Origin of the sequence: Rhodococcus tibetensis (genome assembly GCF_024438035.1) — a bacterium.
GTDB lineage: Bacteria > Actinomycetota > Actinomycetes > Mycobacteriales > Mycobacteriaceae > Rhodococcus_F > Rhodococcus_F tibetensis.
In genome coordinates, this window is record NZ_JANFQF010000010.1 from 112,705 (window position 1) to 216,449 (window position 103,745).

The 103,745-nt window shown below is 66.4% G+C and carries 97 protein-coding genes, 5 pseudogenes and 2 riboswitches (1 of these 104 running past the window's edge); of the genes and pseudogenes, 59 read left to right on the top strand and 43 right to left on the bottom strand.

Annotated features, from left to right (window positions below; translation table 11 throughout):
• The 5 genes in view from alr to tsaD are tightly spaced (at most 50 nt apart) and all read left to right on the top strand, a layout consistent with a single transcriptional unit that may run on beyond the window.
• Positions 1-620, top strand: partial view of an alanine racemase gene (alr, locus tag NOF53_RS13830; RefSeq protein ID WP_255969156.1) — the 3' portion only. The gene continues 580 nt to the left of window position 1, outside the view; 620 of the gene's 1,200 nt are visible here — the last part of the coding sequence; its start codon lies off the left edge, out of view; the stop codon is at positions 618-620.
• A gap of 5 nt (positions 621-625) precedes the next feature.
• Entirely contained in the window at positions 626-1,114 is a 489-nt protein-coding gene (tsaE, locus tag NOF53_RS13835; protein ID WP_255969159.1) for a tRNA (adenosine(37)-N6)-threonylcarbamoyltransferase complex ATPase subunit type 1 TsaE, read from the top strand.
• A 50-nt stretch (positions 1,115-1,164) separates the two neighbouring features.
• Complete coding sequence (gene tsaB, locus NOF53_RS13840) at positions 1,165-1,824, top strand: tRNA (adenosine(37)-N6)-threonylcarbamoyltransferase complex dimerization subunit type 1 TsaB (protein WP_255969162.1); 660 nt, start codon at positions 1,165-1,167, stop codon at positions 1,822-1,824.
• Positions 1,821-2,300 (top strand): ribosomal protein S18-alanine N-acetyltransferase, encoded by a 480-nt coding sequence (gene rimI / locus NOF53_RS13845; protein WP_255969165.1) that lies wholly within the window; start codon positions 1,821-1,823, stop codon positions 2,298-2,300. The genes tsaB and rimI overlap by 4 nt, the downstream gene beginning before the upstream one ends.
• Positions 2,297-3,334, top strand: coding sequence for a tRNA (adenosine(37)-N6)-threonylcarbamoyltransferase complex transferase subunit TsaD (tsaD, locus tag NOF53_RS13850; RefSeq protein WP_255969168.1), 1,038 nt, complete (start codon positions 2,297-2,299; stop codon positions 3,332-3,334). Before rimI ends, tsaD begins: the two co-directional genes overlap by 4 nt.
• Here the strand turns inward: tsaD and NOF53_RS13855 are convergent.
• The gene (locus tag NOF53_RS13855) at positions 3,327-4,901 is read right to left on the bottom strand and encodes a DUF7159 family protein (RefSeq protein ID WP_255969170.1); all 1,575 of its coding nucleotides are present in this window, start codon (positions 4,899-4,901) and stop codon (positions 3,327-3,329) included. The genes tsaD and NOF53_RS13855 overlap by 8 nt on opposite strands.
• 204 nt (positions 4,902-5,105) lie before the next feature.
• Between NOF53_RS13855 and NOF53_RS13860 the strand changes: the two genes are divergently transcribed.
• Complete coding sequence (locus NOF53_RS13860; RefSeq protein WP_255969173.1) at positions 5,106-5,639, top strand: potassium channel family protein; 534 nt, start codon at positions 5,106-5,108, stop codon at positions 5,637-5,639.
• Here the strand turns inward: NOF53_RS13860 and NOF53_RS13865 are convergent, their stop codons facing one another.
• Complete coding sequence (locus tag NOF53_RS13865; protein WP_255969176.1) at positions 5,640-7,358, bottom strand: TIGR03767 family metallophosphoesterase; 1,719 nt, start codon at positions 7,356-7,358, stop codon at positions 5,640-5,642.
• 226 nt (positions 7,359-7,584) lie between these two features.
• On the opposite strand from NOF53_RS13865, the gene groES reads away from it, so the two are divergent.
• Both groES and groL read left to right on the top strand, forming a co-directional pair.
• Positions 7,585-7,884 (top strand): co-chaperone GroES, encoded by a 300-nt coding sequence (gene groES, locus NOF53_RS13870; RefSeq protein ID WP_003940763.1) that lies wholly within the window; start codon positions 7,585-7,587, stop codon positions 7,882-7,884.
• Between the two features lie 93 nt (positions 7,885-7,977).
• Positions 7,978-9,588 (top strand): chaperonin GroEL, encoded by a 1,611-nt coding sequence (gene groL / locus NOF53_RS13875; protein ID WP_255969180.1) that lies wholly within the window; start codon positions 7,978-7,980, stop codon positions 9,586-9,588.
• Positions 9,589-9,701: 113 nt separating this feature from the next.
• Here the strand turns inward: groL and NOF53_RS13880 are convergent, their stop codons facing one another.
• From NOF53_RS13880 to NOF53_RS13890, 3 genes are all read right to left on the bottom strand, one after another.
• Positions 9,702-10,442 carry an anti-sigma factor gene (locus NOF53_RS13880; protein ID WP_255969230.1) on the bottom strand — a complete coding sequence of 247 codons (741 nt, stop codon included), beginning with the start codon at positions 10,440-10,442 and terminating at the stop codon, positions 9,702-9,704.
• Position 10,443: 1 nt separating this feature from the next.
• Entirely contained in the window at positions 10,444-11,112 is a 669-nt protein-coding gene (locus NOF53_RS13885; RefSeq protein WP_255969233.1) for a sigma-70 family RNA polymerase sigma factor, read from the bottom strand.
• Positions 11,113-11,241: 129 nt separating this feature from the next.
• Positions 11,242-11,535, bottom strand: a complete 294-nt coding sequence (locus tag NOF53_RS13890) for a WhiB family transcriptional regulator (RefSeq protein ID WP_005239766.1) — start codon at positions 11,533-11,535, stop codon at positions 11,242-11,244.
• A 305-nt stretch (positions 11,536-11,840) separates the two neighbouring features.
• Here NOF53_RS13890 and NOF53_RS13895 point away from each other — a divergent pair.
• The 5 genes and pseudogenes from NOF53_RS13895 to NOF53_RS13915 all read left to right on the top strand — a co-directional run.
• Positions 11,841-12,026, top strand: a pseudogene (locus tag NOF53_RS13895) (MerR family transcriptional regulator); the annotation flags it as partial.
• A gap of 120 nt (positions 12,027-12,146) precedes the next feature.
• A complete protein-coding gene (locus NOF53_RS13900) occupies positions 12,147-12,794 on the top strand; it encodes a transcriptional regulator (protein WP_255969478.1) in 648 nt (215 codons plus the stop codon).
• A 49-nt stretch (positions 12,795-12,843) separates the two neighbouring features.
• On the top strand, positions 12,844-13,704 hold the full coding sequence (locus NOF53_RS13905; protein WP_255969239.1) for a hypothetical protein: 861 nt from the start codon (positions 12,844-12,846) through the stop codon (positions 13,702-13,704).
• Between the two features lie 148 nt (positions 13,705-13,852).
• Entirely contained in the window at positions 13,853-14,431 is a 579-nt protein-coding gene (locus tag NOF53_RS13910; RefSeq protein ID WP_109331498.1) for a sigma-70 family RNA polymerase sigma factor, read from the top strand.
• On the top strand, positions 14,415-15,425 hold the full coding sequence (locus NOF53_RS13915; RefSeq protein ID WP_255969243.1) for an anti-sigma-D factor RsdA: 1,011 nt from the start codon (positions 14,415-14,417) through the stop codon (positions 15,423-15,425). Before NOF53_RS13910 ends, NOF53_RS13915 begins: the two co-directional genes overlap by 17 nt.
• An 83-nt stretch (positions 15,426-15,508) precedes the next feature.
• Here NOF53_RS13915 and NOF53_RS13920 read toward each other — a convergent pair whose 3' ends face one another.
• The gene (locus tag NOF53_RS13920) at positions 15,509-15,913 is read right to left on the bottom strand and encodes a DUF5319 domain-containing protein (RefSeq protein ID WP_005239778.1); all 405 of its coding nucleotides are present in this window, start codon (positions 15,911-15,913) and stop codon (positions 15,509-15,511) included.
• Between the two features lie 269 nt (positions 15,914-16,182).
• On the opposite strand from NOF53_RS13920, the gene guaB reads away from it, so the two are divergent.
• The 4 genes from guaB (at position 16,183) to guaA (ending at position 22,455) form a co-directional block, all read left to right on the top strand.
• Positions 16,183-17,706, top strand: coding sequence for an IMP dehydrogenase (gene guaB / locus NOF53_RS13925; protein ID WP_255969248.1), 1,524 nt, complete (start codon positions 16,183-16,185; stop codon positions 17,704-17,706).
• A 26-nt stretch (positions 17,707-17,732) separates the two neighbouring features.
• The gene (locus tag NOF53_RS13930; protein WP_255969251.1) at positions 17,733-18,872 is read left to right on the top strand and encodes a GuaB3 family IMP dehydrogenase-related protein; all 1,140 of its coding nucleotides are present in this window, start codon (positions 17,733-17,735) and stop codon (positions 18,870-18,872) included.
• A 204-nt stretch (positions 18,873-19,076) separates the two neighbouring features.
• Positions 19,077-20,819 (top strand): GMC family oxidoreductase N-terminal domain-containing protein, encoded by a 1,743-nt coding sequence (locus tag NOF53_RS13935; protein WP_255969254.1) that lies wholly within the window; start codon positions 19,077-19,079, stop codon positions 20,817-20,819.
• Positions 20,820-20,883: 64 nt separating this feature from the next.
• Positions 20,884-22,455: a glutamine-hydrolyzing GMP synthase gene (gene guaA, locus NOF53_RS13940; protein WP_255969257.1), complete on the top strand. Its 1,572-nt coding sequence runs from the start codon at positions 20,884-20,886 to the stop codon at positions 22,453-22,455.
• A 62-nt stretch (positions 22,456-22,517) separates the two neighbouring features.
• Here guaA and NOF53_RS13945 read toward each other — a convergent pair whose 3' ends face one another.
• Together NOF53_RS13945 and NOF53_RS13950 are read right to left on the bottom strand one after the other, a co-directional pair.
• A complete protein-coding gene (locus NOF53_RS13945; protein WP_255969260.1) occupies positions 22,518-22,745 on the bottom strand; it encodes a hypothetical protein in 228 nt (75 codons plus the stop codon).
• Positions 22,738-24,189, bottom strand: coding sequence for a PspC domain-containing protein (locus NOF53_RS13950; protein WP_255969262.1), 1,452 nt, complete (start codon positions 24,187-24,189; stop codon positions 22,738-22,740). The genes NOF53_RS13945 and NOF53_RS13950 overlap by 8 nt, the downstream gene beginning before the upstream one ends.
• A gap of 194 nt (positions 24,190-24,383) precedes the next feature.
• Between NOF53_RS13950 and NOF53_RS13955 the strand changes: the two genes are divergently transcribed.
• Both NOF53_RS13955 and NOF53_RS13960 read left to right on the top strand, forming a co-directional pair.
• Positions 24,384-25,691, top strand: a complete 1,308-nt coding sequence (locus NOF53_RS13955; protein ID WP_374212612.1) for a sensor histidine kinase — start codon at positions 24,384-24,386, stop codon at positions 25,689-25,691.
• Complete coding sequence (locus NOF53_RS13960) at positions 25,688-26,347, top strand: response regulator (RefSeq protein WP_255969265.1); 660 nt, start codon at positions 25,688-25,690, stop codon at positions 26,345-26,347. The genes NOF53_RS13955 and NOF53_RS13960 overlap by 4 nt, the downstream gene beginning before the upstream one ends.
• 13 nt (positions 26,348-26,360) lie before the next feature.
• On the opposite strand, the gene NOF53_RS13965 is transcribed toward NOF53_RS13960, so the two are convergent.
• Complete coding sequence (locus tag NOF53_RS13965; protein WP_255969268.1) at positions 26,361-27,572, bottom strand: serine/threonine-protein kinase; 1,212 nt, start codon at positions 27,570-27,572, stop codon at positions 26,361-26,363.
• Between the two features lie 208 nt (positions 27,573-27,780).
• Here NOF53_RS13965 and imuA' point away from each other — a divergent pair, with 208 nt between their 5' ends.
• From imuA' to NOF53_RS14005, 8 genes and pseudogenes are all read left to right on the top strand, one after another.
• A complete protein-coding gene (gene imuA' / locus NOF53_RS13970) occupies positions 27,781-28,581 on the top strand; it encodes a DnaE2-dependent mutagenesis accessory factor ImuA' (protein WP_255969484.1) in 801 nt (266 codons plus the stop codon).
• Positions 28,578-30,131 carry a DNA polymerase Y family protein gene (locus NOF53_RS13975; RefSeq protein ID WP_255969271.1) on the top strand — a complete coding sequence of 518 codons (1,554 nt, stop codon included), beginning with the start codon at positions 28,578-28,580 and terminating at the stop codon, positions 30,129-30,131. The genes imuA' and NOF53_RS13975 overlap by 4 nt, the downstream gene beginning before the upstream one ends.
• The gene (locus tag NOF53_RS13980; protein WP_255969274.1) at positions 30,124-30,720 is read left to right on the top strand and encodes a dihydrofolate reductase family protein; all 597 of its coding nucleotides are present in this window, start codon (positions 30,124-30,126) and stop codon (positions 30,718-30,720) included. The genes NOF53_RS13975 and NOF53_RS13980 overlap by 8 nt, the downstream gene beginning before the upstream one ends.
• A 79-nt stretch (positions 30,721-30,799) precedes the next feature.
• The gene (locus tag NOF53_RS13985; RefSeq protein ID WP_255969276.1) at positions 30,800-31,576 is read left to right on the top strand and encodes an alpha/beta fold hydrolase; all 777 of its coding nucleotides are present in this window, start codon (positions 30,800-30,802) and stop codon (positions 31,574-31,576) included.
• 180 nt (positions 31,577-31,756) lie between these two features.
• On the top strand, positions 31,757-32,731 hold the full coding sequence (locus NOF53_RS13990) for a R2-like ligand-binding oxidase (RefSeq protein WP_255969278.1): 975 nt from the start codon (positions 31,757-31,759) through the stop codon (positions 32,729-32,731).
• A 55-nt stretch (positions 32,732-32,786) separates the two neighbouring features.
• Entirely contained in the window at positions 32,787-33,299 is a 513-nt protein-coding gene (locus tag NOF53_RS13995; protein WP_255969487.1) for a hypothetical protein, read from the top strand.
• Positions 33,300-33,309: 10 nt separating this feature from the next.
• Positions 33,310-33,887 (top strand): annotated as a pseudogene (locus tag NOF53_RS14000) (YdeI/OmpD-associated family protein).
• A 29-nt stretch (positions 33,888-33,916) separates the two neighbouring features.
• Positions 33,917-34,793: pseudogene (locus tag NOF53_RS14005) on the top strand (ferredoxin family protein).
• Between the two features lie 23 nt (positions 34,794-34,816).
• Here NOF53_RS14005 and NOF53_RS14010 read toward each other — a convergent pair.
• Together NOF53_RS14010 and NOF53_RS14015 are read right to left on the bottom strand one after the other, a co-directional pair.
• Positions 34,817-36,811, bottom strand: coding sequence for an SDR family oxidoreductase (locus tag NOF53_RS14010; protein ID WP_255969280.1), 1,995 nt, complete (start codon positions 36,809-36,811; stop codon positions 34,817-34,819).
• A 32-nt stretch (positions 36,812-36,843) separates the two neighbouring features.
• Complete coding sequence (locus NOF53_RS14015; RefSeq protein WP_255969282.1) at positions 36,844-38,964, bottom strand: MMPL family transporter; 2,121 nt, start codon at positions 38,962-38,964, stop codon at positions 36,844-36,846.
• An 86-nt stretch (positions 38,965-39,050) separates the two neighbouring features.
• A riboswitch (cobalamin riboswitch) is annotated at positions 39,051-39,198 on the top strand.
• 93 nt (positions 39,199-39,291) lie between these two features.
• On the opposite strand from NOF53_RS14015, the gene NOF53_RS14020 reads away from it, so the two are divergent.
• The 7 genes from NOF53_RS14020 to NOF53_RS14050 all read left to right on the top strand — a co-directional run bounded on the left by NOF53_RS14020 (position 39,292) and on the right by NOF53_RS14050 (position 47,535).
• The gene (locus tag NOF53_RS14020; RefSeq protein ID WP_255969284.1) at positions 39,292-40,287 is read left to right on the top strand and encodes an ABC transporter substrate-binding protein; all 996 of its coding nucleotides are present in this window, start codon (positions 39,292-39,294) and stop codon (positions 40,285-40,287) included.
• Positions 40,284-41,372, top strand: a complete 1,089-nt coding sequence (locus NOF53_RS14025; protein WP_255969286.1) for a FecCD family ABC transporter permease — start codon at positions 40,284-40,286, stop codon at positions 41,370-41,372. Before NOF53_RS14020 ends, NOF53_RS14025 begins: the two co-directional genes overlap by 4 nt.
• Positions 41,369-42,145 (top strand): ABC transporter ATP-binding protein, encoded by a 777-nt coding sequence (locus tag NOF53_RS14030; protein WP_255969288.1) that lies wholly within the window; start codon positions 41,369-41,371, stop codon positions 42,143-42,145. The genes NOF53_RS14025 and NOF53_RS14030 overlap by 4 nt, the downstream gene beginning before the upstream one ends.
• The gene (locus NOF53_RS14035; RefSeq protein WP_255969290.1) at positions 42,138-42,881 is read left to right on the top strand and encodes a (2Fe-2S)-binding protein; all 744 of its coding nucleotides are present in this window, start codon (positions 42,138-42,140) and stop codon (positions 42,879-42,881) included. Before NOF53_RS14030 ends, NOF53_RS14035 begins: the two co-directional genes overlap by 8 nt.
• 143 nt (positions 42,882-43,024) lie before the next feature.
• Positions 43,025-46,285, top strand: coding sequence for an error-prone DNA polymerase (locus tag NOF53_RS14040; RefSeq protein WP_255969292.1), 3,261 nt, complete (start codon positions 43,025-43,027; stop codon positions 46,283-46,285).
• 54 nt (positions 46,286-46,339) lie between these two features.
• Positions 46,340-47,233 (top strand): DUF4349 domain-containing protein, encoded by an 894-nt coding sequence (locus NOF53_RS14045; protein WP_255969294.1) that lies wholly within the window; start codon positions 46,340-46,342, stop codon positions 47,231-47,233.
• Positions 47,230-47,535 carry a rhodanese-like domain-containing protein gene (locus NOF53_RS14050; protein WP_255969296.1) on the top strand — a complete coding sequence of 102 codons (306 nt, stop codon included), beginning with the start codon at positions 47,230-47,232 and terminating at the stop codon, positions 47,533-47,535. The genes NOF53_RS14045 and NOF53_RS14050 overlap by 4 nt, the downstream gene beginning before the upstream one ends.
• 45 nt (positions 47,536-47,580) lie before the next feature.
• Here NOF53_RS14050 and NOF53_RS14055 read toward each other — a convergent pair.
• A pseudogene (locus NOF53_RS14055) lies at positions 47,581-48,540 on the bottom strand (TDT family transporter); the annotation flags it as partial.
• Between the two features lie 89 nt (positions 48,541-48,629).
• Between NOF53_RS14055 and NOF53_RS14060 the strand changes: the two are divergent.
• Positions 48,630-49,553, top strand: coding sequence for a LysR family transcriptional regulator (locus tag NOF53_RS14060; protein ID WP_255969298.1), 924 nt, complete (start codon positions 48,630-48,632; stop codon positions 49,551-49,553).
• Here NOF53_RS14060 and NOF53_RS14065 read toward each other — a convergent pair.
• Complete coding sequence (locus tag NOF53_RS14065; protein ID WP_255969490.1) at positions 49,534-50,001, bottom strand: tRNA (cytidine(34)-2'-O)-methyltransferase; 468 nt, start codon at positions 49,999-50,001, stop codon at positions 49,534-49,536. The genes NOF53_RS14060 and NOF53_RS14065 overlap by 20 nt on opposite strands.
• Positions 50,002-50,044: 43 nt before the next feature.
• Here NOF53_RS14065 and NOF53_RS14070 point away from each other — a divergent pair, with 43 nt between their 5' ends.
• The 3 genes from NOF53_RS14070 to NOF53_RS14080 are packed head-to-tail and all read left to right on the top strand — an operon-like array spanning position 50,045 to position 51,830.
• Positions 50,045-50,650, top strand: a complete 606-nt coding sequence (locus tag NOF53_RS14070) for a pentapeptide repeat-containing protein (RefSeq protein WP_255969300.1) — start codon at positions 50,045-50,047, stop codon at positions 50,648-50,650.
• Between the two features lie 33 nt (positions 50,651-50,683).
• Entirely contained in the window at positions 50,684-51,544 is an 861-nt protein-coding gene (locus NOF53_RS14075; protein ID WP_255969302.1) for a bifunctional methylenetetrahydrofolate dehydrogenase/methenyltetrahydrofolate cyclohydrolase, read from the top strand.
• Between the two features lies 1 nt (position 51,545).
• On the top strand, positions 51,546-51,830 hold the full coding sequence (locus NOF53_RS14080; RefSeq protein WP_255969305.1) for a DUF3017 domain-containing protein: 285 nt from the start codon (positions 51,546-51,548) through the stop codon (positions 51,828-51,830).
• A gap of 21 nt (positions 51,831-51,851) precedes the next feature.
• Here the strand turns inward: NOF53_RS14080 and metX are convergent, their stop codons facing one another.
• Together metX and NOF53_RS14090 are read right to left on the bottom strand one after the other, a co-directional pair.
• Complete coding sequence (gene metX / locus NOF53_RS14085) at positions 51,852-52,970, bottom strand: homoserine O-acetyltransferase MetX (RefSeq protein ID WP_255969308.1); 1,119 nt, start codon at positions 52,968-52,970, stop codon at positions 51,852-51,854.
• 8 nt (positions 52,971-52,978) lie between these two features.
• Positions 52,979-54,262 (bottom strand): bifunctional o-acetylhomoserine/o-acetylserine sulfhydrylase, encoded by a 1,284-nt coding sequence (locus tag NOF53_RS14090; protein WP_255969311.1) that lies wholly within the window; start codon positions 54,260-54,262, stop codon positions 52,979-52,981.
• A 119-nt stretch (positions 54,263-54,381) separates the two neighbouring features.
• Positions 54,382-54,501, bottom strand: a riboswitch (SAM riboswitch).
• 272 nt (positions 54,502-54,773) lie between these two features.
• Between NOF53_RS14090 and NOF53_RS14095 the strand changes: the two genes are divergently transcribed.
• The 5 genes from NOF53_RS14095 to yhjD all read left to right on the top strand — a co-directional run bounded on the left by NOF53_RS14095 (position 54,774) and on the right by yhjD (position 60,395).
• Positions 54,774-55,997 carry an NADP-dependent isocitrate dehydrogenase gene (locus NOF53_RS14095; protein ID WP_255969314.1) on the top strand — a complete coding sequence of 408 codons (1,224 nt, stop codon included), beginning with the start codon at positions 54,774-54,776 and terminating at the stop codon, positions 55,995-55,997.
• A 212-nt stretch (positions 55,998-56,209) separates the two neighbouring features.
• Positions 56,210-57,433, top strand: coding sequence for an MFS transporter (locus NOF53_RS14100; protein WP_255969317.1), 1,224 nt, complete (start codon positions 56,210-56,212; stop codon positions 57,431-57,433).
• A 35-nt stretch (positions 57,434-57,468) separates the two neighbouring features.
• On the top strand, positions 57,469-58,275 hold the full coding sequence (locus NOF53_RS14105; RefSeq protein ID WP_255969320.1) for an exodeoxyribonuclease III: 807 nt from the start codon (positions 57,469-57,471) through the stop codon (positions 58,273-58,275).
• 52 nt (positions 58,276-58,327) lie between these two features.
• Positions 58,328-59,362, top strand: a complete 1,035-nt coding sequence (gene trpS / locus NOF53_RS14110; protein WP_255969323.1) for a tryptophan--tRNA ligase — start codon at positions 58,328-58,330, stop codon at positions 59,360-59,362.
• 10 nt (positions 59,363-59,372) lie between these two features.
• The gene (gene yhjD, locus NOF53_RS14115; protein WP_308213821.1) at positions 59,373-60,395 is read left to right on the top strand and encodes an inner membrane protein YhjD; all 1,023 of its coding nucleotides are present in this window, start codon (positions 59,373-59,375) and stop codon (positions 60,393-60,395) included.
• A 9-nt stretch (positions 60,396-60,404) separates the two neighbouring features.
• Here the strand turns inward: yhjD and NOF53_RS14120 are convergent, their stop codons facing one another.
• From NOF53_RS14120 to sdhC, 7 genes are all read right to left on the bottom strand, one after another.
• Positions 60,405-61,721, bottom strand: coding sequence for a D-alanyl-D-alanine carboxypeptidase family protein (locus NOF53_RS14120; RefSeq protein WP_305086880.1), 1,317 nt, complete (start codon positions 61,719-61,721; stop codon positions 60,405-60,407).
• An 81-nt stretch (positions 61,722-61,802) separates the two neighbouring features.
• The gene (locus tag NOF53_RS14125; protein WP_255969327.1) at positions 61,803-62,795 is read right to left on the bottom strand and encodes a malate dehydrogenase; all 993 of its coding nucleotides are present in this window, start codon (positions 62,793-62,795) and stop codon (positions 61,803-61,805) included.
• Positions 62,796-62,899: 104 nt separating this feature from the next.
• Complete coding sequence (locus tag NOF53_RS14130) at positions 62,900-63,283, bottom strand: VOC family protein (RefSeq protein ID WP_255969329.1); 384 nt, start codon at positions 63,281-63,283, stop codon at positions 62,900-62,902.
• A 97-nt stretch (positions 63,284-63,380) separates the two neighbouring features.
• Positions 63,381-64,160: a succinate dehydrogenase iron-sulfur subunit gene (locus NOF53_RS14135; RefSeq protein ID WP_255969332.1), complete on the bottom strand. Its 780-nt coding sequence runs from the start codon at positions 64,158-64,160 to the stop codon at positions 63,381-63,383.
• The gene (sdhA, locus tag NOF53_RS14140) at positions 64,160-65,911 is read right to left on the bottom strand and encodes a succinate dehydrogenase flavoprotein subunit (RefSeq protein ID WP_255969335.1); all 1,752 of its coding nucleotides are present in this window, start codon (positions 65,909-65,911) and stop codon (positions 64,160-64,162) included. Before sdhA ends, NOF53_RS14135 begins: the two co-directional genes overlap by 1 nt.
• A 15-nt stretch (positions 65,912-65,926) precedes the next feature.
• Complete coding sequence (locus NOF53_RS14145; RefSeq protein ID WP_005239887.1) at positions 65,927-66,370, bottom strand: succinate dehydrogenase hydrophobic membrane anchor subunit; 444 nt, start codon at positions 66,368-66,370, stop codon at positions 65,927-65,929.
• A gap of 1 nt (position 66,371) precedes the next feature.
• Entirely contained in the window at positions 66,372-66,776 is a 405-nt protein-coding gene (gene sdhC, locus NOF53_RS14150) for a succinate dehydrogenase, cytochrome b556 subunit (protein WP_255969337.1), read from the bottom strand.
• Between the two features lie 253 nt (positions 66,777-67,029).
• Here sdhC and NOF53_RS14155 point away from each other — a divergent pair, with 253 nt between their 5' ends.
• The 3 genes from NOF53_RS14155 to NOF53_RS14165 are packed head-to-tail and all read left to right on the top strand — an operon-like array spanning position 67,030 to position 69,817.
• The gene (locus tag NOF53_RS14155; RefSeq protein ID WP_255969339.1) at positions 67,030-67,434 is read left to right on the top strand and encodes a cytidine deaminase; all 405 of its coding nucleotides are present in this window, start codon (positions 67,030-67,032) and stop codon (positions 67,432-67,434) included.
• Positions 67,427-68,722 (top strand): thymidine phosphorylase, encoded by a 1,296-nt coding sequence (locus tag NOF53_RS14160; RefSeq protein WP_255969341.1) that lies wholly within the window; start codon positions 67,427-67,429, stop codon positions 68,720-68,722. Before NOF53_RS14155 ends, NOF53_RS14160 begins: the two co-directional genes overlap by 8 nt.
• 9 nt (positions 68,723-68,731) lie before the next feature.
• Positions 68,732-69,817, top strand: a complete 1,086-nt coding sequence (locus NOF53_RS14165; protein WP_255969343.1) for an adenosine deaminase — start codon at positions 68,732-68,734, stop codon at positions 69,815-69,817.
• Positions 69,818-69,828: 11 nt separating this feature from the next.
• Here the strand turns inward: NOF53_RS14165 and NOF53_RS14170 are convergent, their stop codons facing one another.
• From NOF53_RS14170 to NOF53_RS14190, 5 genes are read right to left on the bottom strand one after another with little or no spacing between them, the layout of a single operon-like run.
• Positions 69,829-71,070, bottom strand: a complete 1,242-nt coding sequence (locus NOF53_RS14170) for a SatS C-terminal domain-containing protein (protein ID WP_255969345.1) — start codon at positions 71,068-71,070, stop codon at positions 69,829-69,831.
• Between the two features lie 48 nt (positions 71,071-71,118).
• Positions 71,119-71,424, bottom strand: coding sequence for a YbaB/EbfC family nucleoid-associated protein (locus tag NOF53_RS14175; RefSeq protein WP_255969347.1), 306 nt, complete (start codon positions 71,422-71,424; stop codon positions 71,119-71,121).
• Positions 71,421-71,765: a hypothetical protein gene (locus NOF53_RS14180; RefSeq protein ID WP_255969496.1), complete on the bottom strand. Its 345-nt coding sequence runs from the start codon at positions 71,763-71,765 to the stop codon at positions 71,421-71,423. The genes NOF53_RS14175 and NOF53_RS14180 overlap by 4 nt, the downstream gene beginning before the upstream one ends.
• A gap of 8 nt (positions 71,766-71,773) precedes the next feature.
• Positions 71,774-72,961 carry a C40 family peptidase gene (locus NOF53_RS14185; RefSeq protein ID WP_255969350.1) on the bottom strand — a complete coding sequence of 396 codons (1,188 nt, stop codon included), beginning with the start codon at positions 72,959-72,961 and terminating at the stop codon, positions 71,774-71,776.
• A 2-nt stretch (positions 72,962-72,963) separates the two neighbouring features.
• The gene (locus NOF53_RS14190; RefSeq protein ID WP_255969353.1) at positions 72,964-73,287 is read right to left on the bottom strand and encodes a type VII secretion target; all 324 of its coding nucleotides are present in this window, start codon (positions 73,285-73,287) and stop codon (positions 72,964-72,966) included.
• 177 nt (positions 73,288-73,464) lie between these two features.
• Here NOF53_RS14190 and upp point away from each other — a divergent pair, with 177 nt between their 5' ends.
• Entirely contained in the window at positions 73,465-74,088 is a 624-nt protein-coding gene (gene upp, locus NOF53_RS14195; protein WP_255969357.1) for a uracil phosphoribosyltransferase, read from the top strand.
• 10 nt (positions 74,089-74,098) lie between these two features.
• Here upp and NOF53_RS14200 read toward each other — a convergent pair whose 3' ends face one another.
• A complete protein-coding gene (locus NOF53_RS14200; RefSeq protein ID WP_255969360.1) occupies positions 74,099-75,688 on the bottom strand; it encodes a phospho-sugar mutase in 1,590 nt (529 codons plus the stop codon).
• On the bottom strand, positions 75,685-76,467 hold the full coding sequence (locus tag NOF53_RS14205) for a purine-nucleoside phosphorylase (protein ID WP_255969363.1): 783 nt from the start codon (positions 76,465-76,467) through the stop codon (positions 75,685-75,687). Before NOF53_RS14205 ends, NOF53_RS14200 begins: the two co-directional genes overlap by 4 nt.
• A 20-nt stretch (positions 76,468-76,487) precedes the next feature.
• On the opposite strand from NOF53_RS14205, the gene NOF53_RS14210 reads away from it, so the two are divergent.
• Genes NOF53_RS14210 through NOF53_RS14220 form a run of 3 tightly spaced genes read left to right on the top strand, consistent with a single transcriptional unit; the run spans position 76,488 to position 79,507 of the window.
• Complete coding sequence (locus NOF53_RS14210) at positions 76,488-77,186, top strand: enoyl-CoA hydratase/isomerase family protein (RefSeq protein WP_255969366.1); 699 nt, start codon at positions 76,488-76,490, stop codon at positions 77,184-77,186.
• 12 nt (positions 77,187-77,198) lie between these two features.
• Positions 77,199-78,359: a M20 family metallopeptidase gene (locus NOF53_RS14215; protein WP_255969369.1), complete on the top strand. Its 1,161-nt coding sequence runs from the start codon at positions 77,199-77,201 to the stop codon at positions 78,357-78,359.
• Positions 78,356-79,507 (top strand): M20 family metallopeptidase, encoded by a 1,152-nt coding sequence (locus NOF53_RS14220; RefSeq protein ID WP_255969371.1) that lies wholly within the window; start codon positions 78,356-78,358, stop codon positions 79,505-79,507. Before NOF53_RS14215 ends, NOF53_RS14220 begins: the two co-directional genes overlap by 4 nt.
• A gap of 14 nt (positions 79,508-79,521) precedes the next feature.
• Here the strand turns inward: NOF53_RS14220 and NOF53_RS14225 are convergent, their stop codons facing one another.
• The gene (locus NOF53_RS14225) at positions 79,522-79,983 is read right to left on the bottom strand and encodes a gamma-glutamylcyclotransferase family protein (RefSeq protein WP_109335211.1); all 462 of its coding nucleotides are present in this window, start codon (positions 79,981-79,983) and stop codon (positions 79,522-79,524) included.
• Positions 79,984-80,164: 181 nt separating this feature from the next.
• On the opposite strand from NOF53_RS14225, the gene NOF53_RS14230 reads away from it, so the two are divergent.
• The 3 genes from NOF53_RS14230 to NOF53_RS14240 all read left to right on the top strand — a co-directional run bounded on the left by NOF53_RS14230 (position 80,165) and on the right by NOF53_RS14240 (position 83,973).
• Positions 80,165-81,061, top strand: coding sequence for an SDR family oxidoreductase (locus tag NOF53_RS14230; RefSeq protein ID WP_255969377.1), 897 nt, complete (start codon positions 80,165-80,167; stop codon positions 81,059-81,061).
• A gap of 158 nt (positions 81,062-81,219) precedes the next feature.
• Positions 81,220-82,623 (top strand): NAD(P)H-quinone dehydrogenase, encoded by a 1,404-nt coding sequence (locus tag NOF53_RS14235; RefSeq protein ID WP_255969379.1) that lies wholly within the window; start codon positions 81,220-81,222, stop codon positions 82,621-82,623.
• A 165-nt stretch (positions 82,624-82,788) separates the two neighbouring features.
• Complete coding sequence (locus NOF53_RS14240) at positions 82,789-83,973, top strand: aminotransferase-like domain-containing protein (RefSeq protein WP_255969381.1); 1,185 nt, start codon at positions 82,789-82,791, stop codon at positions 83,971-83,973.
• Here the strand turns inward: NOF53_RS14240 and glpK are convergent.
• Positions 83,958-85,444, bottom strand: a pseudogene (gene glpK / locus NOF53_RS14245) (glycerol kinase GlpK). The gene NOF53_RS14240 and the pseudogene glpK overlap by 16 nt on opposite strands.
• 56 nt (positions 85,445-85,500) lie before the next feature.
• Here glpK and glpD point away from each other — a divergent pair.
• Positions 85,501-87,243, top strand: coding sequence for a glycerol-3-phosphate dehydrogenase (glpD, locus tag NOF53_RS14250; RefSeq protein WP_255969383.1), 1,743 nt, complete (start codon positions 85,501-85,503; stop codon positions 87,241-87,243).
• Here glpD and NOF53_RS14255 read toward each other — a convergent pair.
• Both NOF53_RS14255 and NOF53_RS14260 read right to left on the bottom strand, forming a co-directional pair.
• The gene (locus NOF53_RS14255) at positions 87,221-87,757 is read right to left on the bottom strand and encodes a hypothetical protein (protein WP_255969385.1); all 537 of its coding nucleotides are present in this window, start codon (positions 87,755-87,757) and stop codon (positions 87,221-87,223) included. The two genes, glpD and NOF53_RS14255, sit on opposite strands and share 23 nt — an antisense overlap.
• A gap of 183 nt (positions 87,758-87,940) precedes the next feature.
• Positions 87,941-88,900 carry an oxygenase MpaB family protein gene (locus NOF53_RS14260; protein ID WP_255969387.1) on the bottom strand — a complete coding sequence of 320 codons (960 nt, stop codon included), beginning with the start codon at positions 88,898-88,900 and terminating at the stop codon, positions 87,941-87,943.
• 53 nt (positions 88,901-88,953) lie between these two features.
• Here NOF53_RS14260 and NOF53_RS14265 point away from each other — a divergent pair, with 53 nt between their 5' ends.
• Both NOF53_RS14265 and NOF53_RS14270 read left to right on the top strand, forming a co-directional pair.
• Complete coding sequence (locus tag NOF53_RS14265; RefSeq protein WP_255969389.1) at positions 88,954-89,532, top strand: TetR/AcrR family transcriptional regulator; 579 nt, start codon at positions 88,954-88,956, stop codon at positions 89,530-89,532.
• A gap of 7 nt (positions 89,533-89,539) precedes the next feature.
• On the top strand, positions 89,540-90,271 hold the full coding sequence (locus tag NOF53_RS14270) for a DUF1353 domain-containing protein (protein ID WP_255969391.1): 732 nt from the start codon (positions 89,540-89,542) through the stop codon (positions 90,269-90,271).
• On the opposite strand, the gene NOF53_RS14275 is transcribed toward NOF53_RS14270, so the two are convergent.
• The 6 genes from NOF53_RS14275 to NOF53_RS14300 form a co-directional block, all read right to left on the bottom strand.
• Positions 90,268-91,017 (bottom strand): DNA-formamidopyrimidine glycosylase family protein, encoded by a 750-nt coding sequence (locus NOF53_RS14275; RefSeq protein ID WP_255969393.1) that lies wholly within the window; start codon positions 91,015-91,017, stop codon positions 90,268-90,270. The two genes, NOF53_RS14270 and NOF53_RS14275, sit on opposite strands and share 4 nt — an antisense overlap.
• 1 nt (position 91,018) lies before the next feature.
• Entirely contained in the window at positions 91,019-95,527 is a 4,509-nt protein-coding gene (locus NOF53_RS14280; protein WP_255969396.1) for an ATP-dependent helicase, read from the bottom strand.
• 301 nt (positions 95,528-95,828) lie between these two features.
• Entirely contained in the window at positions 95,829-95,975 is a 147-nt protein-coding gene (locus tag NOF53_RS14285) for a hypothetical protein (protein ID WP_255969399.1), read from the bottom strand.
• 84 nt (positions 95,976-96,059) lie between these two features.
• Positions 96,060-97,064 carry an acyl-CoA dehydrogenase family protein gene (locus tag NOF53_RS14290; protein ID WP_255969402.1) on the bottom strand — a complete coding sequence of 335 codons (1,005 nt, stop codon included), beginning with the start codon at positions 97,062-97,064 and terminating at the stop codon, positions 96,060-96,062.
• A 30-nt stretch (positions 97,065-97,094) separates the two neighbouring features.
• Entirely contained in the window at positions 97,095-98,612 is a 1,518-nt protein-coding gene (gene amaB / locus NOF53_RS14295) for an L-piperidine-6-carboxylate dehydrogenase (protein ID WP_255969404.1), read from the bottom strand.
• Complete coding sequence (locus NOF53_RS14300; RefSeq protein WP_255969407.1) at positions 98,609-99,844, bottom strand: VOC family protein; 1,236 nt, start codon at positions 99,842-99,844, stop codon at positions 98,609-98,611. Before NOF53_RS14300 ends, amaB begins: the two co-directional genes overlap by 4 nt.
• 30 nt (positions 99,845-99,874) lie before the next feature.
• Here NOF53_RS14300 and NOF53_RS14305 point away from each other — a divergent pair, with 30 nt between their 5' ends.
• The 3 genes from NOF53_RS14305 to NOF53_RS14315 all read left to right on the top strand — a co-directional run bounded on the left by NOF53_RS14305 (position 99,875) and on the right by NOF53_RS14315 (position 102,533).
• Positions 99,875-100,339, top strand: coding sequence for an Lrp/AsnC family transcriptional regulator (locus tag NOF53_RS14305; protein WP_255969410.1), 465 nt, complete (start codon positions 99,875-99,877; stop codon positions 100,337-100,339).
• Between the two features lie 65 nt (positions 100,340-100,404).
• On the top strand, positions 100,405-101,748 hold the full coding sequence (gene lat / locus NOF53_RS14310; protein ID WP_255969413.1) for an L-lysine 6-transaminase: 1,344 nt from the start codon (positions 100,405-100,407) through the stop codon (positions 101,746-101,748).
• Positions 101,745-102,533, top strand: coding sequence for a tyrosine-protein phosphatase (locus tag NOF53_RS14315; RefSeq protein ID WP_255969415.1), 789 nt, complete (start codon positions 101,745-101,747; stop codon positions 102,531-102,533). The genes lat and NOF53_RS14315 overlap by 4 nt, the downstream gene beginning before the upstream one ends.
• Here the strand turns inward: NOF53_RS14315 and NOF53_RS14320 are convergent.
• The 4 genes from NOF53_RS14320 to NOF53_RS14335 form a co-directional block, all read right to left on the bottom strand.
• The gene (locus tag NOF53_RS14320) at positions 102,497-102,829 is read right to left on the bottom strand and encodes a VanZ family protein (protein ID WP_255969499.1); all 333 of its coding nucleotides are present in this window, start codon (positions 102,827-102,829) and stop codon (positions 102,497-102,499) included. The two genes, NOF53_RS14315 and NOF53_RS14320, sit on opposite strands and share 37 nt — an antisense overlap.
• 2 nt (positions 102,830-102,831) lie before the next feature.
• Positions 102,832-103,170, bottom strand: a complete 339-nt coding sequence (locus tag NOF53_RS14325; RefSeq protein WP_255969417.1) for a hypothetical protein — start codon at positions 103,168-103,170, stop codon at positions 102,832-102,834.
• Between the two features lies 1 nt (position 103,171).
• A complete protein-coding gene (locus NOF53_RS14330; protein WP_255969460.1) occupies positions 103,172-103,567 on the bottom strand; it encodes a DUF1707 SHOCT-like domain-containing protein in 396 nt (131 codons plus the stop codon).
• Between the two features lie 61 nt (positions 103,568-103,628).
• A partial coding sequence (locus NOF53_RS14335) for an acyl-CoA carboxylase biotin carboxyl carrier protein subunit (protein ID WP_255968149.1) occupies positions 103,629-103,745 on the bottom strand: 117 nt, incomplete at its 5' end.

Sequence of the window (103,745 nt, forward strand, 5' to 3'; positions counted from 1 at the left end):
ACGAGCCGCATCACGCGGTGATCGACTCTCAGCGCGACCGATTGTCGAGCGCTGTGGCAGACGCCGAGCGGCACGGTCTGGTTCCCGAGGTGGTGCATCTGTCGAATTCCGCGGCCACCCTCACGCGCCCGGATCTCCGTTTCGACATGGTGCGCCCCGGCATTGCGATCTACGGGTTGTCGCCGGCCCCCGAACTCGGCGAGTTCGGGCTGCGGCCCGCGATGACGCTGCGGTCGCGGGTCGCGTTGGTGAAGAAAGTCGCCGCAGGTGAGGGCGTGTCCTACGGCCACCAGTGGGTGGCGCCGCGGGACACGATGGTGGCTCTGCTGCCGTTCGGGTATGCCGATGGGCTACCGCGTTCGCTCAGTGGCCGGTTCGAGGTACTACTCGGTTCGGAGCGTCGGCCGGGTATCGGGCGGGTGTGCATGGACCAGGTCGTGGTGGATCTCGGATCAGATGGCGGCGGTGTCCGCGAAGGCGACACCGCTGTCTTCTTCGGCAACGGAGATCACGGTGAGCCGCACGCCCAGGAGTGGGCCGACAAGCTCGACACCATCCATTACGAGGTGGTGACCGGAGTGCGGGGCCGCACCGTGCGCAGCTACGTCGGTGGGCGGTAGGTCTCGTGTCAGCCGACGACAGAGTGCTCGCCGGGGGCGGGACGGTGGTGTTACCGACAACGGCCGACACCGAGAGATTCGGGCGTGATCTGGCCCGGGGGTTGGTTGCCGGGGATCTGATCGTTCTCGACGGACCTCTCGGCGCGGGAAAGACCGCACTGACGAAGGGGATTGCGGCGGGCCTCGGTGTGCAGGGGCGAGTGACTTCACCCACATTCGTGATCGCCCGGGAGCATCGCCCGGGTGCTCGTCCCGATGGCGGGCAACCGGTGGGCATGGTCCACGTGGACGCCTACCGTCTGGGTGGCAGCGGGCCGCACGCGTTGGACGAGCTCGACGCCCTCGACCTCGATACCGACCTGGCCGAAGCGGTCGTCGTGGTCGAGTGGGGTGAGGGCATCGTCGAGCAGTTGGCCGACCGGCATCTTCGGGTGCGCTTGAGCCGCGAGCCCGAGTCGGACGTGCGCACCGCCGAGTGGGAGTGGATTTCCTGACAGGTCCGGGGGGCGAGAGACGTTCTGACGTGCGAGTACCCTCAGATACCGTGCTTGTTCTCGCCATCGATACGTCCACACCCGCCGTGACTGCCGGACTCGTCCGCTTCTCGGCAGGGTCCGCGCCCGCCGACGCGGTGGACACACTCGCGGTGCGCGTGACAGTCAACCCGCGCGCACACGCGGAGGTCCTCACCCCACACATCCTGGAGTGCATCACCGAGTCGGGTCACGGGCCGGCGGATCTCGACGCGATCGTGGTCGGGGCAGGCCCGGGGCCGTTCACCGGCCTGCGGGTCGGAATGGCCACCGCCGCCGCGTTCGGTGACGCCCTGGGCATACCGGTATATGGAGTGTGCAGCCTCGATGCGATTGCCGCGCAGGTGCGTGGTGACCGGAATTTGCTCGTCGTCACCGACGCGCGTCGCCGCGAGGTCTACTGGGCCCGATACTCGGCGGGCCGGCGCGTGGAAGGCCCTGGCGTGATCAAGCCTCGCGAACTCGAGCCGATGCCGTCCGAGGTCGTCGCGGGATCGCCATCGCACGTCGACTTCTTCGACCTTCCGGTCGAACCCGTCGAAACACCCTCGCCCGCAGGCCTGGTCGAAGTCGCTGCATCGATGTTGGTCGGCGGGCAAGCGCCGGAGCCGCTCGTTCCGCTCTATCTGCGACGACCGGATGCGGTCGAATTGGCGGACCGTCCGAAGTGACGTTTTACATCGAACCTATGGTCGACGCGGATGCCGAGCGGTGTGCGGAGCTCGAGCGTCTGTTGTTCGCCGGCGACGGCCCCTGGAGTGCAGCCGCTTTCCGGGCCGAGTTGGCTGCGCCGCATGTTCGCTACGTGGTGGCGCGCACCGACACCCGCCGCGTGGTCGGATATGCCGGACTGGCCCTGCTCGGCAACGCCTCTCATCCCGAAGCGGAAGTGCACACGATCGGGACGGACCCGCAGTACATGCGCCGGGGGATCGGCGGAGCGCTTCTGGGCGAAATTCTCCGGGTGGCCGATGCGCGGGGAGGACCGGTGTTTCTCGAAGTGCGGACCGATAACGACGCGGCGATCGCGCTGTACCGGCGTGAAGGATTCGACATAGTGGGAACTCGAAAGCAGTACTACCAACCGAGCGGCGCGGACGCGTACACCATGCGCCGCGCCGGAGCGGGTGAGGAGCCGGTGCAATGATCGTCATGGGTGTCGAAAGTTCGTGTGACGAAACCGGAGTCGGTATCGTCCGGTGGAACGGCGACGGCACGTGTGAGCTCCTCGCCGACGAGGTGGCCTCCAGCGTCGACCAGCACGCCCGTTACGGCGGGGTGGTGCCCGAAGTCGCGTCCCGCGCGCATCTGGAAGCAATCGTCCCGACGATGCGGCGTGCGCTCACCGCAGCGGGAATCGGCAAGCCGGACGCACTCGCCGTCACCATCGGTCCCGGACTCGCCGGGGCTCTGCTGGTCGGCGTCGCCGCGGCGAAAGCCTACGCAGCGGCCTGGGATATCCCGTTCTATGCGGTGAACCACCTGGGGGGGCATGTAGCGGTGGACACCCTCGAACACGGACCGATGCCGCCGTGCGTCGCGTTGCTGGTGTCGGGCGGACATACCCACCTATTGCACGTCGAGGATCTCGCGAAGCCGATCACCGAACTCGGCACCACCGTGGACGACGCGGCGGGAGAGGCCTTCGACAAGGTTGCCCGCCTCCTCGGACTCGGATTTCCCGGTGGACCCGCCCTCGACGCGGCAGCACAGCACGGCGATCGCAATGCGATTCCCTTTCCGCGCGGGATGACCGGACCCAAAGACGCCCGGCACGACTTCTCCTTTTCCGGCCTCAAAACCGCGGTCGCACGGTATGTGGAGTCGAAGGAGCGTGCCGGCGAGAATTATTCGGTACCCGACATCGCCGCCAGCTTTCAGGAAGCCGTGGCTGACGTCCTCACCATGAAGGCGGTACGCGCAGCTCGCGACGTCGGCGTGGCCACGTTGGTACTCGGCGGTGGTGCCACCGCCAACTCGCGCATCCGATCGCTCGCCGAGGAACGGTGCGCCGAAGCAGGTCTCACGCTTCGCGTGCCGAAGCCGCGACTGTGTACCGACAACGGGGTCATGATCGCTTCGCTGGGAGCGCACGTCATCGCGGGGGGTGCAGCCCCGTCACTTCTCACCGTGGCGAGCGATCCGGGCCTCTCGGTCGCGACAAGCCAGGTATTCACCTGACGGAAAAGGCACCCGGGGGCGCGAAGTCAGGGGCCGGCGCCACCGGGATCGGCGCCGGGACGACCGGTATCGCTTCCGTGCCGTCACTGGCCGGTGGAATCGCGGCGCCGTCACCGACCGGTGGCAGCGGCAAGCTCTCGCCGGGCGGCGGTGGAAGCGGCGCGCCCTCACCTGGCGAGGGCACAGCCGGGCTCGGCTGATTCGGAGTCGACTCGCCGGGAACCTGCGGCCACAGTGGGGGAATGGCAGGCCATTCGATGTGCGGCCAATTCGGCTGGGTCGGATCGGTGGGAGGCCGGGGCGTGGGCGCGGCACTGGTGGTCGGCGTGTGTGGTGTCGTCGTGGGAGGTGTAGCGCCCGTCGTCGAATCGGGCATGCGGGCAGAGCTCCGATCCCATCCCGGCGACGACGTGGTGGGCACAACCTGGTTGGGCGTGAAGTCCGATGTCGGTGTGGGATCGTGCGACGGGATTCGCGTGGCAGCCGGCGTGTCTGTCTCTGTACTGGGCGTGTGCTGCTGAGAGGTGTGAAAGGTGTCGCTTCCTGCGGGCGCGACGTTGGGGTCCGGCGCAGGAGCGAGTTCACGCACTCCGTATCCCAGTACTAATCCGCCCACCACCAGCGCACCGACGAGTGCGCCGGACACCTTTGCGGTCGAACTCGGCCGAGTCGACTCCGTGGGCGGATACTGCTCGATCGCCTTCGACACGGCGAGCAGTGCGGCGCCTTTGGCCGTCGCGGATTCCGGTTCGGGGACGGCAATGACACGGGCGGTGAAGGCCCTGCGCACGGCCGCCCGCAACGCAGGAATGTTGGCGCCGCCACCTACGAGCGCAATGGCTTCCGGCGCTCGTGGCGAGTCGGCGATGGTGGATCGGATGAATTCGACCGCGACACGAATCGTCGGCGCGGCGAAGCCTTCGAACGCGCTGCGACTGATCCGGGTCGGTGCCATCCCTCGGAACTCGACGTCGACCGTGGCATTCAGGTCTGTCGACAGCTGCTCCTTCGCGACGCGGCAACGCGCCGAGAGCAGTTCGCGATCCAGGTATCGCAGGTGATGCGGAGTGGCGAGACTGGCGACGGCGTACTCGAACACGAGGTCGTCGATCGTGCCGCCGCTCACATGAGCGGTGCGGTCGGCGTGCAGCACCGTGCCGTCCACCTGATCGACCACCGAGACCGACAAGCCGGACTCACCGAAGTCGACGATGGCGACCGTCGCGTGCTGGGCGATCTCACCTGTGTGGCGTAGATACGTGAGAGTCGCAGCGACTTCCGGGACCAGATGGACGCGATGCCGTTGCCTGCTGACTGCACTCCGGATCGAATGCGCCTGTTCCGGAGTGCGGTACGTGACGGCGAACGCGTCCGGGGTGGTGGGGTGGGCAGGCACCTGGGTGGTCATGAGGGAAATCGAGGAGCGGACGAGGTCACCGAGATCGGTGTGAGCCTCGTCGGCCGACAGATACCGGAATTCGACGCTGTGCGAGCCGTTGGAGTCGGTGGTGACGAGGGCGGAACCGACACCCGCCGCCCCGGTGGACATGCCCAAGGACATATTCATTCCCACACCCCCTCCCACTTGTCGCGCCGTGATCTGCTGTTCGTCGGGACGCCTTCCACGAAGAGCATCCCTGCCCCATGAATCGGCGACCGTTATCCGAACGTTACAGAAAACTCACGGCTTTCGCTCTCGAGTTTCGGGCTGCCGAGACGAGGATGGCGCTCGATATCTGCTCTCACCTGCACGGTTGCCCGAAGGAATTTCATGGGAAATGCCAGCGAGTTTCGCAATCTCGACCCGCGCGACCGTCGCCGCCTGCTGCGCCGCGGACTCGTGCGTCCGGCCTTGACGGTCGTGCTCTGCGCGGTGGCCTACTTCGTGCTGCCGTGGACCTCGATCGACGGCATATCCGCGGTCGTCCTGCTCGCGGGCGGACTGCTCGTCGTGCTGCTGGTCGCCGCCTGGCAACTTCGGCAAATTCTGCGGTCCGACGTGCCTGTACTGCAGGCGATCGAGGCGCTGGCCCTGATTCTTCCGGTCTACCTGCTCGGATTCGCCGCCGGATACAGCCTGATGTCCCAGAACGAGGCCGCCTACTTCTCCGAACCGCTCAGCCGGGTCGACGCTCTGTACTTCTCGTTGACAGTGTTCTCGACCGTGGGCTTCGGGGACATCACGGCGACGAGCGATCCGTCGCGCGTCGTCGTCAGTGTTCAGATCGTCGGAAATCTGTTTCTCATCGGCGTAGGTATCCGCGTGGTGACGGCCGCCGTCGGCTGGTCCCGTGGGCGCAGATGACTAACGACCTGAGATCAGTAACAGTTCCACGTTGTGGTCGAGGGATGCACCGAGCCGGACGGGATCGGTGTGAATGTCGTTGAAGGACAGTTCCCGATAGAGGGAGGCGAGTCCGAGCGGAGACAGATCCGTGTACTCGACGGAATACGGGCTGTCGGCTTCGAACAACGTCGTGAGGATCGACACCGTACCGTCGGCATTGTCTACGACTTCGAGAATCCGCCCGTGCTGCGGGAAATCGATGTGCGAGGCGGTATTGACCTCCCAGAACGACTGTTCCGGTGTGGGTCCGGCCCAGGGGGTGATCCGGTTCTCGTGGGTGTGGCCGTTGACCCAGGCGAGCACGTTCGGGAAGCGATGGAGCAGGCTCACCAATTGTGAAGCCGGAATGCGTGGTTCGGCCGGAACGGCCGGGTCCGGGACGAGATTGTCCATGGTGGTGCTCGTGTGGTGGCTGAAAAGGACGAACCAGGTGTCCGAACGCGACTGCGACACCCGGGCGCCCGCGGTGTCGTAGTACACGCCGCTCCCGGCAAGCAGCGTTTCCTCGATCCAGCGGAACTGCGCGGCCCCGAGAGAGCCGTCCACGAAACCGGCGCGGTTGGTGGAATCCATGCTGATACCGATCACACCGGGAGCGATGTCGAACGCGTAGTAGCCGATTCCCGTGTCGCCTGCGTCGGGGGCGAATCCGTGGCCCACTGGTCCGGGGCCGGTGTTGGCCGGGTCCAGATGTGCGGCAATGAACTGGCGTGGCGTGAACGGGGCACGCGCCGGATCGGGAGTGACCACCCGCGGTGCCGTCGTGAAGGCGGAGAGCGCGCCGGCGATGGCGCCCGGGTCGAACTTCGTCGCGATGTCGACCGCCTTCGCCTGGTCGGGCGATCCCGGAACCTCGAACTTCAGCGAACCCGTGTACATGGCCTCGAGCGGTGGGATACCACTGGGCACAGTCCCTTCGACGGCGTCTTCGTGATTGCCGAAGACGCAATACCACGGCGTGCGAAGTCCGGGGCTGGTGACGGGGTCGATTGCCGCGCCGAGCAGGCCCGGAATTTCGGGGAAGCCTGCTTTCTTGTATATGTCCTGGAGGGGGGATTCCGGATTCCAGTACAGATCCGCACCCGAGTTCTGCACACCTTCGTAGCGGTCGGGGGCGCCGGTGTTGGGGACGATGGTGCCGCCGTTGAGCGCTGTGAGAAACCAGTTCAACTCGGCGAGCTCTTTGTTGTCGGTGTTGTCGCCGGTGCTCACGACCGCGTCGAACGGCCGCTGGGTGTGGGGGCCGGCGGCGAGAGCATTGACGCGCTGAACGAGGGCGACGAGCCCTTGCGCCGAGAGGGTTTCCTGCGGACGGAACGCGGAACCCGTGAAGGGGTGGACATATTCGAACCGGACCGGGGATTGGGCATCGACGAGATGGACATCCGTGAGCTGCACCAGGGACGCGATCGCCGTGCGGCGGTCTTCCCGGCCGTTCCGGGCCTCGGCGAGTTCGGTGCGGACGATCGTCGGCCAGCCGGGACCCGCACCGAGCCTGCGGTATCCCGACGTTCCCAAGGGCACGGCCGTCGCTTCGAGCGTGGTGCCTGCTCCGGACGTGGGTAGGGGCGCGGCTCCTGCGTACTGCAGGCCCCACGGACGCCCGCCGATGCCCACTGCTCCGATGGCGCCGAGTCCGGCAAGGGTGAGGAAGGTACGCCGGTTGATGTCAGACACCAGACGACCTTAGGTGACAACCCGTCCAGAGCGCGCGATTCGACTCGGCATGATCTGTCGGCCCCCTCCTTGAGCGTTGGCACTCTCACGTATAGAGTGCCAAGTGGCGCCGATCGAGCTCCGGCACCCGCGACGACGGGGCTGTGTGAAGTGCCGTAAACGGAACACTCAAACAGGTGTCCGAGGATGTCCTCGGACCCAGATACCCCAAAGTGGAGGGCTCATCGTGGCGAGCGTCAACATCAAGCCGCTCGAGGACAAGATCCTCGTCCAGGCCAACGAGGCTGAGACGACGACTGCCTCCGGCCTGGTCATCCCCGACACGGCCAAGGAGAAGCCCCAGGAGGGCACCGTCGTCGCAGTCGGCGAAGGCCGCGTCAACGAGCAGGGCAACCGCATCCCGGTCGACGTCAAGGAGGGTGACACCGTCATCTACTCCAAGTACGGCGGAACCGAGATCAAGTACGCCGGTCAGGAATACCTGATCCTGTCGGCACGCGACGTGCTGGCTGTCGTCTCCAAGTAAGGCCATACGTGATCCGCCCCGGAGTCCCCACAGGATCCCGGGGCGGAGTGCGTTCACGCGCAGAACCCTGAAATCCAGGAGAAGACGGAACACATGTCCAAGCAGATTGAGTTCAACGAGACCGCGCGCCGGTCTCTCGAGCGCGGGGTCGACAAACTGGCCGACGCTGTCAAGGTGACCTTGGGTCCGCGTGGCCGCCACGTAGTACTGGCGAAGGCCTTCGGTGGCCCCACCGTCACCAACGACGGCGTCAGCATCGCGCGGGAAATCGACCTCGAGGATCCCTTCGAGAACCTCGGCGCGCAGCTGGTCAAGAGTGTCGCCACCAAGACCAACGACGTCGCGGGCGACGGCACCACCACCGCTACGGTGCTGGCTCAGGCCATCGTTCGCGGCGGTCTGAAGAACATCGCCGCCGGTGCCAACCCGATGGCACTCGGAATCGGCATCAACGCCGCCGCCGACAAGGTCGTCGAGGCGCTGCTCGCGGCGGCCACCCCGGTCGAGGGCAAGAAGTCCATCGCCCAGGTCGCTACCGTCTCCTCGCGCGACGAAGAGATCGGCGAACTGGTCGGCGAGGCGCTGACCCGCGTGGGCACGGACGGTGTCGTGACGGTGGAGGAATCCTCCAGCCTCGCAACCGAGCTCGTGATCACCGAAGGCGTCCAGTTCGACAAGGGCTACCTGTCGCCGTACTTCGTCACGGACCTCGATGCACAGAAGGCCGTGTACGAGGACGCGCTCGTGCTGCTGTACCGCGAGAAGATCACGTCGCTGCCCGACTTCCTGCCGCTGCTGGAGAAGGTTGCCGAGAGCGGCAAGCCGCTTCTCATCATCGCCGAGGATGTCGAGGGCGAGGTCCTCTCGACCCTCGTGGTCAACTCCATCCGGAAGACGATCAAGGCCGTCGCGGTGAAGGCGCCGTTCTTCGGTGACCGTCGTAAGGCTTTCCTCGACGATCTCGCCATCGTCACCGGCGGTACCGTCATCAACTCCGAGGTCGGCCTGAGCCTCAAGGAGGCCGGACTGGACCTCCTCGGCAGTGCCCGCCGCGTCGTGGTCAGTAAGGACGAGACCACGATCGTCGACGGCGCCGGTACCGACGCCGACATCAAGGGCCGCGTCGCGCAGCTGCGCCGCGAGATCGAGAACACCGATTCCGACTGGGATCGCGAGAAACTCGAAGAGCGTCTGGCGAAGCTGGCCGGCGGTGTCGCGGTCATCAAGGTGGGTGCCGCAACCGAGACGGACCTCAAGGAACGTAAGTTCCGCGTCGAGGACGCTGTCAACGCGGCCAAGGCTGCTGTCGCCGAGGGCATCGTCCCCGGCGGCGGATCCGCCCTGGTGCAGGCGAGCACCGAGCTGGCCGACAACCTCGGTCTGACCGGGGACGAGGCTACGGGCGTCAAGGTTGTGCGCGACGCCCTGCAGGCGCCGCTGTACTGGATCGCCAGCAACGCTGGTCTCGACGGTTCCGTCGTCACCAGCAAGGTGGCCGAGCAGCCCAAGGGGCACGGTTTCAACGCCGCGACCCTCACCTACGGTGACCTGCTCGCCGACGGCGTCGTCGACCCCGTCAAGGTCACCCGCTCCGCTGTCGTCAACGCGGCGTCGGTTGCGCGGATGATCCTCACGACCGAGAGCGCTGTGGTCGAGAAGCCCGAAGAGCAGCACGAGCAGACCGGTCACGGACACAGCCACTAGGGCAGTAGCCGCGACCGATCGATGTCGTCACCCTTCGTCTGACGAAACCCCCGTGCGGATCTTCCGCACGGGGGTTTTCATATAGGACCGGTGTTCGCGCCCAGCCGCTCTGCTCAGCTCAGCGCGAGCACGGCGAACGGGTTCGACGTCGGCTGTGGTGAGCCCCCGGGCGGCTCCACGGTGAAGGCCAGCTTCGCCATCGACCCGACGTCGTCGAGGACGACGGTGGTGGTCGGCAGCACGTCGTCGGGCGTCATGGTCCCGGCTGGGACCGGTGCGTCCCCGGACTCGGGCAGCAACCACATCTGATAGACGCTGTCGGCGGCGGGCGGCACAACGTCGTTCATGACGAGCACCACGGCGTTCTCGGACTTGGAGTAGTTGGCCGTTGCCGAGCCGCCCCCGGGGATGGGCGTGCTCGACGACCGCAAGTCCTGCGCCTGGAGTACCTCCTCGGCCACCGTGGGGTCGGGGCCCTGCGTGAGTTGGCGGGCGATGACGGTTCCGCCCGCGAGTATCCCGACCGCAGCGGCGGCGGCGACAGCGACCTGCCAGCGGCGCCGGCGGCTGCGGTGGTGGTCGAGGCTCACCGGCTCGTGCGCGTCCTGCGGTGAGCCCTGTCCGAGCTGTCCGAGCTGTCCGAGCAACCGGGCCCGTAGCCGAGTTGGCGGGGCGACGGCGCCGACCTCGCTGACCACGGCGAATGTTTCGCGGATGGCCCGCGTCTCGGCGGCGAACGCCGCTCGGGTGTCCTTGTCGGCGGCGGCGAGCTGGGCGTCGAGTTCGCGGCGTTCGTGGTCGTCGAGCGCGTCGAGTGCATACGGATACACCATGGCCAGAAGTTCGTCGTTCATCTCATTGACCTCCCAGGCATCCCCGAAGACGCGTCAACCCGTCACGTATACGGGTCTTGACCGTGGAGAGAGCGACGCCCAGTTGGGCAGCCACCTCCCGGTAGGTGCGTCCGTCGTAGTACGCCATCGCGACCGACTCGCGTTGCGTGGCCGTGAGAGTGTCGAGGCAGGCGAGTACAGATTGCTGCTCGAGCCGGCGGGTGACTTCTTCGGTGACCTGGTCGAACGGCCCCGGTACGGAGGCGCTCTCGTAGAGCGCTCGGCGGGCGGTGCCCGCTTGCTCGGACCGCACGCGGTCGACCGCTCGGCGGTGGGCAAGCGTCATCAGCCAGGACACCACGGAACCGCGATCCGGGTCGAAGTTCGACGCAGTGTTCCACGCCTGGAGGAACACTTCCTGTGTTGTCTCCTCCGCGTATCCGGGATCACGCAGCACACGCAGAACCATTCCGTGGACGCGGGCGCTCGTGCGGTCGTAGACCTCCGCGAAGGCCTCGGCGTCGGCTCGAGCGACGCGCACCATCGCGTCGCGGAGTTCCGCGTGTTCCGTGGCACGTGCTGTAGCGGCATCGGCCGAGCCCACAGGGCACAGATCCTCGGCCGGTGAGGTGCCCTCGTTGTGGGTCACGAACGCTCGTCTCGCTTCATCGAGCACCACGGTAGCGTGCATGTCCGGTCATCTCCTCCAGCCGGTAGGCATTCGGAGACCGCGTCGCTGTGGATGGGTGATGGGTGGGTGCGATGCACGGAAACCCTCGTCCGTGGACGAGGGTTTCCGAGTACAGGTCCGCCCGGCGCGTCAGACCGCGATACGCCCGCGGCGGTGTCGCGCATGCATTTCACGCTCGGTCTCGGACATTCCTCCCCAGATTCCGTACGGCTCGGACACGCTCAGCGCATGGTTGCGGCATTGTGCGAGAACAGGGCAGCGTCGGCACATCTCCTTGGCGCGCGTCTCGCGCTGTGCTCGCGCTCGTCCACGCTCGCCATCGGGATGGAAGAACATCGAGGAGTCGACTCCGCGGCACAGTCCGTGCATCTGCCAATCCCAGATATCAGCGTTGGGACCGGGAAGGTGATTGGGTGCAGGCATATGGACTCCTTAGCTGCAAGCTCGCCTCGGGCGGCGAGCGGACCGTGGGCTCGATGTTCAAGCCACTAATCTTTCACGTCGCTAACCGTAGAGTCGTTTCCGAAATCGCGTCAATAGTTGTTCACAGTGGGAATTTACATATCCCACAAACTGAAAGTTAACCTGGAAAATCTTTACATTCCGGCCGGTCCGTGATTCGGTTTCGGGTTGAAAGACCATAGGTCACAGGTAACGATGGCGGGGTGCCTCAGCCCGCGGAGTCCGATGCTCAGCTCCCTCACGGTCCCTTCGGCGGGGAGCCGACGATGTCGGTGTCGGCCCTGGCCAGAAGGCTGGGAGTGGCACCGTCGACACTGCGTACCTGGGACCGGCGTTATGGCATCGGGCCGTCCGCGCATGCGCATGGCAGGCACCGCCGGTACACCTCGCGTGATGTGGCCCGACTCGAGTGTATGCAGCAGGCACTAGAGGAGGGGGCCAGCTCGGCCGAGGCGGCGAGATATGCGATTAACGCAATGGATACACATTTATCAGAATGGGAGCGAGGGCCGTCTCCGCAAATTCTGGGTGACAACTCTGTAAACGAAGGAGAAACAAACTCGCCGCACTTTTTGCCCACTCTTTCCGGCCTCGAAGACACCGATCCCGCGGTGCGGAACTTGTCGAGTGCCTTGATCGCCCGCGACGTCGTCACGGTCCGGCGCATCATCGCCCGCGCCGCAGCCGAGCGAGGATTGACGACCGTGTGGGAGGGGCTCGTCGTCCCGGTCCTCGAGTGGGCGGACGAGGGGCGGAACTCGGCAGCCGCCGCGGTGAACTGCCGTGTATTCGCCGAATGCGTAGCGGGCATCCTGTCGACGATGACGCTCGACGCGCCGATCGCCGTCGGCGGGCGGGTGCTTCTCGTGGACGTCCCTCCAGACTGCGATGATCCCGGGCCACTGATTGCGCACGACCTCGCACTCCGGGCGCTCGGTGCAGCGCTGGCCACGGCGTCGGTGGATGTCCGGATCGCAAGGCCGGCGGTCCGCACGGCACTACTCGCATCAGTGACCAACGCGGGACCCGACGTGATCGTGCTCTGGCTGCCGCAGGGCCACTGCGACGTGCCGGCCCTCGCGCGCGCCATCCGCCGCCGTCGAAGTGGTCTTGCATTGCTGGCGGCCGGGCCCGGGGCGGCGGCAGCGCACCTGCCCCGCTCGGTGAAGGCCGTCGGTCGACTTGGCGACGCCGTCGACGCCGTCGTCGCACTCATCTGACTGCCTGCGCGCAAGCGGTGAGGTGTTGCAGTGATGACATGATGCGGTCGTGTCCACCCGTAACCGCCCCGCCGGCAGCACGCCGACCTTGACCTCCGCAGCGTTCGGCGCCGATCCGGGACGGCATCCGCTGCCGCCGGCCACTCGTCCGGTCGAGCGGTGGATGCGGGCGGTGGCGCTGGGCGGTCAGGGGCGCTACAGCCGGGCGCGAGCAGAACTTGCGGACATCACGCGCGACCGGCAGGCCGGTCCCGAGGTCGTTTCGCTGGCCTGGAGCACGCAGGCCTCGCTGCTGCGGCAGCTGGGAAATCACCGAGCCGCGTCCGGGCTCGACGGCCGGGCGCTCGCCCTCGTCGGTGCCGGCCCTGCCGATCGAGCAGCGGAGAGCGTGCTCGTGCGGGCTGCGCGATGCGATGCACTCACCGGCCTCGCCGCCGATGCGCTGGGATGCGGGCGCCTGGCTCTGGGATGGCGTCTGCTCGATCGTTGTGGAGAGCAACTCGCAGGGGAGCTCAGCGGCCGAGGCGTCACCGGCGCCGAGGGCCTGTGGCGGCAGCAGGTTCGGCGGCACTGGGTCAGCGCCGAGCTCTTCCTGGCTGGCGCTGATTTTCCGTCGGCACGCCGCCACGCCGTGGCCGCGGCAGAAATTTCGGCGGTCGCAGGCTCGGTCCGCCACCACCTGAAATCCGAACTGCTCCGCAGCGCCTCGATGACGGGGGAGCCCGATACGGAACCGGCCGCGCAGCTCGCCGCCGAGGTACTCGACGGGTGCGAAAGGCATGGTCTGATACCCCTGAAGTGGGCCGCGGCCATGTTGCTGGCCGGCCTGACCGGCGATCGGCGCGCACAGCAGGTGCGCGAGGAGTGTGAGGCGATGGTCGCGGCGCGCGGCGGACACTTCCGAACGTGACGGTCCTGGTCGGACGTCCAGCGGCGCTTTCAGGCGAATCCGGCCGAATACCGCTCGGTCCGCACCGTTACCCTTTAAGTGTTCCGCTGAGAGCGGGAGCACACCCATCGGGGGAGGTGCCACTGTAACGCCAGGATATTCACCGACGATGACTAATACGAGCGAGGAGTTGGACTCCGCTGTCGCCGCTGCAACGCAGGGCGACCGGGCCGCTTTAGCTCTGGTCCTGGAAAATATTCGGCCCCTGGTTGTGCGTTACTGCAGAGCCAGGGTCGGTGCTGCGGAGAGGGGACAACTCTCCGCGGATGACGTGGCACAGGAAGTGTGCCTGGCTGTGATGACCGCCTTACCTCGCTACGAGGACCAGGGGCGGCCGTTCATGGCATTCGTCTACGGGATCGCCGCACACAAGGTCGCAGACGCGCATCGGAACTCCGCACGTAACAAATCGGAACCGGTAGCCGAAGTACCAGATGTCGTAGCCAACGATGACGGACCCGAACAGAGGGCGCTCGATTCGGAAGCGAGTAGGCAGATGAACGACCTGCTCAGCACGCTGCCGGAGAAGCACCGGGAGATCTTGATCCTCCGCCTCGTGGTCGGTATGTCGGCAGAGGAGACGGCTGCGGCCGTGGGTAGCACCGCGGGAGCTGTCCGCGTAGCTCAACACCGAGCTATCGCGAAACTGAAAAAAGAAGTGACTAAGGCAGGTGAGAGGTTTGGCTAGGGGAAACAAGCAGATCGGCAATCCCGATGCCGATCTCCCAGGCGGCGACGCACCAGTGGACGTTGCGGCAGTGCGCCGTGACGATGCACTGATCGACGCAATCGCCGGTGGTGGTCCTGTTGCGACGGATTCGCCGGAGCAATACGAGCTGGCACTCCTGCTCGCGAATTGGCGCGCCGATATCGTCGCGACACCGATGCCGGACGGGCCGTTGCTCGACGACGTCATCGCGGCCATGGACACGGCGAACGCTCGCGATGCCCGGAGTGCCGCCCGCGGCAAACTGCGGCTTCTCCGGCCGATCGCGGGCGCTGCCGCAGCGATCGCCGTCGTGATGGGTGGCGCCACCATTTTCTCCTACAACGCCGAACCGGGCGATCCGCTGTGGAGCGTCAAATCGGTGGTCTTCAGTCAGCAGGCCGACTCGACGGTGGCGCAGATCGACACCACGTCACAGCTCGAGCAAGCCGAACGCATGCTCGCGGCCGGCGACGCCGAGTCCGCCAAGAACATGCTCGAGCACGCGGCCGACCGCGCCGGTGGTATCCGCGATGCCGACCAGCGGCGCCAACTCGAGGTGTGGCGCGCAAAGCTCGCCGCCCAGCTCGCAGAGATTGCGCCCACCACGACTGCGCAGGCGCCCGCACCCGGCACGACCACCACGGACGCGCCCATCCAGGCCAGTCAGCTGCCTACATCGGTACCCGGAACGCCGGGCACCACCTTGCCGGGCGTCGAGCCGTCTCCCGGGGGTAATCTGCCCACCACCGATCTCCAGCTGCCGGGGCTCCCCGCGATCCCGTTGCCGCAGTTGCCCCAACAGCCGCAGCCGGCGACGCCGCTCCCCTCCACGGTCGATCCCACGATCATGCTGGTTCCCACGTTGCCGTCGGACCTTCCGAGTACGGAGCCCCCGACGCAGCAGCAGCAGCAGTCGACGGCGCCGCTGCCCACAACGACCATCTCCCCGGTGCCTCCGCCCCCCACCAGCTGACATGGTGCGCCGTTACCGGCGCACACGACTGTGGCCCGACACTTCGAGTGTCGGGCCACAGCTGCGTGTACGGGTGATTCGGGTCAGGCGTCGAAGCCGTCACCGTGCAGAGCGTCGTTCATCGAGGCGTCCGCATAGCCGCGGCAGTAGTCCCAGGTGACGTACGCCTCGGGTGTCGGGTCGTAGGCGGGCTCGTGTGGCCGGACGGTGCCGTCCACCAGAAGCTGGAGGAGATTGGCACGGAGCATGTCCCAGTCGTGATAGTGATCCTGCTGGCAGTCTTCACAGCACACGACGAGGCCACGGATCCCGCGATGGGCCAGCAGAGCCTCATAGACGGCGAGGTCGGCCAGGTCTTCCTCCACAGCGAGTCGCTCGTGGGGGTCGAGTGGCTGGCCTGGTTCGATCGCATCGAGAGCTGCGGACGGGTCGGCGGGGTCGCCGGCAAAGGGGTCCGGGGGCAGACCGGGAGGCAGTTGATCGCGCACAGCACCACGGTACGCAGGTCAGGCCGGTCTGCGCCAGCCGTTCGGCGTAGGCCCAGCGTGGGTGGGCTCGCATGGGGATCACGGCGAGCCGATACCATGGTTTACGGAGCTGGGAATATCGATCGTTGCTCCGCACTTTCTGTCTGTATCCGCATTCCCGAAATTTCCACCGGAGCGTCGACCCGATCACCTACAGGATCGATGCTCCGACCATCCACAGACGGCGCTACCGGCGCTGACATCCGAGTTCCATGGAGGGCCCGAACCGCATGACCAGTTCAGCAGGGCATGTACACACCGGCGGTGACGACCCGAACAAGGTCGCGATGCTGGGTCTCACGTACGACGACGTCCTGCTGTTGCCGGCGGCGTCGAACGTCATCCCTGGCCAGGTCGATACGTCCAGCCAGCTGACTCGTGACATCAGACTGCGGGTCCCTCTCGTCAGTTCCGCGATGGACACCGTCACCGAGGCGCGGATGGCCATCGCCATGGCCCGCGCGGGCGGTATGGGCGTCCTGCACCGCAACCTGTCCATCGACGCCCAGGCCGGGCAGGTCGAGACGGTCAAGCGGTCCGAGGCGGGCATGGTCACCGATCCGGTCACGTGCAAGCCGTCCGACACCCTCGCCGAGGTCGACGCCAAGTGCGCGCGCTTCCGCATCTCCGGACTTCCGGTCACGGATGGCGCCGGTCAGCTCGTCGGCATCATCACGAACCGTGACATGCGTTTCGAAGTCGATCAGAACCGTGCGGTGTCCGAGGTCATGACCAAGGCGCCGCTGATCACCGCCCAGGAGGGCGTGACGGCAGAGGTGGCACTGGGTCTGCTCCGTCGCCACAAGATCGAAAAGCTCCCGATCGTGGACGGCCAGGGCAAGCTCACCGGCCTCATCACGGTCAAAGACTTCGTGAAGACGGAACAACATCCCGATGCCACCAAGGACCGCGACGGGCGCCTGCTGGTCGGTGCGGCGGTGGGTGTCGGCGACGAGGCGTGGAGCCGGGCGATGGCCCTCACCGACGCCGGAGTCGACGTTCTGGTCGTCGACAGTGCGCACGGGCACTCCGCCGGCGTGCTGGACATGATCTCGAAGCTCAAAGCCGAAGTGGACGAGCGCGTCCAGATCATCGGTGGCAACGTCGCCACCCGGAGCGGCGCCGCCGCACTCATCGAGGCGGGCGTGGACGCCGTCAAGGTCGGTGTCGGCCCCGGCTCGATCTGCACCACCCGCGTGATCGCCGGTGTCGGAGCCCCGCAGATCACCGCGATCCTCGAGGCCGTGGCGGCGGCGAAATCACACGGTGTCCCGGTCATCGCGGACGGCGGACTCCAGTTCTCCGGCGACATCGCGAAGGCTCTCGCCGCGGGCGCGTCGACAGCGATGCTCGGGTCGCTCCTCGCCGGCACCGCGGAGTCGCCGGGTGAGCTGATCCTCGTGAACGGCAAGCAGTTCAAGAGCTACCGGGGGATGGGTTCCCTCGGCGCCATGCAGAGTCGCGGCGCCGCCAAGTCGTACTCGAAGGACCGCTACTTCCAGGACGATGTGCTGTCCGAGGACAAGTTGGTTCCCGAGGGCATCGAGGGGCGGGTCGCGTTCCGCGGCCCCCTGTCCCAGGTCACTCATCAGCTCACCGGTGGTCTCCGGGCCGCCATGGGTTACACGGGAGCGTCGACCATCGAGGAGCTGCAGAACGCACAGTTCGTGCAGATCACCGCGGCGGGTCTGAAGGAAAGCCACCCGCACGACATCACCATGACGGTGGAAGCTCCCAACTACACCGCTCGCTAGCAACCAGTCACGAGAAAGGGGCGCGCGTGCGCGACCTCGTTGAGATCGGCATGGGCCGAACAGCCCGACGAACCTATGAGCTGGACGACATCGACATCGTCCCCTCCAGGCGGACCCGCTCGTCCAAGGAGGTGTCCACGTCCTGGCAGCTCGATGCGTACCGCTTCGACATTCCGGTGCTGGCGCACCCTACCGACGCGCTGGTGTCGCCCGCGTTCGCGATCGAGCTGGGCAAGCGCGGTGGTCTCGGTGTCATCAACGGTGAAGGACTGTGGGGACGCCACCCCGATGTCGAGGCGAAACTCGCGGAGCTCGTCGCACTCGCGGAATCGGACGTCGATGTCGAGGTTCCCATCAGGAAGCTGCAGGAGTTGCACGCGGCACCGCTGCAGCCGAACCTCCTCGCGGCCGCGGTGGCGCAGGTTCGTGACTCGGGGGTCACCACCGCTGTGCGGGTCAGCCCGCAGAACGCGCGGGCGCTGACTCCGCATCTGATCGAGGCCGGGATCGACTTGCTCGTCGTCCACGGAACGATCATCTCCGCCGAGCACGTCGCCCACGGCGACAGCGAACCACTGAACCTGAAGACCTTCATCTCCGAACTCGACGTTCCGGTCGTGGCAGGTGGAGTGAGTGATCACCGAACCGCGCTGCATCTGATGCGCACGGGTGCGGCGGGTGTCATCGTCGGGTACGGCTCCACAGAGGGGGCGACCACCACCGGTGAGGTCCTCGGTATCGGCCTGCCCATGGCTACCGCCATCGCCGACGCCGCCGCCGCTCGACGTGACTACCTCGACGAGACGGGTGGGCGCTACGTCCACGTCATCGCGGACGGTGACATCACGTCTTCGGGCGACCTCGCCAAGGCCATCGCCTGCGGTGCGGACGCCGCGGTGCTCGGTGCACCGCTCGCGGTCGCGGCGGAAGCTCCGGGTGGCGGCTGGTACTGGCCGTCGGCAGCGGCCCATCCGTCGGTTCCCCGCGGCACGATGCTGCCGGTGTCCTTCGGGGAACGACCCTCGCTCGATCGGGTCCTCGCCGGCCCGTCCGACGATCCGTACGGTTCGCTGAACTTCGTCGGCGGCCTGCGCAGGTCCATGGCGAAGTCGGGTTACTCGGATCTCAAGGAGTTCCAGAAGGTGGGTTTGACGGTCCGCGCCTGAGCCCTCCTGTTCGTTTCATCTCTTCATCGCCCAATGCCGTATCGGTGCCCGACAGCACCGATATGGCATTGGGCGATGTTCTTCTGCGGGTGCCGCAGCCGTTCCTGATACCAAGCGTTACAGTTAGGTAACCCTTGTGGCAGCTGTCACAACACAAGGGTGCATACTGGCGAGTAATAACCCAGGTTCGGTGGAGGTCTGAGGATGAAGAAGCAGCGCGCGACGGAGTACGACGTTCTCATCGTCGGGTCCGGATTCGGTGGCAGTGTCACCGCGCTCCGGCTGGTGGAGAAGGGGTACAAGGTCGGCATCGTGGAAGCCGGCCGTCGCTATGCCGACGCCGATTTCGCCAAGACCAGCTGGGACCTGAAGAAGTTCCTCTGGGCACCTGCGCTGGGTCTCTTCGGCATCCAGCGGGTTCATCTCCTGCGCGACTGCCTCATCCTGGCGGGCGCCGGCGTAGGGGGCGGATCCCTCAATTACGCCAACACGCTGTACAAGCCGCCCGCCTCGTTCTTCCAGGACCGGCAGTGGGCGCACATCACCGACTGGTACGACGAGCTCAGCCCGTACTACGACCAGGCCCGGAAGATGCTCGGCGTGGTGCAGAACCCGCATATGACGCCTGCCGACGAAATCATCAAATCGGTGGCCGAGGACATGGGTGCGGGTGACACGTTCATCCAGACCCCGGTCGGCGTGTTCTTCGGTGAGGCGGGCAAGACGGTGCCCGACCCGTACTTCGGCGGCGTGGGCCCCGACCGCACCGGGTGCATCGAATGCGGTGAATGCATGACCGGCTGCCGGCACGGTGCCAAGAACACCCTGCTGAAGAACTACCTCGGTCTCGCCGAGAAGGCGGGCGCCGAAATCATCCCGATGACGACGGTCACCGGACTGCGGGAGGCGGCGGACGGCACCTGGGATGTCTTCACCCGGCGCACCGGGCCGATCAAGAATCGCAAGCGCAAGACCTACACCGCCGCGAACGTCGTGCTGGCCGCCGGAACGTGGGGTACGCAGCACCTGCTGTTCGACCAGAAGGAGACGGGCGCACTCCCGAAGATCTCCGATCAACTGGGTGTGCTGACGCGCACCAACTCCGAATCGATTCTCGGCGCGGCCAAGAACAAGGTCGATCCCGCGCTGGAGCTGACCAAGGGCGTCGCCATCACGTCTTCGTTCCACCCCACTTCGGACACCCATGTCGAGCCGGTGCGCTACGGCAAGGGCTCGAACTCGATGGCACTGCTGCAGACGCTGCTGACCGACGGCGGCGGCCGACGGTGGATGACCTTCCTCCGGGAGCTTGCAAAGGACCCGAAGGCGCTCAAGGTGCTCACCCCGTACCGGTGGAGTGAGCGCACCGTCATTGCGCTGGTGATGCAGAACCTCGACAACTCCATCACGACGTACACCAAGAAGGGCCTGTTCGGGCGCCGCAAGTTCACGAGCAAGCAGGGTCACGGCGAGCCGAACCCGAGCTGGATTCCTGCGGGCAACGAGGCCACGCGGCGCATCGCGGAGAAGATCGACGGTCGCGCGGGCGGCACGTGGGGCGACGTGTTCAACATCCCACTCACAGCGCACTTCCTCGGCGGTTGCACGATCGCCTCGGACCCCGAGCACGGAGTCATCGACCCGTATCACCGCGTGTGGGGATACCCGACACTGAGCGTGGTGGACGGCGCCGCCGTGTCCGCGAATTTGGGGGTCAATCCGTCACTGACCATCTCGGCGCAGGCCGAGCGCGCAGCATCGCTGTGGCCGAACAAGGGCGAGCAGGATTTGCGTCCCGCCCAGGGCGAGGGATACCGCCGGCTGAACCCGGTGCCGCCGACCGCGCCGGTGGTTCCCGCCGACGCGCCCGCAGCCCTGATGCTGCCGATCGTCGAGATCCGCAACAGCGCTGTGGTGCCCGACGCGCAGAAGCACGGCGTTGCATAGGACCCGAGAGGACCGGGTCAAGGGGTCGCGCAGACCACAGAGCTGCGCCGATTAGACTGACCCGGTGACAGATATCGAGCAACAGAGACCGGTCCTCGTCGTCGACTTCGGCGCGCAGTACGCGCAGCTGATCGCCCGGCGGGTGCGTGAGGCGAAGGTCTACTCCGAGGTGGTTCCGCACACCGCGACCGTCGAGGAGATCGCGGCGAAGAACCCTCTCGCCGTGGTGCTGTCGGGTGGGCCGTCGAGCGTGTACGCCGAGGGTGCGCCGCAGCTCGATCCGGCGTTGTTCGATCTGGACGTCCCGGTGTTCGGAATCTGTTACGGATTCCAGGCCATGGCCGGCGCTCTCGGTGGCACGGTGGCGCACACGGGGACTCGCGAGTACGGCCGCACCGACATGACGGTGCAGGGCGGCTTGTTGCACGACGGACTGCCGAAGAACCACCCGGTGTGGATGAGTCACGGGGATGCCGTCACCGAAGCGCCGGAAGGCTTCGAGGTGACCGCAACCAGTGAGGGCGCCCCCGTGGCCGCGTTCGAGGACCGGGCCCGCAAACTCGCGGGGGTGCAGTACCACCCCGAGGTCCTGCATTCGCCGCACGGCCAGCAGGTGCTCAGCCGGTTCCTGCACGAGATCGCGAATATTCCGCCGACGTGGACTGCCGCGAACATTGCCGATGCGTTGATCGAGCAGGTACGCGAGCAGGTCGGGGACGGTAAGGCGATCTGTGGGTTGTCCGGTGGCGTCGACTCCGCAGTGGCGGCGGCGCTCGTGCAGCGCGCAATCGGCGACCGTCTGACCTGTGTGTTCGTCGATCACGGTCTGATGCGTGCCGGCGAACGAGTGCAGGTGGAACAGGACTTCGTGGCCGCGACGGGCGCGAAGCTGATCACCGTCGATGCCGCGGACACCTTTCTCGACGCCCTCGCCGGGGTATCCGATCCGGAAACCAAGCGCAAGATCATCGGCCGTGAGTTCATCCGCAGCTTCGAGGGCGCGGTCAGTGACGTGCTGGGCGAGAACGCCGCACACGGTGACACCGTCGACTTCCTCGTGCAGGGCACGCTCTACCCGGATGTGGTGGAGTCGGGCGGCGGCACCGGCACGGCCAACATCAAGAGCCACCACAATGTGGGCGGGTTGCCGGAGGATCTGCAGTTCACGCTCGTCGAACCGCTCCGGTTGCTGTTCAAGGACGAGGTGCGTGCAGTCGGCCGCGAGCTGGGCCTGCCCGAGGAGATCGTGGGACGCCAGCCGTTCCCCGGACCCGGGCTCGGTATCCGCATCATCGGCGAGGTCACCGAGGAACGTCTCGAGATCTTGCGCCACGCTGATTCCATTGCCCGCGAAGAGCTGACGGTCGCGGGACTGGACAAGCTGATCTGGCAGTGCCCGGTGGTGCTGCTGGCCGACGTCCGCAGTGTAGGCGTGCAGGGCGACGGACGGACGTACGGCCACCCGATCGTGTTGCGGCCTGTGTCGAGTGAAGACGCGATGACGGCGGACTGGACGCGAGTGCCTTACGAGGTGCTCGAGCGCATCTCCACCCGCATCACCAATGAGGTACACGACGTCAACCGAGTGGTGCTCGACATCACCAGCAAACCGCCAGGCACCATCGAGTGGGAGTGACGCACTGACAGCGCGGTGGGCGAGTCCGAGAACCCGCCCACCGCGCTGTCGTGTACCTGGCTCTATCTCTTCCGATTCGGTGCGAAGACGAGGACTGCACCGACCACCACGGCGACGATGACGAACAGCCAGCGGAATTCGACGTTCGCGAGGGGTTCGAGCGAGAAAGGGCCGACGAGGGCCCAGCCGCTCACGAGCAGCGCTGCCAGACCTGCCAGGAGCAGGAGCGGGGACGGTCGTGTCCGTGAGGTGGTGGTACCGGTCTCCTGTGTGTCGTCGAATTCATCCACGATGCACCTCCACACTTCCGAACTGGGCATTCACGTCGAGGTTCAGTACGTGTCCTTCTGTTCCGTCCGCTCCGCCGTCAAGACCGTCTGGCAGGCACTGGGTATCACCGAACTGAACCGTGCAGTCGTTGCGGACGTTCATGTTCGGCGGCACGATCACCACGACCTCACCGTTTCCGTTCACGGTCACCGTCTTGTCTTCGGTGAGCTCGACATTCCGGAGGTCGAGAGTGAAGCTTCCGAAACCGCCGGAGTATTCGGGTTGCAGGTCGGCTGCCGACGTGGGCTCCCATATTTTTTCGCCCATGGTGCGTCCGTCGAAGTTCAGTGAGCCGACGAGCGAGGCCAGGACGACGAATCCCACCAACGGTCCGGCGACGACGAGTAGACCGTAGCCCTTGCGGAGAAAACTTCCGATGACGAGGCCTGTGCCGATCACGGCGAGTGCGACTGCACCGATACGGCCCGGGTTGAGCCATTCCGATCCGGTGGCGACCGACGCGGCCGTCGCCGCGGCTGCTGCGAGGATCGCGAGTCCGATGACCATGGTGGTCAGGCGGGAGTGCCGACGGCCGGGTGCCACGGCCGGTGTGGTGGTTCCGGCCGGTTCGGGCAGATCCCACGCGAAGGGTGCCACCCCGAGCGGATCCCAGGCCGGCGGACGCGGTTCGAGTGGAGCGAACGGTGCCGAAGGCGCGAAACTGTGCGGGTCCGGTGCCGGAGACTTCTCGAACGACACGGTCTTCTGCTCGCTCGCAGCAGGTTCCGTGGGGGGTGGCGTGTTCGTGGGCGCCGCACTGTCAGCGGCGGGGGCCGTGCTACTCGGGGTGTATGCGTCGGGAAGCTTCGTGTACGGACTGTAGGTGGGGTGCGAGCCGGCACCGTACGCGCTACCGCCGTAGCCACTCCCGCCGTACGGGTCGGTGCCGAACGGGTTGCCACCGAACGGGCCGGGCGCGTAGTTCGTCCCCGGATAGCCGGTTCCGACACCCGGTGTGGCACCGGCGGGGAGCGGCGGCGGCACCGGTTGCCGTTGGTACAGCAACCACAGTCCGCCGAGCATCAACGCCATGCTGATCAGTCCGGACCCGCCGAGTCCGACACCGAAGGGGCCGACCGTGCTGGCGGCGATGGCGAGAGCGACGAGGAGGACCACGGTCTTGGTGCCGGAATCCGAGCTGTGGCCGCGGCCGACGAGTGACTCGGCGGGCGAGGCCGGGTCACCGGATTTGGTCAGACCGAGCCAGCACACGAGGTAGAGGAGTACACCGGCGCCGCCGAAGATGGTCGACACGACGAAGGCGACTCGTATCAGTACGGGATCGACGCCGTAGCGGTATCCGATTCCCGCACAGACACCGGCGACATGACCTCGCCCGGGCAACCGCACCGGTCTGGTCCGCCACAGATCCTGCATCTGCTCTTGGAAACTCCCATTGCTCATATGACCATCGTTGCGGCCGACCAAGCGCGCGTACATCGGGAACTACCCTGATCTTTCCGCTCGGGGTGGGCCGCGCCGCCTCGCGAAGTCAGGGTTGGACCCTGATGCCTGGGCGGGGTGATCGTGCCAGTATCGAATATGTGCAATCTGTGTCCAATGCCGTGCCCTCTGCGCAGAGCGGCGGTGCCCCGCTGATGCCGCCGGTACCGTCGGGGGAGGTGCCGATGCCGCGGCTCGAACGCCGGGCCGCGGGTCGGGTCGTCGGCGGTGTCGCGGGCGGTATCGCCGATCAGCTGGGTGTCGACGTGTTGAAGGTACGCGTCGTGTTCGCTGCCCTTGCGGCGCTCGCCGGTGCCGGAATTGTCGCGTACGGACTTCTGTGGATCTTCACGTCGGCGGGTGCCGACACGGAGAAGCCCAGTGCATCGGAACGACGCAGGGCCATCGGCCTGATCGCCATCGGATTGGCTGGTGCCTCCGCGTTGTCGTGGTTGTTCAGTGGCCGTGCGGGATCGGTGATTGCGCCGATCGTCGTGGTCGCGGTGGGTGCGGCGTTGGTGTGGCGGGAATTCGACTCGGAGGGCCCGCGCACCGTGATCGGGTTGCCGCAGCGGCCCACCGTTCTCACCTGGGCGCGGGTGCTGGGTGGCGTGACGTTGATCGTCTCCGGGCTGGGCGTGGTGATCCTCGCCCAGGTCGATCTGGAGGCGCTGCGGTCGTCGTTGCTGGCGGTCGTGGTAACGCTTGTCGGCGCCGGCCTGCTGACCGTGCCACTGTGGCTGCGGCTCTGGCGTGCCCTGGGGGCGGAACGGGCCGCGAGGATTCGCAACGAGGAACGTGAGGAGATCGCCTCGCATCTGCACGACTCGGTCCTACAGACGCTGGCGCTGATCCAGAAGCAGGCAGATCACCCGCAGGAGGTGGCCCGGCTGGCGCGCGGACAGGAACGCGAACTCCGCAAGTGGTTGTTCGGAGGCGGTGACGCCGACCATTCGAGTCTCGCGGAGGCGCTGCGCATCATCGCCGGTGAGGTCGAGGACCAGCACGGCGTGACGGTGCGGCCGGTGACGGTGGGCGACGTCTCCCTCGATGTGGAGGGGACGGGCGAGGGACTGTCGAAGGAAAGCTTCACCGCCCTGCTCGGTGCGACGCGGGAGGCGCTCGTCAACGCGGCCAAGCATTCCGGCGAGACGGACATCAACCTCTTCGCCGAGGCGGAGCGCGAACAGGTCAGTGTGTTCGTCCGGGACCGTGGCGTCGGATTCGACATCGACGAGGTGCCGCCGGATCGGCAGGGATTGGCGAAGTCGATCCACGGGCGGATCGATCGCCGGGGTGGGCACGTGGACGTGCGATCGGCGCCCGGCAAGGGCACCGAGGTCCGGATCTCGATGCCGCGAAACGGCCATGCCAAGGCCGCGGCGGCAGCTCCCGAGGATGCGGACGACGCTGGCCTAGAGTGGGACGACACTACCGTCCACGCCGAGGAACAGCCACAGTGAGCTTGCCTGAAACACCGCCGTATCGCGTCTTTCTCGTAGATGATCACGCCGTCTTCCGGTCCGGTGTGCGCGCCGAACTCGGACGCGAAGCAGACATGGAGGTGGTGGGGGAGGCCGGCGGTGTGGCGGAGGCCGTGTCGGGCATCAATGCCACCGCCCCGCACGTCGTCCTCCTCGATGTCCACATGCCCGACGGCGGTGGTGTCGCCGTGCTGCGCGGTATCGAGGCGGGTCCGGTGTGCCTGGCGTTGAGTGTGTCCGACGCTGCCGAGGATGTGATCGCCGTGATCCGGGCGGGTGCGCGCGGTTACGTGACCAAGACGATCTCGGGTGGGGAGTTGGCCGACGGGGTGCGGCGCGTCGCCGGCGGTGACGCCGTGTTCAGCCCGAGGCTGGCCGGATTCGTGCTGGACTCCTTCACTGGCCGCTCCAATGCCCCTGAACCGCAGCTGGATCCGGAACTCGATTCGCTGACTCCACGCGAAATGGAAGTGCTGCGGCTACTCGCGCGGGGGTACACGTACCGCGAGATCGCCGAGGAACTGGTCATCTCGGTGAAGACCGTGGAAACCCATGCGTCCAATGTGCTGCGGAAGACACAGCAGTCGAACCGCAATGCGCTCACCAGGTGGGCGCACCGTCGCCGGATCGACTGATGCGCCCGGCCGGTCAGGGCTGGGCGAGCAGGACTACCACGGCGACGAGCACGGCCAGTATGAGGATGGCGACCATTACTCCCATGGCGATCGGTGCCCACGCCACCACCTGATCGCGGACCGTGGGTTCCGGCGCACCAGGGGCAGGGCGAGTCGGCCGCGGCGGCCACTGCAGTTTGCCCAAAGGGCGAGGGACGTTCTTCAGGGGTGTGCTCTGGGGCACCGCGGGGAGTCCGGCCTGGGTGGAGCCGATCTTGCTCCGTCGGTGCGAAGGGGGCAACGGAGTAGAGCGATGGGCCCAGGACGGAATCGTGCCGTCGGCGGAATAGACGGGGGAGCCGACGAGGTGGGTGACATCACCGTCGCCGGCCATGGCCACCCGGGCCAGCGCATCGCGAGCCTCGGCCATAGTGGGACGTCGCACCGGGTCGGGTTCGAGTAGATGCAACAGTGTTTCGGTGAGCGGCCCGGCCTTGGCCGGACGGTAGATCTCGGCCTTCGCGACCCGATGCAGGAGTGCAACGGGGTCGGAATCGATGCCGAACGGCGGTTGGCCCTCGACCACGGTGTACAGCGTCGAACCGAGTGAGAAGACGTCGCTGGCCTCGGTGGGATCCTGGCCGCGGGCAACCTCGGGGGAGAAGTAGGCCGGTGTGCCGGTGATGACGCCGTTCGTGGCGTCGGAGGCATCGCCCTTGGCGCGGGCGATGCCGAAGTCGCTGATCTTGACTGTTCCGAGTTCCCGGCCGCGGTCGGCAACGAGGATGTTGCCCGGTTTGATGTCCCGGTGCACGATGCCTGCGGCGTGCGCTGCTGTCAGGGCGTCCGCCACCTGGGCGCCGATCTGTGCCACCTCGAGCGGTGGCAGCGTCTCGGCGATGTTCATCGCCTGCGCGAGGCTGCGAGACGGCAGGTATTCCATGACCAGCCAGGGCTCCCCGGCCTCGAGCGCCACGTCGTACATCGCAATGGAATGACGGTGGGTGAGTTTGGCGGCGTTGCGCCCTTCTCTGAGGGTGCGTTCGCGGACGCGGCGGGCCTCGTCGGGGGCGAGTCCAGCCGTGGTGGTGACCTGTTTGACGGCGACGTCACGGTGCAGCAGGGTGTCTCTCGCCAGCCACACGGCACCCATGCCACCGCCGCCCAGTTTGGACCGCAGACGGTACCTTCCCGCCACCAGATATTCGGGTCCGATGCCCCTCTCGCTCTGCGCCTGCTCAGTCACGCGTTCAGGTTAGAGGATGATGCGGACACGGGCGGTGTGACGTTCCTGACCTGCGAATTCGGTGTCCACTTGACGGGCACTCACCGACCGGCTTTACTGGAAACGAGTTCGAAAATACGTTCGAACGTAGCGTCTGTTCGAGCCGCGTCTTCCCCGTGGTTGCCGACCGCTGTTGGTGCCGAGTGTCAGGGGTGTCGAGTTGGCTGATGTGGCCGCAGTGCCGGAGTCTGCCGCGTTGTCGGAGTTGTCGGGACTCTCCCGTCAGGAGCGTCTGGACTTCCTCCGGCGAAGGATGGCGGCAGTTCCCGCTCGCGGGGAATCGGTGGCGAATCGCGCTCCGATGGAGGGCGTTTCCGATTCGGACACGGCTGGGGTGCTCCCGGTTCCGGCTGCGCTGGCCGATCTTCTTCCGAGAGGCGGGCTGGTGCGTGGTTCCGTGGTCTCGGTTTCCGGTGCCACCTCGCTTCTGCTGGGATTGGTCGCGTCGGTCACCGCAGACGGTGGTCATGTCGCAGTGATCGGGCATCCCCGGCTCGGGTTGCTCGCCGCTGTCGAGATGGGGGCGCAGCTGGAACGGCTCGCTCTGATTCCCGACCCCGGGGCTGATCCAGTGGAGATCGCCGCGGTCCTGCTGGACGGTATGGATCTGGTGGTGCTCGGGCTGGGCGGATCCTCGGTGGCGCCGTCCCGTGCGCGCGCGGTGGTGGCCCGCGCCCGGAGCAAGGGGGCGACCTTGGTGGTCACCGACGGTCACTGGGACGGTGCGGAGATGCGACTGGATGCGCGGGTCCGCGGATATGCCGGACTGGGCAACGGATCCCAGGAGCGGGGATGCGGCCGGTTACGTTCCCTCAGCCTGGCGGTGTGTGCCCGTGGGCGGTCGTTTCAGCCGCGCACCACCCGGCTGGACCTGCGTTCGGCGCAGGGTCGAGTGGAGTGGGTGAGCGCGCCGGAGACCACTCTTCCGGAGGCAGGCTTCCCGCAAGCGGCGGAAGTGGTGGGACTGTGAGCCGCGTACTGGCGTTGTGGTGTCCCGACTGGCCTGCGGTCGCGGCTGCTGCTGCCGTCGACCTTCCGCCGACTCATCCGGTGGCCGTGACGTCGGGTAATCGTGTGGTGGCCTGTTCGGCAACGGCCAGGGCGGACGGGGTGCACCGGGGACTGCGTCGCCGCGAGTCCCAGGCCAGGTGTCCCCGGTTGCATGTGGTGACAGCGGATGTCGAGCGGGACGCGCGGTTGTTCGAGCCGGTGGCCGCGACCATCGACGCCGCTGCTCCCGGAGTCGAGGTGCTGCGGCCCGGTCTCGTGGTGTTGTCGGCGCGAGGTGTCGGCAGGTACTTCGGCTCCGAGGAAGCCGCTGCGGAGCGGTTGGTGGACCAGGTGTCGGCGGTGGGAGTCGAATGTCAGGTGGGTATTGCCGATCAACTGTCCACGGCCGTGATCGCCGCTCGCAGAGGGGTGCTCGTGGCTCCCGGCGGGGGAGCGGAGTTCCTGGCACCGCTGCCGATGCGGGAACTGGCTGCCGAACCCAGTCTCGCGGCAGCTCACCGCGGTGAGCTGGTCGATCTGCTGCACCGTCTGGGACTGCGGTCCATCGGCGCCTTCGCGGCACTGTCGGCGGGTGATGTGGCGTCCCGGTTCGGAACCGACGCGGTGCTTGCTCATCGTGCGGCGCGGGGTGAGCCGGAGCGTCCGCCGTCGGCGCGATCGCTGCCTCCCGACCTGGAGGTGGAGGAGCGCTGCGACCCCGTGATCGAACGGGTCGACGCCGCAGCTTTCGCAGGTCGGGCGTTGGCGGAGAAACTGCACCGCACACTGTCGGACGCCGGGGTGGCCTGTACCCGGTTGTCGGTGTCGGCGATCACCGGTAACGGGGAGCAGTTGTCCCGTACGTGGCGATGCGCGGAGCCGTTGACACCGGAGGCGACGGCCGACCGGGTGCGGTGGCAGCTGGACGGGTGGTTGACCGGGCGCAGCGAAAAGCGACCCACGGCGGGAATCGCGGTACTGCGGCTCGAACCGGTGGAGGTGGTGGCTTCCGGTGCTCTGCAGTTGGGATTGTGGGGTGGGGTCGGAGATCAGGACGAGAGGGCCCGGCGGGCCCTGGTGCGGGTGCAGGGGCTCCTCGGCGGGGAGGCCGTGCAGGTGGGTGTCCTCAGCGGTGGGCGGGGCCCGGCAGAGCGCATCACCTTGTTGCCGTTGGGAGATGAGCTCGTTCCTCGTTCCGATCCGTCTGAGCCGTGGCCGGGAACGCTTCCCGAGCCGGCGCCTTCTGCAGTGTTGACGGCGCATCCCGAGGTCGACATCGTGGACGCACGGGGTGCTGCTGTGACGGTCACGGAACGTGGTGTGTTCAGTGCGCCTCCCACCCGGTTGCGCTGGGGGAGTAAAGAGTGGACGGTGTGCGGATGGGCTGGACCGTGGCCGGTGGACGAGCGGTGGTGGGATCCGCCCGCCGCCCGAACGGCGGCCAGGGCGCAGGTGTTGCTCGAGGAGTCGCGAGCGTTGCTGGTGATCTGCACGGCTGACCGTTGGACGGTGGAGGGAATCTATGAGTGAGGTATCTACGCCCCATTCTCGACGGGTGATCGTGCAGGAACTGACTACTCTCGACGGGTTCGTCGCCGGGCCGTCGGGTGAGCTCGACTTCTTCGAGGCGGTGTCCGATTTCGGTGAGGTCGACCGGGACAACCTCGACCTTCTCGCCGATGTGGACCTGGTTTTGCTGGGGCGCAACACCTATCAGATGTTCGTCGAGTACTGGCCCACCGCGAACGGTGAGGTGGTGGCCGAGGTAGTGAACACGCTTCCCAAGCTGGTGTTTTCGTCCACCCTCGGCAGGGCGCCGTGGGGATCGTGGGAACCGGCGCAGGTGTACGACGGGAACGTGGTCGAGCGGGTACAGCGCTTGCTGCGTGAGCCCGGTGGTGACGTAATCGTGTGGGGAAGTATCACGCTCGCCAAGTCGCTACTCGCAGCAGATCTGGTCGACGAGATTCAGTTACGCGTGGTCCCGGTCCTGCTGGGGCGCGGGCAGCGACTTCTCGACGAGGACACCGGCATGCACGCCCTCACGCTCCTCGAGGCGAAGGGATACGAGTCGGGGATCGTGACGCTGCGCTATCGGGTCGGCCCCGGCGCGCCGTGAACCTCTTGCGGACGGACCGCCCGTACGGGTCGGGAGGCCAGGGCGGGGCGACGCGGCCGTCCGCCTAGGCTGGTTCCTCGTGGAGACGAGTAGGACGACCGCGACCCGCACCGGTGTCGCCATCGCGTACCGCGACAGCGGAGTGCCGAGTGGCCGGGCCGCCCATCCCGTGCCGGTGGTTCTCGTGCACGGGATGGGTGGTGACGGCGGGACCTGGGACCGGTTCACCCGTGCGCTGGTGTCCCGTGGACGCCGTGTCGTGGCGCTCGACCTGCGGGGGCACGGCCGTAGTGCCCGTGCCGCGTCGTACCTGTTCGAAGAGTTCGGTTCCGATGTCGTGGAGGTGTGCGACAACCTGGGCTTGTCGCAGGTCGATCTCGTCGGTCACTCGCTTGGCGGTCATGCCGCGTCGCTCGCAGCCCAGGCGCGCCCCGATCTGGTGCGGCGGTTGGTGATGGAGGAGGCGCCGCTTCCGTTGCGGCCCGGTGACCCGGAGCAGGTCTTCTCGAACAGGCTGCCGTCCCTGCCTGAGTTGTGGCACGCGACGACGAGCCTGATCCGTCACCCGCGGTCCGTGTTCGCGTTCGATCGGTCGATGACGCGCTCGGCGCTCGAGCAATTCCGCCGACCGGACCCACTGTGGTGGGACCAGCTGCCGCAAATCGAGGCGGACACGTTGATCCTGCACGGCGGTCCCAGCGGAATGGTGGATGCGCGTCGACTCGATTCGGCGGTCGCCGCGATACCGAAGTGCCGGGTGGTGGTTTTCCCCGGGGGACACAGCATTCATCGAGATCGGTACGACGAGTTCGAGGCGGCGGCGACGCCGTTTCTGATGGAGTCCGAGCCGAATTGAGGTGGCCGTTCGCCGCTGACGGGATTCGGACAAAAGTCCGCAAATGTAAACCCCCGGCGGGTCGGACAGGACTAGCGTGGAGGAGAAGCGGGGGCTCGAAACCGGCTGATCGTCCGCGATGGGCACCCCGACACTGCATGCGTCCGACGACGTATCTGCACATCGGGAAGAAGGCACGAGATGTCGACAATCACACCCGGAAGACCGTACGCGCCCGGCAGGGAGGGATTCAGTTCACTCCGCTCCGGCGGCCTGAACTGGGATGCCTTTCCGTTGCGTCTCTTCACCAAGGGCAACGCCAAGTTCTGGAATCCCGTCGAACTCGATTTCAGCAGGGATTCGCAGGATTGGGAGGAACTGAACAGCGAGCAGCAGCGGAGTGCAACGTACCTGTGTGCACAGTTCATCGCGGGTGAGGAGGCGGTCACCGAAGACATTCAGCCGTTCATGAAGGCGATGGCTGCAGAGGGCCGGTTCGGCGACGAGATGTACCTGACCCAGTTCTGTTTCGAAGAGGCCAAGCACACCCAGGTGTTCCGGTTGTGGATGGACGCGGTCGGGCTCAAGCAGGACTTGCATTCGTTCGTCGCCGAGAACCCGTATTACCGACAGCTGTTCTACGAGGAGCTTCCCGGGTCTCTGGGAGTTCTCGAAACGGATCCGAGCCCTGCCAACCAGATTCGCGCCAGCGTCACCTACAACCATGTCATCGAGGGCAGCCTCGCGCTGACCGGGTACTACGCGTGGCAGAAGGTGTGTGCCACCCGCGGGATACTTCCCGGAATGCAGGATCTGGTCAAGCGGATCGGCGATGACGAACGTCGGCACATGGCCTGGGGAACCTTCACCTGCCGACGGCACGTCGCGGCCGACGACAGCAACTGGAACGTGGTGCAGGAGCGGATGACGGAGCTGATGCCGTTGGCACTGGGCATGATCGATTGGGTCAACGCACAGTTCGAGGTTCAGCCGTTCGGCCTCGACAACGACGAGTTCCTCGCCTACGCCGCGGACCGCGCGCAGCGTCGTCTTTCGGCAATCGAGTCGGCCCGCGGCCGGCCGGTCGAGGAGATCGACCTCGACTACTCCCCGGAGGCACTCGAAGAACGCTTCGGCGAGGAGGACGCCAAGGCGCTGACCGACGCAGCAGGCTGAGGGGACTCGGGTGAAGGGACGATCAACCGTCGGGAATCCATGGCAAGATCTGGCCATGGCGCTCACCTCGCTCGACCGCAAGCTCCTCGCCTGGTCTGCGGCGTTCGTGATCTCGCAGGCGAATATCGCCCGGCTTCTCGGGCCGACGGCGCCCCGGGTCGCCGCGATCCAAACCGCGCGCTCGGCCCGGGGTTACACCGCGATTCTCGACGGTATGGACCTCGCCGAGACCGCGCGGTATCGGAGTCATTACTACCCCGACTTCGTGCATCCCGTCATCTACGCCGTTGCTCTGCGTACGGGTGCACGGCGGCTGGCAGAATTGACGCCGCTGTCGCCCACCACCAGGAAGGTGTTGGCGGCTGCGCCGGTCGTGGCCGCGGCCGGTGACTACGTCGAGAACGTTGTCGGCTTGCATTTGCTGTCGCATCGGGAGCACATCACCGACGCCACCGTCCGGACCACCTCCGCGGTCAGCGTCACCAAGTGGATGCTGGCCCTCGGCGCGCTCGCCTTTCTGTCGCAGGGTTTCGTGCGGGTGTGGGCACGGGCACTGTCGGGCCGATAGATTCCGGCACATGGGTGCAGCAGAATTACCGGTCGAGCACTTCACCGGGCAGTCCGAGTTCCGGAAGTGGCTCGCGGCACATCACGCCACCTCGCCCGGCATCTGGCTGAAGATGGCGAAGAAGGGATCGGCGTACTCGTCGATCGATTACGAGCAGGCACTCGAGGTGGCGTTGTGCTACGGCTGGATCGACAGCCAGGTCCGCCGCGTCGACGACCACTTCTTTGTGCAGCGGTTCACCCCGCGCTCGTCGCGGAGTCCGTGGTCGAAACGTAACCGGGAATTTGCCGAGAAGCTGGCGGCCGCGGGGGTCCTCGAGGCTGCCGGAGTGGCGGAAGTAGAGAGGGCCAAAGTAGACGGTCGATGGGACCGTGCCTACGCAGGGCAGAAGACGGCCGAGGTCCCGGAGGACTTCCTTGCCGCCCTCGCACAGAACCCGGAGGCCGAGGCGTTCTTGCGACCCTGAACAGTCACAACCGCTACGCCGTCATTTACCGGTTGCAGGACGCGAAACGTCCGGAGACGCGCGCCCGCCGTATCGAGAAGTTCGTGCAGCAGTTGTCGGAACGGCGCAAGTTCCACGAGTAACCGAAAAACCTGCCTGACACAATGGCCTCGTGAGCGACACGATCCCTACTACCTGCTCGGCGCTGTCCGCAGCCGACGAACCCCTGCCGGGCACGGCAGCGCACGTCACGGGCTGGGTGTGTCTCGAATACCCGGGCGCGTGGGGGGCGGGACGTGTTGGACGGCGCCGCGCTCGGCCGCGAACTCGCCGGGGAACTCGACGCCCGCGCTAAGGCGGCCGGAGTGCGGTTCATGTTCATCCGTCGGCCGGGGCGTAGCACGACGGATCCGGTGAGGCGCACGGTTTTGCTGGCACACTCGCATCCTGCGTCGTCGTGGTGTGAACGCCTGGATATCGGCAGCCCGGCCGACCTCCTCGACGTCGACTTCGGTGCGGTCGCCGGTCCTGCCCCGGGATTGGGGGAGCCGGTCTCGGAGCCGTTGGTCCTGGTGTGTGCGCACGGTAAGCGGGATCAATGCTGCGCCGTCCTGGGACGTCCGATCGCGGCCCGGCTTTCCGCAGAGTTCGGCGACACCGTGTGGGAATGCTCGCACACGGGAGGGCACCGGTTCGCGCCGTCGATGATTCTGCTGCCCACCGGATACACGTACGGCCGACTCTCGGCAGAACGCAGCATCGAGGCGGTGCGCGCGGCTGTCCGAGGCGAGGTGTACGGGCCGGGCCTGCGGGGTCGCAGCTGCTGGGACGAGCGGGGCCAGGTCGCGGAACTCGCGGTGCGGGAACTGGTGACCGCAGGGCCGAACGAGCTGGCGGTGGACGCGGCGTCGGTGGTCACCCACATCGACGGACGCCGGTGGTCCGTCGATGTGGAGAGGCGGGAACTCGGGCCCAGGCCCCCCAGTTGTGGAGCGGCACCGAAGGCGGTTCGTCCCGTCGTCCCCACCGGGGTGCGCCTGCTGGGCTGACCGGCCGCGCTCATTGGCCGCGCTCACCAATGGGCGCCGGGTACCAGCCTTCCGACCTTGCGCGCGGCGCGTCCCCACGGGGTCGACCTGTGCTGTCGGCCCTCGTCGGTGCGTCGTGGTGCCGGTGTCGTCTCGGTGGTGCTCTGCCCCTTCGCTGCCGGCGAGTCCGGGAACATGCGATACATCTGGTGCATCACCCGATCCTTCACGGCAGGCGCGAACATACTGCCGAGTTCGCCGAGAGTGCCGCTGGGGACGTCGATGCGCTTAGGCCGCTCGACCAGGGCCCGGACCACCATGGCCGCCGCCTTCTCCGGTGACGTGATGGGCCCGACGTTGTAGTTGCCGGTCGGTGCGATCATCGGCGTCTCGACGAGCGGCATGTGGATGGTGGTGTAGGTGATGCCGTCCGACAACGTTTCTGCGGCAGCCACATCGGTGAATCCGTCGAGTGCCGCTTTACTGGCGACGTAGGCGGCGAATCGCGGTGTCGCTCCCTGGACCCCGGCGCTGCTGATGTTGACGATGTGCCCGAACCTGCGCTCGCGCATCTGCGGGAGGAAGGCGAGGACGAGCCGGACCGCACCGAAGTAGTTGACGGCCATGGTCCGTTCGAAATCGTGGAGCCGGTCCGTGGAGTGGTAGAGGCCTCGCCGGATCGACCGGCCGGCGTTGTTGACGAGCATGTCGACGTGATCGTGTTCGGCGAGAACAGCTTTGACGGTGTGTTCGGCCGACTCGTCGTCGGTGATGTCGCAGGGGTAGCCGTAGGCGTCGCCGCCCGTCGCGCGGATCTCGGCCACCACGGCGTCGAGTTCCTCGGTGCGCCGGGCGAGGAGAATGACCTTCGCGCCCTTGCGTGCCGCCGCGATCGCGGAACTCCGGCCGATCCCGGACGACGCCCCGGTGATAACCACGTGCCTGCCCACGAGCGGTCCGGCCGGGTGGGGCCTGCGCGCTCGATCCGGGTCGAGGTTCTCGCGCCAGTACGACCACAGCTTGTCGGCGTACGACGCGAACCGCGGGACGTCGATGCCTGTATCGCGCAGCGCCTCCCGGGTGTCGTCGTTCACGAATGTCGTGGGCAGTGTCATGTTCTCGACGAGCACGGGCGGGATGCCGAGGGCGCCGAGCACCACTTTGCGGCCCGTGTCGAGGGCCGAGTCGGGCGTGGGGGTGAGGAATGGGCGGACCAGCCCGCCGGGCAGGCTCGCCGCCGGGCGCGGGGCACCGGCGGCCTTGGCGAGCCCCGCATAGATTTCGCGGACCGGCTGTGGGCGTGGATTGACGAGATGGAACACCTGACCGTCGCGGCCGGGTGCAGACATCAACTCCACGATGGCCGCCGCAACGTAATCCACGGGAACGACATTGGTTGATCCGATGTCGGGGACAGCGACCGGGAGTGCGGCCGGAAGCTTGGCGAGAGCCGAGATCGCGGGGAACAGGTAGTACGGCCCGTCGATCTTGTCCATCTCGCCGGTGACCGAACTGCCGACCACCGCGGAGGGACGGTAGATGCGCCACCGCAGGCCGTCGGCTTCCCGGACCAGCTTCTCCGCTTCGAACTTGGTGCGGTGATACGGGGTGGGGAAACCCTGCCCGAGATCGAAATCGGTTTCCCTGAACGGACCCTCGTGATCCCCCGCGACGGCGATGGACGAGACGTGGTGCAGCGTCGCACCCAGTTCCCGGGCCAGTGCGATAACCGAGCGGGTGCCGTCGACGTTCGTGGTGGCCTGTTCGTCGCCCGCCGTGAGGTCGTAGATCGCGCCGAGGTGCAGGACGTGGTCGGCCGCCGGCGCCGAGGTGAGTCCGAGGCCGGGCTCGGTCAGGTCGCCGATCAGCGGATGCACGCGTTCGCCGCCCGGCATGCCGTCGACGAGCGCCTCCCACCGCGCGACGGACGCGCGCCGGACGAGGACGTGGATCTCGGCTGATTCATCGCGGTCGAGGATCAAAGGCAGCACGTGCCGACCCAGGAAGCCGGTTCCGCCGGTGACGAGGTAGGTGGCCATGACCCGAACTTACTCCAAAGTAAGATAATGCACTAGTGGCCCAGACCCACCTTGGCGTGCACCTTCTTCATCCAGGCCGGAGCCCACCAGTTGGCCTCGCCCATCAGCTTCACGAGGGACGGAACGAGGAGCATGCGGACCACCGTCGCGTCGACGAGGAGCGCGACGATCATCCCCACACCGAGGAACCTCATGATCGACAGACCGGAGATGGTGAACGCTCCGGTCACCACCACGAGCAGCAGCGCCGCAGCCGTCACGATGCGGCCCGTGCGCTCGGTACCGAAGCGCACCGCCTCCTCCGTGGTCGCGCCTGCCGCGTGCGCCTCGACCATCCGTGACATCAGGAACACCTCGTAATCGGTCGACAGGCCGAAGACCACGGCGAGGATGAGGACCACGAACGTCGCCTCGAGCGGTGCCGGACTGACCCCGAGCAGACTCGCGCCGTGGCCCAACTCGAAGATCCACGTGAGCACACCGAATGTGGCGGCGAGGCTCAGCCCCGCCATCGCGACCGCCTTGATCGGCAGCACCACCGAGCCGAACGCCAGGAACAGCAGCACGAGCGTCGAACCCACCATGATCGCGATCATCACCGGCATCCAGTGCATGATCGCCGCGTTCCCGTCGTCGACGGTCGCCTGACCGCCGCCGACGAGGAGTTCGGTTCCCTCGGGTGGCGTGATGGCACGGAGACCGTCCACCGCGGCGCTCTGGTCGTTGGTGGTGACACCCTCGGAGTAGACGGCCCGGACCGCTACCAGTTCGTTGCCGGACGCGACGACGGTGGCCGCCCCGATGCCCTCGACCTCTCCGGCCGTCTGGGCGACGGCGGCACCGTCCGCGGCGGTCGGTGCGTTGCCGTCCGTGCCCCGAAGAATCAGCGTGGCACCGTTGCCCGTGGTCGGGAACTTCTGGGTGAGTGTGTCGGTGGCGATGCGCGCGGGGTCGTCCTCGGGCAGGGCGGTGTACGTGACCTCCCCGAGAGAGGCGCTGAGCAGCGGCGCTGCCAGGACGAGCAATCCGGCGACGATTCCCGCCGAAATGGCGACCGGCCTGCGCATCACCCACGTGACGACGGACCCCCAGAACCTCCGTGCTCTCGCTTCACTGCGCTGGGCCGCACCCTTGCGCCAGCTCCACGCGTTGATGCGGGGGCCGAGGATGGCGAGGAGAGCCGGGACAGCGGTCAGGGACAGCATGGCCGCACTCGCGACCGCGGCCATGGCGCCGAATCCCAGTGATTTGATGACGTCCTGGGGAAACACGAGCATGCCCGAAAAGGCGCACACCAGTAGCAGTCCCGAGAACAGCACGGTGCGGCCGGCCGTGAGGACCGTGCGCCGGGTGGCCTCCGCGGCGTCGGCGCCCGACTCCAGTTCTTCACGGAAGCGTCCGACGACGAAGAGCCCGTAGTCGATCGCCAACCCGAGACCGAGCAGGGACGCCACGTTGATCGCGAAGGAGTTGACGTCGGTGAACAGGGTGAGCACGCGCAGGGTGGCCAGTGCGCTGAAGATGGAAAGCAGCCCGACGAAGACGGGAACGGCTGCAGCGACCACGCCGCCGAAGAGGAAGACCAGCAGGACCAGCGTGATGGGAAGCGCTATCGCCTCCGCGACCACCAGATCCTGCTGCAGTCGATTGTTGAATGCGACGCCCACCACCGAGTTGCCCGCGAATTCGGTGTCGATGCCGTCGACCTCGAGCTTGGGCAGCAATCCGTCGAATGCGGCCACCGTGATTCCGGCGTCGGGGTCGACGGTGACTGCGGCCGACGCCTTGGTGCGGTCCTCCGACACCATTTGCTGCTTCGTCATGGCGTCCGCAGTCCAGTACGAATTGATCTTGTATGTGGGGACTTCGGCGGCGAACTGTTCGAGATCGGCGGTCACCTCGGGACCGATGTCGTCGAGCGTTCTTCCTTCGGGCGCGGTGTAGATGACGATAATGTCCGGGGTCTGCGGTCCCAGGTTGGCCTCGACGATCCTCGCCACTTCGGCAGACTCGCTGCCCGGGTCGGTGTAGCCGCCGGAGCCCAGTTTCGCGAACACCCCGGTGCCCCAGACGCCGCTCGCGAGTACGGCGGCCACGGCAAGCAGCAGAATCCACCATCGCCGGGAAACAACGGTCGAGGCCCAACGTGTCATGCGTCATCTCCGGGTCGAAAGTCGGCAGTGTGCGACTGCCGACTGTAGTGCGCCCGGGGTGTTGAGCGGCGGTGGTGTGATCCGGCTCCCGCCGCATGGTGCATACTCGGAAATTGCACTTGCAGCCACACACATGGGGGAAGCCGGTCCGAATCCGGCGCTGACCCGCAACGGTAGGCCACTTGGATAATTTCGGTGGCGAGCCCGATTACCCGGTGTGGGGTGTGTGACATCCATTCGTCGTGGTCTACGAAGCGGAGTCCTGCAGGCGCCGCACCGGCGTCTGCTGACTTCTCATTCGTGGCTCTGAGCCGCAATGAGGTTTACATGCACGGTCAGATGTTCAGAAGTACCGGTCTGGTCACGCTCGCGGTGGCTGCGCTGGTGGTCGCCGGCTGTTCGCGCGGGGAGTCCGTGGGGCAGACCGCTTCCGCCGAATCCTTCGCCGAGCCGGTGTCCGTCGTCAACTGCGATCGAACCGAGACGTTCGACGCTCCGCCCCGGCGCATCGTCAGCATGAACGATCACGTCACCGAGGTGCTGATCGAGATGGGGGCCGGCGACCGCATCGTCGGCACGGGATACGGCGACGCGACCCCGCTACCGGAGTTCGCGGACGCCTTCGCGAAGATCCCGAAACTCGCGAAGGAATACCCGACGCGGGAACAGATCCTCGACCTCGACCCCGACCTGGTAGTGGGCGGTATGCGGAGCGCATTCGACGAGAAGGAAGGGCGATCGCGCGAATCCCTCGGCGAACAGGGCATTCCCACGTTCCTGTTCTCCGAGTACTGCGGGCAGGGCTTCCCTGACATCGGTTTGCTGCGCAGCGACTACACGCAGCTCGGCGACATCCTCGGAGTCCCGGAGCGGGCGCGGGCGATCACCGATCGGGTGACGTCCGGATTGCAGGCCGTGCGCGACGAGATCGCGGGCACCGCCCAGGTTCCGACGTTCTTCTACGATTCCGGCGAGGACGTCCCGCTGACGGTCGGCGGTGTAGGCGTCGGCCAGCTCATTGCGATTTATGCGGGCGCCGAAAACATCTTCTCCGAGGGGGAGAAGCCGTATTCGACGGCCACCTGGGAGGTTGTCGGTGAACGCAGCCCCGAGGTGATCGTCGTCCTCGACTACGGCACGACGAGTGCGCAGGCGAAGATCGACTTCCTGAAGTCGCACCCGATCCTGTCGACGACACCCGCCGTGAAAGCAGGCCGCTTCGTCGTCGTAGCACTCGACGACTTCTTCGAGAGCCCCCGTCTGGTGCGGTCGGTGGAGACGATCGCGCGGGCACTGCATCCGGATGTCGTCGGCGCGCGATGACCGTTACCGCAGAACGCGCGGCGTCACCGGCGCAGGCGCCGCACCCAGCCCGCGCACGCGTCGGTTTCGCGGGCCTCATGGTCCTGCTCGCGCTGACGACCCTGTTCGTCGTCGGCCTCGCGGTGTCGTTCGGTTCCGTGCGCATCCCGGTCGGCGACGTCTGGGCGATCGTCGCGCACCGCGTGGCCCCCGGCGCAGTCGAGTCCTGGTGGTCGCAGGCGCGGGAATCGATCGTCCTCGACTCCCGGCTGCCGCGGGCGCTGACCGCGGCAGCAGTCGGTGCGGCGCTGGCCCTGGCAGGCGCTGTGGCGCAGGCGGTGACGCGCAATCCACTGGCCGATCCCTATCTGCTCGGCGTGTCCTCAGGGGCCGGTTTCGGCGTGGTGGCGGTGACGGTGCTCGGGCTCGGGGTGGGAGCGCTCGGCGCGTTCACCATTCCCGTCGCGGCGTTCCTGGGCGCGATGGTGCCGCTGTTCCTGTCGCTGGCGATCGGCGGACGGTATCCGCAGCCGACGGCCGTCATCCTCGTGGGTGTCGCGTCGGCGCAGGTGTTCTCGGCTCTCATCACGTTTTCGATCCTGGTCGTCGCCGACGAGCACCAACTGAGTTCGGTGATGCACTGGCTGGCGGGCGGTTTCGGCGACTCGCACTGGTCGACAACGATCTTCCCGGCTGCGGCGCTCGCGACAGTCGGGGCCGCGATGATGCTGAGCGCGAGCCGAATCGACCTGCTGCAGGCGGGAGACGACGGCGCCGCAGCCCTCGGCATGAACGTGCGGCGCTTCCGCGTGGTGCAGTTGCTCGGTGTGTCGATGCTGGCCGGGGCCGCCGCATCCGTCGCGGGCGGTATCGGCTTCATCGGTCTGCTGGTGCCGCACCTGGCCGGATACGTTGTGGGTGCGCGAGCGGTTCGGCTGCTGCCCGTCGCCGCATTCCTCGGCGCGATCGCGATGGTCGCTGCGGACACGGCCGCGCGGTCGGTCGCGCACAGCATCGAGGTCCCGGTGGGCGTCGTCACCGCGCTCGTGGGAGCGCCGATCTTCGTCTGGATGCTCTACCGGCAGTATCGGAGGGCCGAACAGTGACGGCGTTGAGTCTGCAGCGGGTCCGCGCCGAACTCGGGTCGCGGGAAGTGCTGCACGGCATCGACTTCTCCGTGCGGCCCGGTGAGGTGCTGGCGTTGGTCGGGCCCAACGGTTCCGGCAAGACCACCGCGCTGCGCTGCTGCTACCGGGCGCTCACCCCGACCGGGGGTGCCGTCGTCGTCGACGGAGCGGACAGCGCCGATCTGGGCCGGCGGGAACTCGCCCGCACGATCGGCGCGAGCACTCAGGAACCGCAGGTGTCCGCGGGACTGACTGTGCGCGAATCGGTTTCGCTCGGCCGCATCCCGCACCGGGGGTGGTTCGAACGGGCGAACGGCGCCGACAGCGAGATCGTCGAGAGGTGCCTGCAGCAGGTGGGGCTGACGGAACTCGTGGACCGTGACGTCCAAGCACTGTCAGGCGGGGAGCGTCAGCGAGTATCGATTGCCCGGGCGCTTGCACAACAGCCGAGGGTCCTGCTCCTCGACGAACCCACGAACCACCTCGACCTGCGGCACCAGTTGACGGTGATGAACCTGCTGCGCGATCTCGCCGCCGGCGGTCTCGCGCTCGTGGTGACCATGCACGACCTCCGGCTGGCCGTGGAGTATTGCGACACGCTGGCCGTGATGCACGATGGAAGGGTGATCAGCACCGGTCCGCCTGCCGACGTGCTGGACGACGCCGTGCTCGGCGGGGTGTTCGGGATCCGCGCCGTGGTGCGGTCGGAGCCGCGGCTGTCGATGGAGATTCTGGGGTTGGCCGATGGATGAGCAACTTCGGCGTGCGTACGAACTGACCGCCCGCCGCGTCCCGATGATCGCCGACCAGATCGGGCACCGCGGCGCAGCCTCGTTCCCGGCTGTGCGCCTGACCGATCCCGGCTGGCTCGCGGACAGGGTCGCGGACACGTCGAGCCGGTGGGGCAGCGACGACCCACGGGTCAACGGCACCCTGTGGTGGTACTCGGCCAGTTCCACGCTGACCGGGATACCGATCGCGACGGCCCTCGTCGCCGGTGTCGCTGCCCACCCTCGGCTGGGGGATGCCCGGGCGTTTCTGACCGAGGACGGATACCTCGGCGGTCTGACCGCGTCGTCGGCACTGCCGGTCACCGAGGGGCAGTCCGAGCTGGCGTCCGAGATGGCTGCGGCGCTGACGCCGATCATCGACGCTCTCGCCGCGGCGTCCGGGGTGCGGCGGGCCGCGATGTGGGCGATCGCTACCGATTCGATCGCCAACCGCGCGCTCGACGCGGGCGACGGAGTCGGTGATCGGAATCGCGGCAGCATCTTCGCCCGGGAACTCGTCGACGCGATGCGCGGCGCCGGGGTGGTGCTGCCTCGACCGCGGTTCGTGGACGTGCAGGCTGGTGCGGTGACGCGCCGATTCACGCAGCGCGCGTCGTGTTGCCTGATCTACGAGACCCCCGGGTCAGGCAAGTGTGTGAGCTGCCCGAGGAGGCCGGCCGAGGACCGTCTGAAAGGTCTTGCCGCGCTCGTGACGTGAGTCCGGGTAACCCGCGTTGACCGGTCTGCGGGTGTGATGGCAGACTGAAAGCATTCGAACTCCCGTTCGAATGATGCGTCTTCCCCAGTGGCATCTTCCATGGTTTCGGCACGGCACGTGCGCGACATGAAGAGGTGTGCCAGATGGGTTGGGGTAACGGTCCGCCGTCGTGGTCGGAGATGGAGCGGGTCCTGTCCGGCAGGCCGGGACGCGTCGACCCGCAGTCGCTGTATCCGGGTGACGGCAGCGACAGTCCGGCGTGGTCACGCAAGCGAGGCGAGTATCGGGCGGGTGAGCAGGTACGGGCAGGCTCCACCGTCCCCTACGCAGAGCTACACGCGCATTCGGCGTTCAGCTTCCTCGACGGTGCCTCCCCACCGGAAGAATTGGTGGAAGAGGCGGTCCGGCTGGGTCTCGAGGCCATCGCGCTCACCGACCACGACGGGTTCTACGGTGTGGTCCGGTTCGCGGAGGCGGCGAAGGAACTGAACATGCGGACCGTGTTCGGTTCCGAGCTCACCGTGGGCGACGCTCATCTGCTGGTGCTGGCGCGAGGGCAGGAGGGGTACCGCCGGCTGTCCCGGGAGATCGCGGCGGCGCACCTCGCAGGAGGAGAGAAAGGCAAAGTTTGGTACGACATGGACCGGCTCGCCGATGCGGCGGGAGACCACTGGCAGATCTTGACCGGTTGTCGCAAGGGGCATGTGCGTCAGGCATTGGCCCACGGGGGTCCGGAGGCAGCGGCTGGCCGGTTGCGTGAGCTGATCGATCGGTTCGGGGCCGAGCGGGTCACGGTGGAACTCACGCACCACGGCATTCCGGAGGACGGTGAACGCAACGACTGCCTCGCCGAACTGGCGCAGCAGCACGGTCTAGGGGTAATTGCCTCCACCGCAGCTCATTTCGCGGGTCCTCCGCGTCGGCGGCTGGCGATGGCGATGGCCGCGGTCCGGGCTCGTCACAGCCTCGACGACGCGGCCGGGCGGCTGCCTCCGACGGGCGGATCGCACCTGCGTTCCGGTGAGGAGATGGCCCACCTCTTCGCGGCGTACCCGGAATCGGTCAGCGGTGCGGCGGAGCTCGGGCTGGAATGCGCCTTCGATCTCCGGCTCATCGCACCGAAACTACCGCCCTTCGACGTGCCCGACGGGCACACCGAGGCGAGCTGGTTGCGTCAGCTCACGATGGAAGGGGCGCGCCGCCGTTACGGTGCACCGGCGGAGCACCCGCGGGCGTACCGGCAGATCGAGCACGAACTCGACATCATCACGACGCTGAACTTTCCTGGCTACTTCCTGGTGGTCCACGACATCGTGTCGTTCTGCAAGGACAACCACATCCTGTGTCAGGGAAGGGGTTCGGCGGCCAACTCGGCCGTCTGCTACGCCATCGGCATCACCAACGTCGATCCCGTGCGCAACAAGTTGTTGTTCGAACGTTTTCTCTCACCCGAACGCGACGGTCCGCCGGACATCGATGTCGACATCGAATCGGACCGCCGCGAAGAAGCCATCCAGCACGTCTACGCGAAGTACGGGCGACAGTATGCGGCGCAGGTGGCCAACGTCATCACGTACCGGGGAAAGTCTTCGGTGCGCGACATGGCACGGGCCCTGGGCTTCTCGCAAGGGCAGCAGGATGCGTGGAGCAAACAGGTCGATCGCTGGGGTGGCGTCGGGAAGGGGAAAGGGAAAGACACCGACATACCCCCTGCCGTGCTCGAATTGGCAGCCCAGATCGAGGGGTATCCGCGGCATCTCGGAATCCACTCCGGCGGCATGGTGATCTGCGATCGGCCCATCGCCGACGTGTGCCCGGTGGAGTGGGCGCGCATGGAGAACCGCAGCGTCCTGCAATGGGACAAGGACGATTGCGCAGCGGTGGGACTGGTGAAGTTCGACATGCTGGGACTCGGCATGCTCTCGGCCCTGCACTACATGATCGATCTGGTGGCCGAGCACAAGGGGATCGAGGTGGACCTGGCGCAGCTGGACCTGTCCGAGGAAGCCGTGTACGAGATGTTGCAGCGGGCCGATTCGGTCGGAGTGTTCCAGGTGGAGTCGCGGGCACAGATGGCCACCCTCCCGAGGCTGAAGCCGCGGAATTTCTATGACCTGGTAGTGGAGGTCGCTCTCATTCGGCCCGGACCCATCCAGGGTGGTTCGGTGCATCCCTACATTCGCCGTCGCAACAAACTCGAACCGGTCACCTACGACCACCCGTCGCTGGAGAAAGCGTTGAAACGGACCCTGGGTGTGCCGTTGTTTCAGGAGCAGTTGATGCAGGTGGCGGTCGATGTCGCGGGGTTCACTCCGGCCGAGGCCGACCAGCTGCGCCGGGCCATGGGGTCCAAACGCTCGCCGGAGAAGATGGAGCAGCTGAAGGGGCGGCTCTATCAGGGCATGCGGGACGTGCACGGAATCGGCGACGACGTGGCCGACCGGATCTATGAAAAGTTGTACGCCTTCGCCAATTTCGGTTTCCCGGAGAGTCACTCGCAGAGCTTCGCGGCGCTGGTGTTCTACTCCTCGTGGTTCAAACTGCATCACCCCGCCGCATTCTGTGCAGGTCTGCTGCGGGCACAGCCGATGGGGTTCTACTCGCCGCAATCGCTGGTGGCCGACGCCCGCAGGCACGGGGTGCGGGTGCACGGTGCCGACATCAATGCCAGTCTCGCGCACGCCACCGTCGAGGCCGGGGGCATGGAGGTGCGGCTCGGTCTCGGGGAGGTGCGGCACATCGGCACGACACTGGCCGAGCATATGGTCGAAGCCCGGAACGACGGGGGGCCGTTCACGTCCTTCCTCGACCTCACTGGCCGGGTGGAGCTGAACACGGCCCAGGCCGAGTCGCTCGCCACTGCAGGGGCCCTCGACAGTTTCGGTATCACCCGGCGGGAGGCGTTGTGGGCGGCGGGTGCCGCGGCAGGGGAGCGGCATGACCGGCTTCCCGGAATGGGGGCGTCCACCCGGGCGCCGACCCTGCCGGGAATGAGCGATCTCGAACTGGCGGCCGCGGATGTGTGGGCCACCGGAGTGTCCCCGGACACCTATCCCACCCAGTTCCTGCGCCCGCAACTCGATGAGCTCGGGGTGATTCCTGCGGCCCGGTTGCTTCAGGTTCCCGACGGCGATCGGGTCCTGGTGGGCGGAGCAGTGACGCACCGGCAACGCCCGGCGACTGCGGCCGGTGTCACGTTCATCAATCTCGAGGACGAGACCGGGATGGTCAATGTGGTGTGTTCGGTGGGCTTGTGGGCGAAGTACCGCAAGCTCGCGAACACCGCGCCGGCGCTCCTGGTTCGGGGCAAGGTGCAGAATGCGGAGGGGGCCGTCACGGTGGTGGCGGATCGCCTGCAGTTGATGGACCTGCGGATGAAGGCCAAGTCGCGTGACTTTCGCTGAGCGCGCACACAGCAATCGTCAACCGGGCCTTCGGCACACCGCTAACATTCGGGCATGAAGAGATACGTTCTGTCGGCGATCGTCCTCGTGTCGCTGGTGCTTGCCGGGTGCGGCGGTTCCGACAGCAGCTCTTCCGCGCCCGTGCCCGCGCCCGTGCCCGGCGACAGCAGGTCGTTGGAGGTCGGGGGTGCGCTGCAGGGGCCTGCGAAGGATCAGGCGCCCACCGAACGGCAGGAGATCATCACCGGCCAGGTCTCGATCACCGCGGATGACCCGGTGGCCGTGGGCAGGCAGATCGTCGACAAGGTCGATGCCTTGGGAGGTCGCGTCGATCAGCTCACCGAGCAGCCCGGCTCCGACGACCAGGACGCGAGCAGTTCCCTGACAATCCGCGTGCCCGCCGACGACCTCACCCGCACGTTGGACGATCTGCGGGACCTCGGCAAGGTGACCAGCGTCAGCGTCACGAAGAGCGATGTGACGATGCAGTCGCAGGATCTCGATGCCCGCATCGGTGCGTTGACGGCGTCGGTCACGCGGCTGCAGGGGCTCATCGCGTCGGCCGCGAACACCGCCGACCTGATCGAAGCGGAGAGGGCACTGTCGGAACGGCAGGGTGAACTCGACAGCCTCACCGCGCAGAAGCGGTTGCTCAGCGATCAGATCGCACTCGCCACCCTCACGATCGACGTCACCACCACCGACACGGAGAGACCGAGTTCGGGTCCCGACAACTTCTGGGAGGGTCTCGTCGCCGGGTGGCACGCCCTGCTGTCGGCAATCAAGGGCGGTGCGGTGGTGGTCGGGGCGCTGATCCCCTGGTTCGGTTTCGTGGCCGTCATCGCACTGGTCGTCTACGGCGCGTACCGTCTGCGCCGGATATACAACAGGCCGCGCCGGCCACCGACCGGTGCGGCGTCGCAGAAAGAAGAGGCGAACACCGAATGATCGAAGTCGACCTGTCGGCGTTGGACGAGGCGTTGGAATCAGGCGCCCCCGTCATCGACGTGCGCGAAGCCGACGAGTACGCGCAGGTGAGAGTGCCGGGCGTGACGCTGATTCCGCTGAGCGAGTTCGTCGCTCGTGTCGGCGAGATCCCCGACGCCGACGTGGTGTATGTGATCTGTGCCGTGGGTGGCCGCAGCCTGCAGGCCGCCGAATACCTGAACGGTCGAGGAATCAACGCGGTGTCCGTCGCGGGCGGCACCTCGGCGTGGTTGCAGTCCGGACGTCCTGTCGAGACCGGTTAGCGCACGCTCGACCAGCAGTCGACGCACGTGGCGCAGGGTGCGGAATACCACGGTGCTCCAGATCACGAGCAACGCACACCACAGGGTCGTTGCCGCGCTCACAATCACGGTCGAGTTGATCGCGGTGCCCAACGCGTTCGCGCCCAGGGCGCAGGTACCGACGGGAAAGGTGAAGCTCCACCAGGCGGGCGTGAAGTCGAGTCCTCGGTGGAATGCCCTCGCTGTCACCGTGATCACGGTTGCGAGCGCGAGAACACCGCACGCGCCCACTGTCATTCCATAGACGACGCCGACCGTGTGGAGCCAGGCGTGCCCGGATGCGGCGCCGAGTAGGTTGATCGCCGCAACCGACTGCCCGATCACTCCCAGCGGTATCCACAAGGTCGGGACGAGGGCGGTGCCCGGAAGGCCGTTGTGCAGCAGCTGCCTGCCGACGACGACGGTGACCGCCACTGCCGCGGTCAGAGCCAGCGCGAAAAGGGCGTAGCAGAACATCAGCAGCGTGATCTGCGGTGCACCTTCCGGAAGGTGCCTGACCAGTGCGGCTCCGCCGGAGGCGGACACCATCGGGGGGACCACCGGCAGCAGCCACGACGGTGTGGGCGTTACCCGATGCGTTTGCATCAGTCGTCTTGCCATCACCGCGTAGGTGACGACGCCGACGATCGTCCCGATCGACCACATCGCTGCCGACACGGCCACCGACAGCTCGCCGAGACGGTGGTGACCGGCCGAGCCGGTGGCCGCGCCGACCGTCGACACGGCCATCGACACCGCACCGTAGAAGGGAAACATGGTGTGGCTGCGCACGTCTGCCAGGGCTGCGTCGCGACGCCGGATCCAGTGGTCGCCGAGTGCGGTGGTCAGCGTCAGGAGCAGCGCCGCGGCGAGCAGCCAGAACACCTCGGACACTGCCTGGACACCCGGAACCTCGGCGGGCAAAGACGCGGCCACGACCGCGACGATGCCGGTACCCATCACTGCTGCGAACCAATTCGGCGTCATGTCCACAGCCTGCCGAGTTGGCGTCGTCGCCGGTAGAAGGCTTGCGGTTGCATACCCACAAACCGAGTTTGTGAGACTAGCCTTGGGATGTGCCGCTCTCTCCCCGGGTCCCAGAACTCAGCGCCCTCGACGTCCTGCTGTCGGTCGAACGTCTCGGAAGCATGGGTGCGGCGGGCCGGGAACACGGGCTCAGTCAGCAGGCGGTCAGCGCACGAGTACGCACGGCGGAGCGTCTGTTCGGCATCAAGGTCTTCAGCCGCGGTGCCAGCGGGGTGCGGCCCACGGCCGAAGGCGCCCTCATCCTCGAATGGGCCAGTCACATCCTGGCGACGGCGGAGGAACTCGCGTCCGGAGTCGCGGCGCTGCGGGGGGAGCGGCAGGCCGGGCTCACCGTGGCGGCCAGCATGACCATCGCCGAGTACCTTGTTCCGGGCTGGACGGTCGCGATGCGGCGAAAGTACCCCAACGTGGTCACATCGGTGCGCCTGCTCAACTCGTCCGAGGTGATCGCGCGCGTGTTGTCCGGTGAGGCCGACCTCGGATTCGTCGAAGGACCCGACATCCCGCCGGGACTGCAGTCCCGGGAAATCGGCCGTGATCATCTCGTCGTGGTGGTCCCGCCGGAACATCACTGGGTTCGTCGCTCGCCGATCCCCGTGTCGGAGCTGGCGGCCACGCCGATGATCCAACGAGAATCGGGTTCGGGAACGCGCACCACCCTCGAGAACGCGGTACCGCACTGTGTCCCACCTCTGTTGGAGCTGACCTCGTGCACTGCGGTGAAGGCGGCGGTGATCGCCGGCAACGCCCCGGCCGTGCTGTCTTCGCTCGCGGTCGCGGCCGACCTCACCGACGGGCGGCTGGCCTCGGTTCAGGTGGAGGGGTTGACCCTCCCGCGCCGGTTGTCGGCCGTTTGGGATCCGGTCCGCGGGGTGCGCGGTGCGGCCCGGGACTTCCTCGACATCGCGGTCGGCGCAACCGCGGGGGCCGCACTTACAGCGCAGCCCCTCTGAAGCCGTGCTGCCGCCACGCCTCGTACGTCACGAGGGCAGCGGCATTCGACAGGTTCAGCGAACGTCGGCCGGGCAACATCGGAATGCGCAGCCGCTCCGTCACGTGGGGGTCGGCCAGGACCTCCTGCGACAGCCCGGTGGGTTCGGGGCCGAAGAGGAGTACGTCCCCGGGTTCGTAGGCGATATCGGCATACGAGACAGTGGCATGTGCGGTGAAGGCGAACACCCGCGCCGGCTCGACCGCCGCCCACGCGGTGTCGAGATTCTCGTGCACGGTCACCGACGCAAGGTCGTGGTAGTCGAGCCCCGCGCGCTTGAGCTTCGGCTCCGAGAGGTCGAATCCCAGCGGCCCCACCAGGTGCAGTTCACATCCCGTGCCTGCGACCAGGCGGATGGCGTTGCCCGTGTTAGGCGGGATGCGGGGTTCGTGGAACATCACTCGGAACACCTGCACAGCTTAGGGGTATGCCCGGGGGCGGCATGATGGACGGATGGATGCAGTGGAAGAAGTGGTGGGTGAGGACTTCGGCGACGCGCGATTGCCCGGAGGCGACTGGCGTCGGCGGCACTACACGAAGTGCAACTTTCGCGACGCAGATCTCAGTGGCCTCCGCACGGAATCGGTGATCTTCACGAACTGTGACTTCACGGGGGCCGATTTTTCCGAGTCGCAGCACGTGGGGACTGCTTTCCGATCGTGTTCCTTCACGCGGACCACTCTGTGGCACAGCACGTTCCGGCACTGCAGCTTCCTCGGTTCGGAATTCGACAGCTGCCGGTTGCGCCCGATGACCATCGAGGAATGCGATTTCACGCTCACCTCCCTCGGCGGCGCCGATCTGCGGGCCCTCGACCTCACCGACTGCCGGTTCCGCGAGGCCAACCTCGTGCGGACCGACCTGCGGGGCACAGTTCTGCGTGCCGCCGACCTCATCGGTGCCCGCACCGGGGGCGCGAAACTGGACGGCGCCGATCTGCGGGGCGCCCACGTGGATGCGAATCTGTGGACGGCGGCCTCACTCGACAAGGCGCAGATCGAACTCACCCAGGCCATCGCCTACGCGTCCGCCCACGGGCTGGTGGTGGAACCGACCTGACGCGCGTATCCGGTACCTGAGAGAATGGGCTCCGTGACTGCAACGATCCTCGATGGCAAGGCCACCCGCGACGAGATTTTCGAAGACCTGAAGGTGCGGGTCACCGCACTGAGGGACCAGGGCATCACACCCGGGCTCGGGACCGTCCTGGTGGGCGACGACCCGGGATCGGCCGCCTACGTGCGCGGCAAGCACAACGACTGCGCCAAGGTCGGGATCACGTCGATCCGCCGAGACCTTCCCGGCGACATCACCCAGGAGAAGCTCGACGCCACCATCGACGAGCTCAACGCCAACCCCGACTGCACGGGATACATCGTGCAACTCCCGCTTCCCCGACAGCTCGACGAGAACGCCGCCCTCGAGCGCATCGACCCGGACAAGGATGCGGACGGACTGCACCCCGTCAACCTCGGTCGGCTGGTCCTCGGCAAGGAGGCGCCGCTGCCGTGCACGCCGCGCGGAATCCTGCACCTGCTCCGGCGCTACGAGGTGCCGGTCGCCGGTGCCCACGTCGTGGTCATCGGCCGCGGCGTGACAGTCGGCAGGCCCATCGGACTCCTGTTCACCCGGCGCAGCGAGAACGCCACTGTCACCCTGTGCCACACCGGTACCCGTGATCTCGCCGCCGAGGTCCGGCGCGCCGACATCGTGATCGCCGCTGCCGGTGTCCCGGGACTCGTCACAGCCGACATGGTCAAGCCCGGCGCGGCCGTGTTGGACGTGGGCGTGAGCCGGACCGAGGGCGGTTTGCGCGGCGACGTGGCGGCCGACGTCGCCGAGGTCGCCGGCTTCCTGTCACCGAACCCGGGTGGTGTCGGACCGCTCACTCGTGCGTTTCTGCTCAGCAACGTCGTGGAGCGGGCCGAGCGCGTCGCGGCTTCACGCAGCTGAGATGGCGAACTGGGGGCAGTTCGCGAAGAAGAATTTGCCGATGCTCGCCGTTGTCCTCGTCATCGCGGTGGCCGTCGTCTTCGTGCTGGCCGACCGGTGGCGGCGGGGAGCGTTCGTTTTCGGTACCGCAACGCTGCTGGCCGCGATCTTCCGCTTGATGATGCCCTCCGAGCGCGTGGGACTGCTTGCGGTCCGCAGCAAGCCGTTCGACGTCGGGGCACTGGTGGCCGTCGGGGGAGCCATCGTCTGGCTCGCCGTGTCGATCGACCCGCTCGGGACCGACTGACGGTCCCGAGCAGGTGAAACGTCAGCGGCCGGCGCGGGCCAATTCCATCGTCTCGGCGAGCAACTTGGCCACGGCATCCGCCTCGGTGAGGAACCCGTCGTGCCCGTCTCGGGAGTTGAGCACCCGAAGGCCGTCGCAGGTGGGGATCTCGTTTGCGAGGTCCTCCTGCAAGCGGATCGGATAGAGCCGATCCGAGTCGACGCCGCCCACGATCACCGGAGCCGTGACCCTGGCGAGCGCAGCGGCAACCCCACCGCGGCCGCGGCCGACGTCGTGCCGGTTCATGGCCTCACTGAGGAGCACATAGGTACTGGGATCGAACCTGCCGACGAGCTTGTCCGCCTGGTGCTGCAGATAGCTCTCGACGGAATACCTGCCGCCGCGCCACGGGTCCTCGCCCTCCTGCGACGAATTCGCGAACCGCGAATCGAGCTCGCTCTCGCTGCGGTAGGTGAGATGCGCGATCCTGCGGGCGATGCCGAGACCGGTACGGGGGATCCGCCCGGTGCCGTGATAGTCACCGCCCTGCCAGTCGGGGTCGCTGATGATCGCTTCGATCTGCGTGGTCTGGGTGCCGATCTGGTCCGCGGTCGCGCGGGCGCCGACGGCGAGAACGAGTGCGGACGCGATCCGGTCGGGGTAGGTGACGGCCCATTCGAGGGCGCGCATTCCGCCCATCGACCCGCCGATGACCGACGCCACCTTCTCGATGCCGAGAAGGTCGGTGAGTTTCTTCTCGGCCGCGATCTGGTCACGGATCGAGATTTCGGGGAAGCGACTGCCCCACGGACGGCCGTCTTCGGCGACCGAACCCGGTCCCGTCGTGCCCCGGCAACCACCGAGCACGTTGGTGGCGACGACGCACCATTCGTCGGTGTCGATCGGCGCACCCGCACCCACCATTCCGCTCCACCAGCCGGGTGAAGGGTGTTCTTCCGACATGGGGCCGGTCACGTGGGAGTCGCCGGTCAGAGCGTGCTCGATCAGAACCACGTTGTCCCGGGTGGGGGACAGCTCACCCCAGCGTTGCACGGCGAGCGTGACCGACGGAAGGACGGCTCCACCCTCGAGCTCGAGGGAACCGATGTCGATGTAGCCCAGACGTCCGTCCGACACGGGCAGCTGCTGCAGTGCGCTCACGCTCCCGCTCAAGATGCCGCCGCCGTCAGACCGGTTTCGATATCGGCGATGATGTCGTCGATTCCTTCGATGCCCACGGCCAGGCGCACCAGCCCGGGTGTGACGCCGCTTGCGGCCTGCTCCTCCGGCGTCAGCTGCGAATGGGTGGTGGACGCGGGATGTATCACCAGGGACCGCACGTCGCCGATATTGGCGACGTGGCTGTGCAGGGTGAGGGCGTTGACGAACTTTTTGCCGGCTTCGATCCCGCCTGCGAGCTCGAACGTCACGATGGCACCCGCCCCCTTGGGGGCGATCTGCTTGGCGCGCTCGTGCCACGGTGAGGAAGGAAGACCGGTGTAACCGACCGAGACGACCTCCGGCCGGGCCTCGAGGTACTGGGCCACTGTGGTCGCGTTCGACACGTGCCGTTCCATGCGCAGGCTCAGCGTTTCGAGACCTTGAGCGATGAGGAACGCGTTGAAGGGCGAAATCGCGGAACCGAGGTCGCGCAGCAACTGCACGCGCGCCTTGAGGGCGTAGGCCGGCGGACCGAGCTCGGCGAACACCACGCCGTGGTAGCTGGGATCGGGCGTGGTGAAGTTCGGGTGCCGGCCCTGGGTCCAGTCGAAGGTGCCGCCGTCGACGATCACACCGGCGATTGCCGTGCCGTGGCCGCCGAGGTACTTGGTGGCCGAATGCACCACGATGTCGGCGCCGTGCTCGAGCGGCCGGATGAGGTACGGCGTGGGCACGGTGTTGTCGACGACGAGGGGTATGCCGTGCTGATGCGCGACGCCCGAGATGCCGGGCAGGTCGAGGACGTCATTGCGCGGATTCGACACGGTCTCGCCGTAGAAAGCTTTGGTGTTGTCGCGGATCGCGCTGCGCCACTGCTCGAGGTCGTCGGGATCCTCGACGAACGACACCTCGATACCCAGCTTGGGCAGCGTGTAGTGGAAGAGGTTGTAGGTGCCGCCGTAGAGGCGCGGACTGGAGACGATGTGGTCGCCGGCCTCGGCGAGGTTGAGAATCGCGAAGGTCTCCGCGGCCTGCCCGGACGAGAGCAGCAGCGCGGCGACGCCCCCTTCGAGTGCGGCGATGCGCTGCTCGACGGCATCCTGGGTGGGATTCATGATGCGGGTGTAGATGTTGCCCGGCTCGGCCAGACCGAACAGCGCGGCAGCATGATCGGTGCTGTCGAACGTGTACGAGGTGGTCTGGTAGATCGGCAGGGCCCGCGCCTTCGTGGTGGCGTCGGACGTCTGCCCCGCGTGGATCTGCTTGGTCTCGAACGACCAGTTCTCGGTCATGTGCTGTCTACTCCAGTGGTCTGACGAGGCGCGGACGACATGTTCGGGATCGTTCGCGCGCAGGGCGTGTCTGGGGTCTGTCTACGACAACAACAACACATCATGAACCTCCGATGTCGGACCCGCGCTTGTCACCCGACTGCGTATTAATCAGGGAACCAGGTCATCACCCGGGGCACCCCACCGCGGTGGAGGGTTGCCGGCCAGCTAGCCGGGGCTCGTTGCTGGCACTCATGACCTCCGGTGATCTTAGCGGCTGGAGCCGAACGACCGGAAACGGCACCGATCAGGGCCCCTAGCAGGGAAAAGTTACCCGCGAGTAGGAACAGGTTGCAGGCCCCACATGTTGCGAGTCCCGCACATAGCAGTACGCTTGTCTTGTTTAGGCGCGGTCTCCCAGTGGCCGTCCTGACCGTCTACGTTTGAAAAGCGAACCGTTCGCGGACCCACTCACAAAGTGCGCCCGCAACCGTGTAACCAGGGAAACTTCCTAGGAGGACGCGAAGCACCCATGTCCAAAATCAAGGTTGAGGGCACCGTCGTCGAACTCGACGGCGACGAGATGACGCGCATTATCTGGCAGTTCATCAAAGACAAATTGATCCATCCTTACCTGGATGTCAATCTCGAGTACTACGACCTCGGCATCGAATACCGGGACGAGACCGACGACCAAGTGACCGTCGACGCGGCCAACGCCATCAAGAAGCACGGCGTGGGCGTCAAGTGCGCGACCATCACCCCGGACGAGGCCCGCGTCGAGGAGTTCGGCCTCAAGAAGATGTGGCGGTCGCCCAACGGCACCATCCGCAACATCCTCGGTGGAACGATCTTCCGTGCGCCGATCATCATCTCCAACGTTCCGCGACTGGTTCCGGGCTGGACCAAGCCGATCATCATCGGCCGTCACGCCTTCGGTGACCAGTACCGCGCCACCGACTTCAAGGTTCCCGGCCCCGGCAAGGTGATGATCACCTACACGCCCGAGGACGGCAGCGAGCCGATCGAGCACGAGCTGGTGAACTTCCCCGAGGGCGGCGGCGTCGTCCAGGGGCAGTACAACTTCACCAAGTCCATCACGGACTTCGCCCGGGCCTCGCTCAACTACGGCCTGCAGCAGAACTACCCGGTGTACCTGTCGACCAAGAACACCATCCTCAAGGCGTATGACGGCGCGTTCAAGGACATCTTCCAGCACGTCTACGAGACCGAGTTCAAGTCGGAGTTCGACGCGGCAGGGCTCACCTACGAGCACCGCCTCATCGACGACATGGTGGCGTCGGCGCTCAAGTGGGAGGGCGGCTACGTCTGGGCCTGCAAGAACTACGACGGTGACGTGCAGTCCGACACCGTGGCCCAGGGCTTCGGATCGCTCGGCCTCATGACTTCCGTGCTGCTGACCCCGGACGGAAAGACCTGTGAAGCGGAGGCCGCACACGGCACCGTGACGCGTCACTTCCGTCAGCACCAGCAGGGCAAGCCGACGTCCACGAACCCCATCGCGTCCATCTTCGCGTGGACCCGTGGGCTCGAGCACCGCGGCAAGCTGGACAACACCCCCGACGTCATCGGCTTCGCCCAGAAGCTCGAAGACGTGGTCATCAAGACCGTCGAGGGTGGCCAGATGACCAAGGACCTCGCGATGCTGGTCGGCGGCGACCAGGGCTACCTGACCACCGAGGAGTTCCTCGGTGCGCTGGACATCAACCTCCAGAAGGCCATCGCCGAGCAGTAGGCGCACAGCACCTCGAGCAGCACAGAACGGGACGTTCCCTCAGCGGGAACGTCCCGTTCTGCGTCCGCAGGTACGTCGTGGTGAGTGATCTCACGGCCATTCGACGCGCGGCCGGGCACGAACAGGGAAGAGAATCCCTTCACAGGTCGTTGCGCATCGAGGCGCTGTCCGCCGCGTAGTCGTATATGTCTCTATCCGAAAGTGTGTCTTCTGTGAGCACCTCAACGTCCGTCCGCCCCGAGCCGGCCGGTGTCGTCGCACAGCACCCGTCGATCCGCACGCTCGCCGTGATCGCGCTCGCACTGGGTGGGTTCGGCATCGGTACTACCGAGTTCGTCGCCATGGGCCTGCTCCCCGAGATGGGGTCGAGTCTCGGGATCACCGAGCCGACGGCGGGGCATATCATCTCGGCGTATGCGCTGGGAGTGGTCGTCGGGGCGCCGCTCATCGCCGCCCTGACGGCGCGAGTACCGCGCAAGACGTTGCTCATTGCGTTGATGGCCGCCTTCACGATCGGCAATGCCGCCACCGTGCTGGCACCGAACTACGGAGTCCTGATGGCCGCGCGCTTCGTCGCGGGCCTGCCGCACGGTGCGTATTTCGGTGTCGCCGCACTCGTCGCGGCACACCTCGCGGAACGCGGACAGCGGGCCAAGGCGGTCGCCCTGGTGATGATGGGGTTGTCTGTGGCCAACGTTGTGGGTGTTCCCGCAGCGTCGTGGCTCGGCCAGAATCTCGGCTGGCGTAGCGCCTTCGCCCTCGTCGCCGTCATCGGTTTGGTGACCCTCGCCGCCATCCGGTCGTGGCTGCCTCCATTGGCGGCGATGCGGATGACCAATCCGCTCACCGAACTCGGCGCCCTCCGCCGCCCTCAGGTGTGGATGACATTGATCATCGGCATGGTCGGTTTCGGCGGCATGTTCGCCGTCTACACCTACATCAGCACGACGCTCACCGACGTCGCCGGCCTTTCGCGGTCGCTGGTGCCGCTGGCCCTGATGATCTACGGGCTGGGCATGGTCGCGGGCAATCTGATCGGCGGCAGACTGGCCGATCGGGCACTGATTCCCGGCCTCTTCGTCTCGATGACGGCGCTCGGCGTGCTCCTTGCGATATTCGTGTTCGCATCCCACAACCCGTACACGGCCCTCGTACTCGTCTTCGGCGTGGGCGCGGCGGGTGCGTCGATGGTGCCGGGGTTACAGACCCGGCTGATGGATGTGGCCGCGGACGCCCAGACGCTCGCAGCCTCCCTCAATCACGCAGCACTCAACATCGCGAACGCCTTCGGCGCCTGGATCGGGGGTGTCGTTATCGCCGCGGGCTACGGGTACACGGCTCCGGCCGCAGTAGGCGCACTGCTCGCGGTGGCCGGGCTAATGATGCTCACCATCGCGGTGGCAATGGAGCGGCGCAGCGCACCCGCGGCTCGATAGCCGTTCTGTCGCACCCGTCGGTTACCGTGCTTGCCGTGCCACACATCATCACCACCGTCAATGTCAACGGCGTTCGCGCGGCCGCCCGCAAGGGCCTCACCGAGTGGATACAGCGGACCCAGGCCGACGTGGTCTGTCTGCAGGAGACGCGGGCTTCGGACGAGCAGCTGGCCGAGACTCTCGCCCCTGCGCTGGCGAGCGGCTGGCATCTCGCGTCCGCGGAACCGTCGGCGAAGGGACGCAACGGAGTCGCCGTCCTCTCGCGCAGACCGGCGGACGCGTTCCGGGTGGGTCACGGTGACGAGGAGTTCCTGGGATCGGGCCGGTACCTCGAGGCCGACTTCGACGATCTGACGGTCGCGAGCCTGTACCTGCCGTCCGGTGAGGCGCAGACGCCCCGCCAGGAGGAGAAGGAACGGTTCATGAAGTCCTTCGGCCTGTACCTGGCGGACACTGCCCGCGTGGCTGTCGCGGCCGGGCGGCACATGGTGGTATGTGGCGACTGGAACATCGCTCACACCGAACTCGACCTGAAGAACTGGAAGACCAACAAGAAGAACTCCGGGTTCCTTCCGCACGAGCGGGAGTGGATGAGCGCCCTCTTCGCGGAGGACGCGCACTGGGCGGACGTGGTGCGTCTGCTCCATCCCGACATCGCCGGTCCGTACTCGTGGTGGTCCTACCGGGGAAAGGCCTTCGACAACGACTCCGGGTGGCGCATCGACTACCAGATCGCCACCCGAGCGCTCGCGGAACGAGCCAAGCAGGCCGTGGTCGAGAGAGCCGCCAGCTACGACCAGCGGTGGTCGGATCACGCTCCCGTCACCGTCCAGTACCGCTGACGCCCGGTATGTGATTCGTCTCGTTCCGGCCCACGTGAAAAGATCAGTACTCATGTCGACCGCTGCAGATCAGAAACCCACCGCCAGGCCCCGGGTGCTCTCCGGCATCCAGCCCACCGCCGACTCGTTCCACCTCGGCAACTTCCTGGGCGCGCTGCAGCAGTGGGTTCCTCTGCAGGAGGACTTCGACGCGTTCTACTTCATTCCGGACCTGCACGCGATCACCGTCGCCCAGGATCCCAAGGAACTGCGTCGTCGCACCAAGATCGCCGTGGCCCAGTTGCTCGCCGTCGGAATCGACCCCGACCGCTCGACCCTTTTCGTGCAGAGCCAGGTCCCCGAGCATGCGCAGCTGGCGTGGGTTCTCAACTGCATCACCGGTTTCGGCGAGGCGAGCCGGATGACGCAGTTCAAGGACAAGTCCGCCAAGCAGGGTGCAGAGAACGCCAGCGTCGGCCTGTTCACGTATCCGGTACTCATGGCCGCAGACATCCTGCTCTACCGCCCGCAGCGTGTCCCGGTCGGCGAAGACCAGCGCCAGCACCTCGAACTGGCCCGCGACCTCGCCCAGCGGTTCAACACCCGGTTCGGCAAGGCCTTCGTGATCCCGGAGGCCCAGATCATCAAGGGCACCGCCAAGATCTACGACCTTCAGGATCCGACGTCGAAGATGAGCAAGTCGGGGCCGAGCCCCGCCGGCCTGATCAATCTGCTCGACGACCCCAAGGTGTCCGCGAAGAAAATCAAATCCGCCGTCACAGACAACGAACGGGAGATCCGCTACGACAGGGAGACCAAGCCCGGGGTGAGCAACCTGCTGACCATTCAGTCCGCGCTGCTCGGCACGCCGGTCGAGACGCTGGTGGCCGGCTACGCGGGCAAGGGGTACGGCGATCTGAAATCCGATACGGCCGATGTCCTCACCGACTTCGTGACACCGTTGCGGACGAAGGTCGACGAGTACCTCGCGGACGAGGCCGAACTGGATCGGATCATCGCAGCCGGTGCGCACCGCGCCCGAGAGGTGTCTTCGCAGACACTGGCGACCGTGTACGAGAAGGTCGGATTCCTGACACCGAAGGGTTGAGTTGAGCACCGTGGCGGACGAAGCGAGCTTCCTCGAAAGACAGCGGGCAGCGCGCCCCTGGTTCGACCATCTGATGCGGGCGGCCGGGCGGTTCCAGCAGCAGAAGGGCGACTATTACGCCGCCGGGATCACGTACTTCAGTGTGCTGGCACTCATTCCGATCCTGATGATCGCGTTCGCGATCGCAGGTTTCGTACTCGCCGGTCAGCCGGAGTTGTTGCAGGAACTGCAGGACAGCATCACCGAGAACGTTCCCGGAAGTCTGGGGGACACGCTCAACACCGTCATCGATTCGGCGATCGCGTCCCGCGCCAGCGTGGGTGTCCTCGGCCTGCTCGGTGCCGCCTACGCGGGGCTCGGGTGGATGGCGAACCTGCGCGATGCCCTTACCGCGATGTGGGAGAGCACCCACGAATCCCCGGGCTTCCTGAAGACCAAGCTGGGTGATGCGGGAGCTCTCGTCGGACTCGGTCTGGCGATGGTGGTGTCGCTGGGAGCGTCGGCGCTCAGCAGCGGTCCGGTGGCCAGCACCGTGGTCGACGTGCTGAACCTCGACAACATTGCGGGCATCGACCTCGGATTGCGCGTCCTGTCCGCGTTGGTGTCCGTGGTCGCCACCTGGGCGGTGTTCACCTGGGTGATCGCCCGTCTACCCCGCGAACCCGTCGCATTCCGCAGTGCGATGAAGGCGGCTGTGCTCGCCGCGGTGGTGTTCGAGGTCTTCAAGCAGGTCGGTGCCCTCTATCTCTCGATCGTCACCAGCGGTCCGGCCGGTGTGGCGTTCGGACCCATCATCGGCCTCCTCGTCTTCATCTTCTTGACGTGCAGGATGTTGCTCTTCGCCACCGCGTGGGCGGCCACTACCCAGGAGAGTCTGGCGCTGGCCTTCGTGCCCCCGCCTGACCCAGCGGTCATCGCGCCACGCGTCCAGGTTCACGAAGGACCCGGGATCGGTGGCGGACTCGCGCTCGTCGGCGCGGGCGCACTCGCGGCGCTGGGGCTGTCGGGCCTTCTCTTCCGAAGCAAACGCTGACGGCGGCGGTCACGGACGGCGCAGGAGTCGCCGCGCCCACAGCAGCAGTACGAGGATGATCGCCGTCCCCCCGACGCCCACACCGATGCGCAGACCGGTGGTGTTGCCGGCGCGGTCGGAGCCGGAGGCGACGGCCGAGCTCGTCGTGGCAGCCGAGTCCTGTTCAGGCGTCGCTGCAAGTACCGCGCCGGAGGAGTCTTCGGACGCTGCGAGATCGGTGAGTGAGCCCACCTCGGCGTCCCGGTCGAGCGCGAATCCGTAGTCGAGAAGCCGGGCCGCCTGTTCCCACGGCCGGATGGGCTGAGCTTCGGCGCCCAAGAGGGTGACCACCAATCGACGGCCACCGCGGTCGGCGCCGCCGACGTAGGTGTGGCGGGCATCGTCCGTGAATCCGGTCTTGCCGCCCAGCGCGCCGGGATAGTTATAGAGCAATTGGTTGTCGTTGGCCAACGCGAACGGGGGACGGTCCTTATCCTCGGGTATCGCGGGGTCCCTGGGGAATCCGGGGAATTGCACAGTCTCCGTCGAGATCAGCTCAGCGAAAGTCGGGTTCTTCATCGCGGCGTGGAAGATCAGGGCAAGGTCGAACGGGGAGCTACTCATGCCGGGACCGTCCAGTCCGGAAGGGGTCGCGCTCCGGGTGTCGTGGGCGCCGAGACTGTCGGCGAGGCGGTTCATCTTCTCGACCGCGGCATCGTCGCCGCCCAGTTGCCGGGCCAGTAGATGAGCGGCATCGTTGCCCGACGCCATCACCAAGCCCTGCATGAGCTGGCGATTCGTGTATCGGCCGTTCTTGCCGATCCCGACGGCGCTGCCCTCCACCTCGGCGTCCTCGGCGGTGGCCGTCACGGTCTTGTCGAGATCGAGCTCGTCGAGCGCCACGAGTGCCAGCAGCATCTTGATGGTGCTGGCGGGCCGGTACCGGCCGTGGGGGTCCTTGGCAGCGAGCACGGCGCCACTGTCGATGTCCGCCACGACCCAACCCGACGCCGAGATGTCGGCGGGAAGCGGCGGTGCGTCGTCCGGGAGGACCACACCGCAGGCGCCGAGCCGCGGTCCGCCGACGGGAATGCCGGGCACGGCCATGGCGCTCGGAGTCGGATCCCCCGGCAGGGGGACCTCGGAGGAGTCGACGGCCGGAGCGGGAGAGGATCGATTCGGGCAGTTGTCGGTGTTGGGAGTGGTGAACGGCGTCGACGTGGGCGGCGAGGGAACCACGGGAGGAATGGCTCCCGCAGACGTCACCGAGAGTCCGGTGAAGAGAGCCCCGGACACGACTGCGATACCCACTCGACGCCACATCATCGAAGAGGGAGCGTATGCCATGAACAGATGCCCTGCGCAAAGCCCCGACCGAGCGACACCCATTCGTGACGTCGACGTCGCGCCAAGTGTTGCAGGGGTAGATCAGATGAAGCCCATGCTGCGGACGGAATCGCGCTCGGATTCGAGCTCCGCCACCGAAGCATCGATCCGCTTACGCGAGAAGCCATCGATCGCCAGCCCTTCCACGATCCGCCAGGACCCGTCGATCGAGCGGGCCGGGAACGAGCTCACCAGGCCCTCGGGGATTCCGTAGGCACCGGGGGAGGACAGCGCCACGGATGTCCAGTCGTTGTCGGGTGTGCCGAGGACCCAGTCATGTACGTGGTCGATCGCGCCGTTGGCGGCAGACGCCGCGGAGGATGCGCCGCGCGCCTCGATGATGGCGGAGCCGCGGCGGGCGACGGTGGGAATGAAGTCGTCGACGAGCCAGACACGGTCCTGCGCGAACGAGGCGCCGGACTTTCCTCCGACCCGGGCATGGAAGATGTCCGGGTACTGCGTGCTGGAGTGGTTGCCCCAGATGCTCACTCGGCTGATGTCGTCGACCGGTGCGCCTGAGCGTTTCGCCAGTTGTGCGATCGCCCGGTTGTGGTCCAGGCGGGTGAGCGCGGTGAAGCGATCGGCCGGCACGTCGGGGGCATTTCTCGCGGCCACCAGTGCGTTGGTATTGGCCGGGTTGCCCACGACGAGGACGCGGACCCCGTCCGCGGCGCCCTCGTTGATCGCCCGGCCCTGCACGGTGAAGATCTGACCGTTCGCAGCGAGCAGGTCGCCTCGCTCCATGCCCTTGCTCCGCGGGCGTGAGCCGATGAGCAACGCAACGTCGGTGCCGTCGAAGCCCTGGCGCGGATCGTCGAGAATCTCGATGCTGCGCAACAGTGGGAAGGCGCTGTCCTCGAGTTCCATCGCCGTCCCCTCCGCGGCAGCCATACCGGACGGAATTTCGAGTAACCGCAAGTGGATCGGCGTGTCGGGACCCATCATCTCGCCGGCCGCGATCCGGAAGAGCGCCGCATAGCCGATGCTTCCGGCTGCTCCCGTCACCGTGACTACTGCTGGGCTGCGCTGCGCCATCGTGAGACCTCACATTCGTCGGTGTCGCTCTGCTTCCGACGGTAGCCTCGCCCGCTCTCACCGCCCACGATCTTCTGTCGTGAGGTTTCCCACGGTTCCTCGGATCACGCGCCGATGCGCGCAAAATTCGACTCGAGACTGAGGCAGAAGGGATGGCCCGCGGGATCGACGAGGACGCGGCACAGTTCTGGTGCGTACTGCTTCGCCGCGACCCGCGCTCCGAGGCGCACCGCTTCGGTCTGCGCGGTGTCCAGGTCCTCGACGGCGAGGTCGAGGTGAATCTGTTTCGGCACAGTGCCCTCCGGCCAGGAGGGTTCGCGGTGGTCCGGCACACGCATCGCCGTCAGCAACCCCTGCGGAGTGGTCACGGCGACGGATTTCTCGCTCTGGTAGGTGATTTCCCCGCCGAGCATTCCGTGCCAGAAGGCGGCGAGAGTGGACGGGTCAGCACAGTCCAGTGTTATCGATCCTAAGCGTCCCACGGCCATGCCTGCATGCTACTTCGCGCAGACGAGCGCCCGCGGTAGACCGTGTCCGGTTACCGCGGGCGCTCGGGAACTGCAGGGTGTGCGCTGAAAGGTTCGCTCAGCGCGCGAACAGCAATGCGCGCTTGACTTCCTGGATCGCCTTCGTCACCTGGATGCCACGGGGGCATGCGTCGGTGCAGTTGAAGGTGGTCCGGCAGCGCCAGACGCCGTCCTTGTCGTTCAGGATGTCGAGGCGCTCCGAGGCACCCTCGTCACGGCTGTCGAAGATGAAGCGGTGCGCGTTGACGATTGCAGCGGGACCGAAGTAGCTGCCGTCGCTCCAGTACACGGGGCACGACGTCGTACAGCAGGCGCAGAGGATGCACTTGGTGGTGTCGTCGAAACGTGCGCGGTCGTGCTGCGACTGGATGCGCTCGCGGGTGGGCTCGTTGCCGGTGGTGATGAGGAACGGCTTCACGGCGCGGAACGCGTCGAAGAAGGGCTCCATGTCGACGACGAGGTCCTTCTCCACCGGCAGGCCCTTGATGGGCTCCACTGTGATCGTGACCGGCTTACCGTCCTTGGGCAGCATGTCCTTCATCAGGAGCTTGCAGGCCAAGCGGTTGACGCCGTTGATCCGCATGGCGTCCGAACCGCACACGCCGTGGGCGCAGCTGCGACGGAACGTGAGGGTGCCGTCGAGGTAGCCCTTGACGTAGAGGAGCAGGTTCAGCAGGCGGTCGGTGGGCAGCGCCGGCACCTGGAAGCTGTCCCAGTGCTGACCCTCGCCCGACTCGGGGTTCATCCGCGCGATCTTGAGGGTGACCATCACGGCACCCTCGGGAACGGCAGGAAGATCCGACTTGTCTTCGCTCTTGTCGACTGCAGGTGCGCTCATCAGTACTTACGCTCCATCGGCTCGTAACGGGTCTGGACTACCGGCTTGTAGTCGAGACGGATATCGGAGAGCAGGCCGTCGCCCTCCTTGTACGCCATCGTGTGCTTCATGTACTCGGCGTCGTTGCGGTCCGGGAAGTCCTCGCGGGCGTGGCCGCCGCGCGATTCCTTGCGGTTCAGCGCACCGACGACGGTGACCTCCGCCATTTCCAGCAGGAAGCCGAGTTCGACGGCCTCGAGCAGGTCGCTGTTGTAGCGCTTTCCCTTGTCCTGCACCGTGATGTGGTTGTAGCGCTCCTTGAGGGCGCGCACGTCCTTGAGGGCCTGGGTGAGGCGCTCTTCGGTACGGAACACCGACGCATTGTTGTCCATGGACTGCTGCAGTTCGCTGCGGATGTCCGCGACGCGCTCGTGGCCGTGATCGGACAAGATGAGTTCCATCCAGTCCTCGACCATCTTCTGCGGGGCGTCGGGGAGCGGTACGAACTCGGTGGTGTTCGCGTGCTCCGCGGCGGCGATGCCGGCGCGACGTCCGAAGACGTTGATGTCGAGCAGCGAGTTGGTGCCGAGGCGGTTGGCGCCGTGCACGGAGACGCAGGCGCATTCACCGGCGGCGTACAGGCCGGCGACGATCTCCTCGTTGTTGCGCAGCACCTCACCGTTGATCTTGGTGGGGATACCACCCATGACGTAGTGGCAGGTCGGGTACACCGGCACCGGTTCCTTGACCGGGTCGACACCGAGGTAGGTGCGCGAGAACTCCATGATGTCGGGGAGCTTCTCGTCGAGGACTTCCTCGGGGATGTGGGTCACGTCGATGTAGACGTAATCCTTGTTCGGTCCGGCGCCACGTCCTTCGAGGACCTCGAGCACCATCGAACGAGCGACGATGTCACGGGGAGCGAGGTCCTTGATGGTGGGGGCGTACCGCTCCATGAAGCGTTCACCGTCCGCGTTACGGAGGATGCCACCTTCACCGCGCACGGCCTCGGAGATGAGGATGCCGAGCCCGGCCAGGCCTGTGGGATGGAACTGGTGGAACTCCATGTCCTCCAGCGGCAGGCCCTTGCGGAAGATGATGCCCATGCCGTCACCGGTGAGGGTGTGGGCGTTGGACGTCGTCTTGTACATACGTCCCGAGCCGCCCGTGGCGAACACGATGGACTTCGCGTGGAAGACGTGGATCTCGCCGGTGGCCAGCTCGTAGGCGATGACCCCGGTGGCGACCGGGCCGTTCTCCGTCTCGGTGATCGCGATGTCGAGGGCGTAGAACTCGTTGAAGAACTCCACGTCGTGCTTGACGCAGTTCTGGTAGAGAGTCTGCAGGATCATGTGGCCGGTGCGGTCCGCGGCGTAACACGCACGGCGCACGGGGGCCTTACCGTGATCGCGGGTGTGACCACCGAAGCGACGCTGGTCGATCTTGCCCTCGGGAGTGCGGTTGAAGGGCAGACCCATCTTCTCGAGGTCGAGCACCGCGTCGATGGCTTCCTTCGCCATGATCTCGACGGCGTCCTGGTCGGCGAGGTAGTCGCCGCCCTTGACGGTGTCGAAGGTGTGCCACTCCCAGTTGTCTTCTTCGACGTTCGCCAGTGCCGCGCACATGCCGCCCTGGGCAGCGCCCGTGTGGCTGCGGGTGGGGTAGAGCTTGGTCAGTACCGCGGTGCGGGCGCGGGGCCCGGCCTCGATCGCTGCGCGCATGCCGGCGCCGCCGGCACCGACGATGACCACGTCATAACGGTGTTCCTGCATGAAGTCTGTGCTCCCCTAGCTCGCCGAGATATTGGGGTCGAAGGTGAAGATGACGTACGTGCCCAGGCCCATGATCAGGATCATCGAGAGAACGAGGATCGTGGTCAGCCAGAAGCGCGTCGAGTCCTTGCGGGAGTAGTCCGCGATGACCGTCCGGAGTCCGTTGCCGCCGTGCAGCTGGGCAAGCCAGAGCATGGTGAGGTCCCAGAACTGCCAGAACGGGCTGGACCAGCGGCCTGCGACGAACGCGAAGTTGATGCGGTGCACACCGTCGTCGAGCATCAGCATGATGAAGAGGTGGCCGAGGACGAGGAAGATCAGCGCGAGGCCGGAGAACCGCATGAACAGCCAGGCGTACAGCTCGAAGTTGTTTTTCGAGGTCCGGCGCGGAGAGCGCGGGTTGTCCAGGCTGGCGGGACGGTCGTAGGTCTTGCCGAGACTCTTGGCTTCTGTCGTCATGTCAGTGCCCCGCAAACATGTTGTAGAAGATGCGGCCGGCGCCCGGGATCATCACCAGGAACCAGATCGCGAGAATGACCCAGAGCATGAGGCGCTGGTATTGCGGCCCCTTGGACCAGAAGTCCACCAGCATCACCCGCACACCGTTCAGTGCGTGGTACAGCACCGCGGCGACGAGCGCGACTTCCATGAGCCCGACGATCGGGTTCTTGTAGGTCTCGATGACACTGTCGTACGTGGCGGGATTCACCCGCACCAACGCGGTATCCAGCACGTGGACGAAAAGGAAGAAGAACGTCATTACGCCTGTGATCCGGTGCAATACCCAGGACCACATTCCGGGGTCGCCCCGGTAAAGCGACCGTGTGCGCTCCTTGGCCGGAGCGGCTTCAGTCGTGCTACTCATCGAGTGCTGTGCCTCCAACGTCTTTGGTGGACGCGTCGAGCCTACGTAGCTTTTCGGGGGTACCTCAGCTGGACCCGACGAGATCCTGAACCGACTTCTCTGAACTGTAAACCCAACAGAATCTCGGGAACTAACTCGACTCCGGGTTCGTACAGCCTGCTGAAACGAAGTTAGGTTTGCCTCCCCAAATCGAAAGTGTGTGTCCGGCAGGATTCTCTGCATCCATTCAGTCGGCGTGATTGGATGGTGAACCATGAGCGAAATCGATTGGAACCTGTTGCGCGCCAACGCCCAACAGGTGATGGGAAGGGCCTATGCGCCCTACTCGGGATTTGCTGTGGGGGCGGCCGCGCTGGTGGACGATGGGCGAATCGTCGTCGGATGCAATGTGGAAAATGTCTCATACGGTTTAGGGCTCTGCGCCGAGTGTGTACTGGTCGGTAACTTATTTGCGGGCGGTGGAGGCAGGCTGCTGGCCTTTACCTGCTGCGACGCAAGCGGGGAGATACTGATGCCGTGCGGACGTTGCCGGCAGCTACTTCTCGAGCACGGAGGCCCCCAATTGCTCGTCGATCACCGCGCCGGCATCCGGCCGCTGGACCAGTTGCTGCCGGACGCCTTCGGTCCGGACGAGACCGAGAGGATCCGCCGTGCATGATGCTGCCTCGATCATCGCCGCGAAACGAGACGGCCGGGAGCTGTCCGGTGCAGAGATCGACTGGGTTGTGGAGGCATTTACCCACGGCGTCGTGGCCGACGAACAAATGTCGGCACTGGCCATGGCGATCTACTTCCGAGGAATGACCCGCGAGGAGGTGAGCAGGTGGACCACCGCAATGATCTCGTCGGGACGCCGGCTCGACTTCACGCACCTGGGCCGCCCCACCGTGGACAAGCACTCGACAGGCGGAGTGGGCGACAAGATCACCTTGCCGTTGTCGCCGCTCGTCGCCGCGTGCGGAGCCGCGGTACCGCAGCTGTCCGGACGCGGCCTGGGCCACACCGGGGGGACGCTCGACAAGCTGGAGGCCATCTCCGGCTGGCGCGCCGACCTCGACACCTCCGAGATGGCCGAGATCCTGTCCGACCCGGCGATCGGCGCAGTGGTGTGCGCCGCCGGCGCCGACCTGGCACCGGCCGACCGGCGGTTGTATGCGCTCCGCGACGTCACGGGGACCGTCGAGTCGATTCCCCTCATCGCCAGCTCGATCATGAGCAAGAAGATTGCCGAAGGCACCGAAGCGCTGGTGCTCGACGTGAAGGTGGGGTCGGGCGCGTTCATGAAGAAGCTGGACGATGCGCGCGAGCTCGCGCAGACCATGGTGGATCTCGGGAACGACGCCGGGGTGCGGACCCTGGCGTTGCTCACGGCGATGGACACGCCACTCGGGTTGACGGCGGGCAACGCCCTCGAGGTGCGGGAGGCGGTAGAGGTACTGGCGGGCGGCGGCCCCTCAGACGTGGTCGAGCTCACCCTCGAGCTGGCCCGAGAGATGCTGAAGGCCGCGGGAATCGACGGAGTGGACCCGGCGGACAAGCTCCGCAACGGGGCGGCGATGGACCGCTGGCGGGCGATGATCGGGGCGCAGGGCGGCGACCCGGACGGTCCGCTCCCGAAGGCCCGTCACACCGAGGTGATCCTCTCGGAGACCGAGGGCGTGGTGTGTGGTGTCGACGCCATGGCGGTCGGGCTCGCTGCGTGGCGGCTGGGCGCCGGTCGCGCGCGACAGGGTGAGCCGGTGCAGGCGGGGGCGGGCATCGAGTTGCACGCGAAGCCGGGGCAGAGGGTGTCGGCCGGTACCCCCCTCGCCACGTTGCACACGGACACACCGGAACGGTTCACGTCGGCGAAGATGTCGCTCGCCGGCGCGTGGACCATCGTCGCCGACGCGCCGACCGTGACGACTCCGCTCGTCATCGAGCGAATCGAGGAGCCCTCAGGCTAACGTCGACGCATGACCGCACTGGATCTGTCGGCCCTGCGCCGAGCACCGAAGGTGTTGCTGCACGACCATCTCGACGGGGGTCTCCGACCCGAGACGGTTCTCGAACTGGCCCGCGACTGCGGGTACGACGGGTTACCCGCCGATACCGCGCCGGCACTCGCCACCTGGTTCCGCGAGGCCGCGGACAGCGGCTCGCTCGAGCGCTACCTGGAGACGTTCGCTCACACGGTTGCGGTAATGCAGACACCGACCGGACTCGAGCGGGTGGCCCGGGAATGCGCGGAGGATCTGGCGGACGACGGCGTGGTGTACGCCGAGGTCCGTTTCGCCCCCGAGCAGCACCTCGAGGAGGGGTTGACTCTCGATCAGGTGGTGGAGCAGGTACTGCTCGGTTTCCGGGCGGGGGAGTCGGCTGCGGAGACGCGCGGTCAACGAGTGCGGGTCGGGGTCCTTCTCACTGCGATGCGGCACGCGGCGCGAAGCAGGGAGATCGCGGAACTCGCGGTGCGGTTCCGCGGCCGCGGAGTGGTCGGCTTCGACATCGCCGGAGCCGAGGCCGGTAACCCTCCGAGCCGTCACCTCGACGCGTTCGAGTACATGCGCAACAACAATGCGCACTTCACCATCCACGCCGGTGAGGCGTTCGGTCTGCCGTCGATCCACGAGGCCATCGCCTTCTGCGGCACTGACCGGCTGGGGCACGGGGTTCGCATCACCGACGACATCACGATCGGCGACGACGGTGTTCCCGTTCTGGGATCGCTCGCGAACTATGTGCGCGACAAGCGGATTCCGCTGGAGCTGTGTCCGAGTTCCAATGTCCAGACCGGGGCGGTCGATGCCCTCGAGAATCATCCTTTCGGACTGCTTGCGCGCTTGCGGTTCCGGGTGACGGTCAACACCGACAACCGGTTGATGAGCGATACCACGATGAGCCGCGAGATGCTCCGGCTGGTCGAGACGTTCGGTTACGGCTGGACGGACCTCGAGCGCTACACGATCAACGCCATGAAATCGGCGTTCATTCCGTTCGATCAGCGACTCCAGTTGATCGACGAGGTGATCAAACCGGGATTCGCCGTGCTCGTGGGCTGAGCGTTCTGTGCTTAGACCGTGCGCAGGCGAGCCTCGAATTCGCGCTCGAGAGTTCGCCACGCGTTGGCCTCGGAGTCGAACGGCGCGCTGGGTGCCAGTCGGGTGGGGTCGGGGTCGAGAATGAACGACACGTACCAACCGAGCGGGTTCGACGTGGCGAGTGCGACCTCCACTGAGTCGTCGTCGGCGAAGTCGGCTGCGTCCGTGAACAATTCGACGGCGAGGTCGAGTTGATCCGCGTCCACGGCTTTCGGGCCAGCCGCCAGGTCGTCGGCCAGGCCGGGAAGAACGTAGACGTTCTCGTCCGTGACCTCGACCTCGAGCGAGCCGTCGACAGCCGCGACTTGGATCTCTTCATAGGTGCTCACCTGGGCAAGCGCGTGATCGTGGTTGTCGGCGAGGTAGCGCGCGAGCGCACGCTCCGAGGTGAACACGAAGATCTCACCTTCTCGTCCCAGGAAGAGGGCGTCCTCGTCGAGATAACACCGAAGGGTGAAATAGGTTTCACCCGAGGTGATGATCTTGATGGGATCGACGCCTACCGACCCCCAGAACGAGTCGTCCTCGTCGTCTTCGTCTTCTTCCAGATCGAGGGGGACGAACTCCTCTTCTTCTTCGGCCTCCGCGGCGTCGTCCACGTCCACGGTGTTCTCGTCGGCGGCCAGCAACTCCGCTTCCGCGACGGCAACAGCCTCGGCGTCGACGTCGGGTGTCGACACGATGCCGTCGATGGCGTCGAGGACGTCGTCCCAGCCCTTGGCGATGGCCGTTCCGATCTGGCTCCAGAGCTCTTCGCCTTCGCGACCCTCGAATGCGCTTACGCCTGAAGGAAGCGCACCGAGAATCGGATTGGCACCGAAGAACTTGGTGACGGCGTCCAGCTCGCAGACCTCACCGATGTTGCGCACCATGTTGAGCGTGTCTTCGAGTTCACTGACGACGATGGCGTCGGGGTCGCTCGCGGCAAGTTCCGGCACACCGATCAGATCGAAGCAGAAGTTCTCGTCCGGTTCGAGTTCGGCGGCCGAGAGCCCCGATACGATGCTCCACGCAGGATGCTCGACGAGATCGTTGTCGGTATTCGTGCGGATGAACGCAGCCAGCTCTGCCACCGATTCGAACCCGTACAGGTCTTCTTCGTGACCCAGAAACGCTTCCCACTCGTCGTCGCCCTCACGCCACCGTGGGGCCCACAGTGTCACGAGGTCGCCGTCGGTGAGACCTAGTTCGATCGGGACGATGTCTCCAGCCATGGCGGGAAGCCTATCGACCCCGCGGCCAAAGATATACCCGGCCCACGGCTAGACCTTCCCGAACGCGTCGTGCAGGGCCGTCATCACCTGGGTGCGCTGTTCCGTGGCCAGGCGCGCGGCCTCCTGCGTGGTGCTGGTGATCAGCGTGGCCAGTGCCGAGGAGTCGAGGCCGGCGATGGAATCGTTCATCCACAAGCCGGTCAGCGTTCCGTTGCCGTCCACCTCGGCGGTGACGTGATCCGACTCACTCGAGGCGCGCGCCTTGATCGACCGGAGTCCGTCGAGTGCCTCCTCGAGGAGGTTGACCTGTTCGGTGGCACGGCCGACGATGGTGTCCATTTCGCGTTCGCTCACAGTGGTCGCATCCAGCTCGTCGGGGCGGGTTCTTCCTCGTCCTCGGCCGCCTGCATCGCTGCCACGTCGGCGCGGGTGGGCAGACCGAGCTTGTCGAGCACGTCGGCGGGCATCCCGTCACGGGCGAGCTCGTCGCGGCGCCGTGCGCCGGCTTCCATGGCGGAACGACGGCACAGCGTCAGAATCTCGTCCGCCAGGCGCTGGCCGCCATAGCGGAGTTCCCGCCGATCGATCCGAAGTTCCAGGGGGAGTCCCTGCTCGGTGGTGCGCACCGACACGGTGCCCGATCGATTGCTCAGTGCGGCCGTGACACCGGCCGGGGGTGGGGTGGGAGGAAACATGATTCCTGTCATTCGGTAGGTCGATAGAAGCCGTAGAAGCCCATGCCGCTGTTACTGGTTCGGATGGGGCCCACCTGCACGGGATCACCGGCCTCCACGAGCTGGCCGTTGCCGATCACCATCGCCACGTGCCCGTCCCAGACAGCCAGATCGCCCGGCATCAAGTCACCCGGGTCGACCGAGGTACCCACGTTCTGTTCTTGTGCCAGACGCGGAAGGCCCACGCCGGCTTCGCCATAGGCCCATTGCGTCAGACCGCTGCAGTCGAGACCCTCGCCGGGAGCAGTGCCACCCCATACATACGGGACGCCCCGCTGCGACAGCGCATTACGGACAGCGTCGGCCGCTTCCTTGTTGGGCGCCACGGCGGTGCTGCCGTCCGGGAGAACAACCGTGACACCCTCACCGCCGTGCTCGGTGTCGGAGGTGGAGGCGCCGCGGCCGGTAGCTCCGGGATTGCCCATGAGGGAATCCGATCTACTGCCACTGGGGGCCCGCCCGCCCGAAGAGGCGATGCTCGAGACCGGACTCATCAGTCCGGACATCGACGGCGCGCTCGACGAACTCGCGAATCCCGACGCGGCGCGACTTCCCGGATCGGCGCCCGCGGGGAAGACAGGCGTGGCGGACGCGGGCACCGTGTTCGCGGTGGACGCGCTCGCGGGGGTTGTCGCAGCGGGCGCGGTGGGAGTGTCCTCGGCTGGGGTGAGCTCCACCATTCTGACGGTCTGCTCGCTCAGTTCTGTTCGTACCTTGGCGACGACGGTGGTCGCTCTCCCGAGGTGGTCGAGTGCAGCAGCGATGATCATCGCCTGACCCGGAGGGGTCGCGAGCGCCGGGCCCGCTGCGACAGCGAGGGCAAGGAACGACTGCAGGATCTCTTGCAGTTGGAGCATTCCGGCGCGCACGACCTCGGAGGCCTCGGCCACGACCGCAGCCATGTCGTTGCCGCGATCGGAGACGGCGACCGTGGATCGTTGTGCCTCTTCGGTCTTGACGATCGCGCCCGTGCCGCCTCGTCCCTCCCAGTCTCCGTAGACGGCGCTGATGCCGGTTCGCCCGGTGTCGTGCACGGTGTCGATGGCGACCGAGGACGCACGGAGGGCATCGGCCGGACCACCTGCGGGGAGGACGCCGCTGCCGAAGGCACCGAGAAGATCGAGCATCGGGCGGGCGAGCAGATCGATGGGGATCATGGTCAGGCCTCCAGCCCGACGGCATCGGCGGCGAGCGCAGCCGTCGTGGCCATGTCGGTGCCTTCATAGTTGGCGGCGTTGGCCAGCGCGGTGGTGCTGATCGCGCCGAGAACACCCGCGAGCTTCTCGATCGAGGCCAGGTGTGCCGCGTGCGCTGTGGCGAAGGCGGCGACGAAGTCTCCGCCGATCACTCCGAAGACCGGCCCCAGCAGCAGCGGACCCGCCGCTGCGGCGCCCAGCGCGGCCGCCTGCATCTGCGCCCCCATGGTCGCGGCCGTGGCCGCGAACTCGGCGATACTCGCGGTATCCGCCCTCAAGTCGTTCATCGTCAATCCCCCCAGTCGGATTTGATACCGGTCACCTTATTGGACGCAGTCGAGATCGATTCGGTTCCACCCCCCATTCACCCGCGACGTGCTCCACGGCCGACCCGAATGCGCCCCTCCGGATCCCCGAAACTCCACCCCGCAGGAATCCTGGCCGATTCCCCTTATTCTTCGAGCATGAACACGCACGTGGTCGACCATCCGCTCGCAGCGGTCCTCCTGACAACGATGCGCGACGCGCGCAGCGACAATGCCACATTTCGTGCCGCGTTGCGAAGGCTGACACACATGTTGGTGTACGAGGCGATGCGTGATGCTCCCGTCGCGACATTCGACGTGGTAACTCCGGTCGCGACCGCGGACGGGGTGCGGCTCGCGCAGCCACCGCTTCTGGTTCCCGTGCTGCGTGCCGGACTGGGCATGGTCGAGCAGGCCAGCTCGCTGATCCCGCAGGCCCGGGTCGGCTTCGTCGGGATGGCCCGCGACGAGGAGACGCACCGGCCGGTTCCGTATCTGGAGTCGCTGCCCGAGGATCTGTCCGGAATGCCGGTGTACGTTCTCGACCCCATGTTGGCGACGGGTGGTTCCATGATTTACACCATCGATCTACTCGTGGCCCGCGGGGCCACGGACGTCACCGCGGTCTGTGTCGTGGCAGCGCCGGAAGGTGTTGCCGCACTGGAGGCGTCGGGTCATCCGGTCAGGCTGGTCACCGCTGCCGTCGACCAGGGGCTCAATGACGCCGCGTTCATCGTGCCGGGGCTCGGGGATGCGGGTGATCGCCAGTTCGGTCCCCGCTGACTCGCATGTGTCAGAGAGCCTCGGCGAACTCGCGCAGAACGGCCAGCTGCTCCCGTGCCGTGGCGCGGGCAGCGCTGAGCCCTTCCCGGTCCGATACGGGGACGACGACCTCGAGGTAGCACTTGAGCTTCGGTTCGGTGCCGGAGGGTCGGATGACGACCCGGACGGAGGAACCAGCGAGGACGACGGCGTCGGTGCGGGACGGGCCGCGTAGCTCCGCCAGGTCGGTGCCGTGCACCGGTTCGCCGGCCAACTCCGTCGGCGTGTCAGCCCGCAGGCGCTGCATGATCGCCGTGATGTCCGCGACGTCGGCGACGCGTCGCGACACCTGGTCGCCGGCGTGCAGTCCGAACTGCAGTGCGTAATCGTCCAGCCGATCCAGCAGGGTCGAACCCTCGGTGCGCAGGGTGGCAGCGAGGTCGGCGGCGACCACGGCGGCGGAGATTCCGTCCTTGTCGCGCACAGACTCGGGGTCGACGCAATGACCGATCGCTTCCTCGTAGGCGTACACGAGTCCGTGCCCCGCGCGGACGAGCCACTTGAATCCGGTGAGTGTCCGGGCGAATCGTGCGCCGCGTGCGGATGCCAGCTTCTCGAGCAGATCCGAGGACACGATCGTCGTGGCGACGAGCGGGTCCGGTGGCGCGCAGGCGAGGATGTGGTCTGCGAGCAGGACGCCGGTCTCGTCACCGCGCAACATGCGCCATCCGTCCGGTCCCGGCACGCCCACGGCAAGGCGATCGGCATCCGGATCGAGGGCGAGAGCGAGGTCGGCGCCCACCCGATCGGCGAGTGCGAGTAGCTCGTTCGAGGCTCCGGGTTCCTCCGGATTGGGGAACTCGACAGTCGGGAAGTCTGGGTCCGGATGGAATTGCGAAGCGACGGTGTGGATATCGGTGAACCCGGCAGCCCGCAATGCAGCCACCGCAGTCTCGCCGCCGACCCCGTGCATCGCGGTGAGTGCGATGCGCACACTGCGCGACGTTCCCCTCGGGAGGGCGGCGACCCGTGCGAGATACGACTGCACGAGTTCGTCGGACCCCGGCGTCACCGGGCTGCGCGGCACGAGGTGTGCCGGTCCGACCGCGGCGATCGAGGTCTCGATCTCCCGGTCCGACGGCGAGATCAACTGCGCGCCTCCGTCGAGGTAGACCTTGTAGCCGTTGTCGGACGCCGGGTTGTGCGACGCGGTGATCTGCACGCCGGCCGCCGCGCGGAGCCGGCGTACCGCGAACGCGACTATCGGCGTGGGGAGCGGGCGAGGCAGTAGGACCACGGAGAATCCGGCACCCGCCAGAACCTCCGCTGTGGCCAGAGCGAACTTCTCGGATCCGTGTCGTGCATCACGGCCGACCACCACGGTGGAACCGCCCAGGCATCGGTCCTTCAACCATGCACTCAAGCCGGCGGTGGTGCGAATCACCACCGCGACGTTCATGCCGTTGGGCCCCGCGCGTACCGGGCCGCGCAGGCCGGCGGTGCCGAAGCTCAGGGGTGCGGAGAAGCGGGCGGCGAGTTCGTCGGCGGGCAGCGAGGCGAGTTCGGCACGCGACTGCGGGTCGGGGTCCTCCTCTGTCCACCGCGTGACGACGTCGCTCACAGACGCTCCACCAGTTCGCGCAGGAGGCCGCCCATGCGGGCAGCGGACGCTCGGCCCGCGGCGAGGACTTCCTCGTGATTCAAGTGTTCACCGGTGATGCCGGCCGCGAGATTGGTGACCAGCGAGATGCCGAGGACCCGGGCACCGAGGGCACGGGCCGCAATCGTCTCGTGCACCGTGGACATACCGACCAGGTCGGCCCCCAGCGCGCGCAGCATCCGAATCTCGGCAGGGGTCTCGTAGTGCGGTCCGGGCAGTCCGGCATAGACACCCTCGACGAGGCTCGGGTCGATGTCGCGGGCGAGCGCTCGCAATTCGGGGTCGTAGGCGTCGACGAGGTCGACGAACTCTGCGCCGACGAGGGGCGAACGTGCCGTGAGATTGAGGTGGTCACTGACGAGGACGGGCTGCCCGACTACGTACTCGCTGCGGATTCCGCCGGCGGCGTTGGTGAGGATGACGGTGCGCGCGCCCGCGGCGACAGCAGTCCTTACAGGGTGGACGACCGAATGGAGCGGATGACCTTCATAGGCGTGCGTCCGTCCGAGGAGGAGAAGTACCCGCCGCCCACCGATGTCGACGGATCGGATCGTCCCTGCGTGTCCGAGCGCCGAGGGCGGCGTGAAGCCTGGTAAATCGGCCATCGGCACGGTGGCGAGTGGTTCCCCGAATCGGTCGGCGGCGGCGTTCCACCCCGATCCGAGTACGACGGTGATCGGGTGTTCGGCACAGTCGGTGTACTCGGCGAGCGCGGCAGCCGCGGCGTCTGGCGTTCCCATGAGGCGATAGTCTTCCACTCATGCCTTATCTCGATCGCGACGGTGACGTAATCATCCTGTACCTCGGGAACGAGGGGGAGGTGGACGACGAGAATCGCTTCTCCCCGGACTGGATCGATGCCCTCCACGCCACGCTCGACGAGGTCGAGGCGCATGAAGGTCCCGCCGCGCTGGTCACTACCGCAACGGGCAAGTTCTTCACCAATGGCCTGGATACCACGTGGATCTTCTCCAACGCCGACAAGCTTCCGCAGTACCTCGACCGGGTACACACTCTCTACACCCGGCTGCTGACCCTTCCGATGGCCACGGTCGCGGCCGTCCAGGGGCACGCGTTCGGAGCGGGCGCCATGCTGGCGACGTCCCACGATTTCCGGGTGATGCGGGCCGACCGCGGGTTCTATTGCCTGCCGGAGGTGACGCTCAACATGCCGTTCACGGTGGGAATGTCGGCGCTGCTCACCACCCGGCTACCGAAACAGACCGCCGTTGAGGCCATGACGACGGGCCGTCGCTACGGCGGCGCGGATGCGCTCGCCACCGGCATCGTGGAGGAGGTTGCGGACGGTGACTCCGTGCTCACCGCGGCCGTGGCCCGGGCGTCCGCGCTCACCGCGACGCGCGGTGACAACCTGTCCGGTATCAAGCGCGGAATCCATCAGGAGGCCCTCACCGCGCTCGCCACGGTGACGGACAAGAGCAACTTCAGCTTCGGGTGAGAGAATGAGCACGTGAATGCGGATGTCGAGGCGGCGGTCAGGTCCATCGAGACCGATCTGATTGCGCTGTCCCATTCGATCCACGCCGAGCCGGAACTCGCGTTCGAGGAGTTTCGGAGTGCCGCGAAGGTCACCGAGCTGCTGAAACGGAGCGGTTTCGAGGTGCGGCAGGGAGTGGCGGGATTGCCGACCGCGTTTGACGCGACCTTCGGCAGCGGTGATCTCGTGCTCGGCATCTGCGCCGAATACGATGCGCTACCCGAGATCGGTCACGCGTGCGGACACAACATCATCGCGGCATCGGCGGTCGGTGCGGGGGTAGCGCTCGCGACGGTGGCCGAGCGCCTCGGCATCACGGTGCGAGTGATCGGCACGCCCGCAGAGGAAAGTGGTGGCGGAAAGATCACCATGCTCGAGCAGGGAATCTTCGACGGTGTGGCAGCCGCGCTCATGGTGCACCCGGGGCCGGTCGACATCACGGGCGCCACGTCACTGGCGCTCGCGGACATCGCGATCACGTTCACCGGCAGGGAGGCGCACGCGTCGGCTGCGCCCGAGTTCGGTCGCAATGCGGCAGATGCCGCGACGGTGGCACAGGTCGGGATCGGCCTGCTACGCCAGCATCTTGCGCCGGGCCAGCAGATTCACGGCATCGTGTCGGACGGTGGGACCGCGCCCAACATCGTGCCCGCACGCGCAGAAATGCTCTATTACTTGCGCGCCGAGACGGCGTGGGCGCTGTCCGAACTGACCGCTCGTGCGGAGGCTTGCTTCGCGGCTGGTGCGCTCGCGGCCGGATGTACCCATGAGATTCGAACTGTGTCTCCGACGTATACGGAACTCACCCCCGACCCGTGGCTCGTCGCGACTTACCGCGAACAGATCCTCGACATGGGGCGGACACCGGTGCCACTCGAGTGGGAAGGCACACGCCCGTTGGGCAGTACCGACATGGGGAACGTCACGAACGTGTTGCCGGGAATCCATCCGATCATCGGTTTGGACTCGGGCGGTGCTGTTACGCATCAACCCGGGTTCGCGGCGGCATGTATCACGGAGTCGGCGGATCGTGCCGTGATAGACGGGGCGATAGCGTTGGCTCGCACGGCAGTTCGCGCTGCTACGGACGAACCACAGCGGGTGCGGCTGTTGGAAGGAGTTGATCGCCGGTGAATGCGGCTGTCGACAAATGGATTAACGCTCACACCGATGACCTCTCGCATTGGCGTCGGCACATCCATGCCAACCCGGAGTTGGCGCGACACGAGTACGCCACGACGGAGTTCGTGGCGACCCGGCTTGCTGCCGCAGGTCTTTCGCCCGAATTGCTTCCGGGTGGTACGGGACTCACCTGTGATCTCGGCCCGGATACCGGGCCCCGGATCGCGTTGCGCGCCGACATGGACGCGCTTCCGCTGCAGGAACTCACCGGAGCGACGTATTCGTCTACAGTGCCGGGTGTTTCCCACGCGTGCGGTCACGACGCCCACACGACGATCCTGCTCGGGACAGGCTTGGCCCTCAGCGAAATCCCCGAACTGCCGGTCGGAGTCCGCCTGATCTTCCAGCCCGCCGAAGAAGTGATGCCCGGTGGTGCACTGGAGGTGGTCGCGGCAGGGAGACTCGAAGGCGTCTCCCGTATCTTCGCACTGCACTGCGATCCCCGGCTCGCGGCCGGGCGTGTCGGAATTCGACTCGGGGCCATTACCTCTGCTGCCGACACGATCGAAGTCGTGCTCGACTCACCTGGCGGTCACACGTCGCGGCCCCACCTGACCACCGATCTGGTCTTCGCGCTCGGGACGGTGGTGACCGGCTTGCCGGGCATGCTGAGCCGGCGAATCGATCCGCGGACCGGCACGGTCATGGTGTGGGGAGCGGTCAGCGCGGGCCGGGCCCCCAATGCGATTCCGCAGACCGGCATGATGACCGGCACGGTCCGGACCGGCGATCACGAGACGTGGGAGATGCTCGAGCCGCTCGTTCGCGACATCGTTCACGGACTGTTGGCGCCCACGGGAGTGCGTTACCAGCTCAACTACCGTCGCGGCGTGCCGCCCGTCGTCAACGACGAGGTGTCGACACGAATGTTCGAAAATGCTATCCGCACGGTGGGTACCGAAGCCCTTGCGGACACCCCGCAGTCGGGTGGTGGTGAGGACTTCTCCTGGTATCTCGAAGAAGTTCCGGGTGCCATGGCCAGGCTGGGCGTGTGGTCGGGCGTCGGCGAGCAGCTCGATATCCATCAACCCACGTTCGATCTCGACGAGCGTGCGCTCGGCGTGGGCGTGCGGGTGTTGTCGAGCCTCGTGCTCGGCTGAGCGTTCCTGATGTTCTATTCGGTACCGGGCCCGACGTTGCGGCTGTTGCGGGTACGCAGGTCGCGGACGTAGTCGGCCGGTGCTCCGGCGATTTCGGCGGCATCGGCCATGACACCGAGGTATCGCGCAGACGGCAGCCCGCCCTCGTAGGCGTCGAGCACATACAGCCAGGCCAGCACCGGTTCCCCGTCGGTGTCCACCCGTACCCGGATCTTGCGGTGAATTCCGAGTTCGGAGCCCTCCCAGCGGTCGAGGCTCACCTCGTCCTCCTCCGGCACGTCGTACAACACCACGAACACCTTGGAATCGGGATCTTCGACAACGGTGGCGAGCGCGCCCTCCCAGCCGATGTCGCCGCCGCTGAACGTGAGCCGCCAACCGTGCAACCAGCCGGTTCCCGCCATCGGCGAGTGCGGGCAGCGCTGCAGCATCTGCTCCGGATGCATGTTGGACCCGTAGGCGGCGTAGTAACTCACGCAGGTCAGACTACATACCGGGTTGCCCAGGGATTCATAGACGTAGGCATGAACCGCGTGGACTTGCCGGACCGCGCTGACGACGTGAGGGGCACGGCTCAACTGTCGTTGACTCGGTTTCGATCTCCGAATGTGGGTACTTCGGAGGAGACCGGATCGGCGCAGCGAAAGGGTGAGAGCAATGGCAGATCAGTACACGAAACAGGACCCGACCACCGCGTACCCGATGCCGGACCGCGAGGGGCAGAGCGAGATCGAACATCCGGGGCTCACTTCGGACATGGTGTCGGTTCCCGACCACGGTGAGAAGACCTACCGGGGGAGCGGACGGCTGGAGGGGCGGAAAGCTCTCATCACCGGGGGTGATTCGGGAATCGGGCGGGCTGTCGCGATTGCGTTCGCGCGCGAGGGCGCCGACGTGCTGATCAGCTACCTCGAAGCGGAAGAACCGGATGCCCAGGACACGGTTCGGCTCATCGAGGACGCCGGCCGGAAAGCGGTTCCGGTGCCGGGTGACATCAGGTCGGAGGACCAGTGCCGAACGCTCGTCGACACCGCTGTATCCGAACTCGGCGGCCTGGACATACTCGTGAACAATGCCGCGTACCAGATGGCACAGATGGGCGGTATCGCCGAGATCAGCACCGAACAATTCGACCGTGTACTGAAGACGAACCTGTATGCGCTGTTCTGGTTGTGCAAGGCTGGTGTCGAGGTGATGGAGCCGGGATCGACGATCATCAACACGTCCTCGATTCAAGGCGCGAACCCTTCCCCGGAACTGCTGGACTACGCCACCACCAAAGCGGGCATCATCGATTTCACCAAGGGTCTCGCCGCCGATGTCGCGAAGAAGGGCATTCGAGTCAATGCCGTTGCTCCCGGGCCGATCTGGACGCCGTTGATCCCTGCGACCATGCCGACCGAGAAGTTCGAATCGTTCGGAGGCGACGTGCCCTTGGGCCGGCCGGGACAACCGGCGGAATTGGCACCCGCCTATGTCTTCCTGGCCTCCCAGGAATCGAGCTACATCACCGGCGAGATCATCGGCGTCACCGGTGGCACTCCGTTGACCTGACGGCTCGATTCCGTGCAGGGATGCCGCCCGCGGTCGTCGCGGCGACGGCCTGGATCGGCGGCTAGTAATCTGTTCCGTGGCAGTGCGCGACAACGAAGCGCTGTGATGCTCGAGTTGCAGGCCGGAGACCCTGGTCAGCACGTCTACATGGAGGACAGATGACCCGAATCGTGATCATTGGTGGCGGGCCTGCCGGATACGAGGCAGCGTTGGTGGCCGCTCAGCACGGCGCCTCCGTCTCCTTGATCGATTCGGACGGGGTGGGCGGCGCGTGCGTTCTGTACGACTGTGTGCCGTCCAAGACCTTCATCGCGTCGACGGGTGTACGCACGGACATGCGCCGCGCCACCGATTTGGGTATCGCTCTCGATCCGGCGCAGGCCACCATCGCCCTGCCTCAGATCCATGCCCGCGTGAAGAGTCTCGCCCAGGCTCAGTCCGCCGACATCCGGACCAGGCTCCAAACGGTGGGTGTCGAGCTGCTGTCGGGTACCGCCGAGCTCACCGATCCGCTGCTCGGCATGGCGTCGCATCAGGTGTGCGCGACACTCGCGAACGGCGAGCAGAAGACTCTCGACGCCGACGTCGTCCTCATTGCCACCGGTGCGAGCCCACGTGTGATTTCGGGCGCCGAGCCGGACGGTGAGCGCATTCTCACCTGGCGTGACCTCTACGACCTCGATGAATTGCCCACCCATCTCGTTGTCGTGGGTTCTGGTGTGACCGGTGCGGAGTTCGTTTCGGCGTATACCGAAATGGGTGTCAAGGTAACGCTGGTGTCGAGCCGAGACCGAGTTCTGCCCGGTGAGGACGCCGACGCCGCACTCGTGCTCGAGGACGTTCTGGCGGAACGTGGTGTCACGCTCGTCAAGCACGCGCGGGCGGATGCGGTGAAGCGCACCGAAGACGGTGTGGTCGTCGTGCTCGCCGACGGACGGACCGTCGAAGGCAGCCACGCCCTGATGACCGTCGGCTCGGTGCCCAACACCCAGAACCTCGGGCTCGAGAAGGTGGGGATCGACCTGGACAAGGGCGGTTACCTGCGAGTCGACCGCGTGTCGCGGACGCCGGTCTCGGGTATCTACGCCGCCGGTGACTGCACGGGGCTGCTGCCGTTGGCCTCGGTTGCCGCCATGCAGGGTCGCATCGCGATGTACCACGCTCTGGGTGAGGGTGTCAGCCCCATCAAGCTGAAGACCGTGGCCTCTGCGGTGTTCACGCGTCCGGAAATCGCTACTGTGGGCGTCAGCCAGGCCGCGATCGACGAGGGCGAGGTGCCTGCCCGCACCGTCATGCTCCCGCTCAACACCAATCCGCGCGCCAAGATGTCGGGACTGCGCCGGGGTTTTGTGAAAATCTTCTGCCGTCCGGCCACCGGCGTGGTCATCGGCGGCGTGGTGGTCGCTCCCAACGGGTCGGAGCTGATCCTGCCCATCGCGATCGCCGTGCAGAACAACCTCACCGTCAACGACCTTGCCGCGACGTTCTCGGTATACCCGTCGCTGACCGGCTCGATCACCGAGGCCGCCCGTCAGCTGATGCGCCACGACGACCTGGACTGATCCCAAGCGTTGGGAAAACTGTTTCACCTACTGACTTCATCGTGGGATAGTCGAGGCACGGTCCACAATCATCGGCCGTGCCTCGGCGCTCTACCGCCCCGCAGACCCAGGACGGACAGGGTGTTCTTCGCCTGACATCTGTCTCGACGCGCCCTGGGAGTCGATATGCCGCACACCTTTTCCCGCCGTATGGACGGCCTGCGCAGTTCTGCCATCCGCAACCTCCTCGCCCTTACTGCCCGCCCCGACGTCATCAGCCTTGCCGGCGGTCTTCCTGATCCCGATTTCATTCCGCGGGAACGGATTCGGAAGGAGGCAGAGCGTGCGCTCACGGATCCTGCGTCGGTCCAGTACGGCGAAACCACGGGCCTGCGCCGGTTGCGTGACGTGCTTGCCGCCCGCGAGGGCGCCCGGATCGGAAGGCTGTTGAACGCCGGTGAGGTGGTTGTCACCCACGGATCGCAGCAGGCGTTGAGCCTCCTCGCTCAGGTTCTGCTCGACCCCGGCGATGTCGTGGTCGTGGAAGAGCCCGCGTATACGGGTGCGCTGCAGGTGTTTCGGGCTGCGCAGGCGGCGGTCCAGTCGGTCCCGCTCGATCGCGGCGGCATGAATACGGCCGCGTTGCAGGAGCTTCTCGAGTCGGGAGTGCGTCCCACCGTGGTCCATACGGTGAGCAATTTCCACAATCCTCGTGGCGTCGTTCTCGCCGCCGACCGGCGGAAGCACTTGGCGGCGTTGGCCGACCGCTACGGTTTCTGGGTGATCGAGGACGACCCGTATGGCGAGCTGTTCTTCGATGCTCCGGCGCCCCGTCCGGTCGCCGCGTTCTCCGACCGGGTGATCCGCCTGTCGAGTGCGTCGAAGATCCTGGCCCCGGCGTTGCGGGTCGGCTGGTTGCACGGTGATCGCCGTGTGTGCGAGGCGGTGGAACTTCTCAAACAAGGCGCGGACCTGTGCGGATCCTCGCTGACTCACCAGATCACGGCGGCGATGCTGTCGGACGAAGCGTGGCTGGCCCTGCACCTCGACATGCTCCGCACCCGCTACGGTGCCCGTTCCCGAGCCTTGACCGCTGGGATAAGTTCCGCATTCGGGGACTCTGCGGCACTGTCGGACGTGCAAGGCGGGATGTTCTGCTGGGTCGAGTTCACCGACGACACGATCGACACGGCTGCGTTGCTCCGGACTGCGGTCGAACACGGTGTGGCGTTCGTTCCGGGCTCGGCGTTCGGTATGGGTGCACATCTCGGCGCCGCACTACGACTGTGCTACGCCACCTGCCCGGAGGACGTTCTGGCAGTTGCCTGCGAGAGACTCGGCGACGCCTACCTGGCTCACGCCCAGTCGTAGGTGCGCTCGACAGCCTTGTTCCACTCGGCGAACAGCCTGGTCGACTCGGCTCCGTCCATCCCGGGTACCCATGTCTTGTCCATGGCCCAGTTGTCGCGAATGTCCTGCTCACCGGCCCAGAAACCCACGGCCAATCCTGCCGCGTAGGCGGCGCCCAATGCCGTCGTCTCGCTGACGACGGGCCGGATCACCGGAACTCCGAGGATGTCTGCCTGGAACTGCATCAGTGTTTCGTTGACCACCATGCCGCCATCTACCTTGAGGGAGGCGAGTTCGACTCCGGAGTCGGCGCGCATGGCCTCGATCACTTCCCGGGTCTGATAGGCGGTGGCCTCGAGGGCAGCCCTGGCGAGGTGACCCTTGTTCACGAAACGGGTGAGGCCTGCAATCACACCGCGGGCGTCCGGTCGCCACCGAGGCGCGAACAGCCCGGAGAACGCGGGGACGAAATAGGCGCCACCGTTGTCGTCGACCGAATTGGCCAGCGACTCGATGTCCCTGGCCGACGAGATGATTCCCAGGTTGTCCCGCAGCCACTGGACCAGTGAACCGGTGACCGCCACCGACCCTTCGAGCGCGTACACAGCAGGAGCGTCACCGATTTTGTAGCACAGCGTGGTCAGCAGGCCGTGCTTGCTGTAGACGGGGGTGGTCCCTGTATTGAGGAGTAGGAAGTTTCCCGTCCCGTACGTGTTCTTCGCTTCTCCTTCGGACAGACACGCCTGCCCGAACGTCGCGGCCTGCTGATCGCCGAGGATTCCCGCGACCGGCACGCCGGGCAGGGTGCCGTGGGGACGGCCCACGCCGTAGATCTCGGAGGAACTGCGGATCTCCGGAAGCATCGACAGAGGGATCTCGAAGTCGGCGCAGATCTCCGGATCCCAGTCGAGCGTCTCCAGATTCATCAGCAACGTACGGGAGGCGTTGGTGACATCCGTCACGTGCGTGCCCTCCGTGATGTGCCACAGGATCCAGCTGTCGATGGTGCCGAAACACAGATCGCCGGCGTCGGCTCGCGCACGCGCGCCGTCGACGTTGTCGAGGATCCACCGCACCTTGGGCCCGGCAAAATACGTCGACAGCGGCAGGCCTGTGCGCTTCTGATAACGCCCTGGCCCTTCCTCGCCGCCGAGCCGGGTGCAGAGTTCGTCGGTCCGGTGTCCTGCCAGACGATGGCGTTGTACACCGGTTCTCCGGTGTTCCGGTCCCACACCACCGCTGTCTCGCGCTGATTGGTGATACCGATAGCGGCGATGTCGCGCTTGGTGAGATCAGCCTTCGCGAGGGCCGATGCCACCACTTCGCGCGTATTGATCCAGAGCTCCATCGGATCGTGCTCCACCCAACCGGCACGGGGAAGGATCTGCTCGTGTTCCTTCTGAGCGACGCTGACAACCGCTCCGTCGTGATCGAAGATCATGCAGCGGCTCGAGGTGGTGCCCTGGTCTATCGCAGCGATGTACTGAATCACACGGATGAAGCTACTAGCCTGGGGACGAATCCGTCGTCATCTCACAGGAGCCCGAGTTGAGTAGTTCGCCAGGTGTGCAGTTTCTCGGTCCAGTGCAGCGCGATGCTGCGTGGGAGAAGCTGCAAACCGAACAGTTCGACGTCGTCGTGATCGGCGGCGGTGTCGTCGGTGCCGGTGCGGCACTCGACGCGGCCACCCGCGGGCTCAAGGTCGCCCTGGTCGAGGCGCGCGACTATGCGTCCGGAACCTCGAGCCGCTCGTCGAAGATGTTCCACGGCGGGTTGCGGTACCTCGAGCAACTCGAATTCGGACTGGTCCGGGAAGCCCTACGCGAACGCGAACTGTCGCTGACCACGCTGGCGCCCCATCTCGTGAAACCGCTCAAGTTCCTCTTTCCCATCACTCACCGGGTATGGGAACGCCCCTATATGGCGGCGGGGATCTTCCTCTACGACAGGATGGGCGGGGCCAAATCGGTGCCCGCTCAGAAACATCTCACCCGGGCAGGCGCCCTGCGGATGGCGCCTGGCCTCAAGCGGAACTCGTTGACCGGCGGCATCCAGTACTACGACACCGTCGTGGACGATGCTCGCCACACCATGACCGTCGCCCGCACCGCTGCCCATTATGGAGCGGTGGTACGCACGTCCACTCAGGTCGTGGGATTCCTCCGGGAAGCCGATCGCGTGTCCGGGGTCCGGCTCCGTGACTGCGAGGACGGCCGTACCGCGGAGGTGAAGGCGCACGTCGTCATCAATGCGACCGGCGTCTGGACGGACGAGATCCAGGCGCTGTCCCGCCAGCGCGGCCGATTCCGCGTCCGCGCGTCCAAGGGTGTGCACATCGTCGTGCCGCGGGATCGAATCGTGAGCGATGCCGCCATCATCCTGCGGACCGAGAAGTCGGTGCTGTTCGTGATCCCGTGGGGCAGCCACTGGATCATCGGGACCACCGACACGGACTGGAATCTCGACCTCGCCCATCCGGCGGCCACCAAAGCTGACATCGACTACATCCTGGGGCACGTCAACAAGGTCCTGGTGACGGCCCTCACGCACGAAGACATCGACGGGGTGTACGCAGGCCTACGCCCCCTCCTGGCGGGGGAGAGCGACGAGACCTCCAAGTTGTCGCGCGAGCATGCGGTCGCGCGTGTCGCGCCCGGACTGGTCGCGATCGCGGGCGGCAAATACACCACATATCGGGTGATGGCCGAGGACGCGGTCGACCTGGCTGCGGACGACATCCCCGCCCGGGTCGCGCCTTCGATCACCGAGAAGGTGCCGCTGGCAGGTGCAGACGGTTACTACGCGCTCGTGAACCAGACCGTCAACCTCGGTCAGCTGTACGGACTACACCCCTATCGCGTCAAGCATCTCCTCGATCGGTACGGTTCCCTGATCGGTGAAGTGCTCGACCTCGCGGAGGGCAAACCCGAACTGCTGCAACCAATTACCGACGCACCGGCCTACCTTCAGGTCGAAGTGGTCTATGCCGCCGCGGCGGAGGGGGCGCTGCACCTCGACGACATCCTGACCAGGAGAACGCGCATCGGGATCGAGTACTCGCATCGGGGCGTGAACTGCGCCGAGCAGGTCGCACAATTGGTGGCCCGAGTCCTCGGGTGGGATGCCGACACGGTCGACCGTGAGGTGAAAACCTACCGTGCGCGAGTGGAGGCGGAGGTGCAGTCTCAAGCCCAACCGGACGACCTCTCCGCGGATGCCTTGCGGGCGGCGGCACCCGAATCCCGCGTCGAATTGCTCGAACCGCCGGTCAGTGTGTCAGAAATACCTTGATGACCACGATGATCGTCGCGATCACGGCGAGGCCCAACGCGGCGAGGTGCGTGCCGTTCGTGACTTTTTCGCGGCGGAGACGGCTGATCACGTAGCTGATCGACCCGATACGGGCGATCATGACGATCTCGGCGGTCAGTTGCGCGGTTCTCGGCTCCAGCCAGCCCAGCAGGGCTGTGCAGAGGATCACGGTGGGCACCACCGCGGATGTCAGGACGGGGAGACCGTCCCGCAGCTCCCGTACGCGCTCGGTGCTGGACAATGATCTGCCGAGCCGGAGGGTCTGGCCCACGGACTCGGCGAACACGTGGGCGAGGAACGTGGACAGTGCGGCACCGACGACGATGGCGATGCCCAGGGTCTCCTGGGATTTCGTGACGGGGATGAGCGCGGCGAGCACCAAGATGTTGCCGTAGATGTACGCGCTGATGCGGCTTGCCGCATGGTCGGGCGACAGCGGTTCGTCGCTGATCAGCGGCGGGCGATTCAAGAGCCTCGGAAGGTCCCACTCCATCCTTCGAGCATTCCACGATCTCGGCGGTCAGCGGGTGTGGACGAGCGATTTCGGGGCGTGGGCGGCGACAACTCCCGAAAGAGCCATGACGAGGAGAGCTGCAACAGCGAAGAGTTCCATGTTCTCGAGCATTGCCGGTGAATCCGTGAGCACTGTGGGCGTTGCCTGTGTTCTCCCTGGGAATCACACCCGAGGGCTGTAGTGCTTCGGATCGTCGCGACGCTCGAGGGGCGGCAGGTTGCGCGGCGGCGTATGCACGAGCGGGGCGTCCTTGCGGGTGCGTCCGGTCGCACGGTCCCATCCGGCGCGAGCGCGGGGATGGTAACGGTATCGCCACGGGACGAGACGGAACAGCGCGTTCACGGTCCGGCCGACCAGGGTGTGCAGTCGCTCATCGCGTGCCGTCCAGCGGTATCCGAGGCGCTCGCGTACCGGTTCGTCGTACATCCCCACTGTCAGCCAGACGAATCCCCTGGCGACCGGGATGCGCAGGATCGCCCACACCCGGTCGGGGAGCCACGTCAGGAGCGGTGGGACGCCCAGGCCGGAAAGGTTGAGGACGTCACGGGTAGCCTTGTTGTCTTCGAGGACGTTGCGGCACATGTGGTCCCAATACTCGAGGAACGCTTCCCAGGTCTCCGGGACCGGGCGCATGCTCATCCCGTACAGGCGGTACCACTGGATGTGTTCGGTGAACAGTTGCCGCTTCTGCTCCTCGGTGAGGCCGCCCATGAAATTGTCGCCCGTGAGGATTGTGCCCATGAAGAACGTGGCGTGCGCCCAATAGAAGGTGTCGGGATCTAGGGCGTGGTACTTCCGTCCGTGTTTGTCGACACCCTTGATGGTGTTGTGGTATCCCCGGACCTGCTCTGCAGTCTGCTGGGCGCGGTCGCCGTCGAAGACCACGCCTCCGATCGGGTAGAGCGAGCGGTACAGGCGCTCCCACCGTTCGTCGAAGAACTCGGAATGTTCCTCGACTCCAGCGCCGAGCCCCGGATGCATGTTCTGCATCGAGCCGGCCCAGACGCCTTGCAGCATTCCCCGCCAGTCGCCGAAGTACTTCCAGGTCAGCGAATCAGGTCCGAGCGGGGTGGGAGCGGTGGCCTGCACGGACGCACCCTCCGAGTTCGTTTGACTACGCACGTTGTCAGACTAGGATCTGACAACGTGCGTAGTCAAGAGTGGGAGCTGGGGACGTGACGTTGGAAGACCGCCGCGAAGCCCGGCGAGCGGCGCTCCTGCGGGTCGGTATTTCCCTCCTCGGCGGGCCTTGCGGTCCCGCGGTCAACGTCCGGGCCGTCTGCCGTACTGCATCGTTGACCGAGCGCTATTTCTACGAGTCCTTCACCGACCGCGACGAGTTCGTTCGATCCGTCTACGCCACCGTCGGCGACGAGGCACAGGCGGCGCTGCTGGGCGCGGTGGCGTCGACCCGCACGGCGAGGGAGCGAGCCGAGGCCGCCGTCGAAGCCTTCGTCGAATTGATGGTGGACAACCCCGAGAGGGGCCGGGTGCTGCTGCTCGCGCCCCTGTCCGAGCCCGCGCTGAGCCGGCGTGGAATGGACCTCATGCCCGGATTCGTCGGGCTTGTTCACGACCAGCTCTCGGCCGTGGACGACGAGGTCGAGAAACAGCTCGTCGCGATCGGCGTCGTCGGGGCGCTCACGACGTTGTTCATCGGATATCTCGATGGAACTGTTGCCGCGTCGCGCGAGCAATTCGTCGCCCATTGCGTCACTCTGGTGATGGAGGCCAACAGGTCCGGCCACGAGTGAGGTGAGCATGCCGTTTCAGGTGTCCGTGGACGACCCGACTCGTCCGAAACCGTCCCTTCGAGTGCTCGACCACAGGTACTTCCAGCTCACCGATCACTTCGTGTACGTCCACGGCGAGACGGTGGTGACCGTGCCCGGTTGCGCGCCGCAGCCGTGCGTTGTCCGGACCGACCTCGCCTCCGTGCCTGCGCCACTTCAAGGGCTGCTCACCCCGTACGGCCGCCAATTGCTTCCCGCGATCATGCACGACGATCTCTGTCACCGCGCGAAAGCTCAGGGGAAGTCCGGCATGTCGCTACGCCGCCGGGCTGACGAGTTGTTCCGAACTGCGCTACTCGACGAGGGCGTCGGACCGTTTCGCAGCCGGATCTTCTGGGTCGGCGTGGAGGTCGGCCGGTTCTGGACCTTCACGACGTATACCAGGTTCCTGCTGATTGCCCACCACATTCTCGGGATGGTGTGCTGGGTGGTAGGAGTTCCGTGGGCGATCGCCACATCCCACTATGGGGCAGCGGTCGGCCTGCTCGCGCTTCCCAGTGCGCTATCCCTTTTGTGGCGCAGGGACTTTCCCGTGGCACTCCTCGGGTGCATACTCCTTCCGGTGGTCGCGCCGACATATTTGTTGACGCTGGTGACCGCGGCGGTGTTGTGGGTACCGGATGGCACCGCCTGGTTGTTCGGCCGTCGAGTGACTCGGAAGCCTCCGCCGCTCGGACCGCCGACCTCGGTGTTGCGCTAGCTGTCGAACGGTGGCTGGCAGTAGGTGCAGAAATAGATGTCCTGCTGCCCGAGTTCCCGGCTTCGGATCTCCGTTCCGCACCGGCGGCAACGCTTACCCGCGCGGCCGTACACCCACGGGCGGTGCCGGATCGGATTGTTCTTGTCAGCGTGGATCATGCGGTGAGCAAGCGCGACCATCGCCGGTATGTTCGCCACCTCGCGCGCCGGGGTGAAGGGATCGACGCCCCGGAGGAAGCACACCTCGTTGCGATAGACATTGCCGAGGCCCGCGAGGTTGCGCTGATCGACGAGGGCCACGCCGATGGGTTGATCACCGGCCGCACGTAGATTGCGGACGGCAGTGCCCGCGTCCCAGTCCGGCCCGAGAAGGTCGGGCCCGAGGTGACCGACCGCGGAGTCTTCCGCATCGCGATCGAGTATTTCGGTGATGCCGAGAGAGAACCCTACGGCGACAAGTTTTTCGGTGGCCAGCACGATGCGGGCTTGATGCGTGGGACGACGCCATCGCGCATCCGGCCTGTAGATATGCCATGCACCCTCCATCTTCAGATGGGTGTGAATGGAGTACTCACCGACCCGGATGAGGAGATGTTTGCCGCGGCTGACTACTTCCTCGACCTTCGACCCGGACAGGTCGACGGTGGCGTAACGCGGAACCCGCACATCACATTTGGTCAGTACATGACCTTCGAGTGCGTCGCGGAGCGAGTTGGCTGTGCGCCAGACGGTGTCACCTTCGGGCATGTCAGGCTCGCAACCGGAAGCCGCGGGGCGTCGGTGCGAACCCCGCCTCGGTGAGGATCGGCGCGAATTCGCTCCCATGGATGGTGTCGCCGTCGACCTTCTCCACCACGATCCGGTCGATTCCCCGGCGCTTGACCACTCCGGCGAGAGCCGCCGCCGCAGTGCGCAGGACACCGGGATCTTCGGTAAAGGTCAGGACTGTTCGCCCGCCGCGCTCCACGAACAGAATCAGCTCCCCCTCGACGAGGACCACCAGTCCGCCCGCCTTGCGCCCAGGACGGTGACCTGGCGAGTCGTCGCTGCGCTTCGGCCAGGGGAGTGCGGCGCCGTACGGGTTGGCGGGGTCGCTTGCCGCGAGTGTCACGGCAGGCAGCGCAGTGTGCCGGCCTTCGAGTGAATCACCGTAGCTCCGCAACCTGTCCACCACGTGGGGGGTGGAGAACTGTGCGCCACCGAGAGAATCGACGAAGTGTCCGCGCCGGCACCGACCGTTGTCCTCGAAAGTGCCCAGCACCTTGTACATCAAGGCGAATCCGCCTGGAACGTTCTCGGTCATCACGGATCCGCGCGTCACCACGCCATAGCGTTCGAGCAGAAGTTCGGCGGTAGCGCTCGCACGCAGGGTGGCATCGGTCTCGGCGCCTGGAAGGATCGACCACCGGCCACCCACGGTGGGCGGCGCCGTGCGAACCGGGGTCGCGAGGCTGCGGTAGGCGCGGGCGCGCGGCGGACGGCGCGGTGAGCGATGGCTGGTGGTGGTTCTCGACGTGTCCGACAGGAGAGCGCGCAACGGGGCGAGGGTGTCGTTGCCGATGTGCCCGAGCCATACGAGATCCCACAGCGCAGTGGCCAGTGCACTGTCATCGGACATCTCGAGGGTGTCGGCGAGCTGACGGAAGAAGTACGCACCACCGCCGGCCAGCGTGTCCAGAATGCGCCGTTGCCCGTCGGACAGATCCGACTCGGCGGGGGTCGTCAGAGTCAGGGGTGCGGTGTCGGCCGGATGGAGACACACCCACCCGTCCTTCCCCGAGATGTTGCCCGCGCCCGACCACAACACTTCTCCGGTGGAGGTCAGTTCGTCGAGCATCGCGGGGGAATAATCGGCCACGCGGGACGGCAAGATCAGCGACTCGAGTGCCGACGCGGGAACGGGGACGCCGGCAAGCTGTTCCACCACGGTGGCAACGCCGTCGATGCCCCGCAGGGTACCGCCGACATGTTGCCAACTCGGGAGGAAGCGGCCCAATGTGGCAGTGCTGACGGGCTCCACTTCCTGGCGTGCGGCAGCCAGTGAACGCCTCCGGAGGCGGCGGAGGACCTCCGCATCGCACCATTCGCTCCCGGAGACACCGGGGCGAAATTCGCCCTCCATGACCCGCTTGTCCGAGGCGAGTCGTTGCAGAACGTCGCGCGCGACAGCGGATCCGATTCCGAAGCGCCCGGCCGCATCACCGAGTGTGAACGGTCCGTGCGTGCGCGCGTATCGGCTGAGGAGGTCACCGAGCGGGTCGTCTACGGGCTCGATGAATGCGGCCGGGGTGCCGATGGGCAGCGGGACACCCAGTCCGTCGCGCAGGCGTGCGGCGTCCTCGATGGCCGTCCACCAGTGGGCACCGGCAAAGGAGACGGCAAGTGCCCGCTTGGCGCGGACCAGCTCGTCCAGCCACTGTGTGGGATCCTGCGTCGAGCGTGCGGTGACCTCCTCGGTCTTGAGGGGACCGAGGAGGCGGAGCAGGTCGGCGACGCCCTCGATGTCTTTCGCCTTGCGGTCCGGGAGGAGGCGTTGTAACTCCAGCTCCGCTTGCGCGATGACGTCGGCATCGAGAAGCTCGCGCAACTCGACACGACCGAGAAGTTCCGCGAGCAGGGCCGAATCGAGAGACAGGGCGGCGGCACGGCGTTCGGCCAGCGGGCTGTCACCCTCGTACATGAATTCGCCGACGTAGTTGAACAGCAACGCCCCGGCGAAAGGTGACGGTGACTGGGTCTCGACCTCGACGATGCGGATCTGGCGACGTGCCATCCGGCGGAACAAATCCTTCAGCGCAGGAAGGTCGTACACATCCTGCAGGCATTCGCGCACGGTCTCGAGCAGAATCGGAAACGTCGGATACTTGCGTGCGACGTCGAGGAGCTGCGCCGAACGTTGACGCTGCTGCCACAGCGGCGCGCGTTTCCCCGGATTGCGGCGTGGCAACAGCAACGCGCGGGCGGCGCATTCACGGAACCGCGAGGCGAACAATGCGGACCCGCCCACCTGTTCGGTGACGATGTCCTCGATCTCGTCGCTGTCGAAGGCGAAGAGATCTGCCCCTGGCGGCGTGTCCTCGGTGTCGGGAAGGCGGACGATGATGCCGTCGTCCGATGCAGTCGCGTTGGAGTCGAGACCGTGACGCTCACTGAGCCGGGCACTGACGGCCAGGGCCCACGGTGCGTGCACGCGTTGTCCATACGGGGAATGAAGGATCAGACGCCAGTCACCGAGCTCGTCGCGGAATCGTTCGACCACGAGGGTGCGGTCGGTGGGAACCTGACCGGTGGCGGTCTTCTGTTCGTTGACCAGCTGAACCAGATTGTTCGTGGCGTTGTCGTCCAGACCTCCGGTGAGGCACCGTTCCTTTACCTCTGTTTCGTGGCCGAGCGAAATCTCCCGGAGAAACTGTCCGAGCGCCTCACCGAGTTCCGCCGGGCGGCCGAGGCCGTCGCCGTGCCAGAAGGGAAGCCGGCCGGGCTGACCGTACGCCGGGCTCACCAGCACCCGGTCGAAAGTGATGTCCTCGATCCGCCAGCTGGTGGCACCGAGTGCGAAGACGTCCCCGACCCGGGATTCGTACACCATCTCCTCGTCGAGCTCGCCGACCCGAGACGCCTTTTCGCCCACCATGTAGACGGTGAACAGTCCGCGGTCGGGGATGGCGCCGCCCGAGGTGACCGCAAGGCGTTGCGCGCCGGGGCGACCCGTCAGGGTGTTGGCTTCGCGGTCCCAGACCAGACGGGGCCGCAGTTCGGCGAACTCGTCGGAAGGATAGAGGCCGGCGAGTAGGTCGAGCGTGGACTCGTACGCCGAGCGCGGCAAGGAGGCGAAGGAACCGCTGCGGCGGACCGTCTCGAACCACTCGTCGACGTCGAGGGGTTCGAGGGCAGTGGCCGCAACGGTGTGTTGAGCAAGGATGTCGAGTGGATTGGCTGGCACTGCAAGAGCCTCGATCTTGCCGGTCACCATCCGTTCGACGGTAACCGCGCAGTGGACGAGGTCGGTGCGGTGCTTGGGGAACACGACACCGCGGGAGATCTCCCCGACCTGGTGTCCGGCCCGGCCCACACGTTGCAAGCCACTCGCCACAGAGGGGGGAGCCTCCACCTGGACCACGAGATCGACCGCGCCCATATCGATCCCGAGCTCGAGGCTGCTCGTCGCGACGACACAGCGAAGTCGTCCGGATTTGAGGTCGTCCTCGATGAGAGCTCGTTGATCTTTGCTGACCGATCCGTGGTGAGCCCTCGCGAGCAGAGGGTCGGCGCCGAAGTTGACCTCCGAAGGAGTGCCGATCTGCGAGGCCGGCTTCGGGTTCCTGTCCACGTCGGCGCCACCACGTTCGGCGTAGATCTCGTTGAGTCGTGCGGTGAGTCGCTCCGCGAGCCGTCGGGAGTTGGCGAACACGATGGACGAGCGGTGTGCGAGGACGAGATCCACGATCTGTTCCTCGACGTGCGGCCAGATCGATCCGGCTTGCGGGGTGGACGATGCCGACCCCTCGGCGGGCTCGGCGAGACCCAGCTCCGTCATGTCCTCGACGGGAACCTGGACGGTCAGGTCGAACGTCTTCGGTGACGGCGGAGCCACGATCCTGATCGGTGCCGAACCGGAGAGGAAGCGCCCCACTTCTTCGTGTGGGCGCACCGTCGCCGACAGTCCGATGCGCTGCGCGGGGGTCTCGAGGAGTCGATCGAGCCGCTCGAGCGACAGCGCGAGGTGCGCCCCGCGCTTGGTTCCTGCGACGGCGTGCACTTCGTCGACGATCACGGTGTCGACCTGAGTGAGCGTCTCCCGTGCGGACGAGGTGAGCATGAGGAACAACGACTCGGGCGTGGTGATGAGAATGTCTGGCGGATTCTTGATCAGCGCGCGGCGGTCGGCGGGCGGGGTGTCACCCGAACGGACACCGACCGAGATCTCGGGCGGCGTGAGACCGAGCCGCTTCGCCGTCTGGGTGATGCCGACCAGCGGCGCGCGCAGGTTGCGTTCGACATCCACGCCGAGTGCCTTCAGCGGTGAGATGTAGAGGACCTTGGTGGAGCGGCTCTTCTCGCCCGTGGCCGCGAGCTGATCGAGCGACCACAGGAAGGCCGAGAGGGTCTTGCCCGACCCTGTGGGTGCGACCACCAAGGTGTTCGCACGGCTCGCGATCGACTCCCAGGCACCGAGCTGCGCGTCCGTCGGCGCGGGGAAGGCGCCGTCGAACCACTCCCTGGTGGCGGCAGAGAACCTGCCGAGGACTTCGGTCACCGTTCCATACTGCACCGCGGGTCCGACAGACACCGCACTTCTACGCGGTGAACCAATCAGCACATCTACGTGGTGACCCCTTTGCCGATGCGAATCGGTGTCAACCTGTCCGCAACGGGGGAGAACCGGAGGTAGGCAGATGGGGCGATGCCCGAGCTGCCGGGTACCGACTGGCCAGGGCGGGTCAGCGGCTTGCGTTGATCGCCGCCGATGGCGGATGCACGGGCCCGGGATGCGCGACCCGGCCCGTATGTGCGCGGTCCGCTGTGCCGTAGAAGAGTTACGGCTCCTCATCATGCGGTCAGAGGACGTCGGAATCCGTCGACACCGGGGCGTACGACGGCGAGGGCACTTCGACGGTCTCGGCCGGCCGCGCGGTTGCTGCGGCATACGCACCGACGAGGCACGCGAGCCACACCAGTGCCGCTGCGCGGACGATCCTGAACACGTTGTCTCGCTTCGGTCGAAGGGGCCTGCCCGGGGGAGCTGTCAGACCCTAGTCGAACGCACCGACACGTCGGCCGGAACCGTCTCAGTCGCGGCTGAGACGCTCCAGCAGTGCGGCTTTGATCGCCGGACGTCCCGCTGCGACGAGCGTGAAGGTGGCTTCGCGCATGAGCCGTTCGGCGGTGTTTCCCGCGATCAGTGCGGAGCTGCCCTTGGCAGTCACGAGCGCGGTCGCGGTCCGCACGGCGAGTTCGGATGCCCGCGCACGCGCGTCGACGATGTCGGCGCGGCCTTCCAACGCCGCGTTGAGGTCGAGCCGTGCTCGGGCGGCCTGTTCCTCGAACGGGTCCGAGTCGACCCCGAGCGCTTCGAGTTCGCTGATCGCGCGGCGGGTGATGCCCATGGCCATGCACCCGTTGATCCATGACCCGAACAGCTGGCTCTTCGCGAAGTCGTCGGATGAGACGACGGCGCTTACCAGTTCGCCTGGCACAGCGAGCCCGTCGAAGGTGAGACGAACGGTGTTGGAACCGCGGGCAGCGATCAGCGGCAGTTCTGCTGCGGTGAGTCCGCGGAGTGGTTGTGCCGGGATGATCACGTGCACGATCGTGTCGTCGAATTCGTCGCGGGCCGAGACCTGAAGCAGGTCGACGATGCCCCAGCCGGTGACGAATGGTGAAACGCCGTCCAGCACGTACCCGTCCTCGACCCGGCGCGCCCACAGAAGGGGCGGCACGGGAACGGCTCCGGCCAGGGCGACTCCCGCTCGCACCGTGCCATCGACGAGCCCGTCGAGATACCGTTCCTGCAGAGTGCTGTTGGGCGACGCCGCGAGGCCGGCAACCACTCCGTGATGCTGCATCCACGTGAACGCCGTCGCGAGGCACCCGCCGCACAAGGTCTCCAGAACGTCGACCAGGACGGACGGTGTCACGCTCTCGTCGTCGGGCGCTGCGAGACCGTAGAAGCCGTCGGCGGCCAACGTCTCGAAATGGCTGTCGGGGATCTCACCGTCGGTATCGACGCTGTCCGCGACCGGGAACAGGACGTTCTCCGCGATCTCTCGCGCCATCTCGGTCCAGTTGCTCACGTCCCGAGCGTAGCCGCTCGAGCGGGGCGATCAGGTGAACTCGACGCCCTGTGCGAGGGGCAATTGGTCGGAGTAGTTGACGGTGTTCGTGGCACGCCGCATGTAGGCCTTCCAAGCATCGGATCCGGATTCGCGTCCGCCGCCCGTGTCCTTCTCTCCGCCGAACGCTCCGCCGATCTCCGCTCCCGACGTGCCGATGTTGACGTTCGCGATACCGCAGTCGGAACCGTCCGCGGCGAGGAACCGTTCGGCCTCACGCTGGTCGGTGGTGAAAATGGAAGACGAAAGTCCCTGCGGCACTTCGTTATGCATCGCGATGGCCTGGTCGAACGTGTCGTAGGTGAGGACGTAGAGGATGGGCGCGAACGTTTCTTCCTGCACTACCGATGTCTGTGCAGGCATGCGTACCAGTGCAGGGGAGACATAGTAGGCGGAGTTTTCCGCGCCGCGGCGTTCACCTCCGCAGACCACTGTTCCACCGTCCGCGCGAGCCTTGTCCAGGGCCGTCCGCATAGCGTTGAATGCCTGCTCGTCCACCAGAGGACCGACGAGTACGCCGTCGTCGAAGGGGTTACCGACCTTCAACGTTCGATAGGCCGAAGAGATCCGGTGCGTCACCTCGTCCGCGATGGAGGAATGCACGATCAACCGACGAAGCGAGGTGCAACGCTGGCCGGCCGTCCCTGCGGCCGAGAAGACGATTCCGCGCACGGCGAGGTCGAGATCGGCCGACGGGGCCACGACGGCGCCGTTGTTGCCGCCCAGTTCGAGCAGGCTCTTGCCGAATCGCGCGGCAACTCGCGGTCCCACGGCGCGGCCCATTCGCACCGATCCGGTGGCACTGAGCAACGCGACCCGTGCGTCGTCCACCAGTTGCTCACCGACCTCCACTGATCCCTGCACCAGTGCGTGCAGGCCCGCGGGCGCTCCCAGGTCGTGAGCCGCTTGTGCCAGCAGAGCATCGCACGCGATCGCCGTCAGCGGGGTCTTCTCCGACGGCTTCCACACCACGGTGTCACCGCACACCAAGGCTATTGCCGTGTTCCACGACCACACCGCGACAGGAAAGTTGAAGGCGGAGATCACACCAACGACACCCAGCGGGTGCCACGTCTCCATCAGCCGGTGTCCCGGACGCTCCGATGCCATCGTCCTGCCGTACAGCTGCCGTGAGAGACCGACAGCGAATTCGCAGATGTCGATCATCTCCTGCACCTCGCCCCGTGCCTCGGATGGGATCTTCCCCGCCTCGAGGGTGACGAGTTCCGCCAGGTCGTGCTTGTGTTCGGTCAGTAGCTGTCCGAGTCGCCGCACCACGGCACCGCGCTGAGGTGCCGGGACCGAGCGCCACGCCAGGAAGGCCTCGTGTGCCGCAGAGATCGCTTCGGCGACGTCATCGGGACTGCTCGCACGGACCGCCCGTAGATCGGTTCCGGTGACGGGAGTTCGGGCCACGAGTGAACCGCCGGCAGCGCCGATGTCGGCGCCGCACCTGACCAGTGCTTCCTCGGCGCGTCGGCATAGCTCCTCGGGGGCGGGAAGGTTCACGATGGTGTCCTCTCTCGGGATCTGTCCTGCTGCTGTTGGTAGAGCGCGAACGGGTCGTGCACAGGTCTGCCGAGTGTCTCGGCGAGCCAGGGTAGGTGGTAGTCGGAGCCGAAGGCGACCTCCGCACGGTTACAGGTGTCTGTCGCCGACGCGGGAAGGAAGTCTTCGTAGACGATCGGTTCGGCGATGTGCCGGCTCCCTTCGCGCCGATACGTGAAATACGCCATTCCTCGGGATTCGAGTTCGGGTTCGGTGCGCGGAAACTCGCGCTCCCATTCGGCCGCGTCGGCGTCGGCGGCGGCCAACCGGTCGTAGAGTTCCCGTCCGGCCGGCGTAAGCGCGATGCCGCGAGCTTCGGCATTGCCGAACCGCACTCGCGTCTCGCCTGCGACGACGGATCTGTCGCGGAGGATGAACCGGCGCGGCTCGGCCATTGCGCGGAACGAGGTCTGGCGGACGAGAACGTCGGGCCCGTCCCACACGGGCGGACCCTGGATCCGGTCGATCATCGTGATGCCCCGCGCGGTCATGCGGCGATACAACTCGTCGATGTCGAGGACACGTGGCGTGAGGTGATCGATGTGCGTGCCCGCCACACCGATGTCGGCGGCGACGGGCGACACGGCTTCGAGTTCGGAGTACCAGGCCTTGTCGATCGGTGCGTCGGAGAGAGCGAACACCGTCGTCGCGAGTGAGACGAATCGCTCGGCGGAGGGAGCGGTCAACCCCCCCTCCTCGGCAGCCAACGCGGCGAGATGTAGGAGTTCGGTAGGGAACAGCGACCGTCTGGTGAGGAAGTTCTCCAGGCGTGCCTGCAGATCGGCGTCGAAGAACCGGCGATCGGCAGTGGTGAGCATCGAGGTGAAGACACCGAACGGGTTGCGGCCCAATTCGATCGAATCGAGCGGGCGGAAGGCTGTCGCCACGAGGGGTACGGGAGAGGCGCCGTCGCGCAGGTCGTAGAAGCCGACAGGGTGCATCCCGAATCCGGCGAACAGTATCGCGACCTGGCGCAGTTCCGCGGCACTCCCCAAGCGGATAGCGCCGTGCCGCTCCGCAGCGACTCGGTCCAAGCTACCGAACCGCACCGCCTTCGCGGGGTTCTGCTCGGCGAGATCGGCGTTGACCTCCGCGGTCACCTCCACGAGCGTCGTGTAAGCCGGTAGCTCCCGGCCGTACATCGCCGACAGCGCACGGGCGAAGCGGGCTCGGAGCTCCCACGTTTCAACCATGACGCACCTCCGCTGGGCTAGCCTGCGCTGGTGGTGGATTCTTTTCGCAGCGACACACCCCATACTCCTCTCGACGACATCGATCGAGTACTGATGCAGGAGTTGGTGGCCGACGGCCGGGCGACTTTGGCGACCCTCGCCGAGAAGGCCGGGTTGTCGATCTCCGCGGTCCAGTCGCGGGTCCGCAGGCTCGAAGCCCGAAAAATCATTCGCGGATACACCGCCAAGATCGACCCCGACGCGCTGGGGCACGGTTTGTCGGCGTTCGTCGCCATCACTCCTCTCGATCCGTCTCAACCGGACGATGCGCCTGCCCGGCTGCGGCACTTGCCTGCCATCGAGGCCTGTCATTCGGTGGCGGGGGACGAAAGCTACGTCTTGCTGGTGCGGGTCGCGTCCCCCCGGGAGCTCGAACATCTCCTTCAAGAGATCCGCGCTACCGCAAACGTACACACTCGCAGCACGATCATCCTGCAGACATTTTACGACAGCTAGCCGCCTCGCCGGATGTTTTATCGAATGGGATGCGCCTTACCGGAAATTTGACGTAATCTCTCGATATGAGCACAGCGATTCGATTTCCCGGAGGCGGGGGCGAGTTGTCCGCCGAGCAGGTCCACGACGTCCTGCGTGCGCGCATACTGGTCGATGGTTTCGACTTGGTGCTCGATCTCGAGCAGTCTCAGGGGACGCATCTCGTCGATCAGCGAGACGGAACCGTCTACCTGGATATGTTTGGCTTCTTCGGTTCGTCCGCGCTGGGCATGAATCATCCAGCACTCGCGGACAGCGAAAAATTCCGGGACGAATTGGCGGAAGCGGCGATCAACAAGCCGAGCAATTCGGACATCTACACGGTGCCGATGGCGCGTTTCGTCGATACGTTCTTCCGCGTACTGGGGGATCCCGCACTGCCGCATCTGTTCTTCGTCGACGGCGGCGCCCTCGCGGTGGAGAATGCGCTCAAGGTCGCGTTCGATTGGAAGAGTCGATTCAACGAGTACCGCGGTATCGACCCAGCGCTGGGGACCAAAGTGCTGCACCTGACCGAGGCGTTCCACGGCCGAAGCGGCTACACGATGTCGCTGACGAACACCGAACCGGGCAAAGTCGCGCGATACCCCAAATTCGATTGGCCGCGGATCGACGCTCCCTACCTGTCCGAGGGACGTGACATCGAGGCGGCCGAGCGGCATGCAGTGGAACAGGCGCGGCGCGCGTTCGCCGACAATCCCTCCGACATCGCATGTTTCATCGCCGAGCCGATCCAAGGAGAAGGCGGCGACCACCATTTCCGGCCGGACTTCTTCCAGGCGATGAAACAGTTGTGTCACGAGAACGACGCCCTCTTCGTTCTCGACGAAGTGCAGACCGGATGTGGGCTCACCGGAACCAACTGGGCATATCAGCAACTTGGCGTACGACCCGATGTCGTGGCCTTCGGGAAGAAGACCCAGGTGTGCGGAATCATGGCCGGTGGCCGGGTCGACGACATCCCGGACCACGTGTTCGCAGTGAGTTCGCGCATCAACTCCACCTGGGGTGGCAACCTCACCGACATGGTGCGGTCGCGCCGAATCCTCGAGGTGATCGAGGAGGATCGCCTGGTGGACCGGGCCCGCTTGGTGGGTGCGCATCTCCTCGAACGACTCCGTCACCTGGCCCTGGCCAACCCGGAAGTCACCGAACCGCGGGGTCGCGGACTGATGTGCGCGATCACCCTGCCGACGACGTCTCGGCGGGACCGAGTGGTCGCGGACCTGAGGGAGCGCGAACGGGTACTGGTTCTGCCGACCGGTAAGTGCGGGATACGGTTCCGTCCCCCGCTGAACGTGACCACTGCGGAACTCGACGCCGCCGTCGATGCACTGGGCCGAGTGGTGGGCGGTACCGTCGACGCATGACTCCCATTGCGCTCGCCTCCGTGCCCAACCTCCGAGACGTCGGCGGGTATCGGACCGAAGGCGGGGCCAAAGTGCGCACTGCGGTGTTCTACCGTTCGACGGATCTCAGCCGGGTGGCGGACACGGACATGCCGTTCCTAGCGGACCTCGGGATTCGAACCGTGTACGACCTGCGGACCGCCGATGAACGCGAAGTCGCACCCGACAAACTGCCGGACGGAGCTCGCGCGGTCGCCCTGGACGTGCTCGCCGACAAGGGGATCCGGTCGATCCCCGCACAGATGCTCCAGGTGATCGCCGACCCGATGATCGCCGAACGTGAACTCGGAGGCGGACGCGCCATCGAATACTTCGAGGGAAGTTATCGCGACTTCGTGTCGATGCCGAGCGCGGTGTCGTCATACCGGGAACTCTTTCGGGACCTCGCGGCGGACGACAGCACACCCGCCCTCGTGCACTGCACCACCGGGAAGGACCGAACTGGGTGGGCCACGGCAGCACTGCTGTTGTTGCTCGGAGTCAGCGAAGAAGACGTGTTCTCCGACTACCTGCTTACCAATGAGCTTCTGCTACCGTCCTTCGCCGGCGTCTTCGAGAAGTTCACGGATGCAGGCGGGGACCCTGCGTTGCTCGAGCCCGTGCTCGGTGTTCGTGAGCAATATCTGGAGGTGTCCCTGGCCACCATGCGTAAGCAGTACGGGACCGTCGAGCAGTACTTTGCGGACGGACTCGGGCTCGACGCGGGTGTTCAGACTCTGCTGCGGGAGCGCATGATCGCGGACTGAGCGGACAACCCGAGCGCCGCACCCATCATGTCGGCGCAGAGGTCCCAGATCGACCCGTGCCGGCCGATCGGCAGCACGCCCTGCAATATCTCGGTGATGACCGCGAACGCCGCGAGCCAGAGCACGGTGACCCGTGGCGTCACGAGCGCATACCGGGAGGCGGCCGCCAGCGCCGCGAACAGCAGGGCGTGCACTACCTTGTCGGCATGGTCGGGACCCGAGGGCGTTGCCGATGCCGGGGAAAGCAGCATGATCAGCGCCAACCCGGTGAGCGCGACCACCGGCACAGACCGCATCGTCACCGCTGGACCGTCAACCCCAACGCCCCCTCCGCGAAGCGTTGTACTGCATCCGATCCGCTCGCGAGCGCGTCCTCGTGGCCGGTCCGCGCCCAGCCGGTGAGGGTCGCAGAGTCCCCGGCCGGAGTGAGCCCCACCTCGGCGAGCAGTTCGCCGGTGTTGGGCTGACAGATCGCCCACGAATAATGCTCGTCGCTCGACCACTGCGCCGTGCGGCGGGTGACGTAGCCGGCGTCGTCGATACCGCCGTCCGCCAGGGCAGGACGGTCATCGACCCGCTCGTCGGCGCGCAGGGCCCGCAGGTACCAGCCGCCGGCATTGACCTCGACAGGTTCCATGTCAGCGATCCCGATCGCGGTCGTCGCGCGTCCCGAAGAGGATTGCGCCGGCGGCCGGGATCATCAGAAAGAACAACCAACTGTTGTCGACCGGGACGACGAAGAACAATACGAGCGCCAGTAACGGGATGACCGACATCACGATGCGACGCCAGTTGTGGTCACTCTCGGGTTCCCGCGACGTGGAGTGTGTCTTGGCCGGCGCTGCGACAGCAGGAGCCGGGAGATCTGTGAACACCTGCTCGAGCTCACCGCGGGTCGTCGCACTGGCCACTGTGGCACTGCGCTCGTCGAACTCGACGACCGTGAGACGGCCCGCCGCGAAATGCTCGCTCAACATGTCGAGAGCCTGTTCGCGTTCGGCTGTGCCGATGCGGATTTCGGGAAGGTCGGACATGCGTACAGACTACTGTGCGCACCTGCCGACCCGGCAGGGTCGGCAAGTGCGCACGAGTGAGCTATTTGAGTTCGGCGAGGACGGTGCCTTGGGTGATGGCGGCGCCGGGTTCGACGGCCAGGCCGGTGACGGTGCCGGCTTTGTGGGCGTTGACGGGGTTTTCCATTTTCATGGCCTC

Bases quoted from the DNA above. Each gene is read 5' to 3' on its own strand.
- groL (WP_255969180.1), top strand. From the start codon at position 7,978: ATGTCCAAGCAGATTGAGTTCAACGAGACCGCGCGCCGGTCTCTCGAG.
- NOF53_RS14020 (WP_255969284.1), top strand. From the start codon at position 39,292: ATGCACGGTCAGATGTTCAGAAGTACCGGTCTGGTCACGCTCGCGGTG.
- NOF53_RS13980 (WP_255969274.1), top strand. From the start codon at position 30,124: ATGAGTGAGGTATCTACGCCCCATTCTCGACGGGTGATCGTGCAGGAA.
- NOF53_RS14040 (WP_255969292.1), top strand. From the start codon at position 43,025: ATGGGTTGGGGTAACGGTCCGCCGTCGTGGTCGGAGATGGAGCGGGTC.
- NOF53_RS14090 (WP_255969311.1), bottom strand. From the start codon at position 54,262: ATGACCGAGAACTGGTCGTTCGAGACCAAGCAGATCCACGCGGGGCAG.
- NOF53_RS13860 (WP_255969173.1), top strand. From the start codon at position 5,106: ATGGGAAATGCCAGCGAGTTTCGCAATCTCGACCCGCGCGACCGTCGC.
- NOF53_RS14185 (WP_255969350.1), bottom strand. From the start codon at position 72,961: ATGATCCCCATCGATCTGCTCGCCCGCCCGATGCTCGATCTTCTCGGT.
- NOF53_RS14320 (WP_255969499.1), bottom strand. From the start codon at position 102,829: ATGCGGTCTGTGCCGGTGGTCGCGCTCACCGGGTTGGCGCTGATCATG.
- NOF53_RS14205 (WP_255969363.1), bottom strand. From the start codon at position 76,467: ATGGGAACGCCAGACGCCGCGGCTGCCGCGCTCGCCGAGTACACCGAC.
- NOF53_RS14230 (WP_255969377.1), top strand. From the start codon at position 80,165: ATGGCAGATCAGTACACGAAACAGGACCCGACCACCGCGTACCCGATG.
- NOF53_RS13855 (WP_255969170.1), bottom strand. From the start codon at position 4,901: ATGAATATGTCCTTGGGCATGTCCACCGGGGCGGCGGGTGTCGGTTCC.
- NOF53_RS14145 (WP_005239887.1), bottom strand. From the start codon at position 66,370: ATGACGACAGAAGCCAAGAGTCTCGGCAAGACCTACGACCGTCCCGCC.
- NOF53_RS14275 (WP_255969393.1), bottom strand. From the start codon at position 91,017: ATGCCCGAAGGTGACACCGTCTGGCGCACAGCCAACTCGCTCCGCGAC.
- NOF53_RS14015 (WP_255969282.1), bottom strand. From the start codon at position 38,964: ATGACACGTTGGGCCTCGACCGTTGTTTCCCGGCGATGGTGGATTCTG.
- NOF53_RS14240 (WP_255969381.1), top strand. From the start codon at position 82,789: ATGCCGCACACCTTTTCCCGCCGTATGGACGGCCTGCGCAGTTCTGCC.
- NOF53_RS14125 (WP_255969327.1), bottom strand. From the start codon at position 62,795: ATGGCGCAGCGCAGCCCAGCAGTAGTCACGGTGACGGGAGCAGCCGGA.
- NOF53_RS13955 (WP_374212612.1), top strand. From the start codon at position 24,384: ATGCCGCCGGTACCGTCGGGGGAGGTGCCGATGCCGCGGCTCGAACGC.
- NOF53_RS14120 (WP_305086880.1), bottom strand. From the start codon at position 61,721: ATGGCATACGCTCCCTCTTCGATGATGTGGCGTCGAGTGGGTATCGCA.
- NOF53_RS14025 (WP_255969286.1), top strand. From the start codon at position 40,284: ATGACCGTTACCGCAGAACGCGCGGCGTCACCGGCGCAGGCGCCGCAC.
- NOF53_RS14045 (WP_255969294.1), top strand. From the start codon at position 46,340: ATGAAGAGATACGTTCTGTCGGCGATCGTCCTCGTGTCGCTGGTGCTT.
- sdhA (WP_255969335.1), bottom strand. From the start codon at position 65,911: ATGCAGGAACACCGTTATGACGTGGTCATCGTCGGTGCCGGCGGCGCC.
- guaB (WP_255969248.1), top strand. From the start codon at position 16,183: ATGACCAGTTCAGCAGGGCATGTACACACCGGCGGTGACGACCCGAAC.
- NOF53_RS14130 (WP_255969329.1), bottom strand. From the start codon at position 63,283: ATGGCCGTGGGACGCTTAGGATCGATAACACTGGACTGTGCTGACCCG.
- sdhC (WP_255969337.1), bottom strand. From the start codon at position 66,776: ATGAGTAGCACGACTGAAGCCGCTCCGGCCAAGGAGCGCACACGGTCG.
- NOF53_RS14070 (WP_255969300.1), top strand. From the start codon at position 50,045: ATGGATGCAGTGGAAGAAGTGGTGGGTGAGGACTTCGGCGACGCGCGA.
- tsaD (WP_255969168.1), top strand. From the start codon at position 2,297: ATGATCGTCATGGGTGTCGAAAGTTCGTGTGACGAAACCGGAGTCGGT.
- NOF53_RS13995 (WP_255969487.1), top strand. From the start codon at position 32,787: ATGGCGCTCACCTCGCTCGACCGCAAGCTCCTCGCCTGGTCTGCGGCG.
- NOF53_RS14235 (WP_255969379.1), top strand. From the start codon at position 81,220: ATGACCCGAATCGTGATCATTGGTGGCGGGCCTGCCGGATACGAGGCA.
- NOF53_RS14080 (WP_255969305.1), top strand. From the start codon at position 51,546: ATGGCGAACTGGGGGCAGTTCGCGAAGAAGAATTTGCCGATGCTCGCC.
- lat (WP_255969413.1), top strand. From the start codon at position 100,405: ATGAGCACAGCGATTCGATTTCCCGGAGGCGGGGGCGAGTTGTCCGCC.
- NOF53_RS13885 (WP_255969233.1), bottom strand. From the start codon at position 11,112: ATGCACGCTACCGTGGTGCTCGATGAAGCGAGACGAGCGTTCGTGACC.
- NOF53_RS14315 (WP_255969415.1), top strand. From the start codon at position 101,745: ATGACTCCCATTGCGCTCGCCTCCGTGCCCAACCTCCGAGACGTCGGC.
- NOF53_RS13990 (WP_255969278.1), top strand. From the start codon at position 31,757: ATGTCGACAATCACACCCGGAAGACCGTACGCGCCCGGCAGGGAGGGA.
- NOF53_RS14270 (WP_255969391.1), top strand. From the start codon at position 89,540: ATGCCGTTTCAGGTGTCCGTGGACGACCCGACTCGTCCGAAACCGTCC.
- NOF53_RS14330 (WP_255969460.1), bottom strand. From the start codon at position 103,567: ATGTCCGACCTTCCCGAAATCCGCATCGGCACAGCCGAACGCGAACAG.
- NOF53_RS14180 (WP_255969496.1), bottom strand. From the start codon at position 71,765: ATGTTTCCTCCCACCCCACCCCCGGCCGGTGTCACGGCCGCACTGAGC.
- NOF53_RS14325 (WP_255969417.1), bottom strand. From the start codon at position 103,170: ATGGAACCTGTCGAGGTCAATGCCGGCGGCTGGTACCTGCGGGCCCTG.
- NOF53_RS14095 (WP_255969314.1), top strand. From the start codon at position 54,774: ATGTCCAAAATCAAGGTTGAGGGCACCGTCGTCGAACTCGACGGCGAC.
- NOF53_RS13950 (WP_255969262.1), bottom strand. From the start codon at position 24,189: ATGAGCAATGGGAGTTTCCAAGAGCAGATGCAGGATCTGTGGCGGACC.
- NOF53_RS14155 (WP_255969339.1), top strand. From the start codon at position 67,030: ATGAGCGAAATCGATTGGAACCTGTTGCGCGCCAACGCCCAACAGGTG.
- NOF53_RS14010 (WP_255969280.1), bottom strand. From the start codon at position 36,811: ATGGCCACCTACCTCGTCACCGGCGGAACCGGCTTCCTGGGTCGGCAC.
- NOF53_RS14255 (WP_255969385.1), bottom strand. From the start codon at position 87,757: ATGGAGTGGGACCTTCCGAGGCTCTTGAATCGCCCGCCGCTGATCAGC.
- NOF53_RS14050 (WP_255969296.1), top strand. From the start codon at position 47,230: ATGATCGAAGTCGACCTGTCGGCGTTGGACGAGGCGTTGGAATCAGGC.
- NOF53_RS14190 (WP_255969353.1), bottom strand. From the start codon at position 73,287: ATGAACGACTTGAGGGCGGATACCGCGAGTATCGCCGAGTTCGCGGCC.
- NOF53_RS13890 (WP_005239766.1), bottom strand. From the start codon at position 11,535: ATGCCTGCACCCAATCACCTTCCCGGTCCCAACGCTGATATCTGGGAT.
- NOF53_RS14035 (WP_255969290.1), top strand. From the start codon at position 42,138: ATGGATGAGCAACTTCGGCGTGCGTACGAACTGACCGCCCGCCGCGTC.
- NOF53_RS13910 (WP_109331498.1), top strand. From the start codon at position 13,853: ATGACTAATACGAGCGAGGAGTTGGACTCCGCTGTCGCCGCTGCAACG.
- NOF53_RS13880 (WP_255969230.1), bottom strand. From the start codon at position 10,442: ATGAACGACGAACTTCTGGCCATGGTGTATCCGTATGCACTCGACGCG.
- NOF53_RS14170 (WP_255969345.1), bottom strand. From the start codon at position 71,070: ATGGCTGGAGACATCGTCCCGATCGAACTAGGTCTCACCGACGGCGAC.
- NOF53_RS14300 (WP_255969407.1), bottom strand. From the start codon at position 99,844: ATGGTTGAAACGTGGGAGCTCCGAGCCCGCTTCGCCCGTGCGCTGTCG.
- trpS (WP_255969323.1), top strand. From the start codon at position 58,328: ATGTCGACCGCTGCAGATCAGAAACCCACCGCCAGGCCCCGGGTGCTC.
- upp (WP_255969357.1), top strand. From the start codon at position 73,465: ATGAACACGCACGTGGTCGACCATCCGCTCGCAGCGGTCCTCCTGACA.
- NOF53_RS13935 (WP_255969254.1), top strand. From the start codon at position 19,077: ATGAAGAAGCAGCGCGCGACGGAGTACGACGTTCTCATCGTCGGGTCC.
- NOF53_RS14210 (WP_255969366.1), top strand. From the start codon at position 76,488: ATGCCTTATCTCGATCGCGACGGTGACGTAATCATCCTGTACCTCGGG.
- NOF53_RS14165 (WP_255969343.1), top strand. From the start codon at position 68,732: ATGACCGCACTGGATCTGTCGGCCCTGCGCCGAGCACCGAAGGTGTTG.
- NOF53_RS14135 (WP_255969332.1), bottom strand. From the start codon at position 64,160: ATGAGCGCACCTGCAGTCGACAAGAGCGAAGACAAGTCGGATCTTCCT.